Origin of the sequence: Terrabacter sp. C0L_2, assembly GCF_036352015.1 — a bacterium.
GTDB classification, from domain to species: Bacteria; Actinomycetota; Actinomycetes; order Actinomycetales; family Dermatophilaceae; genus Terrabacter; species Terrabacter tumescens.
This window is the reverse complement of sequence record NZ_CP143557.1, coordinates 2,847,515-2,962,857: the sequence shown is the minus strand read 5'-3', so window position 1 is coordinate 2,962,857 and position 115,343 is coordinate 2,847,515. Positions and strand designations below refer to the sequence as shown.

At 71.6% G+C, this 115,343-nt stretch carries 100 protein-coding genes and 3 rRNA genes (2 of these 103 running past the window's edge); 10 read left to right on the top strand and 93 right to left on the bottom strand.

Translation table 11 applies throughout. The features are described 5' to 3' along the window. From def to efp, 21 genes are all read right to left on the bottom strand, one after another. Window positions 1-4 carry the 5' end (the start) of a peptide deformylase gene (gene def, locus U5C87_RS13520; RefSeq protein WP_030201904.1) on the bottom strand. Its footprint begins 542 nt before the window's first position, so 4 of the gene's 546 nt are visible here — the first part of the coding sequence; its start codon is at window positions 2-4; the stop codon falls past the left edge of the window. Window positions 5-46: 42 nt separating this feature from the next. Next, window positions 47-1,321, bottom strand: a complete 1,275-nt coding sequence (locus U5C87_RS13515) for an MFS transporter (protein WP_330473072.1) — start codon at window positions 1,319-1,321, stop codon at window positions 47-49. Next, on the bottom strand, window positions 1,318-1,854 hold the full coding sequence (locus tag U5C87_RS13510; RefSeq protein WP_330473071.1) for a helix-turn-helix domain-containing protein: 537 nt from the start codon (window positions 1,852-1,854) through the stop codon (window positions 1,318-1,320). The genes U5C87_RS13515 and U5C87_RS13510 overlap by 4 nt, the downstream gene beginning before the upstream one ends. An 85-nt stretch (window positions 1,855-1,939) precedes the next feature. Further along, window positions 1,940-3,208, bottom strand: coding sequence for a saccharopine dehydrogenase family protein (locus tag U5C87_RS13505; protein ID WP_330473070.1), 1,269 nt, complete (start codon window positions 3,206-3,208; stop codon window positions 1,940-1,942). 109 nt (window positions 3,209-3,317) lie between these two features. Beyond that, window positions 3,318-5,360, bottom strand: a complete 2,043-nt coding sequence (locus U5C87_RS13500; protein WP_330473069.1) for a primosomal protein N' — start codon at window positions 5,358-5,360, stop codon at window positions 3,318-3,320. A 16-nt stretch (window positions 5,361-5,376) separates the two neighbouring features. Beyond that, window positions 5,377-6,600 (bottom strand): methionine adenosyltransferase, encoded by a 1,224-nt coding sequence (gene metK, locus U5C87_RS13495; RefSeq protein WP_330473068.1) that lies wholly within the window; start codon window positions 6,598-6,600, stop codon window positions 5,377-5,379. Between the two features lie 94 nt (window positions 6,601-6,694). Continuing rightward, window positions 6,695-7,933: a bifunctional phosphopantothenoylcysteine decarboxylase/phosphopantothenate--cysteine ligase CoaBC gene (coaBC, locus tag U5C87_RS13490; RefSeq protein ID WP_330473067.1), complete on the bottom strand. Its 1,239-nt coding sequence runs from the start codon at window positions 7,931-7,933 to the stop codon at window positions 6,695-6,697. A gap of 26 nt (window positions 7,934-7,959) precedes the next feature. After that, window positions 7,960-8,223, bottom strand: a complete 264-nt coding sequence (gene rpoZ / locus U5C87_RS13485) for a DNA-directed RNA polymerase subunit omega (protein WP_030201887.1) — start codon at window positions 8,221-8,223, stop codon at window positions 7,960-7,962. Between the two features lie 103 nt (window positions 8,224-8,326). After that, window positions 8,327-8,947 carry a guanylate kinase gene (gmk, locus tag U5C87_RS13480; protein ID WP_330473066.1) on the bottom strand — a complete coding sequence of 207 codons (621 nt, stop codon included), beginning with the start codon at window positions 8,945-8,947 and terminating at the stop codon, window positions 8,327-8,329. Beyond that, the gene (gene mihF / locus U5C87_RS13475; RefSeq protein WP_030201881.1) at window positions 8,947-9,264 is read right to left on the bottom strand and encodes an integration host factor, actinobacterial type; all 318 of its coding nucleotides are present in this window, start codon (window positions 9,262-9,264) and stop codon (window positions 8,947-8,949) included. The genes gmk and mihF overlap by 1 nt, the downstream gene beginning before the upstream one ends. Window positions 9,265-9,406: 142 nt before the next feature. Further along, the gene (locus tag U5C87_RS13470; RefSeq protein WP_330473065.1) at window positions 9,407-9,865 is read right to left on the bottom strand and encodes a hypothetical protein; all 459 of its coding nucleotides are present in this window, start codon (window positions 9,863-9,865) and stop codon (window positions 9,407-9,409) included. A 25-nt stretch (window positions 9,866-9,890) separates the two neighbouring features. After that, complete coding sequence (gene pyrF, locus U5C87_RS13465; RefSeq protein ID WP_330473064.1) at window positions 9,891-10,733, bottom strand: orotidine-5'-phosphate decarboxylase; 843 nt, start codon at window positions 10,731-10,733, stop codon at window positions 9,891-9,893. A 59-nt stretch (window positions 10,734-10,792) separates the two neighbouring features. Beyond that, on the bottom strand, window positions 10,793-11,743 hold the full coding sequence (locus tag U5C87_RS13460) for a dihydroorotate dehydrogenase (RefSeq protein ID WP_330473063.1): 951 nt from the start codon (window positions 11,741-11,743) through the stop codon (window positions 10,793-10,795). Continuing rightward, a complete protein-coding gene (locus U5C87_RS13455; protein WP_330473062.1) occupies window positions 11,743-12,633 on the bottom strand; it encodes a dihydroorotate dehydrogenase electron transfer subunit in 891 nt (296 codons plus the stop codon). The genes U5C87_RS13460 and U5C87_RS13455 overlap by 1 nt, the downstream gene beginning before the upstream one ends. After that, window positions 12,630-15,965: a carbamoyl-phosphate synthase large subunit gene (carB, locus tag U5C87_RS13450; protein ID WP_330473061.1), complete on the bottom strand. Its 3,336-nt coding sequence runs from the start codon at window positions 15,963-15,965 to the stop codon at window positions 12,630-12,632. The genes U5C87_RS13455 and carB overlap by 4 nt, the downstream gene beginning before the upstream one ends. Then, window positions 15,965-17,161, bottom strand: coding sequence for a glutamine-hydrolyzing carbamoyl-phosphate synthase small subunit (gene carA, locus U5C87_RS13445; RefSeq protein ID WP_330476693.1), 1,197 nt, complete (start codon window positions 17,159-17,161; stop codon window positions 15,965-15,967). Before carA ends, carB begins: the two co-directional genes overlap by 1 nt. A 20-nt stretch (window positions 17,162-17,181) precedes the next feature. Beyond that, on the bottom strand, window positions 17,182-18,540 hold the full coding sequence (locus tag U5C87_RS13440; protein WP_330473060.1) for a dihydroorotase: 1,359 nt from the start codon (window positions 18,538-18,540) through the stop codon (window positions 17,182-17,184). Then, window positions 18,537-19,529 (bottom strand): aspartate carbamoyltransferase catalytic subunit, encoded by a 993-nt coding sequence (locus tag U5C87_RS13435; RefSeq protein WP_330473059.1) that lies wholly within the window; start codon window positions 19,527-19,529, stop codon window positions 18,537-18,539. The genes U5C87_RS13440 and U5C87_RS13435 overlap by 4 nt, the downstream gene beginning before the upstream one ends. Further along, entirely contained in the window at window positions 19,526-20,050 is a 525-nt protein-coding gene (pyrR, locus tag U5C87_RS13430; protein ID WP_030201846.1) for a bifunctional pyr operon transcriptional regulator/uracil phosphoribosyltransferase PyrR, read from the bottom strand. The genes U5C87_RS13435 and pyrR overlap by 4 nt, the downstream gene beginning before the upstream one ends. 254 nt (window positions 20,051-20,304) lie before the next feature. Next, the gene (gene nusB, locus U5C87_RS13425; protein ID WP_030201845.1) at window positions 20,305-20,718 is read right to left on the bottom strand and encodes a transcription antitermination factor NusB; all 414 of its coding nucleotides are present in this window, start codon (window positions 20,716-20,718) and stop codon (window positions 20,305-20,307) included. Window positions 20,719-20,734: 16 nt separating this feature from the next. Beyond that, window positions 20,735-21,298: an elongation factor P gene (gene efp / locus U5C87_RS13420; RefSeq protein WP_330473058.1), complete on the bottom strand. Its 564-nt coding sequence runs from the start codon at window positions 21,296-21,298 to the stop codon at window positions 20,735-20,737. Between the two features lie 208 nt (window positions 21,299-21,506). Here efp and U5C87_RS13415 point away from each other — a divergent pair, with 208 nt between their 5' ends. Next, complete coding sequence (locus U5C87_RS13415) at window positions 21,507-23,597, top strand: HelD family protein (RefSeq protein WP_330473057.1); 2,091 nt, start codon at window positions 21,507-21,509, stop codon at window positions 23,595-23,597. Window positions 23,598-23,607: 10 nt separating this feature from the next. On the opposite strand, the gene U5C87_RS13410 is transcribed toward U5C87_RS13415, so the two are convergent. Beyond that, the gene (locus tag U5C87_RS13410; protein ID WP_330473056.1) at window positions 23,608-23,901 is read right to left on the bottom strand and encodes a hypothetical protein; all 294 of its coding nucleotides are present in this window, start codon (window positions 23,899-23,901) and stop codon (window positions 23,608-23,610) included. 154 nt (window positions 23,902-24,055) lie between these two features. Next, window positions 24,056-24,394 (bottom strand): DUF488 domain-containing protein, encoded by a 339-nt coding sequence (locus U5C87_RS13405; protein WP_330473055.1) that lies wholly within the window; start codon window positions 24,392-24,394, stop codon window positions 24,056-24,058. Between the two features lie 445 nt (window positions 24,395-24,839). Between U5C87_RS13405 and U5C87_RS13400 the strand changes: the two genes are divergently transcribed. Next, window positions 24,840-25,319, top strand: coding sequence for a hypothetical protein (locus tag U5C87_RS13400; protein ID WP_330473054.1), 480 nt, complete (start codon window positions 24,840-24,842; stop codon window positions 25,317-25,319). 89 nt (window positions 25,320-25,408) lie between these two features. On the opposite strand, the gene U5C87_RS13395 is transcribed toward U5C87_RS13400, so the two are convergent. From U5C87_RS13395 to U5C87_RS13320, 16 genes are all read right to left on the bottom strand, one after another. Beyond that, window positions 25,409-25,846 carry a hypothetical protein gene (locus tag U5C87_RS13395; RefSeq protein ID WP_330473053.1) on the bottom strand — a complete coding sequence of 146 codons (438 nt, stop codon included), beginning with the start codon at window positions 25,844-25,846 and terminating at the stop codon, window positions 25,409-25,411. Window positions 25,847-26,068: 222 nt separating this feature from the next. Beyond that, the gene (gene aroQ / locus U5C87_RS13390) at window positions 26,069-26,506 is read right to left on the bottom strand and encodes a type II 3-dehydroquinate dehydratase (protein ID WP_030201799.1); all 438 of its coding nucleotides are present in this window, start codon (window positions 26,504-26,506) and stop codon (window positions 26,069-26,071) included. Window positions 26,507-26,516: 10 nt separating this feature from the next. Beyond that, a complete protein-coding gene (aroB, locus tag U5C87_RS13385) occupies window positions 26,517-27,644 on the bottom strand; it encodes a 3-dehydroquinate synthase (protein ID WP_330473052.1) in 1,128 nt (375 codons plus the stop codon). After that, on the bottom strand, window positions 27,641-28,171 hold the full coding sequence (locus U5C87_RS13380; RefSeq protein ID WP_330473051.1) for a shikimate kinase: 531 nt from the start codon (window positions 28,169-28,171) through the stop codon (window positions 27,641-27,643). The genes aroB and U5C87_RS13380 overlap by 4 nt, the downstream gene beginning before the upstream one ends. Further along, the gene (gene aroC, locus U5C87_RS13375; protein WP_330473050.1) at window positions 28,165-29,385 is read right to left on the bottom strand and encodes a chorismate synthase; all 1,221 of its coding nucleotides are present in this window, start codon (window positions 29,383-29,385) and stop codon (window positions 28,165-28,167) included. The genes U5C87_RS13380 and aroC overlap by 7 nt, the downstream gene beginning before the upstream one ends. Window positions 29,386-29,470: 85 nt before the next feature. After that, the gene (locus tag U5C87_RS13370) at window positions 29,471-30,172 is read right to left on the bottom strand and encodes an A24 family peptidase (protein ID WP_330473049.1); all 702 of its coding nucleotides are present in this window, start codon (window positions 30,170-30,172) and stop codon (window positions 29,471-29,473) included. Further along, window positions 30,169-31,011, bottom strand: coding sequence for a shikimate dehydrogenase (locus U5C87_RS13365; protein ID WP_330473048.1), 843 nt, complete (start codon window positions 31,009-31,011; stop codon window positions 30,169-30,171). The genes U5C87_RS13370 and U5C87_RS13365 overlap by 4 nt, the downstream gene beginning before the upstream one ends. 14 nt (window positions 31,012-31,025) lie before the next feature. After that, the gene (gene mltG / locus U5C87_RS13360) at window positions 31,026-32,279 is read right to left on the bottom strand and encodes an endolytic transglycosylase MltG (RefSeq protein ID WP_330473047.1); all 1,254 of its coding nucleotides are present in this window, start codon (window positions 32,277-32,279) and stop codon (window positions 31,026-31,028) included. Further along, window positions 32,276-32,782 carry a Holliday junction resolvase RuvX gene (gene ruvX, locus U5C87_RS13355; RefSeq protein ID WP_330473046.1) on the bottom strand — a complete coding sequence of 169 codons (507 nt, stop codon included), beginning with the start codon at window positions 32,780-32,782 and terminating at the stop codon, window positions 32,276-32,278. The genes mltG and ruvX overlap by 4 nt, the downstream gene beginning before the upstream one ends. A gap of 1 nt (window position 32,783) precedes the next feature. Next, complete coding sequence (gene alaS / locus U5C87_RS13350) at window positions 32,784-35,456, bottom strand: alanine--tRNA ligase (RefSeq protein ID WP_330473045.1); 2,673 nt, start codon at window positions 35,454-35,456, stop codon at window positions 32,784-32,786. A 351-nt stretch (window positions 35,457-35,807) separates the two neighbouring features. Next, complete coding sequence (locus tag U5C87_RS13345) at window positions 35,808-36,854, bottom strand: ABC transporter ATP-binding protein (protein ID WP_330473044.1); 1,047 nt, start codon at window positions 36,852-36,854, stop codon at window positions 35,808-35,810. Continuing rightward, a complete protein-coding gene (locus U5C87_RS13340; protein ID WP_330473043.1) occupies window positions 36,851-37,921 on the bottom strand; it encodes an ABC transporter ATP-binding protein in 1,071 nt (356 codons plus the stop codon). The genes U5C87_RS13345 and U5C87_RS13340 overlap by 4 nt, the downstream gene beginning before the upstream one ends. Further along, window positions 37,918-38,904 carry an ABC transporter permease gene (locus U5C87_RS13335; protein ID WP_330473042.1) on the bottom strand — a complete coding sequence of 329 codons (987 nt, stop codon included), beginning with the start codon at window positions 38,902-38,904 and terminating at the stop codon, window positions 37,918-37,920. Before U5C87_RS13335 ends, U5C87_RS13340 begins: the two co-directional genes overlap by 4 nt. A 115-nt stretch (window positions 38,905-39,019) precedes the next feature. Continuing rightward, complete coding sequence (locus tag U5C87_RS13330) at window positions 39,020-40,771, bottom strand: ABC transporter substrate-binding protein (RefSeq protein WP_330473041.1); 1,752 nt, start codon at window positions 40,769-40,771, stop codon at window positions 39,020-39,022. A gap of 92 nt (window positions 40,772-40,863) precedes the next feature. Beyond that, the gene (locus U5C87_RS13325) at window positions 40,864-41,790 is read right to left on the bottom strand and encodes an ABC transporter permease (protein WP_030201755.1); all 927 of its coding nucleotides are present in this window, start codon (window positions 41,788-41,790) and stop codon (window positions 40,864-40,866) included. A 375-nt stretch (window positions 41,791-42,165) separates the two neighbouring features. After that, a complete protein-coding gene (locus U5C87_RS13320; RefSeq protein WP_330473040.1) occupies window positions 42,166-43,566 on the bottom strand; it encodes a replication-associated recombination protein A in 1,401 nt (466 codons plus the stop codon). Window positions 43,567-43,586: 20 nt separating this feature from the next. On the opposite strand from U5C87_RS13320, the gene U5C87_RS13315 reads away from it, so the two are divergent. Both U5C87_RS13315 and U5C87_RS13310 read left to right on the top strand, forming a co-directional pair. Continuing rightward, on the top strand, window positions 43,587-45,782 hold the full coding sequence (locus U5C87_RS13315; RefSeq protein ID WP_330473039.1) for an MMPL family transporter: 2,196 nt from the start codon (window positions 43,587-43,589) through the stop codon (window positions 45,780-45,782). A 55-nt stretch (window positions 45,783-45,837) separates the two neighbouring features. Next, window positions 45,838-46,602: a GNAT family N-acetyltransferase gene (locus U5C87_RS13310; protein ID WP_330473038.1), complete on the top strand. Its 765-nt coding sequence runs from the start codon at window positions 45,838-45,840 to the stop codon at window positions 46,600-46,602. A gap of 15 nt (window positions 46,603-46,617) precedes the next feature. On the opposite strand, the gene U5C87_RS13305 is transcribed toward U5C87_RS13310, so the two are convergent. From U5C87_RS13305 to aspS, 4 genes are all read right to left on the bottom strand, one after another. Next, window positions 46,618-47,052, bottom strand: coding sequence for a VOC family protein (locus U5C87_RS13305; protein WP_330473037.1), 435 nt, complete (start codon window positions 47,050-47,052; stop codon window positions 46,618-46,620). A gap of 9 nt (window positions 47,053-47,061) precedes the next feature. Next, the gene (locus U5C87_RS13300) at window positions 47,062-47,505 is read right to left on the bottom strand and encodes a helix-turn-helix transcriptional regulator (RefSeq protein WP_330473036.1); all 444 of its coding nucleotides are present in this window, start codon (window positions 47,503-47,505) and stop codon (window positions 47,062-47,064) included. A 26-nt stretch (window positions 47,506-47,531) separates the two neighbouring features. Then, on the bottom strand, window positions 47,532-49,214 hold the full coding sequence (locus tag U5C87_RS13295; protein WP_330473035.1) for a peptide-N4-asparagine amidase: 1,683 nt from the start codon (window positions 49,212-49,214) through the stop codon (window positions 47,532-47,534). 139 nt (window positions 49,215-49,353) lie between these two features. Next, complete coding sequence (aspS, locus tag U5C87_RS13290) at window positions 49,354-51,183, bottom strand: aspartate--tRNA ligase (RefSeq protein WP_330473034.1); 1,830 nt, start codon at window positions 51,181-51,183, stop codon at window positions 49,354-49,356. Between the two features lie 106 nt (window positions 51,184-51,289). Between aspS and U5C87_RS13285 the strand changes: the two genes are divergently transcribed. Beyond that, on the top strand, window positions 51,290-52,360 hold the full coding sequence (locus U5C87_RS13285) for an acyltransferase family protein (protein ID WP_330473033.1): 1,071 nt from the start codon (window positions 51,290-51,292) through the stop codon (window positions 52,358-52,360). Here the strand turns inward: U5C87_RS13285 and U5C87_RS13280 are convergent. Continuing rightward, a complete protein-coding gene (locus U5C87_RS13280; RefSeq protein ID WP_330473032.1) occupies window positions 52,353-53,261 on the bottom strand; it encodes a LysR family transcriptional regulator in 909 nt (302 codons plus the stop codon). The genes U5C87_RS13285 and U5C87_RS13280 overlap by 8 nt on opposite strands. A 73-nt stretch (window positions 53,262-53,334) precedes the next feature. On the opposite strand from U5C87_RS13280, the gene U5C87_RS13275 reads away from it, so the two are divergent. Beyond that, entirely contained in the window at window positions 53,335-54,351 is a 1,017-nt protein-coding gene (locus U5C87_RS13275) for an EamA family transporter (RefSeq protein WP_330473031.1), read from the top strand. On the opposite strand, the gene U5C87_RS13270 is transcribed toward U5C87_RS13275, so the two are convergent. From U5C87_RS13270 to U5C87_RS13205, 14 genes are all read right to left on the bottom strand, one after another. Continuing rightward, window positions 54,253-54,621, bottom strand: a complete 369-nt coding sequence (locus U5C87_RS13270; RefSeq protein ID WP_330473030.1) for a YchJ family protein — start codon at window positions 54,619-54,621, stop codon at window positions 54,253-54,255. The genes U5C87_RS13275 and U5C87_RS13270 overlap by 99 nt on opposite strands. Before the next feature lie 77 nt (window positions 54,622-54,698). Then, the gene (locus U5C87_RS13265; protein ID WP_330473029.1) at window positions 54,699-55,376 is read right to left on the bottom strand and encodes an NUDIX hydrolase; all 678 of its coding nucleotides are present in this window, start codon (window positions 55,374-55,376) and stop codon (window positions 54,699-54,701) included. A gap of 7 nt (window positions 55,377-55,383) precedes the next feature. Then, window positions 55,384-57,165 carry a CTP synthase gene (locus U5C87_RS13260; RefSeq protein WP_330473028.1) on the bottom strand — a complete coding sequence of 594 codons (1,782 nt, stop codon included), beginning with the start codon at window positions 57,163-57,165 and terminating at the stop codon, window positions 55,384-55,386. Between the two features lie 11 nt (window positions 57,166-57,176). Then, window positions 57,177-58,319, bottom strand: coding sequence for a glycosyltransferase family 4 protein (locus tag U5C87_RS13255; protein WP_330473027.1), 1,143 nt, complete (start codon window positions 58,317-58,319; stop codon window positions 57,177-57,179). Further along, complete coding sequence (gene murJ, locus U5C87_RS13250) at window positions 58,316-60,181, bottom strand: murein biosynthesis integral membrane protein MurJ (RefSeq protein ID WP_330473026.1); 1,866 nt, start codon at window positions 60,179-60,181, stop codon at window positions 58,316-58,318. The genes U5C87_RS13255 and murJ overlap by 4 nt, the downstream gene beginning before the upstream one ends. Further along, window positions 60,178-61,146 (bottom strand): hypothetical protein, encoded by a 969-nt coding sequence (locus U5C87_RS13245; protein WP_330473025.1) that lies wholly within the window; start codon window positions 61,144-61,146, stop codon window positions 60,178-60,180. The genes murJ and U5C87_RS13245 overlap by 4 nt, the downstream gene beginning before the upstream one ends. Further along, entirely contained in the window at window positions 61,143-62,087 is a 945-nt protein-coding gene (locus U5C87_RS13240) for a copper transporter (RefSeq protein ID WP_330473024.1), read from the bottom strand. Before U5C87_RS13240 ends, U5C87_RS13245 begins: the two co-directional genes overlap by 4 nt. Then, window positions 62,084-63,265, bottom strand: a complete 1,182-nt coding sequence (gene steA / locus U5C87_RS13235) for a putative cytokinetic ring protein SteA (protein ID WP_330473023.1) — start codon at window positions 63,263-63,265, stop codon at window positions 62,084-62,086. The genes U5C87_RS13240 and steA overlap by 4 nt, the downstream gene beginning before the upstream one ends. A gap of 89 nt (window positions 63,266-63,354) precedes the next feature. Further along, the gene (gene recN / locus U5C87_RS13230) at window positions 63,355-65,121 is read right to left on the bottom strand and encodes a DNA repair protein RecN (RefSeq protein ID WP_330473022.1); all 1,767 of its coding nucleotides are present in this window, start codon (window positions 65,119-65,121) and stop codon (window positions 63,355-63,357) included. Window positions 65,122-65,130: 9 nt separating this feature from the next. Beyond that, window positions 65,131-66,162, bottom strand: coding sequence for an NAD kinase (locus tag U5C87_RS13225; RefSeq protein WP_330473021.1), 1,032 nt, complete (start codon window positions 66,160-66,162; stop codon window positions 65,131-65,133). Then, window positions 66,159-66,959 (bottom strand): TlyA family RNA methyltransferase, encoded by an 801-nt coding sequence (locus U5C87_RS13220; RefSeq protein WP_330473020.1) that lies wholly within the window; start codon window positions 66,957-66,959, stop codon window positions 66,159-66,161. Before U5C87_RS13220 ends, U5C87_RS13225 begins: the two co-directional genes overlap by 4 nt. Then, entirely contained in the window at window positions 66,956-67,228 is a 273-nt protein-coding gene (locus U5C87_RS13215) for a hypothetical protein (protein WP_330473019.1), read from the bottom strand. Before U5C87_RS13215 ends, U5C87_RS13220 begins: the two co-directional genes overlap by 4 nt. Window positions 67,229-67,285: 57 nt before the next feature. Continuing rightward, entirely contained in the window at window positions 67,286-68,341 is a 1,056-nt protein-coding gene (locus U5C87_RS13210; RefSeq protein ID WP_330473018.1) for an HAD-IIA family hydrolase, read from the bottom strand. 110 nt (window positions 68,342-68,451) lie between these two features. Next, window positions 68,452-69,102 (bottom strand): tetratricopeptide repeat protein, encoded by a 651-nt coding sequence (locus tag U5C87_RS13205; RefSeq protein WP_330473017.1) that lies wholly within the window; start codon window positions 69,100-69,102, stop codon window positions 68,452-68,454. Window positions 69,103-69,108: 6 nt separating this feature from the next. On the opposite strand from U5C87_RS13205, the gene U5C87_RS13200 reads away from it, so the two are divergent. Next, window positions 69,109-70,185 carry a hypothetical protein gene (locus tag U5C87_RS13200; protein WP_330473016.1) on the top strand — a complete coding sequence of 359 codons (1,077 nt, stop codon included), beginning with the start codon at window positions 69,109-69,111 and terminating at the stop codon, window positions 70,183-70,185. Window positions 70,186-70,193: 8 nt separating this feature from the next. Here the strand turns inward: U5C87_RS13200 and rrf are convergent. The 20 genes from rrf to U5C87_RS13100 form a co-directional block, all read right to left on the bottom strand. Further along, window positions 70,194-70,310 (bottom strand): 5S ribosomal RNA (gene rrf, locus U5C87_RS13195). Between the two features lie 80 nt (window positions 70,311-70,390). Continuing rightward, a 23S ribosomal RNA gene (locus U5C87_RS13190) occupies window positions 70,391-73,521 on the bottom strand. A gap of 345 nt (window positions 73,522-73,866) precedes the next feature. Beyond that, window positions 73,867-75,388 (bottom strand): 16S ribosomal RNA (locus U5C87_RS13185). Together the 16S, 23S and 5S rRNA genes form the textbook arrangement of a ribosomal RNA operon. A gap of 650 nt (window positions 75,389-76,038) precedes the next feature. Next, on the bottom strand, window positions 76,039-77,298 hold the full coding sequence (gene tyrS / locus U5C87_RS13180; protein ID WP_330473015.1) for a tyrosine--tRNA ligase: 1,260 nt from the start codon (window positions 77,296-77,298) through the stop codon (window positions 76,039-76,041). 111 nt (window positions 77,299-77,409) lie between these two features. Then, window positions 77,410-78,033: a DNA-3-methyladenine glycosylase gene (locus tag U5C87_RS13175; protein WP_330473014.1), complete on the bottom strand. Its 624-nt coding sequence runs from the start codon at window positions 78,031-78,033 to the stop codon at window positions 77,410-77,412. Then, entirely contained in the window at window positions 78,030-78,668 is a 639-nt protein-coding gene (locus U5C87_RS13170) for a DNA-3-methyladenine glycosylase (protein WP_330473013.1), read from the bottom strand. Before U5C87_RS13170 ends, U5C87_RS13175 begins: the two co-directional genes overlap by 4 nt. A 22-nt stretch (window positions 78,669-78,690) precedes the next feature. Beyond that, window positions 78,691-80,172, bottom strand: a complete 1,482-nt coding sequence (gene argH / locus U5C87_RS13165; RefSeq protein WP_330473012.1) for an argininosuccinate lyase — start codon at window positions 80,170-80,172, stop codon at window positions 78,691-78,693. Window positions 80,173-80,251: 79 nt separating this feature from the next. Continuing rightward, complete coding sequence (argR, locus tag U5C87_RS13160; RefSeq protein ID WP_330473011.1) at window positions 80,252-80,737, bottom strand: arginine repressor; 486 nt, start codon at window positions 80,735-80,737, stop codon at window positions 80,252-80,254. Next, window positions 80,734-81,927, bottom strand: a complete 1,194-nt coding sequence (locus U5C87_RS13155; RefSeq protein ID WP_330473010.1) for an acetylornithine transaminase — start codon at window positions 81,925-81,927, stop codon at window positions 80,734-80,736. The genes argR and U5C87_RS13155 overlap by 4 nt, the downstream gene beginning before the upstream one ends. Next, entirely contained in the window at window positions 81,924-83,012 is a 1,089-nt protein-coding gene (gene argB, locus U5C87_RS13150) for an acetylglutamate kinase (RefSeq protein ID WP_330473009.1), read from the bottom strand. The genes U5C87_RS13155 and argB overlap by 4 nt, the downstream gene beginning before the upstream one ends. Then, on the bottom strand, window positions 83,009-84,178 hold the full coding sequence (gene argJ / locus U5C87_RS13145) for a bifunctional glutamate N-acetyltransferase/amino-acid acetyltransferase ArgJ (protein WP_330473008.1): 1,170 nt from the start codon (window positions 84,176-84,178) through the stop codon (window positions 83,009-83,011). Before argJ ends, argB begins: the two co-directional genes overlap by 4 nt. Beyond that, window positions 84,175-85,221 (bottom strand): N-acetyl-gamma-glutamyl-phosphate reductase, encoded by a 1,047-nt coding sequence (gene argC / locus U5C87_RS13140; RefSeq protein ID WP_330476692.1) that lies wholly within the window; start codon window positions 85,219-85,221, stop codon window positions 84,175-84,177. The genes argJ and argC overlap by 4 nt, the downstream gene beginning before the upstream one ends. 42 nt (window positions 85,222-85,263) lie before the next feature. Then, entirely contained in the window at window positions 85,264-87,822 is a 2,559-nt protein-coding gene (gene pheT / locus U5C87_RS13135; protein ID WP_330473007.1) for a phenylalanine--tRNA ligase subunit beta, read from the bottom strand. Window position 87,823: 1 nt separating this feature from the next. Continuing rightward, a complete protein-coding gene (pheS, locus tag U5C87_RS13130; protein WP_330473006.1) occupies window positions 87,824-88,933 on the bottom strand; it encodes a phenylalanine--tRNA ligase subunit alpha in 1,110 nt (369 codons plus the stop codon). 121 nt (window positions 88,934-89,054) lie between these two features. After that, a complete protein-coding gene (locus tag U5C87_RS13125) occupies window positions 89,055-90,140 on the bottom strand; it encodes a sensor histidine kinase (RefSeq protein ID WP_330473005.1) in 1,086 nt (361 codons plus the stop codon). 153 nt (window positions 90,141-90,293) lie between these two features. Continuing rightward, window positions 90,294-91,097 (bottom strand): TrmH family RNA methyltransferase, encoded by an 804-nt coding sequence (locus U5C87_RS13120; protein WP_330473004.1) that lies wholly within the window; start codon window positions 91,095-91,097, stop codon window positions 90,294-90,296. A 46-nt stretch (window positions 91,098-91,143) separates the two neighbouring features. Beyond that, window positions 91,144-91,536: a 50S ribosomal protein L20 gene (gene rplT / locus U5C87_RS13115; protein ID WP_030199936.1), complete on the bottom strand. Its 393-nt coding sequence runs from the start codon at window positions 91,534-91,536 to the stop codon at window positions 91,144-91,146. A gap of 96 nt (window positions 91,537-91,632) precedes the next feature. Beyond that, the gene (gene rpmI / locus U5C87_RS13110; protein ID WP_020144695.1) at window positions 91,633-91,827 is read right to left on the bottom strand and encodes a 50S ribosomal protein L35; all 195 of its coding nucleotides are present in this window, start codon (window positions 91,825-91,827) and stop codon (window positions 91,633-91,635) included. A 93-nt stretch (window positions 91,828-91,920) separates the two neighbouring features. Continuing rightward, window positions 91,921-92,544 carry a translation initiation factor IF-3 gene (gene infC, locus U5C87_RS13105; protein WP_330473003.1) on the bottom strand — a complete coding sequence of 208 codons (624 nt, stop codon included), beginning with the start codon at window positions 92,542-92,544 and terminating at the stop codon, window positions 91,921-91,923. Between the two features lie 329 nt (window positions 92,545-92,873). After that, window positions 92,874-94,244, bottom strand: coding sequence for an MFS transporter (locus U5C87_RS13100; RefSeq protein ID WP_330473002.1), 1,371 nt, complete (start codon window positions 94,242-94,244; stop codon window positions 92,874-92,876). 146 nt (window positions 94,245-94,390) lie between these two features. Here U5C87_RS13100 and U5C87_RS13095 point away from each other — a divergent pair, with 146 nt between their 5' ends. Further along, the gene (locus tag U5C87_RS13095) at window positions 94,391-96,457 is read left to right on the top strand and encodes an elongation factor G-like protein EF-G2 (RefSeq protein ID WP_330473001.1); all 2,067 of its coding nucleotides are present in this window, start codon (window positions 94,391-94,393) and stop codon (window positions 96,455-96,457) included. 68 nt (window positions 96,458-96,525) lie between these two features. Here the strand turns inward: U5C87_RS13095 and U5C87_RS13090 are convergent, their stop codons facing one another. Both U5C87_RS13090 and U5C87_RS13085 read right to left on the bottom strand, forming a co-directional pair. After that, window positions 96,526-97,527, bottom strand: coding sequence for an NADP-dependent oxidoreductase (locus U5C87_RS13090; protein ID WP_330473000.1), 1,002 nt, complete (start codon window positions 97,525-97,527; stop codon window positions 96,526-96,528). Between the two features lie 84 nt (window positions 97,528-97,611). Next, window positions 97,612-98,040 (bottom strand): organic hydroperoxide resistance protein, encoded by a 429-nt coding sequence (locus tag U5C87_RS13085; protein WP_330472999.1) that lies wholly within the window; start codon window positions 98,038-98,040, stop codon window positions 97,612-97,614. 59 nt (window positions 98,041-98,099) lie between these two features. On the opposite strand from U5C87_RS13085, the gene U5C87_RS13080 reads away from it, so the two are divergent. Continuing rightward, window positions 98,100-98,558 (top strand): MarR family winged helix-turn-helix transcriptional regulator, encoded by a 459-nt coding sequence (locus U5C87_RS13080; protein ID WP_330472998.1) that lies wholly within the window; start codon window positions 98,100-98,102, stop codon window positions 98,556-98,558. Window positions 98,559-98,672: 114 nt separating this feature from the next. Here the strand turns inward: U5C87_RS13080 and U5C87_RS13075 are convergent, their stop codons facing one another. The 10 genes from U5C87_RS13075 to hisD all read right to left on the bottom strand — a co-directional run bounded on the left by U5C87_RS13075 (window position 98,673) and on the right by hisD (window position 107,290). Continuing rightward, on the bottom strand, window positions 98,673-99,284 hold the full coding sequence (locus U5C87_RS13075) for a hypothetical protein (protein ID WP_330472997.1): 612 nt from the start codon (window positions 99,282-99,284) through the stop codon (window positions 98,673-98,675). A 145-nt stretch (window positions 99,285-99,429) separates the two neighbouring features. Next, window positions 99,430-99,735: a DUF3592 domain-containing protein gene (locus U5C87_RS13070; RefSeq protein WP_443082058.1), complete on the bottom strand. Its 306-nt coding sequence runs from the start codon at window positions 99,733-99,735 to the stop codon at window positions 99,430-99,432. 207 nt (window positions 99,736-99,942) lie between these two features. After that, window positions 99,943-101,370, bottom strand: coding sequence for a DUF445 domain-containing protein (locus tag U5C87_RS13065; RefSeq protein ID WP_330472995.1), 1,428 nt, complete (start codon window positions 101,368-101,370; stop codon window positions 99,943-99,945). A gap of 26 nt (window positions 101,371-101,396) precedes the next feature. Next, window positions 101,397-102,188, bottom strand: a complete 792-nt coding sequence (locus U5C87_RS13060) for an SseB family protein (RefSeq protein ID WP_330472994.1) — start codon at window positions 102,186-102,188, stop codon at window positions 101,397-101,399. Beyond that, entirely contained in the window at window positions 102,185-102,928 is a 744-nt protein-coding gene (gene priA / locus U5C87_RS13055) for a bifunctional 1-(5-phosphoribosyl)-5-((5-phosphoribosylamino)methylideneamino)imidazole-4-carboxamide isomerase/phosphoribosylanthranilate isomerase PriA (protein WP_330472993.1), read from the bottom strand. Before priA ends, U5C87_RS13060 begins: the two co-directional genes overlap by 4 nt. 133 nt (window positions 102,929-103,061) lie before the next feature. Next, window positions 103,062-103,451 (bottom strand): hypothetical protein, encoded by a 390-nt coding sequence (locus tag U5C87_RS13050; protein WP_330472992.1) that lies wholly within the window; start codon window positions 103,449-103,451, stop codon window positions 103,062-103,064. Window positions 103,452-103,505: 54 nt separating this feature from the next. Then, a complete protein-coding gene (gene hisH, locus U5C87_RS13045; RefSeq protein WP_330472991.1) occupies window positions 103,506-104,144 on the bottom strand; it encodes an imidazole glycerol phosphate synthase subunit HisH in 639 nt (212 codons plus the stop codon). Between the two features lie 16 nt (window positions 104,145-104,160). Beyond that, complete coding sequence (gene hisB / locus U5C87_RS13040) at window positions 104,161-104,760, bottom strand: imidazoleglycerol-phosphate dehydratase HisB (RefSeq protein ID WP_030199961.1); 600 nt, start codon at window positions 104,758-104,760, stop codon at window positions 104,161-104,163. Beyond that, window positions 104,757-105,926 (bottom strand): histidinol-phosphate transaminase, encoded by a 1,170-nt coding sequence (locus U5C87_RS13035; protein ID WP_330472990.1) that lies wholly within the window; start codon window positions 105,924-105,926, stop codon window positions 104,757-104,759. The genes hisB and U5C87_RS13035 overlap by 4 nt, the downstream gene beginning before the upstream one ends. Continuing rightward, the gene (gene hisD, locus U5C87_RS13030; protein ID WP_330472989.1) at window positions 105,923-107,290 is read right to left on the bottom strand and encodes a histidinol dehydrogenase; all 1,368 of its coding nucleotides are present in this window, start codon (window positions 107,288-107,290) and stop codon (window positions 105,923-105,925) included. The genes U5C87_RS13035 and hisD overlap by 4 nt, the downstream gene beginning before the upstream one ends. Before the next feature lie 259 nt (window positions 107,291-107,549). Here hisD and U5C87_RS13025 point away from each other — a divergent pair, with 259 nt between their 5' ends. Then, window positions 107,550-108,800: an endonuclease gene (locus U5C87_RS13025; RefSeq protein ID WP_330472988.1), complete on the top strand. Its 1,251-nt coding sequence runs from the start codon at window positions 107,550-107,552 to the stop codon at window positions 108,798-108,800. 56 nt (window positions 108,801-108,856) lie between these two features. Here the strand turns inward: U5C87_RS13025 and U5C87_RS13020 are convergent, their stop codons facing one another. The 3 genes from U5C87_RS13020 to U5C87_RS13010 all read right to left on the bottom strand — a co-directional run. Beyond that, window positions 108,857-110,956, bottom strand: a complete 2,100-nt coding sequence (locus U5C87_RS13020; RefSeq protein WP_330472987.1) for a S9 family peptidase — start codon at window positions 110,954-110,956, stop codon at window positions 108,857-108,859. 99 nt (window positions 110,957-111,055) lie between these two features. Next, a complete protein-coding gene (locus U5C87_RS13015; RefSeq protein WP_330472986.1) occupies window positions 111,056-114,472 on the bottom strand; it encodes an ExeM/NucH family extracellular endonuclease in 3,417 nt (1,138 codons plus the stop codon). 127 nt (window positions 114,473-114,599) lie between these two features. Further along, window positions 114,600-115,343: the 3' portion of a pseudouridine synthase gene (locus U5C87_RS13010; RefSeq protein ID WP_330472985.1), read on the bottom strand. 174 nt of this gene lie beyond the right edge of the window; the window shows 744 of its 918 coding nt (coding positions 175-918); its start codon lies off the right edge, out of view; its stop codon occupies window positions 114,600-114,602.

The following is a 115,343-nucleotide window of genomic DNA, read 5'->3' as shown; positions in this document are numbered from 1 at the left end:
ACACAGGTCTCCAGGGGGTCGTGGAAGGCGGTGGGGCGCCGCCAGTCTAGGACCGTGCCCGCTCGTCGGCCGCCGCCCCGGTCGTCGCGGGGTCCTCGCTCGTGCGGCTCAGGTCGCGCACCGAGCGCGACAGCAGCGCGGAGAGGGAGATCACGACGTAGACACCCGCGCTGACGAGCATGAGGGTCTCGGTGGCGACGGCCGTCGCCAGCCAGCCGTAGAGGAACGTGCCGATGGGGATCGCGACGAACGATCCGAGGGCGTCGTAGCTCGAGACCCGCGAGAGGACCGACACCGGCACGTGCTCGTGCAGGGCGGTGCTCCACCCGACGCCGAACACCTCGACCGCGGCGCCGGCGAGGAAGAAGCCCACGGCGACGGGCACCAGGGCCGGGGCCACCCCGAGCAGCACCATGGGCACCGCGAGCACGCAGATGGCGAGCATCCCGGTGCGCAGGGGGTGCCGGAGCCGCAGTCTCAGCATGACGAGGGTCATGAGCACGGTGCCGACGGCCTCGGCGCTCAGCACGATGCCCCAGCCCGCCTCTCCGATCGACGCGGACGACTTCGCGATGAGCGGTCCGAGCACCCCGACGACGCCGGTGTGGATGGCGTTGGTCAGCCCGAAGACGAGCACGATGACCCACAGCCACTCGCGCCGGGTGAACTCGCCCCAGCCTTCCCGCAGCTCGCGCACCAACGAGGGTCGCGGGGCGCCTGCCTCGTCCGAGCGACGCGGCAGACCGACGCGGGCGAGGCAGACGGTGGCGACGGCATACGTCAGCGCGTCGACGGCGAGCGCCCACCCGGGACCGACGCCCACGACGAGCAGGCCGGCGACGGCGGGACCGATGATCGACAGGCCGCTCCGGCTGAAGGACAGCAGCGCGTTGGCCTGCTGCAGGCGGGACCGGTCGACGACGAGGGGGACGACACCCATCATCGCGGGCATCGTGAACGCCGAGACGGCGCCGTTGACGCCCTCGATGACCGTCACCTGGGTCAGCGTCGCGTCACCGCTGATGATGAGGTAGGCCGCGAGCGCCTGGGTGAGGCACGTGAGCACGTGCGACACCTGGAGCACGACGATCCGCGAGAAGCGGTCGGCGACCACGCCGCCGACGAGCAGGAAGACGACCATCGTCAGGGTGCGCACCCCGAGCACCTGCGCGAGGGCGCCGGCGGACTGGTCGATGTGCAGCACGGCGAAGGCGAGGGCGACGGGCACCATGACCGAGCCCGCGGTCGAGACGGTGCGCGCCGTGAAGTACCACGCGAAGCGACGGTCCCCCAGGGCGCCGAGCGACTCCTGGATCCTCATCGGGCCTCCCCCTCACCCTCGAGCCGGAACGCGGCGACCGAGAGGCTGGCCCGCACGGTGCCCTCGGTGCGCGGCGGTCGGGCGGCGGCGTGGAAGAGCCGGCTCGCCTCGGTGACGAGGGCGAACACCTGGTCCCACACCTCCGGCTCGACCCACAGGTCCGCGTCGGTGAACTGCGCGCGCTCGCCGCGCCGGCGGGTGGCGAAGCGTCGCGGGATCGCGTCGGCGAGCACCCGCGCATAGGCGAGGCGGTCGTCCTCCGTGGCCGACGTGCTCGGCGGACGCTCGGCGTCCCACGGGTGGCGGTACTTCTTCGCCCGCCCTCCGCGGACGCTCTCCTCACCCGCGACCTCGAGCAGGCCGGCCGAGTGCAGCAGGCGCAGGTGGTAGCTCGCGTTCGCCTGCGTGACGCCGAGCTCGCGCGCGACCTCGGCGGCACTCAGCTCGGCGCCGGTCAGCAGCGAGAGCATCTGCAGCCGCAGCGGGTGGGCCGTGGCGCGGAGCTCGCTGATCCGCTCGCCCTCCAAAGACATATTTGGGAGTATGCCGCCGGGTCGGCTCGACCGTCAAGCGTTTCTTTGGGGGTCTGGCCAGTCCGTCTCCGACCAACCGAGGACGTCAGTCGTCGCGCTGGTCGTCACGCTCGACGTCGAAGACGAACCCCTGGGCACGCAGGCGCTCGACGAGGACGTCCCCGAGCGCCGTGGCCGGGGTGCACACGCCCGCGCGCCGGGGCACTCCCTCGTCGAGGGCGAGCGACAGCGCCGTCTGCCCGAGCATGACGGCGGTGCCGCCGTAGCCGGGGTCGTAGTCGGCGCCCACCTTGGTCCGGTAGCGCGCGCCGGTCGTCGTCGTCGAGCGGATGTCAAGGCGGAAGCGGCCGGCCGCCTGCGTCTCCGGGCTCGGTCCCTCCCCCGGCTTGGGCAGGAAGCGGTCGATCACGGCCCGGGTCGGCCGGAAGGCCATCCCCGCCACGACTCCCCCGAGCCCGACGGCCATGCCACCGGCCATGACGGGAGACATCGGCCCGGAGCCGAAGTCGGTCGCCTCCCGGTAGCGCAGGTCGCGCCCGTAGGACCAGTCGGTCAGGGTGTTGGACAGGCGCACGATGCGCGTGTTGAACGACGCCATGACGAACGGACCGGTCCACCGGCCCGTCCGGGAGTCACGCTCGACGGGCACCATTCGCCGCAGGCGGTCGAGGACGCCCGTGGCGGGGCGGCGGCCAGACGACGGCTCCTCTGCGCGTCGCGGGCTGAGCCCGTAGGGGTCGCCCAGGACCCGGCGTGCACCCGCGTCGGACCGGGCCGTGATCGCCTGCTGCCGCGCGGAGTCGACGGTGCCGCCGGAGAAGCCGCCCTTGAGCGAGCGCACGAGCAGGGTCGTCTCGGCGAGCGTCCCCTCACCGTCGGCGGCGACCCGCTCGGCCGTCGTGAGGACGCCGAGGTCGGAGGGGATGGAGTCGAAGCCGCAGGCGTGCACGATCGCCGCGCCGGTCTCGCGGGCCCGGGCGTCGAGCTCGTCGAGCGACCACCGGACGAAGAGCACCTCGCCGGTGAGGTCGGCGTAGTGCGTCCCGGACTCGGCGCAGGCACGGGCCACCTCCTTGCCGTGGGTCGCGTAGGGGCCGACCGTCGTGACGAGGACCCGGGTGCGGGCGGCGAGGGCTCGCAGACCCGGGGCGTCGGTCGCGTCGACCGCGACGAGCTCCCACGACGACGCCTCGGCGCCGAGCTCGACGCGCAGCGCCTCGAGCTTGGGCCGCGAGCGTCCCGCGAGGGCGATCCGCACGTCGGATCCGGCGTTCCGGGCGAGGTGGGCGGCGGTCAGGGCCCCGACGAAACCGGTGGCGCCGTAGAGGACGATGTCGAGCTCGCGATCGGGCATGCCGTCACTCTGTCACGCCCCCACCGACGTCGAGTGCCCAGTTCCCGACGTCGGGATGTGGGCACTCGACTGGCCCGGGCCGTCGAGTGCACAGTTCTCGACGGGACCGTCAGAACATCTCGAGCGGGTCGACACGGACCGCCACGACGTCGGTCTCCTTGCGCGCGGAACGAAAAGCCTTGAGCGCGAGCAGTGCCCGCGTCAGCGACTCGGTCTCGGACGCGGGGACGCGCACGAGCGCGTGGTGGTCGGCGGGTGCCCGCTCCGGTTCCCCGTCGGCGGGCGGCCGGCGCGGCGGGCCGCTGGTGTGCGAGAGCCGGACCGGGCCGAGCACCTGGGCCGCTGCAGGCAGGTCAGCCTGCTCGAGCGCCTCCTCGAGAGCCCGCCGGCCACCGGTCAGCTGTGCCATCCGGACGGCAGGTGGCAGACCGAGCTCACGGCGTTCGGCGAGCTCGCGCGCCGCGAGCCAGGCCGGGTCCCACCGGACGAGGGCCTCGACGGCCGGCAGGGCCACGGCCTCCGGGGCCCCGCTCAGCACGACGGCCCGCCCCTCCCTCGCGAGGGCGGCAGCCGCCATCCACCGGCGCAGCGCCTCGAGCGGTGCGTCGAGCGTGGGCAGGTCGAGGCTGGCCCACGCGTCGAGCAGGAGCACCGCGGTGTAGCCGCCGTCGGCCACGGGCTCGGCGCCCGGCGTGGCGATGACGAGAGCGGGCTCACGGCCGACCGAGGCGAGCACCTCACCGGACCCGGACGTGTGGACGGGGAAGCCGGGGAACGCGCGGCCGATCTCCTCCGCCGTGCGACGGGCACCGGTGATGGACGAGCGCAGCCGGCGCGACCCGCAGTTCTCGCACGCGAAGCCGTGCCCGGCGAGGGACAGGCCGCACCACCGGCAGGCGGGCGCCGACCCGGCCGCCCCGAGCGCCACCGGGCCCTGGCAGCGGGCGCACCGGACCGGGGTGCGGCACTCGGCGCAGCTGAGCGACGGCAGGTAGCCGCGACGCGGCACCTGGACGAGCACGGGCCCGTCGACGAGTGCGTCCTTGGCGACGCGCCACGCCCGGGACGGGATGTGGGCCCGCGCCGAGGGGCCGTCGCGCTCCTCGTCGAGGCCCTCACCGGCGATGGTCACCCGCGGGGCCGCTGCCCGGAGCAGTGCCGGCTCCGCCTCGACCGGCACGAGCGCCCCGGACTCGACGTCCACCTGCATGCGCAGGCTGCGGCCGAATCCCCCGGCGAGCAGCGCCGCCCCCGTGGCCGCGGCCCGCAGGCCGAGGACGACGCCGGCGTGGTGGTACGGCGCGCGGGGCTCGGCGAGCAGGTCGTCTCCGTCGTCCCACCAGGCGACGAGCCCGAGGTCGTGGACCGGAGCGAAGGCGGCCGCGCGCGTGCCGATGACGACCTTGACGTGCCCGCGCAGCACCTTGAGCCAGGCGGTGTAGCGCGCCTGAGGCCCCTGGTCGGCCGTCAACCGCGCGTGCCGGCCCTTGCCCAGCACCGCGGTCAGGGCCGCGTCGAGCCGGTCGACGTCGCGGTGGTCGGGCACGACGACGAGAGCGCCGCGACCGGCGGACAGGGCGGTCGCCGCGGCGACGGCCAGTGCCGCCGGCCAGTCGGCGTCCCCGCGCCGCCCCGGCAGCGCGGCCCAGGCCGCAGCCGGTCCCTCCCCCGACGCGACCCGGCGCAGCCACGCCGGTCCCGCGGCGTAGGCGGTCCACGGGCCGGGCTCGGGCGGCGTCACCTCCTCCACGGCAGGCGCCTTCATCGCCAGGTTGCGCTCAGCAGTGGCGTGGCGCTTCGGCACCGCCAGGCGCAGCACGTCGCTCAGCGTGCCGGCATACCGGTCGGCGACCGCGCGGCAGAGCGCGAGCACCTCGGGGGTCAGGACCGGCTCGGCACTGACGACCCGACGCAGCGGCGTCAGCCGGCCGGCGTGCTGCGGCTCGTCACGGCGCTCGACGACGAAGCCGTCGAGCTCGCGGCCCGAGAACCGCACCCGCACGCGCGCCCCGGGGACGGCGTCCGCATCGAGCTCGTCCGGCACGGCGTACTCGAAGACACGGTCGAGGTGCGCGAGCGGGGTCTCGACGACGACAGCAGCGACCGGCCCTGCGGCCGGTCGCTGTGTGCTCGTGTCGTTGTCGTCGCCCACGAGGGCGAACCTATCCTCAGCGGGAGACGGCGTTGCGCAGGGCCTCGACGCGGTCGGTGCGCTCCCACGTGAAGGGGTTCTCCACGCCGTCGGCCTTGGTGCGGCCGAAGTGGCCGTAGGCCGCCGTCGGACGGTAGATCGGGCGCAGCAGGTCGAGCGCGTCGACGATCGCGGCCGGGCGCAGGTCGAAGACGTCGCCGATGGCCTGCTGGATCGAGTCGACCGGCACGGTCTCGGTGCCGAAGGTCTCGATGTAGAGACCGACGGGCTGGGCCTTGCCGATGGCGTAGGCGACCTGGACCTCGCAGCGACGGGCCAGGCCCGCGGCGACGACGTTCTTGGCGACCCAGCGCATGGCGTAGGCGGCCGAGCGGTCGACCTTGCTCGGGTCCTTGCCCGAGAAGGCGCCACCACCGTGACGGGCCATGCCGCCGTAGGTGTCGACGATGATCTTGCGGCCGGTCAGGCCGGCGTCACCCATCGGGCCGCCGATCTCGAAGCGACCGGTCGGGTTGATGAGCGCGCGGTAGCTGCTGACGTCGAGGTCGGTGCCGCTGTCGCGCAGCTCGGCGAGCACGGGCTCGATGACGTGCGCGCGGATGTCGGGCTCGAGCATGCCGTCGAGCGACACGTCGGGCGCGTGCTGGGTCGAGAGGACCACGGTGTCGAGCGAGACGGCCTTGTCACCCTCGTAGGCGATGGTGACCTGGGTCTTGCCGTCGGGGCGCAGGTAGGCGAGCTCCTCGCTCTTGCGCACCTGCGTCAGGCGCTCGGAGAGCCGGTGGGCCAGGAAGATCGGCAGCGGCATGAGCTCGGCAGTGTCGTCGCAGGCGTAGCCGAACATCAGGCCCTGGTCGCCGGCGCCCTGCTTGTCGAGGATGTCCTCGATGTCGCCGGTGCGGTGCTCGTGGGCGGTGTCGACGCCCTGGGCGATGTCGGGCGACTGCGCGCCGATGGAGATCGAGACGCCGCAGGTGCGACCGTCGAAGCCCTTCTGCGAGCCGTCGTAGCCGACCTCGAGGATGGTCTCGCGCACGATCCGCGGGATCTCGACGTAGGCGGTCGTCGAGACCTCGCCCGCGACGTGGACGAGCCCGGTCGTGACCATCGTCTCAACCGCGACGCGCGCCTGCGGGTCGTCGGTCAGGAGGGCGTCGAGGATCGAGTCGCTGATCTGGTCGCAGATCTTGTCCGGGTGTCCCTCGGTGACGGACTCGGACGTGAACAGACGTGCGGACACTTGCTCTCCCTCGGTCGGGTGCGGAGTTGGTGCGGGTGGTTCGGCGGCGCGGGGCCTGCGGATGGCAGGCCACGCTGGGGCGAGAGTCTAGTGCTCAGTCCAGCAGCGGCGAGATGGTGTCCCACAGCGCGTCGGCGACGGCGTCCTTGGACGTCGGGCCGACCGTGGTGACGGCGTCGCTGCCGCGCCGCAGCAGGTGCACGGTCGTGTCGTCCTTGCCGAAGGTCATGTCGGTGCCGACCTCGTTGACGACCTGCAGGTCGCTGCCCTTGCGGGCGAACTTCGCGCGGGCGTGGTCCATGACGCTGCCGTGCGCGTCGCCGGTCTCGGCCGCGAAGCTCACGACGAAGGGCCTGGTCGCTCCCCGGGCCGCACGGGCCTCGACGAGCCCGCGCACGATGTCGGGGTTCTCGACGAGCTCGACGCGCAGGCCGGCGTCGGGGTCGCTCGACTTCTTGATCTTGCTGTCGCTGACGGCGGCGGGCCGGAAGTCGGCCGGGGCCGCGGCCATGACGACGACATCGGCGTCGCCCGCCGCGTCCTCGACGGCCCGCTGGAGCTCGAGGGTGGTCTCGACGGCGACGACGTCGATGCCGTCGGGCACGGGGACGGAGACGTTGGCGGCCACGAGGGTGACCTCGGCGCCGCGCTCGGCCGCGGCCCGGGCGATGGCCACGCCCTGCTTGCCGGACGAGCGGTTGCCGAGGTAGCGCACCGGGTCGAGCGGCTCGCGGGTGCCGCCGGCGGAGACGACGACCCGGCGGCCCTCGAGGTCGCGGACGGAAGCCTCGGCAGGCGCGCCACCGTCACCCGCGAGGATCGCGAGGCACGCGGCATACAACGCCTCGGGCTCGGGGAGGCGGCCCGCGCCCGTGTCCTTGCCGGTCAGGCGGCCCACGGCGGGGTCGATGACGTGCGCGCCGCGCGAGCGGAGGGTGGCGACGTTGGCCTGGGTCGCGGGGTGCTCCCACATCTCGGTGTGCATGGCCGGCGCGAACGCGACCGGGCACCGCGCCGTGAGGAGCGTGGTGGTGAGCAGGTCGTCGGCCAGGCCGTGCGCGGCCTTGGCCAGCAGGTCGGCCGTGGCCGGGGCGACGACGACGAGGTCGGCGGACTGCCCGATGCGCACGTGCGGCACCTCGTGGACCGAGGTCCACACGTCGGTGCTCACGGGCTTGCCAGACAGGGCCGACCAGGTCGGCGCCCCGACGAACTGCAGGGCCGCCGCGGTGGGCACGACCGTGACGTCGTGCCCGTGCTCGGTGAAGAGCCGGAGCAGCGTGCACGCCTTGTAGGCGGCGATGCCGCCACTCACCCCGAGCACGACGCGCATCGGCTGCTCCGACCCCTCTGCGGTGCTCAGGCCTCGGTGGGCGTCGAGGTCAGCAGGCCCTCGTTGATCTCGCGGAGGGCGATCGACAGCGGCTTCTCGTGGACCTCGGTCTCGACGAGCGGGCCGACGTAGTCGAGCAGGCCCTCCTGCAGCTGGGAGTAGTAGGCGTTGATCTGACGAGCGCGCTTGGCGGAGTAGATGACGAGCGCGTACTTCGAGTCGGCAACGGTCAGGAGGTCGTCGATCGGCGGGTTGGTGATGCCGATGGGAGCTGCCTGGGTACCGGACACAGTGATCTCGTTTCGTTGGTTTCAGCGGGCGTGAGGTGTGCGACGCGACGTCGACGGCCACGCGGCCGTATGCCGTGGGCTGGCACACACATCAGGGCGGGACTCACCGGTCGGCGCGTCCCGATCTCATCAATGATACGAGTTCTTCGCTCGCCCGACGAACATCGTCGTTGACGACGACCTCGTCGAACTCGCTCTGGGCGGCCAGCTCGGACCGCGCCGTGTCCAGCCGGCGCTCCCGCTCGGCCTCGTCCTCGGTGCCCCGGCCGACGAGCCGGCGCACGAGCTCGTCCCAGCTCGGCGGCGCGAGGAAGACGAAGAGGGCCTCGGGCCACGTCTCGCGCACCTGGCGGGCGCCCTGCAGGTCGATCTCGAGCAGGGCGTCGCGCCCGCTCGCGATGACCCGCTCGACCGGGCCGCGCGGGGTGCCGTACTTCGCGGCGCTGTGCACGACGGCGTGCTCGAGGAACTGGCCGGCCTCGACGAGCCGGTCGAACTCCTGGTCGTCGACGAAGTGGTAGTGCACGCCGTCGACCTCGCCGGGGCGCGGTCGACGGGTCGTCATCGAGACGGAGAACCAGACACCCGGGAAGTGCGTGCGGACGTACTCCGCGATGGTGCCCTTGCCGACGGCCGTCGGGCCCGCGAGCACGGTGAGCCGGCCCCGACGGGGTCCGGCTGCGTCGTGCTGGGGCTCCGCGGTCGAGGTCGTGTCCGCCGCCATCACGGCTTCTCGAAGCGGTGCAGCAGCGCCGCGACCTGGTTGGCACCGAGGCCACGCACGCGGCGCGACTCGGCGATCCCGACCTCGGCCATGATCGCCTTGGCGCGGACGCGGCCGACGCCCGGCATCGACTCGAGCAGCTCGGTGACCTTCATCTTGCCGATGACCGCGTCGACCTTGCCGTCCTCGAGGACCTCGGCGAGCGAGCCGCTGGAGTACTTCAGCCGGTTCTTGACCGCGGCCCGCTCCCGACGTGCGGCGGCAGCCTTCTCGAGTGCTGCGGCCCGTTGCTCGGGGGTGAGCGGTGGAAGCGCCACGGTCTTCGGTCTCCTTGCTGCTTCGGGAGCGCCCCGCGCCCCCGTCGTCTTCACGTCTCGTGTTGTCTCCGCCGAACCTAGCGAGCGGGCAGCACGGGCCGCAACGCGGGGCCGGGCAATCCGGTGGCCGCGGCCCTCGCCCTCAGCGCGACAGGTCGACCTGACAGGTCTCCCGCGCATGCACCTCGATGCGCTTGGCCGAGGCCTCGAAACCCTGCATCCGCTTCGTCAGGGCCGACAGGTCGGGGTTGGCGACCGTGAACTGCTGCACGAGCGTGCGCAGCGAGGCCCAGTCGGCCTTCACCTCGTCGGGCGCGCTCGCCTCGACCTCGGTGACGGAGGTCATGAACCGGGCGGCGGCCGCGGGGTCCTGGAGCACCGCGGTGCCGCCCTTCCAGTCGGCCTGCACCGAGCGGAGCACGTCGCAGTACTCCCCCGGCGATGACGACGCGCAGCCGCCGAGGGCGGTCGTGGTGACGAGCAGGGCGAGCAGCGCGCGCCCTGCGCGACGACCAGGCGTCCGCCCGGCCTCCCTGCGCCCCACCCGCGTCGACATGCCCACACCGTATGCCGTGTGGCCGGCGCCGTCCTGCGACTCCACCGAAGCGTCCCCGGGCCGACCGACGTCAGCCGCGCAGGGACTCGACGACACGCTGGGTCTGCGCGACGAGACGACCGGGCTCGGGGCCGGCGCCGAGGATCTCGCGGCTCGACGAGGCGAGCACCTGGTCCCGGGCGGGTCCGAAGGTCGACGCGAGCGACTCGACGGTGCCGCCCTGCGCGCCGAAGCCCGGAGCCAGCACCGGGGTCGCGGCCTCGACGAGGTCGAGCCCGAGGTCGTGGACGGCGCTGCCCACGGTCGCGCCGATGACGAGACCGACGCTGCCGAGCTCGCCGCGGCCCCGCGCGGGCGCGTTGTCGCCCCGGGCCCCGTGCACCATCGAGCCCGCCACGGACTCCCCGTCGCGCATGGCGTGCTGGACGCCCGCGCCCTCGGGGTTGGAGGTCAGCGCGAGGACGAAGAGCCCACGCCCGGTCCTGGTGGCGACGTCGATCGCGGGCCGCAGCGACTCGTAGCCGAGGTAGGGGCTCACCGTCAGCGCGTCGGGCGGGGCCACGGCGTGCTCGCCCAGGTAGGCCTCGGCGTACGCCGACATCGTCGACCCGATGTCACCGCGCTTGGCGTCGAGGATCGTCAGCGTGCCCGCCTCGCGCAGCTCGACGAGTACCCGCTCGAGCACGGCGAGCCCGCGGCTGCCGAAGACCTCGAAGAAGGCCGACTGCGGCTTGACCACGGCGACCCGCCCGGCGAACGCCTCGACGCAGGTCAGCGCGAACCGCTCGAGACCGGCGACGTCGTAGGACAGGCCCCACGACTCGACCAGCGCCCGGTGCGGGTCGATGCCGGCGCACAGCGGCCCGTGGGTCCGCATCGCGTCCTGGAGGCGGGCCCCGAAGGCCTTGCTCATCGTCGGTCTCCCTTTGTCCTGGGTGTCTGTGTGGTCGGGGCCGGCGTCGGGGTGGCTCGTCACCGGCCGTGCGCGACGGCCACGGCGTCGGCGAAGCGCTCGAAGCCCTTGGCCTCGAGCAGCTCGCACAGCTCGCGCAGCACCCGCACCGGCGCGGACGGGTCGTTGAAGACGGCCGTGCCGACCTGGATCGCGCTGGCTCCGGCGGCAACGAGCTCGAGGGCGTCGCGCCCCGTGCGGACTCCCCCGACTCCGATGATCGGCACCGTCGGCATACGACCCTCGAACATCGCCTGGCGCACCTGCCAGACGGCGCGCACCGCGACGGGGCGGATGCCCGGCCCGGAGAGGCCGCCCGTGACGCCGCCGAGCTGGGGGCGCATGCGGTCGGTGTCGATGACCATGCCCAGCAGGGTGTTGATCATCGTCAGGCCGTCGGCGCCGGCCTTGACGCAGGCCGCCGCGATGGCGGTGATGTCGGTGACGTCCGGGCTGAGCTTGGCGTAGACCGGGAGGTCGCGCGGGAGCTGCTCGCGCACGAGCGCGATGACCTTGGCCGAGGCCAGCGGGTCGCACGCGAAGACGAGCCCGCGGTTGGCGACGTTGGGGCACGAGATGTTGACCTCGACGCCGACGACGGCGTCGAAGGCGCGGCTGGCGCGCAAGGTCGCCGCGACGTGGGCGTACTCCGTGCTCGAGCTGCCGGCGATCGAGGGCAGCACGCGCGCGCCGACGGACTTGAGCCACGGCAGGTCCTCGTCGACGAACGCGTCGATGCCCGGTCCCTGCAGGCCGATCGAGTTGAGCATCCCGGAGGGCGTCTCGGCCATGCGCGGCGTGCCGCGACCCGACCGGGGGTCGGCCATGACCGACTTCGTGACGAACGCGCCGAGGTCGGCGACGTCGAAGAAGCGGTGCAGCTCCTTGCCGTTGGCCGCGCAGCCCGAGGCCGTCATGAGCGGGTTGGGCAGGCGGCGGCCCGCCCCGAGGTCCGTGGACAGGTCGACCATCAGTGGCCACCCACCCTCGGAGCGCCGACGGCATCGTCCGGGACGCGCGCGTGACCGCCGTCGAAGGCGTCCCAGCGGACGCGGTCGCCGCGGAAGACGGGTCCCTCGACGCACGAGCGCACCATCCGCGTCTTCCCGTCGGAACCGACGACCGGCATGACGCAGGTCATGCAGACCCCGACGCCGCAAGCCATCGACTCCTCGACGGCCACCTGGGCGACGGCGCCGTGCGCCTGCGCGACCCGGGTGATCGACTCGAGCATCCCCATGGGGCCACAGCCGTAGACGACGCCGGCCCCGGTGCGGTCGATGATCTCGGGCAGCGGGTCGCTGACCCAGCCCCGCTGACCGGCGGAGCCGTCGTCGGTCGTGACCGTGACGCCGTCGCAGCTGCGACGGGCCTCGACCACGCCGAAGAGCTTGTCCTCGCTCGCGGCGCCGAGCACCATCTCGACGTGGCAGCCGCGGTCGCGCAGCTCGCCGGCGAGCCAGAAGAGTGGCGCGCTGCCGTAGCCGCCGCCGACGAGGACGCAGGCGACGGGCTCGGTGGGCAGCGGGAACGCCTTGCCGAGAGGCCCGACGACGTCGATCGTGTCGTGCGGCTGGCGCTCGACGATCCACCGCGTGCCGACGCCGACGGCCGAGACGACGATCTCGACCGTGCCGCCGTAGGTGCCGCTGGGGCTGACCTTGTGGATCGAGAAGGACCGTCGCAGCAGGGTGCCCGAGGTCTCGCCGCCCACGGCGAGCGCGACGAACTGGCCCGGGCGGGCGAGCTCGGCGACGCCCGGTGCGACGAGGGTGATGTGTTGGTAGGCCCCGACCCGGCGGGTGGCGATGACCTCGGCCACCTCCTGGGTCACCCGGGCCCGCACGGCGCGCTCGCTCATGCGCCCACCGCCGCCGTGGCGGCGCGCGACTCGTGCCGGCCATAGAGGTCGAGGTCGCGGGCGTGGTCCTGCAGGGACTTCACCCGGATCTCCTCGGTCAGGCCGGCCTCGATGCCGAGGACGGCCGCCGCGAGCGTGGCGATCGTCGTGATGATCGGCTTGTCGGCGCTCGTCGTCGCGGCCCGGATGGCGTAGCCGTCGGCTCGGGCGTCCTGCCCCGACGGGGTGTTGACGACCATCTGGACCGTGCCGTCGAGGATGAGGTCGACGATCGACTTCTCGCCCGGGGCGTCGCCGTCGCGCTCGGTGATCTTTCGCACCACGGTGGCCTCGATGCCGTTGCGCTTCAGCACGGCTGCGGTGCCGCGCGTCGCGAGGATCGTGAAGCCGAGGTCGACGAGGCGCTTGACCGGGAAGAGCATGGCGCGCTTGTCGCGGTTGGCGACCGACACGAAGATCGCGCCGGAGCGCGGCAGGGCCGAGCCGCTGCCCTGCTGGGCCTTGGAGAAGGCCGAGCCGAAGTCGACGTCGATGCCCATGACCTCGCCGGTCGAGCGCATCTCGGGACCGAGGAGCGAGTCGACGGCGACGCCCTCCTTGGTGCGGAAGCGCTTGAAGGGCAGCACGGCCTCCTTGATGGACACCGGCGCGTGGTCCGGCATGCGGCTCCCGTCGCCGGTGGCCGGCAGCAGGCCCTCCTCGCGCAGCTCCGCGATGGAGGCGCCGAGCATGACGCGCGCCGCGGCGCTCGCGATCGGCACGCCGGTCGCCTTGGCCACGAACGGCACCGTGCGCGAGGCGCGGGGGTTGGCCTCGATGACGTAGAGGATGTCCTGGGCCAGGGCGAACTGCACGTTCATCAGGCCGCGTACGCCGATGCCCTCGGCGAGCTTGCGCGTCGCGACGCGGACCCGCTCGAGCTCGCCGTCGCCGAGGGTGGCGGGCGGCAGGGTGCACGAGCTGTCGCCCGAGTGGATGCCGGCCTCCTCGACGTGCTCCATGATCCCGCCGAGGTACATGTCCTCGCCGTCGAAGATCGCGTCGACGTCGATCTCGATCGCGTCGTCGAGGAAGCGGTCGACGAGGACCGGGTGCTCCGGCGAGGCCTCCGTGGCCTTCTCCATGTAGGTCACGAGCGAGTCGTCGTCGTAGACGATGACCATGCCGCGGCCGCCGAGGACGTACGAGGGCCGCACGAGCACCGGGTAGCCGATCTCGCGGGCGATGACGAGCGCCTCGTCGGAGCTGTAGGCCGTGCCGTGCTTCGGGGCGATGAGGCCCGCCTTGGCGAGCACCTGGCCGAAGGCGCCGCGGTCCTCGGCGAGGTGGATGGCACCGGGCGACGTGCCGACGATCGGCACACCCTCGTCCTCCAGGGCCTGGGCAAGGCCGAGCGGCGTCTGGCCGCCGAACTGGACGATGACACCCGCGATCGGGCCGGCCTGGCTCTCGGCGTGGATGACCTCGAGGACGTCCTCGAGGGTCAGCGGCTCGAAGTAGAGGCGGCTGCTCGTGTCGTAGTCGGTCGACACGGTCTCGGGGTTGCAGTTGACCATGACCGTGTCGAATCCCTTGTCGCGCAAGGAGAACGACGCGTGGACGCAGGAGTAGTCGAACTCCACGCCCTGCCCGATCCGGTTGGGGCCCGAGCCGAGGATGATGACGGCCGGGCGCTCGCGCGGCTCGACCTCGGTCTCCTCGTCGTAGGAGCTGTAGTGGTACGGGGTGCGCGCCGCGAACTCCGCCGCGCAGGTGTCGACGGTCTTGTAGACCGGGCGCACCCCGAGGGCGTGGCGCACCCCGCGGACGACGGCCTCCGGCATGCGGCGGATGGACGCGACCTGGGCGTCGCTGAAGCCGTGCTTCTTGACGAGGCGGAGCAGCTCGGGCGTCAGCTGCTCGGCGTCGGCGAGCATCGTCGCGACGTCGTTGAGCAGCGCGATCTGGTCGAGGAACCACGGGTCGATGCCGGTGGCCTCGTGGACCTGCTCGACGGTGAGGCCGCCGCGCAGAGCCTGCTGCACCAGGACGATGCGGCCGTCGGTCGGGACCTTGGCCTCCTCGAGCGCCCGCTCGGCCTGGACCCTGGTGATCGCGCCGTCCCAGTGGAAGCTCGCGCCCTTCTTCTCGAGGGAGCGCAGCGCCTTCTGCATGGCCTCGGTGAAGTTGCGGCCGATCGCCATCGCCTCGCCGACCGACTTCATCGTCGTCGTCAGCGTGGGGTCAGCGGCCGGGAACTTCTCGAACGCGAAGCGCGGCACCTTGACGACGACGTAGTCGAGGGTCGGCTCGAAGCTGGCCGGCGTCTCGCGGGTGATGTCGTTGGGCACCTCGTCGAGCGTGTAGCCGATGGCCATCTTCGCGGCGATCTTGGCGATCGGGAAGCCGGTCGCCTTGGAGGCCAGGGCGCTCGAGCGGGAGACGCGGGGGTTCATCTCGATGACGATGATGCGGCCGTCGGCCGGGTTGACGGCGAACTGGATGTTGCAGCCGCCGGTCTCGACGCCGACCTCGCGGATGACGGCGATGCCGATGTCGCGCAGCCGCTGGTACTCCCGGTCGGTCAGGGTGAGCGCGGGAGCGACGGTGATCGAGTCGCCGGTGTGCACGCCCATCGGGTCGAGGTTCTCGATGGAGCAGACGACGACGACGTTGTCGGCGTGGTCGCGCATGACCTCGAGCTCGTACTCCTTCCAGCCGAGGATGGACTCCTCGAGGAGCACCTCGGTCGTGGGGCTGTACTGGAGCCCGGCGCCGCCGAGGAGGCGCAGGTCGGCCTCGTCGTAGGCGAAGCCCGACCCGAGGCCGCCCATCGTGAACGACGGGCGCACGACGACCGGGTAGCCGAGCTCGTCCGCGGCCGCGAGGAGCTCGTCCATCGAGTGGCAGATGAGGGACTTGGCGGACTCGGCACCGCACCGCTCGACGACGCCCTTGAACTTCTCGCGGTCCTCGCCGAGCTGGATGGCCTCGACGTTGGCGCCGATGAGCGGGCAGCCGTACTTCTCGAGGACGCCGTTCTCGTGCAGCGAGATCGCGCAGTTGAGGGCCGTCTGGCCGCCGAGGGTCGCGAGCACCGCGTCGGGTCGCTCCTTGGCGATGATCGCCTCGACGACCTCGGGGGTGATCGGCTCGACGTAGGTCGCGTCGGCGAACTCGGGGTCGGTCATGATCGTCGCCGGGTTGCTGTTGACCAGGATGACGCGGATGCCCTCCTCGCGCAGCACGCGGCAGGCCTGGGTGCCGGAGTAGTCGAACTCGCAGGCCTGGCCGATGACGATCGGCCCGGAGCCGATGACGAGGACGCTCTTGATGTCTTCACGCTTCGGCATCAGTGGGTCCCCTCGCTCGCCGAGATCTGCTGGTGGGTGGTCTGTCGGTTGGTCATGAGCTCCAGGAAGCGGTCGAAGAGGTAGGCGGCGTCGTGCGGGCCGGCTGCCGCCTCCGGGTGGTACTGCACCGAGTAGGCAGGCAGGTCAAGGCATTCCAGCCCCTCCACGACGTCGTCGTTGAGGCACACGTGGCTGACGCGGACGCGGCCGTATGCCGTGTCGCTGTCCTTGTCGAGGGGCACGTCCACGGCGAAGCCGTGGTTGTGCGCGGTCACCTCGACCTTGCCGGTGGTGCGGTCCATGACCGGCTGGTTGATGCCGCGGTGGCCGTACTTCAGCTTGTAGGTGCCGAAGCCGAGCGCGCGGCCGAGCAGCTGGTTGCCGAAGCAGATGCCGAAGAACGGGATGCGGCGGTCGAGGACCTCGCGCAGCAGCGCCACCTCGTGCTCGGCGCTGGCCGGGTCACCGGGACCGTTGGAGAAGAAGACCCCGTCGGGGCCGGACTCCCCCACCGCGAGCACGTCGTCGATCGACGCGGTCGCAGGCAGGACGTGCACCTCGATGCCACGCTGCGCCATGAGCGCCGGCGTCATCGCCTTGATACCGAGGTCGATCGCGGCCACGGTGAAGCGCTTCTCGCCGACGGCCGGGACGGCATACGGCTCGGTGGTCGAGACCTCGGCGGCGAGGGCGGCGCCAGCCATCTGCGGGCTCGTGCGGACGGCGTCGAGCAGCTCCGCCTCCGGACGGCCCGCGGCGTCGCCGCTGAAGATGCCGACGCGCATGGCGCCGCGCTCGCGCAGGTGGCGCGTCAGGGCGCGGGTGTCGATCTCGCAGATGCCGACGACGCCTTGGTCGACGAGCTCGTCCTCGAGGTCGCGCGTCGCGCGCCAGTTCGACGAGCGGATCGCGGGGTCGCGGACGACGTAGCCCGCGGCCCAGATGCGGGTGCTCTCGTCGTCCTCGGTGTTGACACCGGTGTTGCCGACGTGGGGCGCCGTCATGACGATGACCTGACGGTGGTAGCTCGGGTCGGTCAGGGTCTCCTGGTAGCCGGTCATGCCGGTGGAGAAGACCGCCTCACCGACCGTCTCACCGACGGCTCCGTAGGACGCTCCACGGAAGGTACGGCCGTCCTCGAGGACGAGAGCCGCGGCCTCGCGCCTGCGGGCGGGCCTGCCGTCCCGGCTCGGCACGGTCAAGGGTGTCTGGGTGGTCACAGGTCTGCTCCCGTGGTCGTCGCGTTCGTCAGTTCTCGTTCGGTGCCCCGTCGGGTGGGAGCACCGTCCGCGCCGTTGCGGACGTCGTGGGTGACGCGGCCCGCGTGGACCGTCGCGAGGACGGCTCCTCGCAGGGTGCGCCCGTGCCACGGGTTGTTGCGCGAGCGGCTGCGGCTCGCGGCGGCGTCGACGGTGACCTCACGGTCGGGGTCGACGAGGGTGATGTGGGCGGGGCTGCCGACGGCGAGCTCCCTCCCCTGGTGGGCGAGTCCGCCGATGTGGGCGGGTGCGGTTGACATGACGCGGGCGACGTCGGCCCAGTCGAGCAGCCCCGAGCGCACCATGACGTCGCTGACCACCGAGAGGGCCGTCTCGAGGCCGAGCATGCCGAAGGCCGCGTCGACGAAGGCGTGCTCCTTGTCCTGGCGGGCGTGCGGCGCGTGGTCGGTCGCGACGGCGTCGATGGTGCCGTCGGCCAGCGCCGCTCGCAGCGCCTCGACGTCCTCGCTGGGCCGCAGCGGCGGGTTGACCTTGTAGACCGGGTCGTAGCCGAGCAGCAGGTCGGTCGTCAGGGCCAGGTGGTGCGGCGTGACCTCGGCCGTGACGTCGATGCCCTGGGCCTTGGCCCAGCGGATCACCTCGACGGTGCCCGCGGTCGAGACGTGCGCGACGTGGACGCGCGAGCCCGTGTGCCGGGCGAGCATGACGTCGCGCGCGACGACCGACTCCTCCGCGATGCCGGGCCACCCGGGCAGGCCGAGCCGTCCCGAGACCTCGCCCTCGTGGCAGCAGGCCTCCCGGCCGGCGAGGCGGGGGTCCTGCGCGTGCTGGCTGATGACCCCGCCGAACGGCTTGATGTACTCGAGCGCCCGTCGCATGATGCGCGCGTCGTGGACGCAGTGGCCGTCGTCGCTGAAGACCCGCACCTTGGCGCGGGACCGGGCCATGAGGCCGAGCTCGGCGAGCTCCGCGCCCTCGAGGCCCTTCGTCACGGCGCCGACCGGGACGACCTCCGTCAGGCCGCAGGCCCGGCCGAGGTCGAGCACGCGCTCGGCTGCCTCGGCGGTGTCGGTGACGGGGCTCGTGTTGGCCATCGCGAAGACCGCGGTGAAGCCGCCGGCGGCGGCCGCGGCCGAACCGGTGGCGATCGTCTCGGCGTCCTCGCGGCCCGGTTCGCGCAGGTGCACGTGCAGGTCGACGAGGCCCGGCAGCGCGACGAGCCCGTCGGCGTCGAGCACCTGGGCGTCGGACGGCGCCGAGACCGAGCCGACCTCGGTGATGACGCCGTCCTCGACGAGCAGGTCGGCGGCGTCGGCGCCGAGCAGCCGCGCGCCGCGGATCACGAGGCGGGTCATCGGACGGCTCCTTCGGTGGCAGCGACGGGCGCGGGCGTGTCGTCCCCCGCGAGCAGGTGGTAGAGCACGGCCATCCGCACGGCGACGCCTGCGGAGACCTGGTCGAGCACGACGGACTGCGGAGAGTCGGCAGCCTCGGGCGCGATCTCGAGGCCGCGGTTCATCGGGCCGGGGTGCAGCACGAGCACGTCGTCGTTGCGGGCGACGATCCGCTCGAGGCGGTCGCGGGTCAGCCCGTAGCCGACGGTGTACTCGCGAGCCGTCGGGAAGTAGCCGCCGCTCATCCGCTCGCGCTGGACGCGCAGCATCATCACGGCGTCGACCGGCCCGTGCTCGCCCTCGCCGTCGAGGACCGGGTCGAGGTCCCAGCTCGTCGCGAAGCCGTCGGCCGCGCTCCACGCCTCGATGCCGCTCGGCATGAGCGTGGGCGGGGCGACGACCGTGACGCGCGCACCGAGGGTCTTGAGGGTGATGACGTTGCTGCGGAAGACCCGCGAGTGGGTGAGGTCACCGACGATGACGACGTGCTTGCCGGCGAGGTCACCGAGGCGCGTACGCAGGGTGTAGGCGTCGAGCAGGGCCTGCGTCGGGTGCTCGTGAGTGCCGTCCCCCGCGTTGATGACGCTGCACCGCACCCACTGCGCGACCTGCTGGCAGGCGCCCGAGGCGTTGTGGCGGATGACGAGCGCGTCGACCGCCATGGCGTCGACGGTCATCGCCGTGTCGCGCAGGCTCTCGCCCTTGCTCGTCGAGGAGCCCTTGGCCGAGAGGTTGATCGTGTCGGCCGACATCCACTTGCCCGCGATCTCGAAGGAGCTGCGGGTGCGCGTCGAGTCCTCGAAGAAGAAGTTGATGACGGTGCGGCCGCGCAGGGTCGGCACCTTCTTGACCTCGCGGCGCTGGAGGTCGTGCATCGACGAGGCCGTCTCGAGGATGTCCTCGACCTCGGCGCGGGTCAGGTCGGCGGAGGAGATGAGGTGCTTCGTCATCGGGCGTCACCGCCGCTGATGCGCACGACGTCGAGGCCGTCGACCTCGGCGACCCGGACGTGCACGCGCTCGGTGCTCGACGTCGGGAGGTTCTTGCCGACGTGGTCGGCCCGGATCGGCAGCTCCCGGTGGCCGCGGTCGACGAGGACCGCGAGCCGTACGGCTCGGGGACGGCCGAGCTCGGAGAGGGCGTCCAACGCGGCGCGGATCGTCCGGCCGGAGTAGAGCACGTCGTCGACGAGCACCACGACCTTGTCGTCGATGCCGCCGTCGGGGATGCGGGACCGGTGGGCCGTGCGCACCGGGTTGCGGCGCAGGTCGTCGCGGTGCAGCGTGATGTCGAGCTCGCCGACGGGCACCGCGTGGCCCTCGACCTGCTCGATGCCGGCGGCGAGGCGGCGCGCGAGTGGCACACCGCGCGACGGGATGCCGAGGAGCACCAGGCCCTCGCTGCCCTTGTTGCGCTCGAGGACCTCGTGGCCGATGCGGCGGAGCGCCCGGGCGATGTCGCCCTCACTCATGACGTCGCGAGCGTCCTCGGGGATGCTCGAGCGGTCGCTCGATGACTGGGCAGATGCACTCAGGTCAGGGCAGGTCACAGCCGCTGGACCTCCTTCCCCGCCTCACAGGACGGTGGTTAAAGGATGTCTTCGCGGTGGAGTCTAACGCGGCGCCGGACTCGCCCCGACACCGGTCCAGTCCTCGGCACGCCGCGCCGCCGGAACGCATGAAGCCACCCGCATTCGGGTGGCTTCGTGCGTGTGCTGCGGAGTCGTCAGACGATGGTGGCCTTGACCTCGGCCAGCCGGCCGAGCAGGCCGTTGACGAACGCCGGCGACTCGTCGGTCGACAGCTCGGTCGCGAGCGTCACGGCCTCGGAGATCGCCACGGCGTCGGGGATCTCGTCGTTCCAGAGGACCTCCCACGCGCCGAGGCGCAGGATCGCGCGGTCGACGGCGGGCATCCGCTCGAGCGTCCAGCCCTGGCTGTAGTCGGTCAGGGCCGCGTTGATGTCGTTCCACCTGGCCACCACGCCGCGCACGAGCTCTGCCGTGTAGGGGTTGTTGGCCGCCCGCGACTCGCGGTCGCCGAGGCGCTCGTCGAGGAGCGTCTCGGCGTTGAGACCGCGCTGGTCCGCCTCGAAGAGGATGTCGAGGGCCCGCGTGCGGGCCTTGCTGCGTGCTGCCAAGGGAGTTCGCGTCCGATCAGTCGTTGACGCGGCCGAGGTACGACCCGTCGCGGGTGTCGACCTTGACGCGCGTGCCGGTCTCGAGGAAGAGCGGCACGTTGATCTGGGCGCCGGTCTCGAGGGTCGCGGGCTTGGTGCCACCGGTCGAGCGGTCGCCCTGCAGCCCGGGCTCGGTGTGCGTGATCTCGAGGACGACCGAGGCGGGGAGCTCGACATAGAGCGGGGCGCCGTCGTGCGTGGCGACGATGGCGTTCTGGTTCTCGAGGAGGTAGTTCGCGGCGTCGCCGACGACCGTCTCCGACACGTTGATCTGGTCGTAGGTGTCGGTGTCCATGAAGACGAAGTCGGTGCCGTCCTTGTAGAGGTACTGCATCGTCCGCTTGTCGACGTTGCTCGTCTCGACCTTGGTGCCCGCGTTGAACGTCTTGTCGACGACCTTGCCGGAGAGGACGGCCTTGAGCTTGGTGCGCACGAAGGCCGGCCCCTTGCCGGGCTTCACGTGCTGGAACTCGACGACGGACCAGAGCTGTCCCTCGAGGTTGAGCACCATGCCGTTCTTCAGGTCGTTGGTCGAAGCCATCGTCACAAACCACTTTCGTATGCCGGCCGGCCCGGTCGGGTGCCGCTGGGCACGCCGGAGCCCCGGACGTTCTTTGACTTGGGGAGTTGCCGCACGAGTCTAGCCGGGGGTCCGCCCGATCGCGGAATCGTCACGGCCGCCGCAGCCTGCCGGGGTGTAGGCTCGCTCCTCCCCCTCGCACCCCCGGCCCACGAAAGGCGGCTTCGTCATGCCCCCGTCCCCGAGCGCCGAGCCGAGCACGGAGACCCCGGAGACCAGGGACACCACGGACGCGCTGAGCGGTGAGCTCGCGAGGGAGCAGGCCTACCTCGACGCCGCGAGGGCGCAGCTGACCCGGATGCGCGAGCTGGCCGAGTCGCTCGACGCGTCGAAGGCGAGCGACGCCATCTCGGGCGAGGTGCTCGGCTGGGTGCTGGCCCGGCGCATCGCCTCGCTGCAGGACGACCCGCGCACCACCCTCTTCTTCGGTCGCATCGACGTCGACCCGCCGGACGGTCCGCCCGAGCAGTTCCACATCGGTCGCCGACACGTGTCCGACGAGGCCGGCGACCCCGTCGTCGTCGACTGGCGCGCCCCGATCTCGACCGCCTTCTACCGTGCGTCGCCGCTCGAGCCCATGGACGTCGTGCTGCGGCGGCGGTTCGGCGTCGACCGCGGGCGCCTCACCGCGCTCGAGGACGAGCACCTGCGCGAGCCGGCGTCGGCCGACTCGGCCGGCTCGATCCTCGCCGCCGAGATCGAGCGCCCCCGCACCGGCCCGATGCGCGACATCGTCTCGACGATCCAGCCGGAGCAGGACGAGATCGTCCGGAGCGACGTCACGGTCAGCGTCTGCGTGCAGGGGGCGCCGGGCACCGGCAAGACCGCGGTCGGGCTGCACCGCGCGGCGTGGTTGCTCTACTCCTTCCGCGAGCGCCTCGACCGCTCCGGGGTACTCGTCGTCGGGCCCAACCGGGCGTTCCTCGACCACATCGGCGCCGTGCTGCCCTCCCTCGGCGAGGTGCGCGTCGGCCACGCGACGATCGAGACCCTCCTCGAGCACGGCACGGTGCGGGCCGACGAGCCGGCCGACGTCGCGACGCTCAAGGGCGACGCCCGGCTCGCGTCGGTGCTGCGCCGGGCCGTGTGGTCGAGCCTCGTGCGTCCCACGGAGGCGCTCGTGGTGCCGCGCGGCGTGCGCAAGTGGCGCGTGCCGGCATACGAGGTCGCGGGAATCGTCGACGAGCTCGCCGCGCGGGGCGTGCGCTACTCGGCCGCGCGCGACCTGCTCCCCCAGCGGCTCGCCCACCACGTGCTCCTCGAGATGGAGCGGGCCGGCGACGCACCCGACGACCGGGTGCAGGACGCCGTGGCGAAGTCCGCGGCTGTCAAGAAGTACGTCTCGTCGGTGTGGCCCCCGCTCGACCCGCAGGGCGTGCTGCACCGGCTCTGGTCCGACCCGGATGCGCTGCGCGCCGCGGCCGGTGACGACCTCACCGACGACGAGCAGCGGATGCTCCTGTGGGACAAGCCGGCCCGCACGAAGGGCGCCGCCCGCTGGTCACGCGCCGACATGGCCCTGCTCGACGAGGTCGACGACCTGCTGCGGCGGGTGCCGAGCCTCGGGCACGTCGTGCTCGACGAGGCCCAGGACCTCTCCCCCATGCAGCTGCGCGCCGTCGGGCGACGGGCCTCGACCGGCTCGGTCACCGTGCTCGGCGACATCGCCCAGGGCACGACGCCGTGGGCGACGGCCTCGTGGGAGGAGGCGATGCGCCACCTCGGCAAGGATGACCACGACCTCGTCGTGCTCGACCGCGGCTTCCGCGTGCCGGCCGTCGTCATCGAGTACGCCGCCCGTCTGCTGCCCGTCATGGCTCCCGGGCTCGGCGCACCCGTGTCGGTGCGCGACAACCCGGGCCGGCTCGAGATCCGACCCGCAGCGGCGGCCGGCCTCGACGCCGAGGTCGTGCACGCGGTCGAGCGCGCCGCGAGCGCCGCGGGGTCGGTCGGCGTCATCGTGCCTGACGCCGACGTCGAGCGCGTGTCCTCTGCGCTCGCGTCGAGCGGTATCCCCCACGGACGACTCGACCGCGACCACGGCGACGACGAGGACCACCAGGTCGAGGTCGTGCCCGCCAGCGTCGCCAAGGGGCTCGAGTTCGACCGCACCGTGGTGCTCGAGCCGGCTGCCATCGCGGCAGCCGAGCCCGACGAGCGCACCGGCCTGCGCCGGCTCTACGTCGTGCTCACCCGCGCCGTGTCGGAGCTGACGATCGTGCACGCCCAACCCCTGCCCGAGGCGCTCGGCGCCGCCTGACCGGCACCGGTCACTGCAGACCCCGGTGGCCCGCCCATCGCTCGGCGGCGCGGTCCGCGGCCGCCGCGATGAGCGTCACGAGCTCGGGACGGTCCGGCACGGTGAACGAGACGTAGGCTCCCCGGCCGCCCTCGACGGGTCGGCCGTACGCCTTGGCCGCGAGACGGCCGTCGGGCAGCATCCGCACGTTGAGCGTGTCGAGCCGGAAGACCTGACCGCGGCGGGTGTCGTTCCACCGCAGCGCCTCGGGGACCGTCACATTGATCGCCATGGCGCTGACGACGAGCTGCTCATCCTCACCCATGACAAGCAGGCTCGCACAGGACGGCGAATGTCTGCCTGCTCAGACGCCCGGACACCACGTGCTCCGCGCGGCATGAGCGGTCTTTCCCATCGCCGGCACCGAGGGCGTGGCAAGTCGCTGTGATTTCCTTGACTGGAGTCCGCACCGGCCGGGCTCATTCACGAAGGATGGCGGCGAGGACTGCCGCTTCGCTGATGTCGGCATTCTTGGTTGCCGTCAACAGGGTCAACCGCTGACCGCTCGCCAGCTCCCGAAGGTGATCCAAAGCCCGGGCGCGCGCCGGGTCATTGAGCTCGGCAAGATAACGCTGGCTGAACTCCTCGAACTTCGCCGGCTCGTGTCCGTACCACTCGCGCAGTTCGGTGGAGGGCGCCACGTCCTTGGACCACTCGTCGAGATGGGCGTCGACCTTCTTCACTCCGCGTGGCCACAGGCGGTCCACCAGGACGCGCTTTCCGTCTTGCTCCTCCGCCGGTTCGTAGATCCTGCGCACTCGTACGTCTCGGGGACTCTTCGTCACGATCCCGCCCTCCAGCGCCGATGGATCCGCTGACTACGACGCCGACGCGACGCACTGGGTGAATGAGGGGCGCGATTCGGTGTTCGATGGCGGCCATGAGCGAGTTTCGCACAGCCCCCTCGTGCCTCGCTGATGACGCGTGGAGCGGCATGAGCGTGAACATCAGGTCCCGCGCGCGGTCCCTCGTTTTTGAGTGCGGCGGCTGGCGCTCGTTGGCACACTCCGACCTATGGGCGGAGAGGGCGTGCAGGCTCATCGGTGGCGACGACTCTTGCGACGGCGGAGTGCAACGGCCGCGGTCACGATCGCTGCTGCTGCCCTGTCCGTCTGCCAGTTCATCAGGAACCTCGGTAGGCGTAGGGGACCGGGCCAGTCTCCTACGCCTAGCCGCATGGGCTCGGCAGGCAGGCTGCGGGGCGTGACGCGCCGACGTGGCAGGCCCTTCGCGGTCGTAGTCGCCGCGGCCGTTCTGGCGGCCGGGATGGCCGCGTGCGGCACGGACGCGGCCGACCAGAAGGTCACCGACCGGCTCGCCAAGCTGGACGTCATGACCGTGCCTCCGGGGGCGACCGAGTTGTCGCGGACGAGCGTGAAGGGTGGTGGTAACAGCGTGATCCGCACCAGTTCGTCGGTCACCCTCGTGTACGCGACCGCGCAGACGCCCCTCGAGGTCAAGAAGGACTTCCATGCGCGCCTGGGCTCGCGGTGGCGGCTGCTCGATAACGGGGCGGCATCTCTCGGCGCGTGGCGAGCCGGTGGTTCCCCGGCCCCGGCCCCGGATCTGTATGCGGACACCACCGCTGATGTGGTGGCGCGCCTGGTTACGCCCACGGACAAGGTGCCGGCTGGCAGCCAGTCCGTGGTGACGGTCGAGGTGTCGGCCACGCGGCCGGCGTGAGGTGATTCAGCAGCGCCTGCCATGCGGAGTCGTGGCGGGCCAGACGGTTGCCGTCCCTGTGCGGCTCAGTCATGAGCGTGCGGATCAGGTCAGTCGTTCCGACCGCGTCCACGCAAAATCGCGTCGGCCTCGACCCCGAGCACGGGGTCACCTCGGAACCGCTCGATGACCTCGCGTCCCGCTCCCGGGGCCATCCGATTTCCGATGCGGTTGACCGGCCTGAGGAAGTAGATACGCGTTTCGCCAAGATCTTCGTTGTCCAGAATCGACAGGAGGTCGTCATAGTGGGCGCGCAGTGCGCACGCACTCAGTGTTGTCGCGAGGCCATCGCGGGATTCTGGGCGGTCGTCCGCTAGGTAGATGCTGAGTAGCTCCGGCCAGTGCTTGCGCGCGACCTCCTTGGTGAACCCCCGTGCGATGCCGTTCAAGATTCGATCGGGATAGTCGAGTCGGAGGTGTTTCACCAGCAGCGGGTATGCCGTCTCACCGAGTTCGGGGTGCTCGTAAAGCTCCCAGGCCGAGCCCACCGGAGTCCCGGCGGCCCGAAGTCTTCGACCAGCGGCCGCTCTGCGCGCTCCAGTTCGGCGCGGCGGGCTCTGTGTTCCGCCTCTTGGCGGTCACAGCTCGCTCGGTACTCCGGATCGTTGCGATACCGATCCTCGAGCTCCTGCATCAGCTCGGTCGCAGTGACGGGTCCGCGGCGTCGCGTGGGCATGTCTGGACCTTACGACCTGGTCGGCCGCGAGGCGTCAGACGAGAGCGCGCAGCGCGAGCAGGTAGGACTGCAGGCCGAACCCGGCGATGGTGCCCGTCGCGACACCGGCGACCACCGAGGTGTGCCGGAACTCCTCGCGGGCAGCGGGGTTCGACAGGTGCACCTCGACGAGGCTGCGACCGCTCGTCGTCACGATCGCGCACGCGTCGCGGACGGCATACGAGTAGTGCGTGAAGGCCCCCGGGTTGAGCACGACGTCGGCGCCGACGTCGACGGCCTCGTGCAGCCAGTCGATGAGCTCGCCCTCGTGGTTGGTCTGGCGGCAGTCGGCGACGAGACCGAGGTCGCGGGCCTCGCGCTGCACGGCGGCGTGGACGTCGTCGAGCGTGTCCGAGCCGTAGACCTCCGGCTCGCGGGTGCCGAGACGGCCCAGGTTGGGGCCCGACAGGACGAAGACCGTGGGTGCCGTCATGGCGGCGAGTCTAGTGAGCCGCCGTGTCGGAGCGACGCGACACGAGGCCGTAGGCCGCCTGGAGCAGCGTGTCGTCCGGGCCGGCGAGGCGGGTGGGCCGGGCGAGGCCGTCGAGCACGACGAAGCGCAGCGTCGAGCCGCGCGACTTCTTGTCGCGCCGCATCGCCGTGAGCAGCTCGTCCCAGCGGCCGGCGGCATACGTCGTCGGCAGGCCGAGCGACTCGAGCACCGAGCGGTGCCGCGCGACGAGTGCGTCGCCCTCGGGGCCGTTCAGGTGGCCGGTGAGGCGCGCGAGCTCGGCGACGTAGACCATCCCGACGCCGACGGCCTCGCCGTGGCGCCAGCTGTAGTGCTCGACCTGCTCGATGGCGTGGCCGAACGTGTGGCCGTAGTTGAGGATCTCGCGCAGCGAGCTCTCGCGCAGGTCGGCGGCGACGACGTCGGCCTTGACCCGCACGGCCCGCTCGATGAGCTCGCGCAGGTGCGGGTTCGCCGCGCTGCGCGCAACGGTCGGGTCCGCCGCGACCGAAGACTCCACCAGGTCGAGGATCACGGGATCGGCGATGAAGCCGCACTTGACGACCTCGGCGAGCCCGGCGACGAGGTCCGCCTCCGGCAGGGTCGCGAGCACGTCGACGTCGCAGAGCACACCCGCAGGCGGGTGGAAGGCGCCGACGAGGTTCTTGCCCTCCGCGGTGTTGATGCCGGTCTTGCCGCCCACGGCCGCGTCGACCATGCCGAGGAGCGTCGTCGGCACCTGGACGACGCGCACACCGCGCAGCCACGACGCGGCGACGAAGCCGGCGAGGTCGGTGACGGTGCCGCCGCCCACCCCCACGACGGCGTCGGTCCGGGTGAAGCCGGCGACGCCGAGCTGCGCCCACAGCGCGGCTGCGACCTCGGCCGTCTTGGCCGCCTCGGCGTCGGGCACCTGGGCGACGTGGACGGCATACCCCTTCTGCTCGAGGGCCGCGGTCACGCGCGTGGTCAGCTCGGGCAGCGTCGGCGGGTGCACGACGAGCACGCGCTCGACGTCGGGACCGAGCAGGTCCCCGACGCGGTCGAGCACACCCGACCCGATGACGACGTCGTAGTCGTCGCCGACCGCGACGGTCGTGGGACTGTCGACCCCGCTCACGCCCGGCTCGCCCCGAGCTCGGCGACGACGACGTCCACGACCTCGGCCGGCGTGCGGCCCCCGGTGTCGACGCGCACCGTGGCCACGCGTTCGTAGGTGGGGCGACGGTCGTTCATCATGCGCACCCACGACGCGCGCGGGTTCACCGACAGCAGGGGGCGGGAGCGGTCGAAGCCGATGCGCTTGCTCGCGTCGGCGATGGCCACGTCCAGGAAGACGACCGCGTGGCCGGCGAGCGCGTCCTCGGTGAGCGGGTCCATGACCGCTCCCCCGCCGAGCGAGACGACGCCCGACTCCTCGGCGAGCGCGCGGGCGACCTCGGCCCGCTCGAGGTCGCGGAAGACCGACTCGCCGTCGTCGACGAAGATGTCCGAGATCGAGCGGCCCTGGGCCGCCTCGATCGCGGCGTCGACGTCGTGGAACGCCACGCCGAGCCGCGTCGCGAGCTCCTGGCCGACGGTGGTCTTGCCCGCACCGGGCGGACCGACGACGACCGCCACCGGTCGCGTGCTCGACTCGTTCACCACGTGCGCAGCCCCTTCCGGATGCCGTCGAGGTATGCCGTGTGGTTGCGTGCGGTCTCCGTGACCGAGTCGCCGCCGAACTTCTCCAGACAGGACGCGGCGAGGACGAGCGCGACCATCGCCTCGGCGACGACGCCGGCAGCCGGCACCGCGCACACGTCGGAGCGCTGGTGGATGGCGGTCGCGGCCTCGCCCGTCGCGACGTCGACCGTCGAGAGGGCCCGCGGCACGGTGCTGATCGGCTTCATCGCGGCGCGGACGCGCAGCACCTGACCGGTCGACATGCCGCCCTCAGTGCCGCCGGCGCGGCCGGTGCGGCGGGTGATGACGCCGTCGGTCATCTCCATCTCGTCGTGCGCCTCGGAGCCCCGGCGGCGGGCGGTCTCGAAGCCGTCGCCGACCTCGACGCCCTTGATCGCCTGGATGCTCATGAGCGCCTGCGCGAGCTGGCCGTCGAGCTTGCGGTCCCAGTGGACGTGCGAGCCCAGGCCCGGCGGCACTCCGTAGGCGAGGACCTCGACGACCCCGCCGAGGGTGTCGCCGTCCTTCTTGGCCGCGTCGACCTCGGCGACCATGGCGGCCGACCCCTCGGGGTCGAAGGCGCGCACCGGGTCGGCGTCGAGACGCTCGACGTCGTCGGGCGTGGGAAGCGCGGCGCCGGCGGGCACGCCGGCCGTGCCGATCGAGACCGTGTGCGAGACGAGGCGGATGCCGTAGGCCTGCTCCAGGAAGCGGGCCGCGATCTCACCGAGGGCGACGCGCGCCGCGGTCTCGCGGGCCGAGGCGCGCTCGAGCACCGGGCGGGCGTCCTCGTGACCGTACTTCTGCATGCCGACGAGGTCGGCGTGGCCGGGGCGCGGGCGGGTCAGCGGCTTGTTTCGCGCGACCTCCTTCTCCGCGTTGACGTCGTCTGACGCGGCATACGCCTCGTCGCTGACGGCCTCGGGGCTCATCACGGTCGTCCACTTCGGCCACTCGCTGTTGCCGATGCGCACGGCGATGGGCGAGCCCAGCGTGCGCCCGTGGCGCAGGCCGCCGAGGAACTCGACCTCGTCCTGCTCGAACTTCATCCGCGCACCGCGCCCGTAGCCGAGGCGCCGACGCGAGAGGGCGGCCTGCAGGTCCTTCGCGCCGACCTCGACCCCCGCGGGAAGACCCTCGATCATGGCGACGAGTGCGGGCCCGTGCGACTCACCGGCCGTCAACCAACGCAACATGCCCCGATCCTCCCACGGGCCCGCGCGCCGCCTGCGCGCCGCCCGCTCCGCGGGACCGCCGTGCCACCCGGAACCGCCGAACCGGTCAGAACAGCGGGCGCACCTGCACGACGAGGGAGATGAGCAGGCCGAGCAGCATCCACGGTCCGAAGGCGATGTCGTCCTTGCGGGACCCGCGGCGCAGCACGAGGCGGCCCAGCCCGTAGACCCCGGAGAGGATGAACGCGGCATACGACGCCACGAGGGTCGTCGACACGCTGACGTAGCCCGTGGCCAGCCCGACGAGCCCCGCGAGCGTCACGTCGCCGTATCCGAAGCCGCTGCCGAGCAGCGCCGCGACGAGCGCGAGCACGAAGTAGATGGCCCACAGCACGGCGCCGGCGATCGCCGCCCGGCGCAGCGCCTCCCAGTCCCCCGACGCGAGCGACGCGAGCGCGAGCTGGGCGACGAGGAGGGGGTATGCCGGCCGAGTCAGTCCCCGGGGCAGCCGGTGCACGTCCGCGTCGATCCACGCGAGCGCCACCGCGACGAAGGCGAAGGCGAGGTAGGCGGGGCTGAGGGCCCACTCGGACAGGGGGCCGAAGCGCCACGCGAGCAGTCCCCAGAGCAGGGCCAGCGCGACGGGGACGACGCGCGACGACACCCGGGGGTGCGGACCGGTCTCGTCGTCGAGGCGGTAGCCGCCGCTTGCGAGGCGCCGCCGGAGCACCTCTCCGACACCGGCCCCGGCGACGGTGAGCAGCGCGACGAACCACCACGGCGTGGCGGGGAAGGTCGCCCAGGTCATGAGGACGTCGCGAGCGGTGTGCCCCACTCGGGGTCGACGAGGGCGGCGAGCGCCGTGGCCATCGCGTCGAGGGGGGCCGGCCTGCCGGTCATGAGCGTCACCTGGGCCGCGGCCTGGTGCAGCAGCATGTCGGTGCCGGCCGCGAGCGTCCACCCGCACGCGCGGGCGCGACGCTGCAGCGGCGTGGGTCCGTGGCCGTAGACGACGTCGAGCACCGTGCGGGGGCTCTCGTCGCGGTCGGTGACGGGGAAGGCGTCGAGGCCGGGCACCGCGTCGGGCGGCACGGTGCTGATGACGACGTCGGCGAGGGGCCAGTCCCCGAGGGCGACGACGTCCACGACGAGCCCGGCCCGCTCGGCCTGCGCGACCGTCTCGGACCTGGGCCGGTCGCGCACCATGAAGGTCACCCGCCGCGTGCCCGAGGCCGCGAGCGCGGCGACGGCCGAGCGGGCCGTGGCCCCGCTGCCGATGACGAGCGCGTGGGTCGTGTCGAAGCAGCCGGCCACGAGCAGCGCCGCCTCGATGCCGTGGATGTCGGTGTTGTGGGCGTGCCACCCGGCCGGGGTGGCCACGAGGGTGTTGGCCGAGCCGGTGTCGCGTGCGGTCGCGTCGACGACGCTCGCCGACGCGAGCGCCACCTCCTTGAGGGGCATCGTCAGCGAGAGTCCGCGCCAGGTGTCGTCGAGCCCGGCGAGGGCGTCCGGGAACGCTGCCACGTCGACCTCGCGCCGGTCGTAGGTCCACGTGCGCAGCCCGAGGGCCGCGTAGGCAGCGCGGTGCAGCACGGGCGAGAGCGAGTGCCCGATCGGGCTGCCCCACACCGCACAGTGCCGGGGCATCGCGCTCCTCTCGCTCAGCACTTGCCCTTGTTGTCGGCGCACCACTTCTGGAACTGCGCCACGTTGCGCTGGTGCTCCTCGTAGGTGGCGGCGAACTTCGTCTCCCCCGTGTCGAGGTTCACCGTGACGAAGTAGAGCCACGGCCCGGCGACGGGGTTGGCGGCCGCCTGCAGGGCGCTCTCGCCGGGGTTGGAGATCGGTCCCGGCGGGAGGCCCTGGAAGCGACGGGTGTTGTAGGGGTTGTTGCTCTCGAGCATCTGCTGCGTGGGCACGCCGCGCTTCTTGAAGATGTAGTTGACCGTCGAGTCGAACCCGAGCGACATCTTCTTGGCGAGACGGTTCTCGACCACGCGGGCGACCCGCGAGCGGTCGGTCTCGTTCTGGGCCTCACCCTCGACGAGGCTCGCGACGGTCACGACGCGCTCCATCCGGTCCGGCGCGATGCCGAGCGCGTCGAGTCGCTTCGTCGACTCCGCCACCATCTCCTTCAGCTGGTCGAGCGCCGTCGCCGTGGGCCCGAACTCGTAGCTCGCCGGGAAGAGGTAGCCCTCGATGTTGCCCTTGGCCGACGGCGGCAGGCCCAGCTCGTCGACCTGCTTGGCCGCGGCGGCGTACTGGGCCACGGGGATGCCGGAGGACTTCGAGAGCTTGGCGTAGATCTCGTCGGCCCACAGGCCCTCGGGAATCACGACGCGGGTGATCAGGCGGTTCTTGGGGTCGACGAGGATGGCGAGCGCGTCGGCCGCCTTCATCTGCTTCTTCATCGTGTAGATGCCCGGCTGGATGCCGGCGCTCTTCGGGTCGTTGTTGGCCGCCTCGATGAAGGCCTTGCTCGACTTGACGACGTCCTCGTCGGCGAGGGTCTTGGCGATCGCCGTGCCGCCCGACCCGCGGTCGATGGTCACGCGGACCTCGCCCGTGCCGGGGCCCGGGTAGTCGTTGGACTCGAGGAAGCCCTCGACGACGGGGCGCAGGGCCTTGTAGGCGACCGCGACTCCCCCACCGATGACGGCGAGCGCGAGCACGATGACGACGAGGCGGCGGAAGACCGACGGCTTGCCGCGCGGCGCGCCACCGGCCGCGGCCTTGGCCCCGCGGCGCTTGCCACGCTTGCGCTCCGCGAGCTCCCGCTCGCGCATCTCGCGCCGGCTCAGGGGAGGCGTCGCACCCGGGTGGGCGCCGGGGGCGTGGCTGCCGTCGAGGTGGTCGACACCGTCGACGGTGTCCTCGTGGTCACCGAAGATCGATGACTCGAGATGGTCCTTCATCGACGACGTTCCTTCTTCCGTTTGCCCCCCGGCGTGACGGTCTCCCCCGGTGGGCGGCCCGACAGCGACTCGGTGTCGAGGGCCGACTGCAGGATGAGTACTGCAGCGGCCTGGTCGACAACGGCTCGTTGCCCCCGGCCCGGGACGCCACTGTCGCGTAGTCTGCGGTGCGCGTCCACGGTGGTCAAGCGTTCGTCGACCATCCGCACCCCTACCGTACCCAGTCGCCCCGCGAGCCGACCGGCGTAGTCGCGCGCGATGCGCGCCGCCTCGCCCTCCTCGCCGGACAGCAGGCGCGGCAGTCCCACGACGACCTCGATCGCCGAGAGCTCGTGCGCGAGGGACACGATCGCCTCGACGTCGCTGTCACCCTCGACGTCCCGGGGCAGGGTGCGCACGGGGTGGGCGAACACCCCGGAGGCGTCCGACGCGGCGACGCCGACGCGGGCGTTGCCCACGTCGACGCCGATGCGTGCCCCGGTCCGGGAGCGAGGGTCGGTCAAGTCAGGCGCCCCGGTTGCGCAGCTGGTCCTCGACGGCACCGAGCGCCGCCGAGACCCGCGCCGGGTCGGTTCCGCCACCCTGGGCGAGGTCGTCCTTGCCGCCACCACCGCCGCCCAGTGCCTGGGCCGCCAGCTTGACGAAGGCCCCGGCCTTGAGACCGGCCTCACGCGCCCGCTCGTTGGTCGCGACGATGACGACGGGACGTCCGCCCGCCACCGACGCCATGGAGACGAGTGCCGGACGGTCGTTGCCGAGGCGGCCGCGCACGTCCGTGACGAGCTTGCGCAGGTCGTCGCCCGTGACGCCGTCGCCGGCGTCGTGGCTCACGAAGGTCACGCCGCCGATGTCGCGGGCCGACTGCACGAGACCCGACGCCGCACCGAGCACCTGGCTCTGGCGGACGGCGGCGATCTCCTTCTCGGCGTCGCGCAGACGACCGAGGATCGCCGCGATGCGGTCGGGCAGCTCGTCACGTCGCACGCCGAGGGTGTCGGTGAGCTGGCTGACGATCGTGGCCTCGCGCGCGAGGTGGGTGTAGGCGTCGGCGCCCACGAGCGCCTCGACGCGGCGCACGCCGGAGCCGATCGAGCTCTCGCCGAGCAGCTTGACGACCCCGATCTGGCCGACGCGCGGGGTGTGCGTGCCGACGCAGAGCTCGCGCGACCACTCGCCGATGGAGACGACGCGCACGCGCTCGCCGTACTTCTCGCCGAAGAGCGCCATGGCGCCGAGCTTCTTGGCCGCGTCGATGTTCATGATGTCCGCGGTCACCGGCAGGTCGTCGAGGAGCACGGCGTTGATCCGGCCCTCGATCTCGCCCATCGCCGCGGCGGGGACCGCCTGGAGGGACTTGAAGTCGAAGCGCAGCCGGCCGGGAGAGTTCTCCGAGCCCGCCTGCGTCGCGGTCTCGCCGAGCTCGTCCCGGAGGGCCTGGTGGACCATGTGGGTCGCCGTGTGCGCGCGCGAGATGGAGCGCCGGCGCACGACGTCGACCTCCGCCTCGGCGTCCTCGCCGACGCCGGCCTCACCCTCGAGCACCGTCGCGCGGTGCACGACGAGGCCGGTGATGGGGCGCTGCACGTCGGTGACCTCGAGGAGGGCGCCGTTGGCCAGGCGGATGCGGCCGTGGTCGGCCTGCTGGCCACCGGACTCGGCGTAGAGCGGGGTGCGGTCGAGGACGATCTCGACCTCGTCCCCCGCAGCGACTCGGTCGACGACCAGGCCGTCGCGGATCAGGCCTCGGATGCGCGTGTCGGTCAGGGTCTGGTCGTAGCCGGTGAACTCGACGTCGCGCCCGAGCGTGTCGGACAGCTGCCGGTAGACGCTCGTGTCGCCGTGCGCCGACTTCTTGGCGCGCGCGTCGGCCTTGGCCCGGTCGCGCTGCTCGCCCATGAGCCGGCGGAAGCCGGTCTCGTCGACCTGAAGGCCCTGCTCCGCCGCCATCTCGAGCGTCAGGTCGATCGGGAAGCCGTAGGTGTCGTGCAGCGCGAACGCCTCGGCGCCGCCGAGGGTCGTCGCACCGGAGGACTTGGCCCGCGCCACCGCGGTGTCGAGGATCGTCGTGCCGGAGCTGAGGGTGCGCCGGAAGGCCTCCTCCTCGGCATAGGCGACCTGGCTGATCCGCTGGAAGTCGGTCTCGAGCTCGGGGTAGGACGCCTTCATCCGCTCCATGCTGACGGGCAGCAGCTGCTCGAGGGTGGGCGCGTCGACGCCGAGCAGCCGCATCGAGCGCACGGCACGGCGCAGCAGGCGGCGCAGCACGTAGCCGCGGCCCTCGTTGCCGGGGGTCACGCCGTCACCGATGAGCATGAGCGAGGAGCGCACGTGGTCGGCCACGACTCTGAAGCGGACGTCGTCGTCGTGGTCGGAGCCGTAGCGACGGCCCGAGAGGTCCTCCGCCGCCGCGATGACCGGGAAGACCTCGTCGGTCTCGTAGATGTTGTCGACGCCCTGAAGCAGGAACGCCACGCGCTCGAGGCCCATGCCGGTGTCGATGTTGCGCTTGGGCAGGTCTCCGACGATGTCGAAGTCCTCCTTGGAGCGGACGTTCTCGAGCTCGTACTGCATGAAGACGAGGTTCCAGAACTCGAGGTAGCGGTCGCCCGCCTCCCAGTCGCCGTCGGCACCGAACTCGGGTCCGCGGTCGAGGAGGATCTCGGAGCAGGGGCCACCGGGGCCGGCGACGCCCATGTTCCAGTAGTTGTCCTTGCGGCCCAGGCGCACGATGCGGTCGTCGGACAGCCCGGCGACCTTCTTCCACAGCGCGATCGCCTCGTCGTCCTCGTGGTAGACGGACGCGTAGAGGTCCTTCTCGTCGAAGCCGAGGCCGCCCTCGGACTGGCTGCGCGTGATGAGCTCCCACGCGAGCTGGATGGCGCCTTCCTTGAAGTAGTCGCCGAAGCTGAAGTTGCCGTTCATCTGGAAGAAGGTGCCGTGGCGGGTCGTCTTGCCGACCTCCTCGATGTCGAGGGTGCGCACGCACTTCTGCACGCTCGTGGCGCGGCTGAACGGCGGGGTCTCCTGACCGAGGAAGTACGGCTTGAACGGGACCATGCCGGCGTTGACGAACAGCAGGTTGGGGTCCTCGTGCACGAGCGGGGCGCTCGGCACCACGGTGTGGCCTTGGCTGCCGAAGTACGAGAGCCAGCGACGCCTGATCTCAGCGGTTTCCATGATGCGTCCTTGCGGGGGTCGACGGGTGTGGTCTGCGGGAGGCCCGTCTCCCGTGGTCGAGGGGTGGACGGGCAGGCGGGGCGGGGTCAGCCCTGCGCCTCACTGGGGCGCGACTGACCCCCGGGGGGCTCGCCTCGCCGGCTGCAGGCCGTCGACACGGCTGCGCCTGGGTCCCTTCTGGGCCACGTTCATCGTCCTTCGGTCGTCGGCGCACGCTCACGCCGAGGTGGTTCAACCCTAACGGACCTCGCGAGCCCCGTCCCACCACCTTTGCCCGGGTATGCCGCTGGGCCGGCTCCCGCACGGGGAGCTGGCCCAGCCGCATACGTGGTCCTGCGGGCGATGCGACCGTCAGGCCGGCACCTCGGCCACGAGGTCGGTCTTGACCTCGGGGAAGTGGCAGGCCTGCAGGTGCACGCCGCCCTCGCGGAAGGCACGCGTGGACTCCTCGGCCGTGGCCGTGACGAGCGGCGGCTCCTGCTGGGCGCAGATGTCCTGCGCCTTCCAGCAGCGAGTGCGGAAGCGGCAGCCGCTCGGCGGGTCGATCGGGCTGGGCACGTCGCCGATCAGGCGGATGCGCTCCTTGGGGGCGATGCCACGCGCGACGTTGATGTCGGGCGCCGCGGAGAGCAGGGCCTGGGTGTACGGGTGCTCGGGTGCCTCGTAGATCTTCTTCTTGTCGCCGAACTCGACGATCTTGCCGAGGTACATCACGGCGACCTGGTCGCAGAAGTGGCGCACGACGCCGAGGTCGTGGGCCACGAAGATGAACGCGAGGTCCAGCTCGTTGCGCAGCTTGGCGAGCAGGTTCATCACCTGCGCCTGGATCGACACGTCGAGGGCCGAGACCGGCTCGTCGGCGATGATGAGCTTCGGCTCGACGGCGAGCGCACGGGCGATGCCGATGCGCTGGCGCTGGCCACCGGAGAACTCCGACGGGTAGCGGTTGATGTGCTCGGGGTTGAGGCCGACGAGCTCGAGCAGCTCCTGGACCCGGGCCTTCTCCTTGCCCTGGTGCAGGCCGTGCACACGCAGCGGGGTGCTGAGGATCGCCCCGACCGTCTGCCTCGGGTTCAGCGAGGAGTACGGGTCCTGGAAGATCATCTGCACGTCGCGGCGGATGTCCCGCAGCTCGTGCTCCTTCAGGTGCGTGATGTCGCGGCCACCGAACTCGATGGTGCCGCCGGTCGGCTCGTCGAGGCGCGTCACGAGCCGCGACGTCGTCGACTTGCCACAGCCGGACTCACCGACGAGTCCGAGCGTCTGCCCCTCCTTGACGGAGAAGCTGATGCCGTCGACGGCCTTGACCGTCGCCCTCACCATGCGCAGTCCCTGGACCTCGCGGATCGGGAAGTGGCGCTGGAGGTCGGTGACCTTGAGCAGGGTCTGGTCGCTCATCGGGCTTCCTCGTCGTGCTTCAGGGTGGCCACGGGATCGGCCAGGTGGCAACGGATCTCGCGGTTGTGCAGTCCGGGGGTCGGGCGCCACGCGGGCAGCTGCGTCCAGCAGGCCTCGCCCTCGACCTGCGACTTGAACTCGCAGCGGGGGTGGAACGAGCAGCCCGACGGGAGGTTGAGCAGGCTGGGCGGCGTGCCCTTGATGGCGCGGAGCTCCTCGAGGTCCTCGGAGTGCGAGGGCAGGGACTGCAGCAGGCCGTAGGTGTACGGGTGCGACGGCTGGGCCAGCACCTCCTTGGCGCTGCCCTTCTCGACGCCGCGACCGGCATACATCACGAGGATGTCGTCGGCCGTCTCGGCCACGACCGCGAGGTCGTGGGTGATGAGGATGACCGCGGAGCCGAACTCCTTCTGGAGGTCGTTGACGAGGTCGAGGATCTGAGCCTGGACCGTCACGTCGAGAGCGGTCGTCGGCTCGTCGGCGATGAGCAGCTTGGGGTTGTTGACCAGGCCGAGCGCGATCATCGCACGCTGGCGCATGCCGCCCGAGAACTCGTGCGGGTAGGAGTTCGCCCGCCGCTGGGGGTTGGGGATGCCGACGAGGTCGAGCATCTCGACCGCCCGCTTCATCGCGACCTGCTTGCTCACCTTGTTGTGGGCCTGGTAGGCCTCGGCGATCTGCTTGCCGACCTTGTGGAACGGGTGCAGCGAGCTCTGCGGGTCCTGGAAGACCATGGCGGCCTTGGTGCTGCGGATCTTCTGGAACGTCGACGCCGGGGCGCCGACGAGCTCGATGCCGTCCAGCTTGATGCTGCCCGTGATCTGGGTGCGCTTCGGGTTGTGCAGGCCGAGCACCGCCATGCTGCTCACGGACTTGCCCGAGCCGGACTCGCCGACGATGGCGAGCGTGCGCCCCAGTCGGGCCTGGTAGGTGAGGTTGGAGACCGCCTTGACGACGCCCTCCTCGGTGGGGAAGGCCACCGAGAGGTCGCTGACGTCGAGGACGACGTCGCCGGCGTTCCGGGCCTCGGCGGACTGGGTCGAGATGGTGTTCACGGTGGCGGTCACGACAGCCTCACTCGCGGGTCGATGAAGGAGTAGGCGATGTCGACGACGAGGTTCATGAAGACGACGACGACCGCTCCGATGAGCACCGTGCCCATGATGACGGGCAGGTCGAAGGCCTTGAGGGCGGCCAGGCCGCGGCGGCCGATGCCGTCGACGCCGAAGATCTGCTCGGTGATGAGCGTGCCCGTCAGCAGGGCGGCGATGTCGAGACCGAGGATCGTCGCGATCGGGCTCATCGCGGCGCGGAAGCCGTGCTTGTAGAGCACGGTGCGCTCGCTGATGCCCTTCGAGCGCGCGGTGCGGATGTAGTCCATCGACAGCGTCTCGATCATCGAGTTGCGGGTGTACCTGACGTAGGACGCCGAGGTGACGAACCCGAGGATCAGCGCCGGCGCGAGCATGCCCAGGAAGTAGGGGCCGACTCCTGCCGATATGGACGAGTACTGCGGCAGCACGTTCCACAGGATGACCGGGTAGAGGGCGACGAGCAGCGCGAGGACGTAGTACGGGATCGAGCCGAGCACCTGCGAGGCGCCGACGAGCCCGCGGTCCGTCGCGGAGCCACGTCGCACGGCCGCGATGATGCCCAGGGTCACGCCGACGGTCACGAACACGACGGCGGCCATGAGCGCCAGCACGATGGTGTTCGGGAAGCGCGTGAAGAGCTCCTCGTTGACGGAGCGTCGCGTCACGAACGAGAAGCCGAGGCACGGCGCGCCACAGTGGACGGTGTCACCGGCGTAGACGAAGTCGCGCCCGAAGAACAGACCCTTGAAGTAGTCGAAGAACTGCACCGTCAAGGGCTTGTCGAGCCCGATGCTCTTCGTGATGGCGGCGAGTCGCGCCGCGTTGCAGCGCGTCTCGGGACACATGGCCTGCGCCGGGTCGGACGGGCCCGCGAAGAACAGCAGGAACGCCGAGACCAGCGTGGCCAGGATGACGCTCAGGGCGAGAGCCAACCGCCTGAGGATGTACGTGAGCACGTTTTGCCTTCCAAACGAGGTGGGCGCCGGTGGTGGGGGCCCGGGAGATCCCGGACCCCCACCACGGCGGTCAGTTCAGATCGTGCTCCCCCGAGGGGGAGCCGTCACTGCCGACTCAGGAGTCGAGCCACACGTCCGTGAGGTCCGGCATGCCCTTGTTCGGGTTGTTGTGGACGTTCTTGACCTTCGTGCCGAAGACCGAGTTGCCCTTGTCGTTGTTGTCCGGGATGGCCAGGAGGTAGTTCTCCGTGAGCCACTTGTCCATCTTGCCCCACTCCGGCCCCTGCTCCGTGATGGAGAGCTGCTGGATGCGCTTGATCTCGGCGTCGATCTTGGCGTCGGAGAAGTTGCCGAAGGTCGTGCCACCCTGCGAGAGGGCGATCGTGCCGAAGGTGGGCGGGATGATCGAGTCGGCGGACGGCCAGTCGAAGCACCAGCCGCGCGGCGACTGGAGCATGTTGTACTTGCCCTTCGGGTCGCCGACGAGCTTGCGACGCTCGGCAGCCGGGACACCGATGTCCTGAACCTTGAAGCCGGCGGCCTCGAGCTTCTGCTTGCGGACCTGGTTGACCTTCTGCGCGATGTCGTCGTCGTTGGTGTAGTAGTAGATGAGCTCGAAGGGCTTGTCGGGGCCGTAGCCGGCCGCGGCGAGCATCTTCTTGGACTCCTCGGCGTTGCCGTCGCCCTGGCCGTTCATCTTGAAGCCCGGGGCAGCCTCGGCCGTGTAGTCGAGGTGACCGGCGATCTGCGGCGGGATGATCGTGCTGGCGGGCGAGAACGAGTGCGTCGTCTCACCGCCGGCCTTGTGGATCGAGTCGAAGGGGTACGCCACGGCGATGGCCTTGCGGACCGGCAGCGGGATCTTGCGGGCGTCGAGGTTGACCATGAGCACGCAGGAGGAGGGGCCCTCCTCGAACTGGGCCTTCTTGTCGCCCTCGATCTGCGGGATGAGCGAGGAGTCGATCGGGTCCCAGTTGAGGCTCGTCGCGTCGTCGCCGTTGGAGGCGAGGATGGCGGTCTGCGTCTTGATGGTGTCGACACCCCACTTGAAGTGGAAGCCGTCGGGGTAGTTGTGGCGCGCGGCGTCCGTGGCGGGGTCCCAGTTGGGGTTGCGCTTGAGGACGAGCTCGGTGCCCGGGGTGTACTTGTCGAACATGTACGGGCCGGTGGCGAGCGGGTGCAGCTGGTAGTCGGCCTTCTTGTCCTTCGCCTCGGGGATCGGCGTGAACTGGTTGAAGGAGACGAAGTAGGGCAGCGTCTCGAAGCGCTTCTCGAGGTGGAAGACGATGGTCTTGTCGTCGGTGGCCTCGACGCCCTTCCAGTTCTTGTCACCCTTGTAGGGGCCCTGGTAGTCCGCGCCACCCTTGAAGAACTCGCGCTGGTAGGTCGGGCCGTTGGCGGCGAGGTCGGGGTCGAACGAGCGCTTGGCCGCGAAGACGATGTCCTGGGCCTTGACCGGGGAGCCGTCCTCGTACTTGATGCCGTCCTTGAGCGTGAACGTCCACGTCAGGCCGTCCTCCGACTGCTTGCCGAGGTCGGTGGCGAGGTCCGGCACGAGGACCTGCTTGCCGTCACGGCTGACGTAGGTGGTCAGCGCGCGGTTCGTCAGCGAGAAGATGACGGCCGTGTCCTGGTAGAACTGGTCGCTCGGGTCCATGTTGGCGGGCGTCGAGGCGTAGGGCACCGTGAGGATGCCACCCTTCTTCGCACCGGGGATCTCCGGGGCCGGGCCCTTGGCGTTCGGGTCGAGGGCGGCACCCGCCTGGTCGACCTTGCCGCCGTTGGCACCACCGGTGCCGGACGGCGTGTTGGTCGCCGACGGGGCGCCGCAGGCCGCGACGAAGCCGAGGGAAGCCGCGGCTCCCACGGTCAGGACTTTGGTCCAGCGCATTGTTGTTTGCTCCCTTTTGCTTGTCCCGGCGTTGTGCCGGGAACATCTGGTGACCGCGACCCGATGGGTCAGCGGCGGCTGGTGGGGTCGAACGCGTCGCGGATCGAGTCGCCGAGCAGGCTGAGGGCGAGCACGAGGAGCGACAGGCCGATGACCGAGGGCCAGAGCCACAGGGGGTACGTGGCGAAGAGGTTCTGCGCGTCGGCGATGGTGCGGCCCCACGACGCGGTGGGCTCGACGAGACCGGCTCCGAGGTAGCTCAGCGTCGCCTCGTAGGTGATGTACGCCGGCACCGCGATCGAGGCCGAGACGATGATCGGGCCGACGAGGTTGGGCAGGATCTCCCGGAAGAGGATCGAGCGGGTCGGGACACCGATGGCACGGGCCGCCTGGACGAACTCCCGCTCCCGCAGGCTCTTGACCTCGCCTCGCACGAGTCGTGCGAGGCCCATCCAGCCGAACACGACGAGGATGACGATGAGCACCCAGAAGCGGATCGTCGAGGTCTCCTCGGGGGTGAGGTCACCGCCGGCGGCCAGACGCTTCTGCATGATCGGGATGATCGCGAGCACGAGGAGCAGGATCGGCAGCGACAGGAAGAAGTCGATGACCCACGAGATGATCTTGTCGGCGACGCCGCCGAGGTAGCCGGCCACGAGGCCGAGCACGACACCGAGGACCGTCGAGGCGAAGGCGGCGACGAAGCCGATGATGAGCGACGGGCGGGCGCCATAGGCCCAGCGGGCGAAGAGGTCACGGCCCAGGCGCGGCTCGACGCCGAGCCAGTGTGCCGAGCTCGCGCCGACCGTCGGCAGGCCGTTGAAGTCGACGAGCTCGGTGTGCACGGTGCCCGGGTCGGCCTTGGCCTTGGTGATCGGGTCGATGGCCTCGAGCGAGACGAGCAGCGGCGCGAAGATCGCGACGACGATGAAGAACAGGATGATGACGGAGCAGATGATCGCGACCTTGTCCCGCTTCAGACGGGCCCAGGCCACCTGGCCGGGGGACCGTCCGGTGCGGACGTCCTGGTGCTCAGGCGCGGTCGTCGAAGCCCTCTCGTCGGATTCCTCTGTCAGCGTGACTGCTGAGGGCTCCGGCATTGCGTTCAACGCATTGTCTCCATCCTTGTGGGATCACTTCCGGCCCGGGGTTACGTCACCCGAGCCGCCCTCAGGGGCACTCCAGATCTTCCGGATGCCACCCCCGCCGGGACGTCGTGAGCCTGCCACAGAGTCTTCCGTCGTCCAAGCATCGGACCGGTCATGGATGACAAATCGTTACCGACCGCCTCGTTCCACGACACAATGTCCGTCCGCACCTCTCGGGCCCGAAACAATCCGCCCCGGAGGGCTCCCGTGGGGCCGCCGGAGTCACTGCCGGCGCGTGCGTCCCAACCGCCCCGACAGCCACTCCCAGCGGGCCCGAAGCCTCTCCTCGAAGCCGCGGTCGGTGGGGCGGTAGTAGCTGACGGCGTCGTGCAGGTCGTCCGGGAGGTACTGCTGCGCCGCCACGCCGTCGGGCTCGTCGTGGGCGTAGACGTAGCCCTTGCCGTGACCGAGCCGCTCGGCCCCGGCGTAGCCGCTCCCCCGCAGGTGCGCGGGCACGACGCCCCCGCGCCCGGCCCGGACGTCGGCGATCGCCTCGTTGATGCCGAGGTATGCCGCGTTGGACTTGGGTGCCATGGCGTTGTGCACGACGGCCTGGGCCAGGATGATCCGCGCCTCCGGCATGCCGATCTGGGCCACGGCGTGCATCGCGGCCACGGCGGTCTGCAGGGCCGTCGGGTCGCCCATGCCGACGTCCTCGCTCGCTGAGATGACGATGCGGCGCGCGATGAAGCGCGGGTCCTCCCCCGCCTCGAGCATCCGGGCGAGGTAGTGCAGCGCCGCGTCGACGTCGCTGCCCCGCATCGACTTGATGAGCGCGCTGGCGACGTCGTAGTGCTGGTCCCCCGCGCGGTCGTAGCGCACGGCCGCCTGTGCGACGGCCTGCTCGACGTGGGCGAGCGTGATCTCGACGGGGTCGTCGGAGAGCCGTCCTGCGGGCTGCGCGTCGAGCGCGACGCCGGCGGCCGCCTCGAGCGAGGTCAGGGCGCGGCGGGCGTCGCCACCGGCGATGCGGACGAGGTGCTCGGTGGCGTCGGCCGCCAGCGTGTGCTCGCCGTCGAAGCCGCGTTCGTCCGTGAGGGCGGCCGCGAGCAGCTCGCCGATCTCCTCGTCGGACAGGGACTCCAGGGTGACGAGCACCGAGCGCGAGAGCAATGGGGAGATGATGCTGAAGGACGGGTTCTCGGTCGTGGCGGCGACGAGGATGACGGTGCGGTTCTCGACACCGGGGAGCAGTGCGTCCTGCTGGGCCTTGGTGAAGCGGTGGATCTCGTCGAGGAAGAGCACGGTCTGGCGCGAGTAGAGGTCGCGTTCGCGGATAGCCGCCTCCATGACGGAGCGGACGTCCTTGACGCCGGCCGTGACGGCGGAGAGCTCGACGAACCGGCGCTCGGCGGCGGTCGCGACGAGGTGCGCGAGCGTCGTCTTGCCGGTGCCGGGCGGCCCCCAGAGGATCGCCGACAGGGGCCCTGCCGCACCACCGGACCCCTCGATGAGGCGACGCAGCGGGCTCCCGGGCCGTAGCACCTTGGCCTGCCCTCGCACCTCGTCGAGGGAGCGCGGGCGCATCCGCACGGCCAGCGGGGCGACCCCGGCCGAGGCCGGCTGCTCGCCGCGGTCGGCGGCGGAGGCCGCACCGAAGAGGTCCGCCGGACTGTCTGACATCACTGTGGAAGGCTATCCGCGTGCAGAACCCCTCACCCGCGGGCCCGGCGCCCCGCACCCGTCTGGCCCGTCTCGGAGGACTCATCGCGCGGCACCCGCGCAGCTGGGTGGCGGCGTGGGCCGTCATCGCGGTCGCGTGCTTCGCCGTCGCGGTGGGCGGCGTCACCGGCGAGTCCCTCTTCGAGAGGCTCCACTCCGGGGCGCCGACGGTCGAGTCCGAGTCCTCGCGGGCCCAGGACGTCATCGCCGAGAGCCAGCCGGCCCTCGAGACCTTGACGATGCAGGTGAACGGCGCCGACCTCACCGACGCGAGGACCGTGCAGGACGGCGCGGCCGCGACCCGCGCCGTGGCCGAGGTCAAGGGCGTCAAGAGCGTCCGCTCGCCGCTGCTCGCCCCGAAGGGCGTGACCGACCCGTCCGTCGCCCCCCTGCTCAAGGGCGGCACCCCGGCCGCCGGCGGCTTCGTCACGGTCGTCGACTTCGAGCCCGGCCTCGACAAGGCCGCGCAGGACTCCGCCGAGTCCCTCGCCGAGACACGCCTGCTCGCCGTCGCGACGGCGATGGACGCGCAGGGCACCGTCGGCAGCACGAGCAAGGTCATCAAGTCCATCACGAGCACCGTCGAGCACGACCTCCTGCGCGGAGAGGGCATCGCCCTGCCGCTCACCTTCCTCGTCATGTTCTTCGTCTTCGGCGGCTTCGTGGCCGCCGGCATGCCGATCGTCGGGGCGGTCGTGTCGATCGGCGGCGCCCTGCTCTCGCTCTTCGGCTTCTCGCACGCCGTCGAGCTCGACGCGACCGTCGTCAACATCGTCACCCTGCTCGGCCTCGGGCTGTCCATCGACTACGGCCTGCTCACGGTCAGCAGGTTCCGTGAGGAGCTCGCGCACCGTGAGCACGACGTGCCGACGAGGGAGGAGGTCGCCCGCGCGACCGAGCGCACCGTGGCCACGGCGGGGCGCACCGTCCTCTTCTCCGGTCTCACCGTCGCGATCGCCCTGGCCGGCCTGCTCGTCTTCGAGGCCTCGATCATGCGGGCCATCGGCGTCGCGGGCGTCAGCGTCGTCCTCGTCGCGATGGTCGTGGCGATCACGCTCGTGCCCGCGCTCTGTGTCGTCGGCGCAAAGCGCTTGTCCCGCAAGGCGGTCGAACAGGCCTCGGACGTCGGCCTCTTCTCCCGCCTCGCCGTCGCCGTGCAGCGCCGCCCGGTGCTCGTCATCGTCGGGGTCGTCGTCGTCCTCGTGACGCTCGCGCTGCCGACGCTGTCGATGAAGCTCACGTCGTCGGGCACCGAGCTGCTCCCGAAGGACGCGCCGCAACGCATCTTCTTCGAGCAGCTCGACCGTGACTACCCCGCGCTGTCCGCCCCCGAGGTGACCGTCGTCGCGGCCTCGTCCGACACGGCGGCGGTGACGTCGTGGGCCCAGCAGTTCCGCTCGCGACCGGGGGTCGAGGGGCTGGTGGTCCAGCCGCTCGGCGCCGACCACCAGCGCGTCAACATCCGCGTCGCCGGACGGCCGACGTCCGACGAGGCGCAGGATCTTGTGACGACGATCCGGGCGACGAGCGCGCCCTTCGAGACGCTGACGACGGGGCAGGCTGCGGGCCAGATCGACTTCCTCGACTCCATGTCCGCCCGGGCGCCGTATGCCGTGGGCCTCGTCGTGCTCGGCACGTTCGTCCTGCTCTTCCTCATGACGGGGTCGGTGGTCGTCCCGGTCAAGGCGCTGCTGCTCAACGTCATCTCGCTCGGGGCCGCGCTCGGGGTCGTCGTGTGGATCTTCCAGGAGGGCCACCTCGAGGGCCTGCTCGGCTTCACCTCGGTCGGCGCCGTCGAGTCGATGGTGCCCTTCCTCGTCCTCGCCTTCGGCTTCGGGCTGTCGATGGACTACGAGGTCTTCCTGCTCTCGCGGATCGTGGAGTTCCACCGGCACGGCGCCGAGAACGACCGCGCGGTCTCGCTCGGCCTGCAGCGCACCGGACGCATCATCACCTCGGCGGCGCTGCTCATCGTCATCGTCTTCGGTGGCTTCGTCGCCGGCGACATCCTCATCATCAAGCAGATGGGCGTCGCGCTCGTGGCCGCGGTCGTCATCGACTCGACGCTCGTGCGGATGCTCCTCGTGCCGGCGACGATGACGCTGCTCGGTCGCTGGAACTGGTGGGCCCCCCGGCCGCTCCGGCGGCTCCACGACCGGTTCGGGATCACCGAGTGAGCCGAGTGGGTCGAATGTGTCGAGTGGGCCGCGTCGGCACTCGGGTGGGCACCCGGTGACCGCCGTCGTCACCGGGCACGGCCTCGACGGCCTGCTGGCCGAGACCGGGGCGCACCCGTTCGTGCGCTGGGAGGTCACCGACGAGCTGGCCGCGACGTGGTGGAGCGCCGCGGGCGCCGTCGCCTTCCAGCGCACGCGCAAGGCGGTGCGCCGGACCGTCAACGTCCTCGGGGACGACGACGGCGTCATGGCCCTGCTCGACCACCTGCCCGAGATCGCGGCGAACGTCTCCCCCGAGCGGCGCGCCTTCTCGGTCAGCGTGCCCCAGCACCTCGAGCCCCGGCTCCGGGAGCGCTTCCGCGTGCTCGACGGTGGCGACTGGGAGTGGTTCCACACCACGACCGCCCCGGCCGAGCACGCGTCGCACGAGCGGGTGGTCCCCCTCGACGACGTCGCCCGGGCCGGCGAGGTGCGCACCTTCCTCGAGGCGCACTCCCCCACGGCCGACACCGAGCCGGGCCAGGGCGAGCGCTGGTTCGCCGTGGAGGGCCCGGACGGGTCGCTGCAGGCGGTGGCGGCCTGGGGGACGACGCGTGCCGGCGCGCCGCACCTGTCGTCGGTCGCCGTCGACACCGGCCTGCGCGGGCAGGGGCTGGGCCGCACCGTCGTCGGTGCCGTCACCCGGGCAGCCGTGCTCGAGCGCGGGGTGTGCACCCTCGGGATGTACTCCCACAACGCCGTCGCCCGCGCCCTCTACCTCTCGCTCGGCTACGACCGCCTGTGCGCGTGGTCGAGCCGACCGGTCGTCATCGACCGCTGACGACGCGGCCGGTCCTCAGGCGAAGTCCGCCGCCACGACCTTGCGGTCGGCCTCCTGCACGAGGACGACCCAGTTGCCGGAGTTGTCCCGGCACACGGCCTCGGTGCCGTAGGGCCGCGCCGACGGCGGCTGGAGGAACTCCACGCCCTTGGCGCTCAGCTCGGCGTAGGTCTTCTCGCAGTCGTCGACCGAGAGGCCGAGTCCGTTGAGCCCGCCGGCGTCGAGCGCCCGCTTCATCGCGGTGACGAGCTCGTCCGGGAAGGGTGGCCCGGGGATCGCGAGACTGACCTGCAGCTCGGGCTGGTTGGGGTGCACGACGGTGCACCAGCGGTAGCCGTCGCCGAGGGTGATGTCGTCCTTCTCCTCGAAACCGAGGACGTCGACGTAGAAGCGCTTCGACTCGTCGATGTCCTTGACGAAGACACTGACGATGGAGATGTTCGTGATCATGCGGCCACGCTATGACGGGGTCTGCGCGTCAGGCTTCTCCTGCGTTGCGGAGCGTTCGGCGAGGCCCCACATGAAGATGACGCAGCCCGGGATGTGTGGGCCGCCGGACGCGGCATACCTCGCCTGGAAGCTGCTCGGCGTCTCCCCGACGACTGCACGGAAGCGGCTGCTGAACGACCCGAGGCTCGTGAAGCCCACGGCGTGGCACACCTCGGTGACGGTGAGGTTGGTCGAGCGCAGCAGGTCCTGGGCCCGCTCGATGCGGCGCCTCGAGACGTACTCGGCCGGGGTCACGCCGTAGGTCGTGCGGAACAGCCGGAGGAAGTGGTACTTCGACAGCCGTGCCTCGGCGGCGAGCGCGTCGAGGTCGAGATCGTCGGCGTAGTGCCGGTCGGCGTGGTCGCGGGCGCGGCGCAGGTGGACGAGGACGTCGTCGGGGGCGCGTCGTTCCACGGTGGTCACCCCCACATCGTCGCCCCTCAGCGGGCCGTGTCGGCGACGAACGTGCCGTTGACCGCGCGGAGACGACGCTCGAAGGACGTGGCCCGGCCGGGGCTGCGCTCGGTCAGGGTCGCGCGGGCGCTGGTGTCGGCCGTCGCGTGCCGCTGGTCCCGCGGCACGCCGTAGATCCAGGCGGCGCGACCGTCGAACGACGACGTCTCGGAGCGGCTCGACAGGGCTGCCCCGCCGCGGGTCGTCGAGCTCGCGCGCTCCCAGGAGATCGCGAGGTCACCGGTCACGTCGTACGCACCCGCGATGTCGTCGCTGGGGTGGAAGCCCAGGACCCCGTCCTTGTCCCACCGGTGCGTCGTGCGCTCGACGGTCGGCGTGCCCTTGCCGTGGCTCGTGGCGACCGACTGGGTGTCGGTCCACGCGGCCTTCAGGGCGTCGTCGGCCTCGTCGTCGGTCCACGAGTGCCGCGAGGTGTTCGACAGGCTGCGCGTCACCGTGGTCGTGACCGGACCGCGAGAGGTGGACAGCGTGCCCGTGACCCGGAGCTCGCGCGTGGCCTCGAGGTCGACGTGACCCGCCCGGTCGCCGGTCCCGCCCACCGAGCTCTCGATCACCGGCTCGTTCGCGTATGCCGTCCCCATCGTTCCCGACACCACGCTGCGGCCCGCGTCGCGCCACACGCGGAAGCGCGGCGAGAGGGTCCACCCGCCCTGCCCCGAGGGCAGCCCGACCACGGATAGGCGGACGTCGTGCGACCTGCCGTCATCGAGGCGGGCCAGGAACGGGGTGAGGTCGTAGCCCAGCGCCGGGATGTCGAAGGCCTTGGGCGAGGGGATCGCGTACCAGAGGAAGGGGTTGCTCCAGCCGCCGGTGTAGACGACCGGGTACGGGGCGGCGATGCCGGCGAGCTGACCGTCGATGCGCACGTCGACCTCCCGGTAGGGCAGGCCGTCCGGGCACGAGTAGCCCGTGCTCGCAGGCGCGCTCGTGTCCCAGAACTCCTCGCAGCCCCCGCCGGAGCCCGTGGCGAAGACGTCGGCCAGCAGCCGGGTCGAGTTGCGCGGCACGGTCAGCGTCCCGACGAGGTCGGTGCCGTCGCGCGAGGCGTCGGAGAGGGGAAGGACGGCGTCGGCCGTCTGCGCCGCCGGGGCGCCGCGTCCCGTGGTGTAGAAGTCGAGGTCGACCGTCACGTGGATGACGCCGGTGTACGTGGAGTCGACGACGTTGCCGATGTAGGCCTCGACCTGCTGCGGGTCGGCGAGCAGGGGCGCGAGGTCGGTGACGTCCTTCTCGACGTGCCAGCTGATCCCGTCGACGCTCGGCTCGGGAGTCGAGAGCGTCAGCATGCGCACTACCCCGACGTCGACGTGACCGATGCGGTCGAACTGCCGTCCGGCCACCGAGCCCTCGAGCCGCATGACGACCTTCGACCACGGACCCGCACAGCCGGGCGGCGGGGTGTAGTCCCGGGCGTGGACGTCGAAGTCGTCGAACGCGTCGTCGACGACCCGCACGCTGCAGTGGCGCGTGGCCGGCACCGGGACGGGAGGCTCCGGCGTGCGGGGGTCGTCCCAGTCGCTGCCGAACTCGGCCGGCGGGGTCGCGCCGGCCGCGACCGACGGGGCTGAGATGGCGGACGACGCGCCGCCGATGGCGAGCAGGACTCCCACGGAGGCGGCGAGGACGGGACGCAGTCGACGGAGGCGCATGTCTCCGCACGTTAGGAGCCGGCCGGTCAAGGTAGGGCAAAGACCCGGGCTGCTCACGGCATACGACCTAGACGGCACACGCGTGGAGGGCCGCCGTCACCCGGTGACGACGACCCTCCACGGTCGGGACGAGCGGGACTCAGCTCCTGGCGGGGCTGACCTCGGGTGCACCCTGAGGCGCGGGAGCCGCGGCGGCCGGCTTGGCGTCGACCCCGGCCTCCTTGCGCTGCTCGCTGGTGATCGGCGCGGGCGCGGCCGTCAGCGGGTCGTAGCCGCCGCCCGACTTCGGGAAGGCGATAACGTCGCGGATCGAGTCGGTGTGCGCGAGGAGCGAGACGATGCGGTCCCAGCCTAAGGCGATGCCGCCGTGCGGCGGGGCACCGAAGGCGAAGGCCTCGAGGAGGAAGCCGAACTTCTCCTGGGCGTCCTCCTCGGACAGGCCCATGACCGCGAAGACCCGCTCCTGCACGTCACGCTGGTGGATACGGATCGAGCCGCCTCCGATCTCGTTGCCGTTGCAGACGATGTCGTAGGCGTAGGCGAGCGCCGGCCCCGGGTCGGTGTCGAACGTCTCGAGGAACTCCGGCTTGGGCGAGGTGAAGGCGTGGTGGACTGCCGTCCACGCGCCCGCGCCCACGGCGACGTCACCCGAGGCGACCGCGTCGGCGGCGGGCTCGAAGAGCGGTGCGTCGACGACCCAGAGGAAGCTCCACGCGTCCTCGTCGATGAGGTCGCAGCGACGGCCGATCTCGAGGCGGGCGGCGCCGAGCAGGGCGCGCGAGGCCTTGGCGGCGCCGGCCGCGAAGAAGATGCAGTCGCCCGGCTTCGCGCCGACGTGCGCAGCAAGACCGGCACGCTCGGCGTCGGTGAGGTTCTTGGCCACGGGACCGCCCAGCTCGCCGTCCTCCTGGACGAGGACGTAGGCCAGGCCCCGGGCGCCGCGCTGCTTGGCCCACTCCTGCCACGCGTCGAGCTGCTTGCGCGGCTGGCTCGCGCCGCCCGGCATGACGACGGCGCCGACGTAGTCGGACTGGAAGACCCGGAAGGTCGTGTCCTTGAAGTACTCGGTGCACTCGACGAGCTCGTTGCCGAAGCGCAGGTCGGGCTTGTCGGAGCCGTAGCGCGCCATCGCGTCGCGGTAGGTCATCCGCGCGAACGGCGCCTCGAGCTCGACGCCGATGAGGCGCCACAGCGCCTGGATGATCGCCTCGCCGAGCTCGATGACGTCGTCCTGGTCGACGAAGCTCATCTCGATGTCGAGCTGGGTGAACTCCGGCTGGCGGTCGGCGCGGAAGTCCTCGTCGCGGTAGCAGCGGGCGATCTGGTAGTAGCGCTCCATGCCGGCCACCATGAGCAGCTGTTTGAACAGCTGCGGGCTCTGCGGCAGGGCGTACCAGGAGCCGGGCGCGAGGCGGGCCGGCACGAGGAAGTCACGGGCGCCCTCGGGCGTGGAGCGCGTCAGGGTCGGGGTCTCGATCTCGACGAAGTCGCGGGCGCCGAGGACGGCGCGCGCCGCGGCGTTGACCTTGGAGCGCAGGCGGATGGCGGCGCCGGCCGAGCTGGCGCCGGGGCGGCGGAGGTCGAGGTAGCGGTGCTTGAGGCGGGCCTCCTCGCCGACGGTGACGCGCTCGTCGATCTGGAAGGGCAGCGGCGCCGCGGGGTTGAGCACCTCGAGCTCGCTGACGATGACCTCGATCTCGCCGGTGGGCAGGTCGGGGTTGGCGTTGCCCTCGGGGCGCGTGCGCACCTCGCCGGTCACCTTGACGCAGTACTCGTTGCGCACGTCGTGGGCGCCGCCCTCGGCGAGCACCTCGTCGCGGGCGACGACCTGCGCGACACCGGAGGCGTCGCGGAGGTCGAGGAACGCGACCCCGCCGTGGTCTCGACGCCGCGCCACCCAACCGGTGAGGGTGACGGTCTGGCCTGCGTGGTCGGCACGGAGAGTGCCGGCCTCGTGAGTGCGGAGCACGGAGGGTCCTTCCGGGACGTGGTTCGGGTCGAGCGAGGGTCCGGCCGCTGGTCGGGCGCGGGCACCGAGGACCAATCCTAGACCGCCTGCACCTAGGCTCTTCGCCGTGCAGCACTCCCGCAACCGCGACCTCGACGGCGTCCGAGGTCTCGCAGTCCTCCTCGTCGTCGCCGCCCACTCGGGGCTCCCCGTCCGCTGGGGCGGCCTCTCGGGGGTGACGCTCTTCTTCGTGCTCTCGGGCTACCTCATCACGAGCCTGCTCATCCGTGAGTGGGAGCGGTGGGGGTCGATCAGCCTGTGGCGCTTCTGGGGCCGCCGGGCGCTGCGCCTGCTCCCGGCGCTGGTCCTGCTGCTGGTGCTCGCTCCGCTGGTGCTGTGGGCGACCGGCGACAACCGTCTCTCGAGCTACCCGACGGCCGCGCTGGCCTCGCTCTTCTACGTCGGCAACTGGGTGCGGATCGCCGGCACGGACCTCGGGGTGCTCAACCACCTGTGGTCCCTGTCGGTCGAGGAGCAGTTCTACGTCATCTGGCCGGCGATCTTCATCGCCCTCATGACCTGGCTGCGCAGCCGTGCGCTGGCGGTGGCGCTCAGCCTCGCGGCGCTCGCGACCTTCTACTCGGTCTGGACGCAGGGCACCGCGCTCCGGCTCGACATCTCGACCGAGACCAACGCGTTCGCCCTGCTCCTCGGGGTCTCCCTCGCCTTCGCCCTGTCCGGGGTGAGGTCCCGCGGCTGGGAGCTGCCCGCGGCGGACCCGCTCGTGCCGTTCGTCGTCATGGTCGCGGTCTCGGCCTTCCCGAGCCACGGCCTCGCCGTCGACCACCCGCTCTTCCGGCCGCTCGGCGCCGTCTACGCCGTGCTCGGGGTGTGGCTGGTGTACGCCGCCGTGTCGGGTCACTCGCGGGTCGTGGGCTCCCGGGTCATGGTGTTCTTCGGCACCATCAGCTACGCGCTCTACCTCTGGCACCAGACGTTCATCAACAGCCACCTGCTCGGTGAGCACTCGACCCCCCGCAACCTCGTGCTCATCGCGGCCGCGATCCTCGTGTCGTGGCTGTCGTGGGTGCTCGTCGAGCGTCCGGTGAGCCGCCTGCGCGGTCGCCTGCGCCTGGACCAGCCCTCCCGTCGGCAGCAGGAGTTCGCCGAGCGGCAGGCCCCCCAGCCGGTCAGCTGAGGTCGCGGGATCCCTCGGCCGCGAGCGCCGCGACGGCCGCCGCGAGCGCCGGGCTGTCGGTCATGGTGCGCCTCCAGACGAGGCTGACGGTCCGCTCGGACACGGGGTCGACGATGGGGACGGCGACGACCCCCGCGGGCAGCGGTCCTCGCCCCAGGCGCGGCACGAGGGCGATGGCCTCGCCCTGCGCGACGAGGGCGACGTGCGTGGCGAACTCGAGGGCCACGTGCGCGATCCGCGGTGCCCGCCCGACGTCGGCGTACATCTTCTGGAGCCACTGGTGGCAGATCGAGCCGGGCGCGACGCTGGCCCAGGCCTCGTCGAGCACGTCGCCGACCCCGATCCCGTCCTGTCCGGCGAGCCGGTGGTCCTCGTGCACGAGCACATCGGCCCGGTCCCGGCCGAGGTCGCGCACCTCCAGGTGGTCCGGGATCGCCAGCGGCAACGGCTCCCAGTTGTGCACGAGCGCGAGGTCGTGCGTGCCGGCGGCCACTGCGTCGACGGCGTCCCAGGGGTCGATCTCGTCGGGCCGCAGCACCACCCCCGGCGCGACGTCGCGCAGCCGGCCGATGGCTCCGACGACGATCCCGCGGTAGGCCGTCGCGAAGGTCGCGAGGCGCACCGTCCCGGTGGTCTCGCCGCTCGCGCCGTGCAGCCGCGACTCGAGACGCTCCATGTGGGCGAGCAGGTCCCGCGCCGACTCCGAGAGCGTGCGGCCCGCCTCGGTGAGCAGCACGCCCCTGCCCTGCCGCTCGAGCAGCCGGACACCCGTCTGGGTCTCGAGGCGCTTGATCTGCTGGGAGACGGCGCTCGGCGTGTAGTCGAGTGCGGACGCTGCGGCACCCACGGAGCCGTGCAGCTCGACCGCGACGAGGGACCGGAGGGCGATCGGATCGATCATGCAGCGATGCTACACAGTCGAGGCCACGACAGTTTGATGGACGTGAACGGTCACGGCACGCAGGATGGGCGTCATGCGCCGCCGCGACTCCGCCCTCGCCGTCCTCGTCGCCCTGCTCTGGGGCACGAACTTCGTCGCCATCCGCACCGGCCTCGACTCGGTGCCGCCCCTGCTCTTCCTCGCGGTGCGCTTCGTCGTCGTCTGCGTGCCGGCCGTCTTCCTCGTCCGACGCCCGGTCCTGCCGTGGCGCGACCTCGCCCTCATCGGGCTCTTCACGAGCCTCGGCCAGTTCGCCCTGCTCTACCTCGCGCTGCACCTCGGCATGCCCCCGGGACTGTCCTCGCTCGTGCTCCAGGCCCAGGTGCTGCTCACCGTCGTCATCGCGGCCGTGTGGCTGCGCGAGCGACCCTCCGCCCTGCAGCGCGCGGGGGTGGCCCTCGGCGGCGCCGGACTGCTCACCATCGCCGTCGGGCGGGGGCTGTCGGCGCCCGTGCTGCCGCTCGTCGTGCTCGTCCTCGCCGCCGTGTCGTGGGCGGTGGGCAACGTGCTGACGCGCCGGGCGGGAGCGCTGACGGCGCCCGGCGCCGGGCTCGGCGTCACCGTCTGGTCGGGTCTCGTCGTGCCGGTCCCGGCGCTCGCGCTCTCGCTCGTCGTCGAGGGGCCGGCAGCCGTCGGGGCGGCGCTCACCCACGTCCAGTGGCAGGCGGTCGCCTCGACCGCCTACACCGCCTGGCTGTCGTCGCTCGTCGGCTACGGCATCTGGAACACGCTGCTCGCGCGCTACCCCGTCGCGAAGGTGACCCCGTTCGCCATGCTCGTGCCGGTCTTCGGCATGGCGGCCGCCGCGGTCGCCTTCGGCGAGCGGCCGCACGCGCTGGAGCTCGTCGGGGGCCTCGTGCTGCTCGCCGGCGTCGGCGTCGCCGTGGCCCGACGCCGGGGTGGCACGCCCGATCCGGTGGTGCCTGCCTCCACCGCCGAGCAGGCGCTCACCTCACCGGTGGTCGCCGTCGACGTAGAGCCAGCGACCCGCTCGGCGCTCGAAGCGACTGACCTCGTGGAGCTCGCCCCGACGCCGTCCCCCCGGGCCTGACGGTTCGGACCAGCGCGCGACGAACTCGACGACGCCGTCCTCGTCGCCCGGTCCCCCGCGCTGGGTGCGCAGCACCGTGAGCCCGGTCCAGCGGGTGACCGGGTCGAGGTCGACGTGTGCCGGGCGGGTGCGCGGGTGCCAGGTGCGCAGCAGGTACGCGTCGTCCCCGGTCGCGAAGGCCGTGTAGCGCGATCGCATGAGGTCCTCCGCGGTGGAGGCCGTGCGGTCCCCGGCGAGCAGCGGCCCGCAGCACGCGGCATACGACCTCACGTCGTCACCGGTGCGACACGGACACGGTCCGGACCCACGGGACGCAGCGGGCGCAGCCGACCCGAACGCCGAGCCGCTCACCGCCGCGCGGCCCGCTGGGCGTCGCGAGCCGGCCAGGGAGCGTCGTGGGGCCGCAGCGTCGACCAGCCACGCTCGCGCGACAGCCCCGCCGAGAGCAGCCCGACGAGCGTGGCGGAGTTGCTGATGCGGCCCGCGAGCGCGGCGTCGACGGCGTCGTCGAGCGGCACCCACAGCGGGCGGATCGTCAGCTCCTCGGCCGTGCGCTCGTGCGCGTCCTCCGCATCCACCTCGTGCAGGCCACGGGCGAGGAAGATCCGCACCGTCTCGGGGAAGGCGCCGGGCGAGGTGACGTCGTCGGCGAGCACGTGCCACTCGTCGGCCGTGAGGTCGACCTCCTCGAGGAGCTCGCGCGCGGCGGCGTCACGCGGGGGCTCGCCGTCGACGTCGAGCAGGCCCGCGGGCAGCTCCCACACGTGACCGCCGCTCGCGTGGCGGTACTGCCGGATCAGCAGGACGTGCAGCACGTCGTCGAGCTCGCGCAGGGCGAGCACGGCGACGGCACCGGGGTGCGTCACGAGGTCCCTCATGACGACGCCCCCGGCGCCGAGGTCGACGCGCTCACGCACGACGTCGAAGATGATCCCCTCGAAGGGCGTCGTCGACTCGAGCACCGGCTCGGCGGTCCACTCCTCGACGAGGTCGGCCGCGGTGCCGCGTGGTGCGTGCAGGCTCACCGGCGGCTCAGCCGGCGTCCGGCGAGTCGCCCGTGGACGCCGAAGCCGACACCGAGGCGTACTCGTCATCGCGCTCACCCTGGGCCGGCTCGGCCGCGGCGCGACCGGCGTCGGTGGCCGCACGGTGACGCTCGACCTCGACGAGCCGCTCGCTGCGCTGGCGCTCGAGGGCGGCCCCGACGAGACCCGCGAACAGCGGGTGCGCGCGGTTGGGACGCGACAGGAACTCCGGGTGCGCCTGCGTCGAGACGTAGTACGGGTGGACGTCGCGGGGCAGCTCGACGAACTCGACGAGCGTCCCGTCGGGCGACGTGCCGGAGAAGACGAGGCCCGCCTTCTCGAGGTCGGCGCGGTAGGAGTTGTTGACCTCGTAGCGGTGGCGGTGGCGCTCCTGCACCTCGGCCGAGCCGTAGGCCTCACGGATGACGCTGCCCTCCTTGAGGGCGGCCGGGTAGAGGCCGAGGCGCATCGTGCCACCGAGGTCGCCGGCGCCTTCGACGAACGCCTTCTGCTCCTCCATCGTCGCGATGACGGGGTGCTCGGTGTCGGGGTCGAACTCCGTCGAGCTCGCGTCCTCGTTGCCGAGGACGGTCCGGGCGTACTCGATGACCATGCACTGCAGGCCGAGGCAGATGCCGAGCGTCGGCACCTGCTTCTCGCGGGCCCACGTCAGGGCGCCGAGCTTGCCCTCGATGCCGCGCACGCCGAAGCCACCGGGCACGAGGATCGCGTCGACGCCGCCGAGCGCCTTCTGGGCACCCGCCGGGGTCTGGCACTCGTCGCTGGCGACCCAGCGGATGTTGACCTTGGCGTCGTGGTGGAAGCCGCCGGCACGCAGGGCCTCGGTGACCGAGAGGTAGGCGTCCGGGAGGTCGATGTACTTGCCGACGAGGGCGATCTCGATGTCGTGCTCGGGGTCGTGCACCCGCTGGAGCAGCTGGTCCCACTCGGTCCAGTCGACGTCGCGGAAGCCCATCCCGAGGCGGCGGATCACGTAGGCGTCGAGGCCCTCGCGGTGCAGCACCTTGGGGATGTCGTAGATGCTCGGGGCGTCGACGCAGGCCGCGACCGCGGTGACGTCGACGTCGCACATGAGCGAGATCTTGCGCTTGATCGGGTCGGGGATGTCGCGGTCGGCCCGGAGCACGAGGCCGTCGGGCTGGATGCCGACCTGGCGCAGCGCGGCGACGGAGTGCTGCGTGGGCTTGGTCTTGAGCTCGCCGCTCGGGGCGAGGTAGGGCACGAGCGAGACGTGCAGGAAGAAGCTGTTGTCGCGGCCGATGAGGTGGCGCACCTGGCGCGCGGCCTCGAGGAAGGGCAGCGACTCGATGTCGCCGACCGTGCCACCGATCTCGGTGATGATGACGTCCGGGGCGTCCGGACCTCCGGTGGCGAGAGCGCGCATCCGGGCGACGATCTCGTTGGTGATGTGCGGGATGACCTGGACGGTGTCGCCGAGGTACTCGCCGCGGCGCTCCTTGGCGATGACGTGGTTGTAGACCTGACCGGTCGTCACGTTCGCGCTGCCGACGAGGTTCACGTCGAGGAAGCGCTCGTAGTGACCGATGTCGAGGTCGGTCTCCGCCCCGTCGTCGGTCACGAAGACCTCGCCGTGCTGGAACGGGTTCATCGTCCCGGGATCGACGTTGATGTAGGGGTCGAGCTTCTGCATCGTGACCCGCAGGCCCCGCGATCTGAGAAGTCGTCCGAGGCTCGAGGCTGTCAGGCCCTTGCCGAGAGAGGAGGCAACGCCCCCGGTCACAAAGATGTGCTTCGTCGTTTCCACCACGGGCTTCGAGTCTACGTCATCCCGAGGGCGTCCGTGGCGTAGCGGTCCACCCACCGGCGCGTCTCGTCGTCGACGGTGGGCCATCGGGCCGCGACGGCACGCGCGGCAGCCCCCGTCCGGGCCCGCGCGTCGGGGTCCCCGAGGAGGCGGTCGACCTCGCTGGCCACTGCTGACGGATCTCCCACGGCGACAAGCGAACCCGCGTCACCGACGAGGCCGGGCAGGCCCCCGGAGCGGGTGACCACGACCGGCAGACCCGCCGCCATCGCCTCCTGGACGACGAGCGCGCGGGCCTCCCAGCGACTCGTCAGGACGAACACGTCCGCAGCCCGGAGCCAGTTCTGCACGTCCGAGCGGGCTCCGACGAACCGGACGACGGGGCCTCCCCCCTCGAGAGGGCGTATGCCGTCCGCCTCGTGCTCGAGGTGGGCGCGGAGCCGCTCGTCGCCGTCGCCGACGACCGCCCAGGTCGCGGGGACCCGGGAGAGCCGGGCAGCCCGCACGAGGGTCGGCAGGTCCTTCTGGGGCGCGATGCGCGAGACGGTGAGCACGAGGGGCCGGTCGGTCGGCAGGCCGGCGCCGGCGAGGAGCGACTCCCGCTCGTCGGGGGCCAGGCGATCGGCCCGCAACAGCCGGGGCACTGCCGCGGACGGCACGAGGGCCAGCTCGGCGCGACGGGCCCCGAGCGACACCGCGAGGTCCACGAGGTCCGAGCTCGCCCCCGTGACGAGGTCGGCGCGCCGCAGGCACCAGCCGAGCAGGCGCCGCGACACAGCGGCCTGACCGCGGGCGGCCGGCGACGACGGGGTGGGCGGCAGGTCGTTGTGCAGGGAGACGACGAGTCGGGGCCGTGGACGCGCGCGGGCGACGGCGACGGCGGCGACGACGGCGGCCTGGTGACCGTGCGCGTGGACGACGTCGACGGTGCCGGCGAGGCGCATGACCCGGTGCCAGTCCACCAGCCCACGCGGAGCGCGTGCACCGGCGTGCACGGGCCACAGCCGGTGGGCGTCGGCCCAGCCGAAGGCGCGGGCCGTGGAGTCCGCCGTGACGACCTGCACGTCGTGGCCGAGCCGGCGCAGGCCCGTGACGAGGGTGTCGACGTGCGCGCCGACTCCCCCGGTGGCGTGACCGAGCACCATGAGCACCCTCATGCGACCACGTCCGCCGTCTCGGGGTCCGGGCGCCGGCGTCGCACGCGCGTCAGGGCGCTCGGGTCGATGGCGACGGTCACCCCCACCATGACGAGGACGGCCAGCACGCCGACACCGACCCCGACGGCGACGCTGGAGCCGAGCGACTGCCCGAACCCGTGGATGGACAGCCACGAGGCGACACCGCGACCGGCCAGGGCCCCGGCTGCGGACCCGACGAGAGCGGCCACGAGCGGTCGCGCCGGGAGCGAGAGCGCGTGCCAGCCCCAGGTGCGGCCGACGAGCACGACGAGCAGCACCGCCCCGACGACGAGACCGGCGCTCGACCCGCCGGCGAGCGCGCGCAGGGTGTCCGGGCCGCCGGCACCCGACGGGTCGAGCACGACGAGCGGCAGCACGACGGTGGTGAGCCAGCCCGCTGCCGCGATGGCGCCTGCCACGAGGGGCGACCCGCGCACGTAGGACGCCCGGGACAGCAGACCGATGATGCCGAGAGCGACGACCGACGGGGCGAAGAGCGTCACCGCGTCACCCATCGCGACCAGCGTCTCGAGCGAGGCATCGGAGGCGGAGCCGACGTCGAGGGCGCTGAAGAACGCCCCGACCGGGACTGCGACCGCGACGAGGGTCGCCGCGCCGAGGAGCGTCACGACGAGGGTCGCGAGCCAGGCCCGGCGAAGCGTCGCGGCTGCGAGGTCCCGCGCCGGCTCCCCCCGGTGACGGCTCTGCCCTTCGCTGCCCACCGGCCGGGTGGTGGTCCCGGCGGACCCTCCGTGCGTGTCTGCCCGCGCGTCGACATCACCGGCGCGAGCGGCGTGGGCGCCGGCCAGCGACGGGAACGCGGCGGTCGCGAGCGGGACGGCCAGGACGGCATACGGCAGCAGGGTCACCGCCTGGGCATACGTGTAGACGTTGAGCGTGCCGGCGCCTCCGCGGTCGTTGGCGAGGCGGATCACGACGAGGGTGGCGACCTGCTGGCCGGCGACCGCGAGCAGTCCCGACGCGGCCAGCACCCGCACCCGGCTCCCGACCCCGTCGGGGAAGCGGAGGCGGGGACGCAGCCGCACCCCGCTGCGGCGCACCGGCACGAGCAGCGGCAGCGCGAGGGCCACGACGCCCAGCGTGGTCCCGACTCCGAGCACGACGAGCGCGGTGGGCGAGACCTCGTCGACGGGAGCCGCCGGGTCGAGGACGAGAGCGCGGTAGGCGAGGTAGGTCGCGATGACGACGACGCTCGAGAGCAGCGGGGCGAGCGCCGCGCCGACGAAGCGGTGGTGTGCCTGGAGCACGCCGGCCAGGACGATCGCGACGCCGTAGAGCGGCACCTGGATGGCGAAGATCCTCAGCAGCTCGGCCCCGAGGGCCACCTCCCCCGCGCAGCCCGTGCCGAGCAGGGCGCCGGCGATCGGCTCGGCGGCGAGCGCCACGACGACGCCGAGCGGCAGGAGGACGACGCCCGCCCACGTGAGCAGCGCCGAGGCGGTCGCGTCGGCGCCGTCGCGGTCGCCCCGCGCGAGCGCGCCGGCGACGAGCGGCACGGCCACGGCGGCCAGCACTCCCCCGGCCGCGATCTCGAAGAGCACGTTGGGCACGGCGTTGACCGACTGGTAGACGCTGCCGACGCACGTGGCGCCGACGGAGTGCGAGAAGACGAACCAGCGCCCGAAGCCGACGACGCGGGCGACGAGCGTGATGACGGCGATGGTGCCCGCCGCGGCGAACAGACCGCGGTGCGGGACGGAGCGGCGCGGGGCCGGACGGCTCGCAGCTTCGGAGTCGGGGTGGGTGTGGGAGTCGGGGTGGGTGTCGGAGTCGGGGCCGGAGTCGGGGCCGGCGTCAGTGCCGGCGTCGGGGTCACTCATGGGCGCCCCCGGCCCCACTCGTCGAGGCGTCGCAGCACCGGGTTGGCCTCGATGACCTTCGTGAAGCTGACACGCTCGGAGGCGAGGGTCAGTGCTGCCAGTGCCGTCAGGGCGACGGCCCGGCCGACCAGACCGGTGCGCTCGACGAGGGCGAGCCCCACGAGGGCGCCGGCGGCGTTGGCCCCGGTGTCGCCGAGCATCGAGCCCGCCGCCAGGTCGTCACGGAGGACGCCGAGGGAGGACCCGACGGCCGCGCAGGCAGCCACGCCGAGCCCGCCTGCCGTGCCGACCATCGGCAGGCCCGCGGCGACCGTGACCTTGAGGGCGCGTCCCGGTCGCAGGTCGAAGAGGTTGATCGCGTTGGCCGCCCCCGCGACGACCGCGCCGCCGACGAGCGTCGACAGGACGCCGACGGCCCTCGACCGCCCCTGGCGGCTCGCCGCAGGGTGCGAGCCCGAGTCGACGACCATCGCGCCGACGAGACCGGTGGCACCGAGGCCGACGATCTTCAGCGCGCCGGTCGTGACCTCGCCGCGGGCGAGCGCCGTCAGGTGCCCCTTGAGGCCCTTGTCGGCCGTTCCGCCGGCGAGGTCGTCGAGCGCCCCGAGCGCTCCGGCCGCGAGAGCGACGACCGCGGTCGCGACGGCAGGTCGCCCCGGTCCCTCCGCCCGGCGCGGGCCCAGGGTTCCGGCGGCGGCACGGGCGGCCGCACCGGCGACAGCGCCAGCCACGGCGCCGCCCACCCAGGCCGGTCCCTCGAGGAGCGTGACGGTGGCTCCGGCGTGGTTGGTGCGCTCCCAGGGCTCGCGGAGGCGGGACGGGAGCCGTCGCCCGGCCCGGAGCAGCGTCCAAGAGGTCGCCGCGGCCGCGACGAGCGACGCGACGGACGCCGAGGCCGACGCCTGGGTCCGGGGCCTGGCACGGGTGTGGGCAGGGGGCAGCGCCGGTGGAGGGCTCGAGGTCACGGAAGCACCCGCGGGACCTTGGCGGTCGCGCCCGCCGAGACGCCGTAGTGACCGATCTTCTCGTCGAGGGAGCCCTCGATCGCGAGCACGACCGTCGCCGGGCCGTCGCCCTCCCGCGCATGGTCCACGGTGGAGACGATCTGGGCGGTCTCGGACTTCTCCCGGACGGCCTGCACCGCGTTGGAGGTGACGGCCTGCCCGGCGGCGGCGAGCGTCTCACCTCCGGCGACGACGGTGGCCCGTGACTTGCCGGCGAACGCCGTGACGAGCGCACGGACGGCGTCGGAGCGCGCCGTCACGACCGACTCGGTGCCGGCGTAGTCGCCGGAGACCACGATCGCGAGGTCCGACGGTGCGAGGTCGGCCACGGTGCTGTCGAGCAGGCTGGCGTCGACGAGCACCTTGAGCGCGGCGGAGCGCTGCGCCGACGTGCCGGTCGGGGTCGTGGAGACCATGAGGTCGGTGAGGACCTCGAGCAGCAGCGCGTCGCCCGTGGCGGTGGAGCCGAGCCCGAGCGCGGCTGCGGCGTCACGGGCTGCCTGCGCCCGGTCGGCGGCCTGGCTGGGGTCGAACCAGTCGGGGCTGAGCGTCACGGTCGAGGCGAGCGCTCCCCCGCTCTGCGTCACGACGGTCTCGAGGTTGCTCACCATCGTGCCGTCGGCGGACGGCATGACGACGACGACGGCGCGGTGGCCCGTCAGCCGGCCGCGCACGACGCGCTGCTGGACGGCCGTGGCGTACTCGTTTGAGGCGTCGACCTGCTTCTCGCTGACCGTCAGCTTGTCGTTGAGCCCCTGCTTCTCGGTGCGCAGGGCCGCGACCTGGTCGCTCAGCTGGTCACCGAGGTTGGCCTGCAGCGGGCCCGCCCCGAGGACGATTCCGACGGCGAGCGCAAGGAACACCGAGATGATCGAGACGAGGTGGTAGCGGAAGTCGATCACGTGAAGATCCCTACGACGGCGGTCCAGAGGTCGTCCCATCGCGCGGCGAGCACCTGCAGCCACGCCTGGCCGGCGGGGGTCGACGCCAGCGCGGCGAAGAAGGCCAGCATGCCCACGAGGAGCATCGTCACGAGCAGGCGCCCCGGGATCCGCGCGCGGTAGAGCTGGCTGACGCCCTTGGCGTCGACGAGCTTGCCGCCGACCCGCAGGCGCGTGAGGAAGGTGGAGGCCTGGCCGTCACGACCCTTGTCGAGGAACTCCACGAGGGTGACGTGCGTGCCGACGGCGACGATGAGCTCGGCGCCGGAGTCGTCGGCGAGCAGCATCGCGACGTCCTCGCTCGTGCCGGCCGCGGGGAAGACGACCGGGGTGATGCCGAGCGCCTCGACCCGGGCGAGCCCCGGCGCGCGCCCGTCACGGTAGGCGTGCACGACGATCTCGGCGCCGCACCGCAGGGCCTTGTCGGACACCGAGTCCATGTCGCCGACGACGAGATCGGGCTTGTGCCCCGACTCGAGGATCGCGTCCGCGCCGCCGTCGACGCCGATGAGGATGGGGCGGTACTCGCGGATGTAGGGCCGCAGCGCCTCGAGGTCCTCGCGGTAGTGGTAGCCGCGCACGACGATGAGGCAGTGCCGACCGTCGATCTCGGTCGTGATCGGGGGCACGCCGATGCCGTCGAGGAGCAGGTCGCGCTCCTTGCGGATGAACTCCATCGTGTTGGTCGCGAAGGCCTCGATCTGCACCGCGAGACCGGCTCGCGCCTCGTGCATCTGGTTCTGCACGGACTCGGCGTCGAGCAACGTGCCGGTGGCCACCTTGCTCTCGCCCGACCACAGGTCGGCGCCGTCGAGCCGCACGGGCTGCCCGTCCGTGAGCGTCATGACCTCCGGGCCGGCCGCGTCCAGGACCGGGATGCCGGCCTCGACGAGGATCTGCGGGCCGAGGTTCGGGTAGCGGCCGCTGATGGACGCGGCGGCGTTGACCACGGCGGCCGGGCGCGCGGAGACGAGCGCGTCGGCGCTGACCTTGTCGATGTCCTCGTGGTCGATGACGGCGACGTCGCCGGGCTGCAGGCGCTTGGTCAGCGTCTTGGTCCGACGGTCGACGCGCGCGATGCCGGTGACGCCGGGACCGGAGTCCCGCGCACGGGGACGGCGTCGGATGGGGAGGGCCATGATGGCCTCAATCGTGCCACGTCGGCGCTCCAGCGAACCCATCGGTCCGTGGCACGCGCGGGCGGCACCCGGGGACGAGCGGCCCGGGTCTATCGCTGCCCGATCCGGGCGCCGCCGGTCTGCTCGAGCAGGTCACCCGCGTGGGCGAGTCCGGCCTCGGAGTCGGGGTCCCCGCCCATCATCCGAGAGAGCTCGCGCAGCCGGGCGTCCCCCTCGACGACCGAGACGCTGCTCGAGGTGATGCGCCCGTCGTCGGCCTTGTGCACGACGAGGTGACGGTCGGCGAACGCCGCGACCTGCGCGAGGTGGGTGACGACGATGACCTGCGCGTGCTCGGCGAGTGCCGCGAGCCGGGCCCCGACGTCGAGCGCCGCGCGGCCACCGACGCCGGCGTCGACCTCGTCGAAGACGAAGGTGGGCGGCCCGGAGGCCGCCTCGCCGGAGGGACTGCGTGAGCCCACGACCTCGAGCGCGAGCATGACGCGGGAGAGCTCACCGCCGGATGCCGCGCGGGCCACGCTGCGCGGCGTGGCGCCGGGGTTGGCCGCGAGCAGGATCTCGACGTCGTCGATGCCGTGCCGCGAGAGCCGGACCCGCTGTCCGTCGGGCAGCTCGACACCGTCGGGGTCGGCCCGGCGGCCGAGCTCGACGTGGACGACCGCCTTGCCCATGGCCAGGTGCGCCAGCTCCTCGGACACCCGGACACCGAAGTCCTCACCGGCTGCGCGCCGGGCGTCGGACAGCGCGAGCGCCGCGGCCACGACGGCGGCCTCGAGCTCGGCCACCTCGGCGCCGAGGCGCTCGACCCGGTCGTCGGCGGTCACGAGCTCGTCGAGACGGGCCGCGCCGCGGCCGGACCACTCGAGCACCTCGTCGACGGTCTCGCCGTACTTGCGCGTCAGCACGCCGAGCGTGGCCCGGCGCTCCTGGACGTAGCCGAGTCGCTCGGGGTCGAGGTCGACGTCCTGGAGGTATGCCGTGAGGTCGGCGGAGAGGTCCGTGACGAGGGTGCCCACCTCGTGCAGACGCTCGTCGAGCCCGGCCAGGGCCTGGTCGTGGGCGGTCGCGGGCGCCAGCGCCCCCCGGGCCGCACCGATGAGGTCGCGCACGTTGGGAGCGGGCTCGGCGGCGTACTCGTCCCCGCTGAGGTCGGCCAGTGCCTGGGCGGCCGCGAGCCGAAGCGTGTCGGCGTGGGCCAGGCGCTCGTCCTCGGCGCGCAGCGCCACGTCCTCACCGGGCTGGGGGTCGACGGCCTCGATCTCCTCGAGCGAGGCCGTCAGCGAGTCGATCTCGCGGGCGCGTTCGCGCGCCTCGGAGACGAGCTGGGCGTGCTCGCGGGCGGAGTCGCGCCACCGGTCGTGCAGCTCTGCCACCCGGTCGCGCAGGACGGTGAGCTCGGGGCCACCGAAGTCGTCGAGGACGGCTCGGTGGGCGTCACCCTGCTTGAGCCGCCACTGGTCGGCCTGGCCGTGCACGGCCACGAGCAGCTGCCCGAGCTCGGCCAGCACCGAGACGGGAGCGGTGCGGCCACCGACATGGGCGCGCGAACGTCCGGCCGCGGCGATGGTGCGCGCGATGACGAGCTCGCCGTCCTCGTGGTCGGCGCCGGCCTCGTCGGCCCGGACGAGCGCCGGGTGGTCGAGCGGCAGCTGGACGACCCCCTCGACGAGGGCGGAGGACGCCCCGGTGCGCACGAGCCCGGAGTCGGCGCGCTCACCGAGGAGCAGGCCCAGGCCCGAGACGACCATGGTCTTGCCAGCCCCGGTCTCGCCCGTGAGCACGTTGAGACCGGGGCTCAGGTCGAGGACGGCGTCGTCGATGACCCCGACCCCGCGGATCCTCATCTGGCTGAACACGGGACCACCTTAGGGCCGGGCACCCACGCCGCCGTCGACGTCGTCCGCGGGGTCGAGCGCGGGGTCGTTGGCACCAGGGGCGTCCAGGGCGGGTGTGCCGACCGCTCCGTCCACGGCTTCGGTGGCGTCCACGGGTGCGACGCCGTCGCCGTTGCCGCGCCACCCGGCGACGGACAGGTCGAACTTGGCGACGAGACGGTCGGTGAACGGGGCGCTCGTCAGGCGGGCGAGGCGCAGCGGCCGCAGCCCGCGGCGTACCTCGATGCGCGCCCCCGGCGGGAGGTCGACGTGGCGCCGTCCGTCGCACCACATGACGCCCGCGCCCTCGGTGGCCGCCTTGATCTCGACGGCGAGGTGCGTGTCGGGCCCGAGCACGAGGGGCCGGGCGAAGAGGGCGTGCGCGGCGCTGGGGACGAGCAGGATCGCCTCGACCTGGGGCCAGACGACGGGGCCACCGGCCGAGAAGGCGTAGGCCGTGGACCCGGTGGGCGTCGACACGATGACGCCGTCGCACCCCCAGCTCGACAGGGGCCTGCCGTCGACCTCGATGGTGACCTCGAGCATGCGCTCGCGTGAGGCCTTCTCGACGCTCACCTCGTTGAGCGCCCAGCTGCTCGCGATGAGGTCGCCGTGCAGCTTGGCGTCGACGTGGAGCGTCATGCGCTCCTCGACGGCGTAGTTGTTGCGGGCGATGTGCTCGACGGTGGCGTCGAGGTCGTCGCGCTCGGCCTCGGCGAGGAAGCCGACGTGCCCGAGGTTGACCCCGAGCAGGGGCACGTCGACGCTGCGGGCGAACTCGGCGCCGCGCAGGATCGTGCCGTCACCACCGAGGACCACGACGAGGTCGCATCCCTCGGCCGCCTGCTCCTCGGCGGAGGAGATGTGCACGCGGGAGCTGTCCTTGAGGTCGAGCGCCTTGGCCTCGTCGGCCTGCAACGACACGTCGATGCCGAGGTGGGTCAGGCGCTCGACGACGCCTTTGGCGACCGTCAGCGCCTCGGGGCGCCGCGGGTGGGCCACGAGCAGGATCCGGCGAGTCACGAGGCTCCTTCCAGGTCGATGGCCCCCAGCATGTCATCCACCGCCGTCGCCGGTGCCCCGGGGACCGGTCGCGGCGCCAGCCAGAAGAGGAACTCGCGGTTGCCGTCGCCCCCGGCGATCGGGCTGGCCGTGGCGCCGTGCAGGTGCAGCCCCTGGTCGGCGACGACAGCGGCCACCTCGCGCAGCACGCGGCGGCGCTCGTGCGGGGAGGTCACCACGCCGGTCCGGCCGAGGCGCTCGCGCCCCACCTCGAACTGTGGCTTGACGAGGACGACGAGGTCGCCGTCGTCGGTGACGAGCGGACGCATGGCCGGCAGGGCGATGGCGAGCGAGATGAAGCTGAGGTCGGAGACGACGAGGTCGAAGGCGCCACCCAGCGCAGCGGCGTCCACGTCGCGGATGTTGGTGCCCGGCAGGTCGCGCACTCGCGGGTCGGTGGCGATCGAGTGGACGAGCTGGTCGTGGCCGACGTCGAGAGCCGTCACGTGGGCGGCGCCACGCTCGAGCAGCACCTGGGTGAAGCCGCCCGTGCTGGCACCGACGTCGAGACAGCGGCGCCCGTCGACGGAGATCGGCCACGTGTCGAGCGCGTGCAGCAGCTTGAGGGCTGCCCGCCCGACCCAGCGGTCCGGCTCCCGGGTCAGCTCGAGGGTCGAGGAGTCGTCGACGGGGAGGGCAGGCTTGGCGGCCGGCTTGCCGTCGACGAGGACGACTCCGGCGGTGACGAGCTCACGAGCCTGGGTGCGCGACCTGGCCAGACCGCGCGCGACGAGCTCGACGTCGAGGCGCCGCGTCACGCCCCACCGAGACCGCCGAGGCGGCTCTGCAGGCTGCGGTGGGCGTGCTCCCCCGCGTCGATGCGCTCGGCGAACGAGCCGGACTGCGACTCGGCGAGGCGCATCATGGCCTCGTCCACGGCCTCGTCACCGGTCACCGGGGGTGTCGGCACAGCGCCGGCCGCGTCGTCTGCCGTGGCCTCGTGCCCGCTCTGCTCGACGCCGTCCTGCGCCGTCATCGGCTCGTCGGCCGCGAGGTCCTCGCGTCGAGCGTCACTCTCGCCAAACATGTCCTGCCTCCGTGCCCCGTGAAGTGGTCCGCTGCCGTCACGCTACCGGGTCGGCGCTCACACATCGTCGAGCAGGCGGTCGAGCGCCTCGGCGCCGACGGCGATGCTCTTCTCTGCTTCACCCGGTGAGCCGGCAGGGTCGTCCCGCATGGCCAGCAGCGCAGCCAGCCCGGCGCGCACGACCTCGATGACGCTCGCACTCCCCTGCTCGATGCGCAGCCCGTCGTGGGCGGGTGTGACCCGTGCCGCCCCGCAGCGCCAGGTGTCCCCGTCCCGGACGGACACGGCATACGGCCTCAGGAGATCGTCGAGCGAGCCGAGGACGTACGTCGGGCGAGCCTCGGCCGCGAGCAGCTCGGAGGGTCCGTCGACCCCGGTCAGCACCCACGCCGAGTCGAGGCCCGCCGCCTCGGCGCCGGCGATGTCGGTGGCCAGGCGGTCACCGACCGCGAGGGTCCGCGCCGCGGGCATCCCGAGTCGCTCCAGCGCCAGCCGGTAGAGCGGCGGATGCGGCTTGCCGACGACGTGCGGGCGTCGCCGCAGCGCGCTGGCCAGCAGGTCCACGTAGGCGCCGTTGCCTGGCGACTGCCCCCACGGCAGCGGCAGCGTCGCGTCGTCGTTCGTCGCGACCCACGGCAGCCCGGTCGTCAGGAGTCGGGCCGCGGTCTCGAAGTCGCTCACCCGCAGCTGCTTGCCGTAGCCCTGGAGCACGGCTCGGACGGCCTCGAGCTCATGGGCGTCCGCGCCCGGGTCGACCGGCACGAGACCGGCGTCCCTCAGGGCCTCTGCGGCGCCCGCGCCCCCGAGCGCGAGCACGGCAGATCCGGGCTCGAGCTGCTCGGCGAGACGGGCCGCCCCGGCCTGCGCGCTGGACACGACGTCGGAGGCCGTCGCAGGCGCACCGACGTCCGCGATCTGCGCGGCCACCTCGGCAGGGACGCGCGAGGCGTTGTTCGTGGCGTACACGACCCGCATGCCGCGGTCCACGAGCTTCTTCAGCGCTTCGGCGGCTCCGGGGACGGCGTCACTCCCGCGGTAGACGACTCCGTCGAGATCGCACACCAAGCCGTCGTATGCCGTGACGAGCGGTTCCAGCGGCTCCACCGTGTCCATGCGACCTCCTCGAGGACGACCTTACGGGGCGGCGTGGACGGCGGAGCACACGTCCGGAGACGACAACGGGCCCGACCTGTGGAGGTCAAGGCCCGTTCGGCGTACGTCGCTCAGCGCTCGTCGTGGTCGTCGTCCTCGTCCTCGCCCGCGTTGCCGACGGGCTGAGCGGAGTAGTCGTCCTCGTCCTCGTCACCGAGCAGGTCGGTGAGCTCGACGCCGTCGAGCTCCTCGAGGCGCTCGGCCGCATCGGTGGTCAGCTCGTGGTCGGCGTCCGCGGCCCGGGCGAACCAGTCGCGGGCGACCTCGAGGTCACCGGCTGCGAGCTTGGCGTCCGCGTAGGCGTAGTAGAGACGCGCGGCGGAGGGACGGTTCGGGTTGATCCGCTTCACGAGGTCGCTGAGCCCGGCCGCAGCAGCGTCGAGCTGACCGAGGTCGCGGCGGATCCCGGACACGACGATCGCCAGCTCGACGCGGTCGTCGATGGCCAAGTTGTTGGCCTCCTCCGACTGCGCGAGCTCGAGAGCCTTGTCGTGGCGGCCGAGGGCGCGCTCGCAGTCGACCATGAGCGGCAGCAGGTGGCTCGACCCGGACAGGCGCCGGACCGTGCGGAACTCACCGAGCGCGCGGGCCCAGTCGCCGAGGCGGTAGGCCACGAGCCCCAGGGACTCACGTGCGGCCGGCACGCGGCCGGCGCGGCGCACGGCGGTCTCCGCGTGGGCCAAGGCGGCCTCGGGCTCGACGTCGAGCAGCTCGGCCACCATGACGAGGTGCTGCGCGACGCCCTCGGCGTTCTCCTTGGACAGGGTGCGCAGCTGGTTCTTGACGCCGCGGTCGACCTCCTGGCCGGTGACACCCTCGCGGATGGCCGGTTCCGGCTTGCGCGGGGACTTCGGCGTCAGGCGCTGGCCGCCTCGACGGTCCTCGCCGTGGGGACGGCCTGCGCCACCACGAGGCCGGTCCTCGAAGCGTCGAGGACCACGGTCGTCTCGGCCGCCGCTGGAACGGCGGTCGTCGGAGCGGTAGCCGCCACGGTCGCTGCTGCCGCCGCTGGAACGGCGGTCATCGGAGCGGTAGCCGCCACGGTCGCTGCTGCCACCGCTGGAGCGACGGTCGTCCGACCGGTACCCACCACGGTCACTGCCGCCACCGGAACGGTAGCCACCACGGTCACCGCTGCCGCTGGAACGGCGGTCATCGGAACGGTAGCCGCCACGATCGCTGCTGCCGCTGGAACGGCGGTCATCGGACCGGTACCCGCCACGGTCACTGCTGCCACCGCCGCTGGAACGGCGGTCGTCAGACCGGTAACCGCCACGATCGCTGCTGCCGCCACCGGAGCGACGGTCGTCCGAGCGGTACCCACCACGGTCGCTCGCACCACCGGAGCGACGGTCATCGGACCGGTAGCCACCGCGGTCGCTGCCACCGCCGCTGGAACGGCGGTCGTCCGAGCGGTACCCACCACGGTCACTGCCACCGCCGCCGGAGCGACGGTCATCCGAGCGGTAGCCGCCACGGTCGCTGCCACCACCGGAGCGGTAACCGCCACGGTCGCTCGCACCACCGGAGCGACGGTCATCGGACCGGTAGCCACCACGGTCGTCGCGGCGCGGGCCACCCGATCTCGGCGCTCCCGAACCTCGGCCGGCACCGCCACTGCGTGCGGGACCTCGCTGGCCGCCGTCGCGGTCGCGGCGGTCGCCTCGGCTGTCGTTGCCGTCCTGGTCACTCATGTTCTGCATCCTTCCGCGCCGACCGAGGTCGGCGCCACCTCTGGGGTCTTCGAGCACAAAAAGAAAGAGCGCCCCGGTCGGATCAATGAAGTTCCGTCCGGGGCGCTCTGACAAAGTGTGTCCGGCTGCGTCCTACTCTCCCACACCGTCACCAGTGCAGTACCATCGGCGCTGAAGGGCTTAGCTTCCGGGTTCGGAATGGAGCCGGGCGTTTCCCCTTCGCTATGACAGCCGAAACTCTATGGAGATATCAATCAGTGGGCTTGGGTTCCCGTTTGTATCTCGGGAACTGCACAGTGGACGCGTAGCATCTTTGTAAGTCAAGTTATCGGCTTATTAGTACCGGTCAGCTCCACACATTGCTGTGCTTCCACATCCGGCCTATCAACCCAGTAGTCTAGCTGGGAGCCTCTCGCCCTCGCGGGCCTGGAAACCTCATCTTGAAACGTGCTTCCCGCTTAGATGCTTTCAGCGGTTATCACTTCCGAACGTAGCTAATCAGCGGTGCTCTTGGCAGAACAACTGACACACCAGAGGTTCGTCCATCCCGGTCCTCTCGTACTAGGGACAGCCTTTCTCAAGTTTCCTACGCGCACAGCGGATAGGGACCGAACTGTCTCACGACGTTCTAAACCCAGCTCGCGTACCGCTTTAATGGGCGAACAGCCCAACCCTTGGGACCTACTCCAGCCCCAGGATGCGACGAGCCGACATCGAGGTGCCAAACCATGCCGTCGATATGGACTCTTGGGCAAGATCAGCCTGTTATCCCCGGGGTACCTTTTATCCGTTGAGCGACGGCGCTTCCACAAGCCACCGCCGGATCACTAGTCCCGACTTTCGTCCCTGCTCGACATGTCTGTCTCACAGTCAAGCTCCCTTGTGCACTTACACTCGAAACCTGATTACCAACCAGGCTGAGGGAACCTTTGGGCGCCTCCGTTACCTTTTAGGAGGCAACCGCCCCAGTTAAACTACCCACCAGGCACTGTCCCTGATCCGGATCACGGACCGAGGTTAGATATCCAGAACGACCAGAGTGGTATTTCAACGTTGACTCCACCATCACTGACGTGACGGCTTCACAGTCTCCCACCTATCCTACACAAGCCGTACCGAACACCAATACCAAGCTGTAGTAAAGGTCCCGGGGTCTTTCCGTCCTGCTGCGCGTAACGAGCATCTTTACTCGTAGTGCAATTTCGCCGAGTTCGTGGTTGAGACAGTGGAGAAGTCGTTACGCCATTCGTGCAGGTCGGAACTTACCCGACAAGGAATTTCGCTACCTTAGGATGGTTATAGTTACCACCGCCGTTTACTGGCGCTTAAGTTCTCAGCTTCGCCGTGAGGCTAACCGGTCCCCTTAACGTTCCAGCACCGGGCAGGCGTCAGTCCGTATACATCGTCTTGCGACTTGGCACGGACCTGTGTTTTTAGTAAACAGTCGCTTCTCCCTGGTCTCTGCGGCCGATCACGCTCAGACAGCTTGTGTCGTCACGATCAGGGCCCCCCTTCTCCCGAAGTTACGGGGGTATTTTGCCGAATTCCTTAACCACGATTCACTCGATCGCCTTGGTATTCTCTACCTAACCACCTGAGTCGGTTTGGGGTACGGGCGGCTCGAACCTCGCTAGAAGTTTTTCTCGGCAGCATAGGATCACCCTCTTCCCGCATTCGCGGTCACTATCAGGTCTCAGGCTTCATGCGACCCGGATTTGCCTGGATCGCGCCCTACACCCTTGGACGTGGACAACCATCGCCACGCGGAGGCTACCTTCCTGCGTCACTCCATCGCTTGACTACTACCAGATCGGGTCGTGCGCTCCACACACCCGGTAACCCCGAAGGGCTGGTGGGCGTGCTTCAGGCACTTAGCATCACTGGGTTCATCATGGGCGGTCCTTCGCCGGTTCCGGAATATCAACCGGATGTCCATCGACTACGCCTGTCGGCCTCGCCTTAGGTCCCGACTTACCCAGGGCAGATTAGCTTGACCCTGGAACCCTTGGTTATTCGGCGGACGGGTTTCTCGCCCGTCATTCGCTACTCATGCCTGCATTCTCACTCGTGTGGCCTCCACGGCTGGTTCACACCGCCGCTTCCCTGGCCACACGACGCTCCCCTACCCATCAACACGCCTGGACACCAGTCCCGCAGGAGTTGGTGCCGAGCAGTATGTCAATGCCACAGCTTCGGTGGTGTGCTTGAGCCCCGCTACATTGTCGGCGCGGAATCACTTGACCAGTGAGCTATTACGCACTCTTTAAAGGGTGGCTGCTTCTAAGCCAACCTCCTGGTTGTCACAGCAACTCCACATCCTTTCCCACTTAGCACACGCTTAGGGACCTTAGCTGGTGATCTGGGCTGTTTCCCTCTCGACTACGGAGCTTATCCCCCGCAGTCTCACTGCCACGCTCTCACTTACCGGCATTCGGAGTTTGGCTAACGTCAGTAACCTGGTGAGGCCCATCAGCTATCCAGTAGCTCTACCTCCGGCAAGAAACACGTGACGCTGCACCTAAATGCATTTCGGGGAGAACCAGCTATCACGGAGTTTGATTGGCCTTTCACCCCTACCCACAGCTCATCCCCTCAGTTTTCAACCTAAGTGGGTTCGGTCCTCCACGCAGTCTTACCTGCGCTTCAACCTGGCCATGGGTAGATCACTCCGCTTCGGGTCTAGACCCAGCGACTCAAACGCCCTATTCGGACTCGCTTTCGCTACGGCTTCCCCACACGGGTTAACCTCGCCACTGAGCACTAACTCGCAGGCTCATTCTTCAAAAGGCACGCTGTCACCCCACACGCCCAACGGCGGGAGGCTCCAACGGATTGTAGGCACACGGTTTCAGGATCTATTTCACTCCCCTCCCGGGGTACTTTTCACCTTTCCCTCACGGTACTTGTCCGCTATCGGTCACCAGGGAATATTTAGGCTTAGCAGGTGGTCCTGCCAGATTCACACGGGATTTCTCGGGCCCCGTGCTACTTGGGAAACACCACCGGGAGTCCACACCATTTCGTCTACGGGGGTCGCACCCTCTATGCCGAGCCATTCAATGCTCTTCGACTATGACGCAGATTTCTCACTCCCTACAGAGGTGTCAGCCCCTGTTGGCGGGTCCCACGACCCCGAACGTGCAACGCCTGACAGCTATCACACACGCCCGGTTTAGCCTCATCCGCTTTCGCTCGCCACTACTCACGGAATCACATGTTGTTTTCTCTTCCTGTGGGTACTGAGATGTTTCACTTCCCCACGTTCCCTCCACACACCCTATATATTCAGGTGCGGGTGACTGGACTTGCCTCCAGCCGGGTTTCCCCATTCGGAAATCCTCGGATCACAGTCTGGTTATCGACTACCCGAGGCTTATCGCAGATTCCTACGTCCTTCTTCGGTTCCTGGTGCCAAGGCATCCACCGTGTGCCCTTAAAAACTTGAACACTACAAAGATGCTCGCGTCCACTGTGAAGTTCTCAAAATACAACCGGCACCCCACACCCACCACAGACAAACTGCAGCTTCGGCAGGGCCCACATCCAGAAGAAACCTGGCTCCACCACCACAACCACTGGAAACCAGCAGCCGGCAGTGTTGCCCGATCCTTCAGGACCCAACAACGTGTCAGACACCGCACCCCACATCCCCCACGTTCCACTGCGAAGCAAGCTCCGCTTGTACTGGTGAGAGACACCGGGACGGTGTCAAGTAATCGATGTTCCACCCTTGAGCACCCGCTGCCCCACACTCGGGGACAGACCGGGCTGCCATAAATGACTGCTCCTTAGAAAGGAGGTGATCCAGCCGCACCTTCCGGTACGGCTACCTTGTTACGACTTAGTCCCAATCGCCAGTCCCACCTTCGACGGCTCCCCCCACAAGGGTTGGGCCACCGGCTTCGGGTGTTACCGACTTTCGTGACTTGACGGGCGGTGTGTACAAGGCCCGGGAACGTATTCACCGCAGCGTTGCTGATCTGCGATTACTAGCGACTCCGACTTCATGGGGTCGAGTTGCAGACCCCAATCCGAACTGAGACCGGTTTTTTGGGATTCGCTCCACCTCGCGGTTTCGCAGCCCTTTGTACCGGCCATTGTAGCATGCGTGAAGCCCAAGACATAAGGGGCATGATGATTTGACGTCATCCCCACCTTCCTCCGAGTTGACCCCGGCAGTCTCCTATGAGTCCCCACCATGACGTGCTGGCAACATAGAACGAGGGTTGCGCTCGTTGCGGGACTTAACCCAACATCTCACGACACGAGCTGACGACAACCATGCACCACCTGTACACCAGTCCGAAGACGCACCCATCTCTGAGTGATTCCGGTGTATGTCAAGCCTTGGTAAGGTTCTTCGCGTTGCATCGAATTAATCCGCATGCTCCGCCGCTTGTGCGGGCCCCCGTCAATTCCTTTGAGTTTTAGCCTTGCGGCCGTACTCCCCAGGCGGGGAACTTAATGCGTTAGCTGCGGCACGGATCTCGTGGAATGAGACCCACACCTAGTTCCCAACGTTTACGGCATGGACTACCAGGGTATCTAATCCTGTTTGCTCCCCATGCTTTCGCTTCTCAGTGTCAGTAATGGCCCAGAGACCTGCCTTCGCCATCGGTGTTCCTCCTGATATCTGCGCATTCCACCGCTACACCAGGAATTCCAGTCTCCCCTACCACACTCTAGTCTGCCCGTACCCACTGCAAGTCCGAGGTTGAGCCTCGGATTTTCACAGCAGACGCGACAAACCACCTACAAGCTCTTTACGCCCAATAATTCCGGACAACGCTCGCACCCTACGTATTACCGCGGCTGCTGGCACGTAGTTAGCCGGTGCTTCTTCTGCAGGTACCGTCACTTTCGCTTCTTCCCTGCTGAAAGAGGTTTACAACCCGAAGGCCGTCATCCCTCACGCGGCGTCGCTGCATCAGGCTTCCGCCCATTGTGCAATATTCCCCACTGCTGCCTCCCGTAGGAGTCTGGGCCGTGTCTCAGTCCCAGTGTGGCCGGTCGCCCTCTCAGGCCGGCTACCCGTCGTCGCCTTGGTGAGCCACTACCTCACCAACAAGCTGATAGGCCGCGAGTCCATCCCAGACCGAAAAACTTTCCACACCATGCCCATGCGGACTGGTGTCATATCCGGTATTAGCTCCGGTTTCCCGGGGTTATCCCAGAGTCTGGGGCAGGTTACTCACGTGTTACTCACCCGTTCGCCACTGATCAGACCAAGCAAGCTTGATCGTCACCGTTCGACTTGCATGTGTTAAGCACGCCGCCAGCGTTCGTCCTGAGCCAGGATCAAACTCTCCGTTGATGTTCAAACACCCACCCCCGAAAAGAGGACGAGCAAACTTTGAACCCATGAAGGGCTCGAAAACCTGACTGAAGTCGAACAACCAGCTCAAAAAGAGTTGATCATTCAGTTTCAACCAAAGGATAATTCGCACCAAAACCAACCCAGACCACCCTCATGGATGACTCCGAGCCAGCCTCGGGACGAGGTAATTGGCATCGATTTTTGACACGCTGTTGAGTTCTCAAGAATCGGACACACACCATCAACCACCTCAACGAGGAGGCCTCCGGGGCAACCCTTCAAACTTACCCGCCGCGACCCGGCCAGTCAAACCCGCGGCCAGCCCCATCGGGGCGACCCAGGCGACCAGCTCGGAACGAGCGGTTCCTGCTCTCCAAGGCTACCCGACTCCGTCAGGTGCCTCAGACCATTCTCGTCAACCCCGGGACCGGCCAACTTCGCTCGCGATGACTCGCTCCGCGGTGGCGTCCGTTCCTCCCTGTCGGGCTGACGAAGAGAACGTTAGCCCGCCCCTCCGGGCAAACACAAATCCGCGCCGGCTCGAGGTCGTCCTGACAGCGCGAAAGGACGGATCCCCGTGCGCTTCAACGGGATCCGCCCTTTCAGCGGTCAGGATCGGCTCACCGAGAGCCCGTCCCACGCGTGAATCACGCCCGACGGGCCGCCGCGAGGTTGCGTCGTCCGCGCTTGATGACGGCGACCGTGCCGTGCAGGAAGTCGTCCTCCCCCAGCACGCGCTCGGGGTCGGTGAGCTTGACGTTGTTGAGCGACGCCCCGCCCTCGCCGATCGCCCGCCGGGCGCTGTTGCGGGAGTCCACGAGGCCGACCGCCACGAGGGCGTCCACCACCGAGGTCCCCACTGACACCTGGGCACCCGGCAGCTCGGACGTCGCGTCACCGAGGGTCTGTGCGTCGAGCCCTCCGAGGTCGCCCTTGCCGAACAGTGCCTCCGACGCCGCCTGGACCGCGGCGGTGGCCGCCGCCCCGTGCACGAGCGTCGTGATGTCGGCTGCCAGGGTCTTCTGGGCCGCACGGCGGAAGGGTTCCTCGGCAACCTGCCGCTCGAGCTCGGCGACCTCCTCGGGCGAACGGTCGGTGAAGACCTTGAGCAGCGACACCACCGAGGCGTCCTCGATGTTGAGGAAGTACTGGTAGAAGGCGTACGGGCTCGTCATGTCGGCGCTCAGCCAGACGGCGTTGCCCTCCGACTTGCCGAACTTGTTGCCGGCGGCGTCGGTGAGCAGCGGGGTCGTCAGCAGGTGCACCGCCTGCCCCTCCGCGCGGTGGATGAGGTCCACGCCCGCCGTGAGGTTGCCCCACTGGTCGCTGCCACCGGTCTGCAGGGTGCAGCCGTACTCGCGGTAGAGGTGGAGGTAGTCGAACCCCTGCAGCAGCTGGTAGCTGAACTCGGTGTACGAGATGCCCTCGTTGCTCTCGAGCCGGGTGGCGATCGCGTCCTTCTTGATCATCTGGTTGACGCGGAAGTGCTTGCCGACCTCGCGCAGGAAGTCGAGGGCCGTCAGCGACGCCGTCCAGTCCAGGTTGTCGACGAGGATCGCGGGGTTGTCGCCGTCGAAGTCGAGGAACGGCTGCACCAGGGTCTCGATGCGCGCGACGTTCGCCGCCGTCTGCTCCTTGGTCTTGAGCACGCGCTCCGACGTCGGCTTCGGGTCGCCGATGAGACCGGTCGACCCGCCGACGAGGCAGATGACCCGGTGCCCGGCGCGCTGGAAGTGCCGCAGGACGACGAGCTGCACGAGGTTGCCGAAGTGCAGCGAGGGCGCGGTCGGGTCGAACCCGCAATACAGCGTGAGGGGTCCCTCAGCGAGTGCTTCGCGCAGCGCCGCCTCGTCGGTGGACTGTGCCACCAGGCCGCGCCACTGCAGCTCGTCGAAGATGTCCGTCACGGGTATCGGTGTCCTCTCGTCAGCGTGGGCTCCCTGCCCACCCGGACACAGCCTGCCGTATGCCGTGACGGGCGGGCCACCGAGTACCGCGCCGGTCCCGGATGCCGGGCGTCAGCCCGACGGGCGAGAGCGCCGTCGGGTCGCGCCCGGGCGGTACGCCGAGACCGTCGGGTCGCCGTCGTGCCAGAACCGCCAGGGGTATGCCGTCCCGTCCCCGCCGGGGCCGCTGACGCCCACCCGTGGCCCGGTGCGCACGACGGCTCCGGGGTCCGCTTCTCCGGGCTCGAGGACGAGCTCGGAGCCGCTCGCGCAGGCGTCGACCCCCGAGAGCGAGCCGCTGACCGCGAGGGCGCTCGTCAGCCGACCCGGGCCGCGGCACCAGTCCCTCTCGCGCACACCCGGCCGCCTCGCGGCCGCGACGGCGTGACCAGCCACGACCTCCCCCGCCCGGAGGAGGACGACGTCGGGGACGCCCACGTCGCTCGTCACGACGCACAGCATCCAGTGTTGGCCGTAGGTGAAGTAGACGAAGGCGTGACCGGGCGGGCCGAAGACGGGCGCGTTGTGCCGGGTCGGCCGGCTCAGCACGCGGGACGCCGGGTCGACCAGACCGGCATACGCCTCCGTCTCGGTGATCCGCACGGTGACACCGCCGTGCCGGACGTGCCGTCCGAGCAGGTCTGCAGCGACCTCGAGCACCGGCCGCGCGAAGAAGGCCCGCGGGAGGCGCGTCACGTGCGGCGGCGCCGGACGACCCCGGGACGGTAGGCCGACACGTTCGGGTCGGCGTCGACCCAGAAGCGCCACGGGAACGCCTCCCCGTCTCCCCCGGGACCACTGACGCCCACCCGTGGCCCGACGCGCACGCGCCCCGGGTCGACCGGCTCACCCTCGGACACGACGAGGTCGATGGGCTCCCCGACGAGGGGCCGGCAGAAGTCGCGGCCCGTGTGCTCCTTCGTCATGGCGAGCGCCTGACCGAGGCGTCCCGGCCCACGAGCCCAGTCCCGCTCGCGCACCGGACCCCGGCGGGAGCGCACGAGGTCGTGGCCGGCGACGACCTCACCGGCACGCACGAGCACCGCCGAGGCCGAACCCTCCTGCCCGACGACGAGGTTGACGCACCAGTGGTGCCCGTAGGTGAAGTAGACGTAGGTGAACCCGGGAGGGCCGAACATCGGGCGGGTGCGCGGCGTCTCCCCCCGGTAGGCGTGCGACCCGGGATCGACCTCGCCGGCATACGCCTCGAGCTCGGTCAGGCGCAGCACGACACCGCCGAACGACAGGTGGCGACCGAGCAGCTCGGGCGCGACCTCGACGGACGGTCGGGCGAAGAACTCTCGGGGTAGCCGGGCGTCGACGGGACTCACCGACGACACGCTAACCGTCGGCTCAGACAGTCGTGGACGTCCAGGCGCGGGCGTCGGACAGGCGACCGCGCGCTGCGGCGAGCTGCTCGGCCACCCGGACGGGTGCCGTGCCGCCGGCGGCGTCGCGCGACGCGAGGGACCCCTCGACGGACAGCACGGAACGCACCTCCGGCGTCAGGTGCTCGCTGATGCGCGCGAAGTCCTCGTCCGTCAGGTCCCACAGCTCGATGCCCCGCGGCTCGCACTCGCGCACGCACGCGCCGGCCACCTCGTGGGCGACGCGGAACGGAACCCCCTGTCGCACCAGCCATTCCGCGATGTCGGTGGCGAGGGCGAAGCCCTGCGGCGCCAGCGACTCGAGCCGCTCGGTGTTGAACGTCAGGGTGTCGACCATCCCCGAGAACGCCGGCAGGAGGACCTCGAGCGTGTCGACGGCGTCGAAGACCGGCTCCTTGTCCTCCTGCAGGTCACGATTGTAGGCGAGCGGCAGCGCCTTGAGCGTCGTCAGCAGACCGGCGAGGTCACCGACGAGACGACCCGCCTTGCCGCGCGCGAGCTCCGCGACGTCGGGGTTCTTCTTCTGCGGCATGATGCTCGACCCCGTCGAGTACGAGTCGTGCAGCGTGACGAAGGAGAACTCCTTGGTCGCCCAGAGCACGACCTCCTCGGCGATCCGCGAGATGTCGACGGCGGTCATCGCCGACACGAACGAGAACTCCGCGACGAAGTCGCGCGAGGCGGTGCCGTCGATGGAGTTCTCCACGGCGTGGGCGAAGCCGAGGTCGTGGGCAACGGCCTCCGGGTCGAGACCGAGCGACGAGCCGGCGAGGGCTCCGGAGCCGTAGGGCGAGGCGTTGGCGCGGACGTCCCAGTCACGCAGGCGGTCGACGTCGCGCAACAGCGCCCAGGCGTGCGCGAGCAGGTGGTGCGAGAGCAGCACGGGCTGGGCGTGCTGCAGGTGGGTGCGTCCCGGCATCGCGACCCCGAGGTGGCGGTCGGCCTGCGCCACGAGCGCGTCGACGACGTCGAGGACGAGGCCACCGACGACGCGTGCGTGCTCACGGAGGTACATCCGGAAGAGGGTCGCCACCTGGTCGTTGCGCGACCGGCCGGCACGCAGGCGGCCGCCGAGGTCGGTGCCGACGCGCTCGATGAGACCGCGCTCGAGGGCGGTGTGGACGTCCTCGTCGTCCTCTGCGGGCGTGAACGCGCCGGAGAGGACATCGGCCTCGAGCGCGTCGAGGCCCTCGAGCATCCCGGTGAGGTGCTCGGCGGACAGCAGGCCGGCCGAGTGCAGCACGCGGGCGTGCGCCCGCGAGCCGGCGATGTCCTGCGGGGCGAGGCGCCAGTCGAAGTGGGTGCTCTTGGACAGGGCCGCGAGCGCCTGGTCGGGACCGCCGGCGAAACGGCCGCCCCAGAGGCTCACCCGCGCGGCGCCGGCGCTCTGCGCGCCCTTGGCGCCTTCGTCGCCGTCGGCGGCACTCGTGCGGGTGGGGTCGGTCATCGCGGGGTCTCCTCGTGGGTGGGGTCTTCGTCGTGGGGCGGCGGTGCGCCCGGCCAGGCGCGCGGCAGGTGGTTCTGGTTCAGTCTCGCGTGCCCGCGAGGGTCTGGAGGCGTTCGGCCACCGCTGCGGCCTGGTCGGCGCTGCCGGTGACGAGCAGGATCGTGTCGTCGCCGGCGATGGTGCCGACCACCTCGGGGTCCCGCGCCTGGTCGATGGCGGACGCGAGGTAGTTGGCCGCACCGGGCGGCGTGCGCAGCACGACGAGGTTGACGGCGGCCACGGCCGAGACGAGCAGCTCCTCGCACGTGCGTCGCAACCGGGCCGAGGCCGCGTCGCCGATGGACCCGACCGCGGCCACCTCACCGCCCTCTCCCGGGACGGCATACGCCAGGGCGCGACCGCGCCGCACCTTGACGGCGCCGAGCTCGACGAGGTCGCGCGAGAGGGTCGCCTGGGTGACCTCGGTGCCCTCGGCGGCGAGCAGGTCGGACAGCTCACCCTGGCTGTGCACCTCGTGCGCTCCGAGCAGCTCGACGATGCGGCGCTGGCGCTGCGTGCGGCTCACGGCGTCGCCTCGCCTGCTGCCCGGGCGGCCTCGAGGATCGCCGGGAGGGCGTCGAGGAAGCCCTGCAGCTCGTCCGCGGAGAGAACGAGCGGGGGCGCCAGGCGCAGCGCCGTCGGGGTGACGGCGTTGACGATGAAGCCCGCGTCACGCGCCGCCGCCATGACGGCATGAGCGGGTATGCCGTCCAGCTCGATCGCGCGCAGCAGGCCGCGTCCCCGCGTGCCGGCGACCCCGTCGACGTCGACGTGGTCGAGCAGGGCGCCCACGTCACGCACGTGCTCGAGCAGGTGGTCGCGCTCGATCGTGTCGAGGACGGCGAGCCCGGCCGCGCACGCGAGGGGGTTGCCCCCGAAGGTCGTGCCGTGCTGCCCGGCCGTCAGCATCCCCGTGACCTCGGGACCGAAGGTGACGAGGGCGCCGATCGGTACGCCGCCGCCCAGCCCCTTCGCCAGGGTCATCGCGTCGGGCACGATGCCCGAGGCCTGGTGGGCGAACCAGTGGCCGGTGCGGCCGACCCCCGTCTGGATCTCGTCGACGACGAGGAGGGCCCCGTGCGCACTCGTCAACTCGCGCGCCAGCCGCAGGTAGTCGGCGCTCAGCTCACGCACGCCGGCCTCGCCCTGGATCGGCTCCACGAAGAGGGCCGCGGTGCTGTCGTCGATCGCCGCCCGGAGCGCGTCGTCATCGTTGGGCGGGACGAAGACCACTCCGGGGATGAGCGGCTCGAACGGCTCGCGGTAGGCCGCCTTGTGCGTCAGCGCGAGCGCGCCCGTCGAACGTCCGTGGAACGAGCCCTCGAGAGCCACGATGCGGCTGCGGCCCGTGCGACGCGAGAGCTTGATCGCGGCCTCGGTCGCCTCGGTGCCGGAGTTGGCGAAGAACACACCTGAGCCGGCGGGCGCCGCCGCGACGGCGAGGATGCGCTCGGCGAGGGCGATGGCCGGCTCGGACGTGAAGAAGTTCGAGACGTGGATCGCGGCCTCGGCCTGCTTCGCGACGGCCTGCACGAGCGCGGGGTGGCCGTGGCCGAGGGCGTTGACGGCGATGCCGGACAGCAGGTCGAGGTAGCGCCTCCCGTCGACGTCGGTGACCCAGCAGCCGTGACCGGAGGCGAGGACGAGCTGCGGCGTGCCGAACACCTGGACCATCGCGCCGGCGTAGCGGTCGATCAGGTCGTGTCCCGCGGTCATGAGGTCTCCTCGGCGGTCGGTGTCGGCGTCGACGAGCTCGACGAGTCGCTCGACGGGTCGCTCGACGAGGCACTCGACCGGGATGACGCAGGAGCGGGCTCGGACCCGGTGATGTCGGGCAGCACCATGGTGCCGATCCCCTCGTCGGTGAAGATCTCGAGCAGAATCGAGTGCGGCTTGCGGCCGTCGACGACGTGCGTCTGGGGCACGCCACCCTCGACGGCCCGGATGCAGGCCTCGAGCTTGGGGACCATGCCGTGGTCGACGCGCGAGAGCAGCTCGCGGGCGGCGCTCAGCGTGATCGTCGACAGCAGGGACCCGCGGTCGGGCCAGTCGGCGTAGATGCCCTCGACGTCGGTGAGCACGACGAGCTTCTCGGCCCCGAGGGCGACGGCGATGGCGGCCGCCGCGGTGTCGGCGTTGACGTTGAGCACCTGCCCCTCGACGTCGAGGTCGGGAGCGACGGTGGAGACGACCGGCACGCGCCCGGCGTCGAGGATGTCGAGGATCGCCGAGGGGTTGACGCTCTCGACGTCACCGACGAGGCCGAGGTCGACCTCCTCGCCGTCGACGACGGTGCCGCGGCGGCGGGCGCCGAGCAGCGACGCGTCCTCGCCCGAGAGGCCCACGGCGATCGGGCCGTGCTGGTTGAGCAGTCCGACGAGCTCGCGCCCGACCTGACCGGTGAGCACCATGCGCACGACGTCCATGACCTCGGGGGTCGTGACCCGCAGGCCACCCTTGAACTCGCTCTCGAGGCCCACCCGTTCGAGCATGGCCTTGATCTGCGGGCCGCCGCCGTGGACGACGACGGGACGCAGGCCGGCATACCGCAGGAAGGCGATGTCCTCGGCGAAGGCTGCCTTGAGGTCGTCGTCGACCATGGCGTTGCCGCCGTACTTGACGACGACGAGGGCGCCGCGGAAGCGCTCGAGCCAGGGCAGCGCCTCCACGAGCGTCGCCGCCTTGCCCGCTGCGACCCGGACGGCGGCGGCGTCGATGAGCCCGCGAACGTGGGACGGCGTCGTGCCGCGGTCGGCCGAGGGCGGCGGCGTGACCGGACCGGTGGCGTTCGGGCGGCTCATGTGCTGTACGCCGAGTTCTCGTGGACGTAGTCGTGGGTGAGGTCGTTGGTCCAGATCGTGGCCGCCTCGGAGCCGGCGTGCAGGTCGACGAGGACGTGGACCTCGCGCTCGGTGAGGTCCACGAGCGAGCGGTCCTCGCCCACTCCCCCGGACCGGCACACCGCGACCCCGTTCATCGAGACGTCGAGGGCGGCCGCGTCGAAGGCGGCGCGGGTCGTGCCGACGGCGGCCAGCACCCGACCCCAGTTGGGGTCGTAGCCGAAGATCGCGCACTTGAAGAGGTTGTTGCGGGCGACGGCACGCCCCACCTCGAGGGCGTCGTCGACGCTCGCGGCCCCGACCACCTCGATGGCGATGTCGTGGGCCGCCCCCTCGGCGTCGGCGATGAGCTGCCGGGCGAGGTCGGAGCAGACCCCGGTCAGGGCCTCGGTGAGCCCGGCCCGGTCGACCGACACACCCGACGCCCCGGACGCGAGGACGACGACGGTGTCGTTGGTCGACATGCAGGCGTCGGAGTCGATCCGGTCGAACGAGACGGCCGTCGCGGCGCGCAGGGCGGCGTCGAGGTCGTCGCGGTCGACGACGGCGTCGGTCGTCACGACGACGAGCATCGTCGCGAGCGCCGGGGCGAGCATGCCCGCGCCCTTGGCCATGCCGGAGACCGACCAGCCCGCGCCGGCGTGCGAGGCCACCTTGTGCACGGTGTCGGTCGTCTTGATCGCGACCGCGGCGTCCTCGTGGCCTTCCGGCGAGAGGGCAGCGGCGGCGGCGTCGACGCCCGAGACGATCTTGTCCATCGGCAGGAGCTCGCCGATGAGACCGGTAGAGCAGACAACGACGTCGCCCGCGGAGAGGCCGAGGACCTCGGCGACGTGCTCGGCGGTGCGGTGCGTGTCGAGGAAGCCCTGGCCGCCCGTGCATGCGTTGGCGCCACCGGAGTTGAGGACGACGGCGTCGACCCGTCCGTCGGCGACCACCTGGCGCGACCACGTCACCGGCGCCGCCTCGACGCGGTTGGTCGTGAAGACCGCGGCCGCATGGTGGTCGGGGCCGTCGTTGACGACGAGAGCGAGGTCGGGGGTGCCGCTCGCCTTGAGCCCGGCGGTGACACCGGACGCCCGGAAGCCTGCGGGCAGCCGGACGGTGCCGGCGGCGGTGCTCGTCATGGTGCGACTCCTGCGATCGGGAGGCCGAGGGTCTCCTCGAGACCCAGGGCGAGGTTGGCGCACTGCACGGCCGCGCCGGCGGTGCCCTTGGTGAGGTTGTCGATGGCCGACACGACGACGACCCGGCCGAGGCGCTCGTCGACGGTCACCTGGAGCTGCACGTGGTTGCTGCCGACGACCGAGGCCGTCGCGGGCCACGAGCCCTCGGGCAGGACGTGGACGAAGGGCTCGTCGGCGTAGGCCGACTCCCACGCGGCACGCACCGACGCGGGGTCGGTGCCGGGGCGCAGACGAGCCGTGCACGTCGCGAGGATCCCTCGGGGCATCGGCGCGAGGGTCGGCGTGAACGAGACCGTCACGGTCTCCCCCGCGGCGCGGGAGAGATTCTGCTCGATCTCGGGGGTGTGCCGGTGGACACCACCGACGCCGTAGGGCGACATCGAGCCCATCACCTCGCTGCCGAGCAGGTGCGGCTTGAGGGACTTGCCGGCGCCGGACGTGCCGGAGGCCGCCACGACGACGACGTCGTCGGCCTCGAGCAGGCCGGCGGCGAAGCCGGGTGCCAGCGCGAGGGAGATGCCGGTCGGGTAGCAGCCCGGGACGGCGACGCGGGTCGCGCCGGCCAGCCGCTCGCGCTGCACCGAGCCGGCCGGCCCGGGGAGCTCGGGGAGCCCGTAGGGCCACGACCCGGCATACGCGGTGTCGTAGAAGGACGTCCACGCGCTCTCGGACTCGAGGCGGAAGTCCGCCCCGCAGTCGATGACGACGACGCCGTCGGGCAGCTGGGCGGCGAGGGCGCCCGAGTGCCCGTGCGGCAGCGCGAGGAAGACGACGTCGTGCCCGGCCAGCGTGTCGACGCTGGTCGGCTCGAGCACGCGGTCCGCGAGCGGGACGAGGTGCGGGTGCACCGCCCCCAGCCGCTCGCCTGCGCTGCTGGCCGCCGTCACGGCGCCGACCTCGAACTGCGGGTGGGCGAGCAGCAGCCGGAGGATCTCTCCTCCGGCGTAGCCGCTCGCCCCCGCCACTGCTGCCCTGATCACGATGCATGACTATACACGTCTATGCATATTCGTGCATTCAGGGTCTCAGCGCTGCACGGCCCCCGTCGCCGTGGCCGCCGCCGCGACCGCCGCGTCGCGGAAGCCGTTGACCTCGTCGGTCGTCAGCGTCCGATCGGCGGCACGGAACGTGAGGCGGTAGGCCAGGGACCGGTGCCCCGCCTCGATGCGCTCGCCCTTGTAGACGTCGAAGAGGACGACCGACTCGAGCGACTCCCCCGCACCGGAGCGCAGGGCGGCCTCGACATCGGCGGCGGCCACGTCGGTCGCGACGAGCAGGGCGATGTCGGTCATCGCCGGCGGGAACGTCGAGAACGCGCGGGCCTGGACGGGCTCGGCGCTCGCGGCGACGAGCACGTCGACGTCGAACTCGGCCGCCACGGTGCGAGCCGGCAGGTCGAGGGCGGCAATGACCTTGGGGTGCAGCTCACCCGCGTGGCCGACGAGCGTGCCGTCGGCGAGCGTGATCCGCGCGCACCGTCCCGGGTGCCACGGCGCGTGGCCCGGGTCGTTGGCGACGACGACCGGCACCGCGAGCGCTGCCGCGGCCGTCTGCACCGCAGCGACCATGTCGCTCCAGTCGGCGGCGCGTCCCGGACCCCACCAGCCCGCCTGCTCGGCCTGGCCGGTCGCGAGGATGCCGGCACGACGCGGCTGGGCGGGCACGGCGGCATACAGTTGCTCGAGCGTCCCGGCATCGGGCCGGGAGGCCACACCCGGGATCGGCGCCGTGCCGAGCGGTCCGCCCGGACGGAAGACGAGACCCAGCTCGTAGATCGCGACGTCCTTGTGGCCGCGGGCGACGTTGCGGCGCAGGGTGTCGACGAGGCTCGCGAGGACGGACGTGCGCAGCAGCGGCCGCTCCTCGGACAGCGGGTTGGCCAGCCGGACCGCCTGTCGACGGTCGTCGTCGGCGGGCAGCATGAGCTGGTCCGCGAGCTCCTCGGAGACGAACGGGTAGCTGAGGACCTCGGTCAGCCCGGCCCCGGCGAGGGCGTCGGCGACGACGCGCCGGGCCTTCTGCTCATGGGTCAGGCCGCGGCCGTCGCTGGGCGTCGGGGTGATCGACGGGATGTTGTTGTAGCCGTCGATCCGCGCGACCTCCTCCGCGTAGTCCGGAGCGTCGACGAGGTCGGGGCGCCACGACGGCGGCGTCACGAGCACGTGCGTCTCGTCGGTGCCCTCGCCGGACTCCTCGACCCGGCAGCCGAGGTCGCGCAGGATGCCGACGACGCGCTCACGCGGGTAGTCGACGCCGACGATGCGGGCGGGCTCGGTGACGTCGAGGAGGTATGCCGTGCGCTCCGTCGTGCGGTCGACGTCGGTCACGCCGTCGTCGACGGTGCCGCCACCGTGCTCGACGAGCAGGTCGACCGCGAGCTGCGCCGCGGCCGCCGTCACCTTGGGGTCGACGCCGCGCTCGAAGCGCTTGGACGCCTCGGTGACGAGACGGTGTCGCCGCGACGAGCGCGCGACCGTGGTCGGGTCGAAGTGCGCCGCCTCGATGAGGACGTCGGTCGTCGCGTCGGTGACCTCCGAGGAGGCGCCGCCCATGACGCCGGCGATGGCGAGCGGCTGCTCGCCGCCGTCGGTGATGAGCAGGTCGTCGGCGTGCAGGGTGCGCTCGACGTCGTCGAGGGTCGTCAGCTTCTCGCCGACCCGTGCGCGTCGCACGACGATCGAGCCGGAGAGCCGGTCGACGTCGAAGGCGTGCAGCGGCTGGCCCACGGCGAGCATGACGTAGTTGGTGACGTCGACCGCGAGCGAGATGGGACGCATGCCCATCTGCGTCAGGCGCTTGCTCATCCACGCCGGTGACGGGCGCGTCGGGTCGATGCCCCGCACGATGCGCGCGACGTAGCGGTCGCAGCCGTCGTTGCCGTCGATGGCCGAGTCGTCCTTGAGCTCCACCGGGTAGCCCCCGGCGGTGGCAGGCGGCGCCGCCACGTCGGCCGGGTCGCGGTAGCCGCCCTCCGGGCTGCCCTGGGCGTGCCAGTACTCGCGGGCGAGGCCGCGCACCGAGAAGCAGTAGCCGCGGTCGGGCGTCACGTTGGTCTCGACGGTCTCCTCGCCGAGCCCGAGCAGCGCGATGGCGTCGTCGCCGGGCTGCACCGTCGCGGCCTTCTCGTCGCCGAGCAGGCGGCTGAGCACGATGATGCCCTCGTGGTCGTGGCCCAGGCCGATCTCGTCCTCGGCGCAGATCATCCCGTTGGAGACGTGGCCGTAGGTCTTGCGCGCGGCGATGGCGAAGCCACCGGGCAGCACGGCGCCGGGCAGGACGCACACGACGAGGTCGCCGACCTCGAAGTTGTGCGCGCCGCAGACGATCTCCTGGTGCTTGCCCTCGGTCAGCATCTGGCCGTTCTGGCCGACGTCGACGGTGCACCAGCGGATCGTCTTGCCGTTCTTCTGCGGCTCGAGCTCGAAGGACAGGACGCGGCCCACGACGAGCGGACCCGTGATGTCGCCACCGTGGAGGTCCTCCTCCTCGAGACCCACGCGCACGAGGCTGGCGGCCACGTCGGCGCCCCGGGCCCCGGGCGCGAGGTCGGTGTACTCGGCGAGCCAGCTGAGCGGCATACGCATGTCAGACCCCCATCCCGAACTGCTGCGAGAAGCGGACGTCGCCCTCGACGATCTCGTGCATCCCCTGGACCCCGTGGCGCAGCTGGAGCGCCCGCTCGATGCCGAGCCCGAACGCGAAGCCGGAGTAGACGTCGGGGTCGATGCCGCACGTGCGCAGCACCTTGCGGTTGACCATGCCCGAGCCACCGAGCTCGATCCAGCCCGAGCCGCCGCAGGTGCGGCACGGCTCGGCGCTCCCCCAGGTCTCCTCGCCGTGGCAGGCGAAGCAGAGGAAGTCGGTCTCCATGCTGGGCTCGGTGAAGGGGAAGTAGTTGGCGCGGACGCGGGTGCGCGTCTCCTCGCCGAACATGATGCGGACGAACGCGTCGAGCGCGCCGCGCAGGTGGGCCATGGTCAGGCCCTTGTCGATGGCGAGGCACTCGATCTGGTGGAAGACCGGCGTGTGCGTCGCGTCGAGGTCGTCGGTGCGGAAGACCTTGCCCGGGGCCACGATGTAGATCGGCGGCTCCTTCTCGAGCATCGTGCGGATCTGCACCGGCGACGTCTGCGTGCGCAGGACGAGCCCCGAGTCGACCGGGTCGAGGAAGAAGGTGTCCTGCATCTGCCGCGCAGGGTGGTCCGGCCCGAGGTTGAGGGCGTCGAAGTTGAGCCACTCGCTCTCGAGCTCGGGGCCCTCGGCGACCTCCCAGCCCATGCCGACGAACGCGTCGACGAGGCGTTGGGCGACGAGCTCGATGGGGTGGCGCGCACCGGGTGCGCGCCGGAGCGCGGGCACGGTGACGTCGACCCGCTCCTCGACGAGGATGCGCTCGTCGCGCTCGGCCTCCAGCTCGGCCTGGCGGGCCGTCAGGGCCTGACCGACCCGGCCCCGGGCCTGGCCGACGCGCTTGCCGGCCTCGGCCTTGGCGCTCGGCGGCAGCGCACCGATCTCGCGGTTGGCGAGGGCGAGGGGGCTCTTCTCCCCCTGGTGCGCGATGCGCACGGCCTTGAGGTCGTCGAGGGACGCGGCGGCGGCGATGGCCGTCAGGGCGTCCTGCACCGCTGCGTCGACGTTCGCCGGGTCGAGCGCGGAGACCTCGACCGGGTCGTAGTTCGTGTTGGGTCCGGACATCGGCGTGCGTTCGCTGCTCTCGCTCGGGTGCTGGAGAATGGCTGGGGGGCCTGTCGTGCGGGTGCCCAGTCTAGGGGCGTGCTCGACGTGGCCGGCCGGGCGTCCCGCGGAGGCGGTGGGGTCAGTCGCCGACGACGTCCGGCAGCCCAGCGGGGAGGGCGACGACGAACCGCGCCCCGCCGACCTCGCTGTCGGCGACGACCACCGAGCCGCCGTGGGCTTCGACGAGCCCGCGCACGACGTAGAGGCCGAGGCCGGTGCTCGCGTTGGAGGGTCCGTGCCAGAAGCGTCCGAAGATCTTCTCGCGGTCGGACGGGGGTATGCCGTCCCCCTCGTCGTCGACCTCGACGACGACCGACTCGGGTGCGTCGCCGAGCGCTCCCGCGCGGGCGAGGGTCACCGTCACCTTGCCGGCGCCGTGCAGCAGGCCGTTCTCGATGAGGTTGAAGAAGATCTGCTCGAGGCGGTCGGTGTCGGCCCACATCGGCGGCAGGCCGTGCTCCCGGGCACGGTCACCAAGGCGCAGCTCGACCGTGCCCGTGGACCGGCCCAGCTCGTAGCGCACGACGTGCGTCGTCAGCAGGGCGTGCAGGTCGACCGGCCCCAGCCGGAGGTTGAGGCTGTCGGAGTCGAGCCGGGAGATGTCGAGCAGCTCGGTGATCAGGCGCGTCAGGCGGGTCGCGTCGGCCTCGATCGTCTCGATCATGAGGCGCTTCTGCTCGTCGGTGAAGCGGTCCCAGCGGCGCAGCAGGCTGCTCGTGAAGCCGGTCACCGACGTCAGCGGCGCCCGCAGCTCGTGCGCGACCGTCGAGAGCACCGTGGCCTGGTCGCGCTCGGCGCGCTGCCGGTCCTCGGCGTCACGCAGGCCGAGGATGACGCGCTCGACGGTGTGGTCCCCGTCCGCACGGACGTAGCGGGCGGTGACGAGCACGTCGTGGCCCTTGGGTGAGACGAGCAGCTTCTCGCGGTGGCCCGGCCGGCTGGGCAGCCCGTGCCAGGGGTCGGTGTGCGACCACCAGTCGCGGCCGTACTTGTCGGTCAGGGGCAGGCCGTCCGACAGCCCGCGGCCGACGAGGTCCGCCGCATCGCAGTCGAGGATGCGCAGGGCCTCCGCGTTGGCGAAGTGGATCCGCCGGTCGGCCCCGACGACGACGACCCCGTCGGGCAGCAGCTCGGCCATCCCGGCCACCGGGTCGTCCGTCGTCATGTCGCCTCGGGCGCGGGCGCGCCGGTCCCGTCGACGGAGGTCATGGCCCCGAGGATAGCCACGGGCACACCGGTCCGGGGTGGTCAGGTCCGGTCGGACCTGTCCAGACCTGCTCAGAGCCGGCCGGACCCGCTCAAACTCGGTCAGCGAGCCTCAGAGCGAGGTGCGGCGCGCCTCGGCCGACGCGTAGAGGCAGATCGTCGCCGCCATCGCGAGGTTGAGCGACTCGGCGTGACCGTGGATGGGCACCCGGACGACGTCGTCGCACGCGTCGCGGACCTCCTGCGGAAGGCCCCAGGCCTCGTTGCCCATGACCCAGGCGTGCGAGCCGGAGAGGTCGGCGTCGTGCAGGAGGGTCGTGCCCGCACCGTCGGCCGCGAGCAGACGGACGCCGCGCTCGCGCAGCGCCCGGAGGATGTCCGGCACCGCGCCGCCGACCGAGATGGGGACGTGCCACAGCGAGCCGACCGTCGAGCGGACGACCTTGCTGTTGTAGACGTCGACGCTGGCGTCGCTGACGATCACCGCGTCGGCGCCGGCGGCGTCGGCGCCGCGGATCACGGTCCCGGCGTTGCCGGGGTCGCGGACGTTGGTCAGGACGCACACGAGCGCCCTGGAGGGCAGGTCGGCGAGGAGGTCGTGCAGCGGGAGGTCGAGCACACGGCACACCGCCGCGATCCCCTGCGGCGACTCGGTGTCGCACATGGCGGCGAGCACCTCGGGCGTCACCTCGCTCACCCAGAGGTCGGCGTCGCGGGCGGCCTCGACGATGCCGGCGTGGCGCTGGGCCGCCTCCTCGGTGACGTAGACGTCACGGACGAGGTCGGGCCGGAAGGCGACCGCCTCACGGACGGCCTGCGGCCCCTCGGCGAGGAACTCGCCGGTGCGCGCACGCACCGAGCGCCGGGACAGCGCCCGCACTGCCTTGACCCGATCTGATCGGGGGTTGGTCAGCACGGGGCGTCCCGGCGCTCGATGAGTGCGATCTGCGTTCGGACGACGCTCAGGCGGCGTCGCCGGCGACCTTCGCCTCTGCCTGGGCAGGGACGTTGGCGCGGGAGAGCTCCACGAGGGTGGCGAACGCCGGAGCGTCGTTGACGGCGAGGTCCGCGAGGATCTTGCGGTCGACCTCGACACCAGCGGCCTTGAGGCCCTGCATGAACCGGTTGTAGGTCATGCCGTTGGCGCGGGCCGCAGCGTTGATGCGCTGAATCCACAGGCGACGGAAGTCGCCCTTCTTGGCGCGACGGTCACGGTAGGCGTAACCCAGCGAGTGGGTGACCTGCTCCTTGGCCTTGCGGTACAGACGCGAACGCTGACCGCGGTAACCGCTGGCGCGCTCGAGAACGACGCGACGCTTCTTCTGGGCGTTGACCGCCCGCTTCACGCGTGCCACGTGAATACTCCTTCTCTGCTTGACGCAGTGCTTGCTGCTGCTGGCCTACCGGGGACCCGGCTGCTCAGCGAAGTGCTGATGGGTGGGGGTCCCGGCTCACTTGCCGAGGAGCTTCTTGGCCTTCTTGGCGTCCGGCTTGGCGAGCTCGACGTCGTTCGCGATGGAACGCATCTTCTTGCTCGACTTGTGCTCGAGCAGGTGACGACCGCCGGCCTGCTCACGCATGACCTTGCCGGTGCCGGTGAGGCGGAAACGCTTCTTCGCACCGCTGTGCGTCTTCATCTTCGGCATGGGGGCCGATCTCCTTCGTGTTGCGTGCGTCAGTGGACGCACGTGGTGTGTCGGGCCGGGGGCGTGCACCCTCGGCTGGTCACCGACCGCCGATCACTCGGCAGTGGCGGTGGCCTGGTCGGTCTGCGGGGCCTGCGCCTCGGGCTGCTCGTCGGCCGGGGCCGGCTGGGCTTCCGTGGAGGCATCCTCGGCCGGACGCTGCTCGTGCTGCTCGTGCAGCTCGCGGGAGCGGCGCTGCTCGGCCTTGGCCTCGGCCTTCTTCTTGGTCGGGCCGATCACCATGATCATGTTGCGGCCGTCCTGCTTCGGAGCCGACTCGACGAAGCCGAGCTCGGCGATGTCCTCGGCGAGGCGTTCGAGCAGACGACGACCGAGCTCCGGTCGGCTCTGCTCGCGACCGCGGAACATGATCGTCACCTTGACCTTGTCGCCGGCCTTGAGGAACCGCTCGACGTGGCCCTTCTTGGTGCCATAGTCGTGCGGGTCGATCTTCGGTCGGAGCTTGATCTCCTTGATGACGGTGTTGACCTGGTTCTTGCGCGCTTCCCGTGCCTTCATGGCGGCTTCGTACTTGAACTTGCCGAAGTCCATGAGCTTGGCGACCGGCGGCTTGGCCATGGGGGCCACCTCGACGAGGTCGAGGTTCGCCTCCTCGGCCAGACGCAGCGCGTCCTCGACGCGGACGATGCCGACCTGCTCGCCGTTGGGGCCAACCAAGCGCACTTCCGGGACCCGGATGCGCTCGTTGATGCGAGGCTCGCTGATGTGGTGCTCCTAAGTTCGAGAAATGGTGTGACCAGACGGGATGTTGCCTGTCCTGCTGCGACCACAACGAGAAAAGGGCTCCCCGTGTGTGCACGAGGAGCCCAAGGGTCGCGTATGCCGGACGGTCGCCGTCGCGTCACACGGCTCGGCAGGCGCACCGCAGGCGGCGGCCGGTCGAGCAGACCTTGACCCGGCGACCGTGAGGTCGACGCGGGTGGAAGCGAGCTTCTCTTGCACGTCGTCACCGGCGTCCGCCGGAGCGGGAGCATGGTGACGGCTGGTCAGTGATCGATACTAGCAGCCGCGACGCCGTGCACCGAATCGGTGCGGGCGGTGCGGGCGGAGCGCCCGCCCGGGCGCCGGGTGGCTCGCGAGCCGACGAGACCTGCGGCGGCGATGAGGACCCCGAGGGCGGAGACGACGACGAAGCCCCACTGCCACCCGCCGTGGTCGATGGCGAAACCGGCGACCGGTGCTGCGACGGCCGACCCGGCCGTCATGGCCGAGCCGTGCCAGCCCATCATCTCGCCACGGAACCGCTCGGGGACCTGGCGGCTCAGCTGCTCGACCGTGGCCGTGATGGTCGGCGCGCAGAGGAAGCCGGACACGGTGATGAGCACGGCGAAGCTCGGCACACCCGCGGCGAGCGCGACGGGCGCCGTCGTGGCGGCGAGGCCCGCGAGCAGCCAGAACACCGAGAAGGAGCGGTGCCACGCGCCGTAGAGGAGGCCTCCGATGAGCGATCCGGCGCCCCACAGCGCCAGGACCCAGCCGATCGAGCCCGTCGCCTCGAAGGAGCGCAGGGCGGCCACGATCCCGACGTCGGTCCCGCTGAGCACCAGGGTCGAGCAGGCCGCGGCGAGGTAGACGGCGGCCACGGGAAGGGTGATGAAGCCCCGGACCGCCCGTCCGCGCGGGGCGTCGTCGGGCACCGCGGCGCCGGCGGCGATGGCCTCGGCGCGCCCGGCCTCGCCCGGCTCGTCGGCGGCGACCCGCTCCCCCGTCGTGGCGCCGACCGTCTCGCCGGCCGTCTCGCCGGCCGTGTCGCCGGCCGGGGCCCCTTCGGCCGCACCCGAGGTGAGCGGCGGGTTGACGACCCACAGGACGAAACCGGCTGCGACGGAGGTCAGCTCGCACACGAGCAGGGCCCAGCCGGTGTCCCACGACGTGGCCAGCCAGACTCCGATGGCCGGGCCCGCCATGAAGGACAGCTCGGTCGCCGACGAGTCGAGCGAGAGCGCCGTGCGTCGCTGGTCGGCGGGCACGGACCGGATGATGACCTGGCGCAGGATCGAGAAGGTGGGCACGACGAAGAGGCCGGCGAGCGCCGCGAACCCGATGAGCGGCGCGTAGCCCACCCACGGCGCGATCGACCAGCACACCGCCTGCACGACGAGCGAGGGCCCCACGGTGCGGCGCAGGCCGATCCGGTCGAGCAGCCGCCCGCGCCACGGGCCCGAGACGGCGACGGCGACGGTGGACGCGGCCGTGACCAGGCCGGCCTCGCCGTAGCTGCGTCCGAGCGACGACACGACGTGGAGGGTGAGGATCACCGCGCCGGCCCACATCGGGACGCGGATGAGGAAGCCGAGCAGCAGCGCGTCACGCGTGTCGCGGTTGGCCAGCACCGGCCGGTACGCCCCCAGGTCCATGGCGTCAGCCTGTCACCCACCGCCGACGCCGCGCACCCGGGTTTGCGGACCGGACGACGGCGCGCTCCTCGCGGGCCACGGCGAAGGTGGCACGCGGCATACGCGGAAGTCTTGTGACGGCCCCGCGACAGGAGAAGGGTGGAGGTATGGCAAAGACGCCCGGCAGATCAGACCTTCCTGCGGCCCCCAACCCCGCCTCGCCGCAGGACATCCGCAACGTCGTGCTGGTCGGACCCGGCGGGGCCGGCAAGACCGCACTCTTCGAGGCGCTCGTCGCGGCGCGCGTGCCCGGTCAGCGCACCGGCACGGGCGACCACGTCCGCACGACGACCCTCATCGCCGCGTCCTTCACCTCGGGAGCGGTCACCCTCAACCTGCTCGACACCCCGGGCTACCCCGACTTCGTCGGGGACCTGCGGGCCGGCCTGCGGGCCGCCGACGCCGCGGTCTTCGTCGTCTCCGGCGCCGACGACATCGACCGCCCCGTCTCGCTGCTCTGGCGCGAGTGCGCGGCCGTCGGCATGCCACGCGCCGTCGTCGTGACCCACCTGGACCAGCCGCGGGCCGACTTCGCCACGACGGTCGAGACGTGCCGCCGCAGCTTCGGCGACGCCCGCGCCACGCACTGGCCGGTCATCGACGGCGGGTCGGTCACCGACGTCGTCGGCCTGCTGACCGGCGAGACCTCAGAGGAGCACGAGGACGCGCGGGCCGCGCTCATCGAGTCGGTCATCGAGGAGTCCGAGGACGCGGGGCTGCTCGACCGCTACCTCGAGGGCGAGGACCTCGACACCGAGTCGCTGCTCGCCGACCTGCGGACCGCCATCGCGCAGGGCACCTTCTTCCCCATCGTCCCCGTCTCGCCCCTGACCGGTGCCGGCGTCGAGGAGCTGCTCGGGATGGTCGAGCGGGCCTTCCCCGACCCGACGGTGCACCCGCTTGCTCCCGTGACCTCCCCCGTGGGCGGCACGGTCACCGGTGTCGCGTGCGATCCGTCGCAGCCCCTCGTCGCCGAGGTCGTGCGGACCACCACCGACCCCTACGTCGGCCGGCTGTCGCTCGTGCGCGTCTTCTCCGGCACCCTACGCGTCGACGAGCCGGTGCACGTCTCGGGTCACCTCGGCGACTTCGTCGGGCACGAGGTCGCCGGCCACCCGGCCCACGACGACGACGAGCGGGTGGGACCGCTCGCGTCCCCGTTCGTCGAGACGCACCGGCCGCGGGGCACCGCCGTCGCGGGCGACATCGCCCTCGTGTCGAAGCTGACGCGCGCCGAGACGTCCGACACGCTCTCCTCGCCGGACCGGCCGGTGGTCGTCGCGCCCTGGCTGCTGCCGGAGCCGCAGCTGCCCGTCGCGATCCGGGCCGCGACGAAGTCCGACGACGACAAGCTCGGCGGCGCCCTGCAGCGGCTCGTCGCCGAGGACGTGACGATGCGGATGGAGCACTCGACCGAGACCGACCAGGTCGTGCTCTGGACCATGGGCCAGGCCCACGTCGACGACCTCATCGCCCGGCTCGCCGACCGCTACGGCGTCACCGTGACGGCCGAGCCGTACCGCACCTCGCTGCGCGAGACGTTCGTGCGCCGGTGCTCGGTGCAGGGCCGGCACGTCAAGCAGTCGGGCGGGCACGGGCAGTACGCCGTGTGCTCGATCGAGATCGAGCCGCTCCCCCGCGGATCCGGCTTCGAGTTCGTCGACAAGGTCGTCGGCGGCGCGGTGCCGCGCCAGTTCATCCCGTCGGTCGAGAAGGGTGCCCGCCTCCAGCTCGAGAAGGGCCTGCTGACGGGCCACCCGGTCGTCGACGTGCGGGTCACCCTGACGGACGGCAAGGCGCACTCGGTCGACTCCTCGGACGTCGCCTTCCAGACGGCGGCCGCCCTCGCCCTCAAGGAGGCGGCCAACGTCTCGACGATGGCGCTGCTCGAGCCGATCGACCGGGTCGACATCACCATCGCCGACGAGTACCTCGGCGCCGTGATGTCCGACCTCCGCGGCCGTCGCGGGCAGGTGCTCGGCACGGAGCCGGCGGACGGGATGGGGCCCGAGGGCGGCTGGACGGTCGTGCACGCCGAGGTGCCGTCGGCGGAGCTGTCGCGCTACCCGATCGACCTGCGGTCGGTGTCGCACGGCACCGGCTCGTTCGTGCGCGAGCCGCTGCGCCACGACCTGCTTCCCGCCGACAAGGCCAAGGAGCTGCTCGGCAGCTGACGGGCCCGGACACGCCGCAGGGGGCGGGTGCCCGTGGCACCCGCCCCCTCCGTGTGGTCCTGCTCGCCTCAGAGGCGCACGAGCATCTTGCCGACGTTCTCGCCGCGCAGGACGCCGAGGAAGGCATCGACCGCGTGGTCGATCCCGTCGTTGAAGGTCTCGCGGGAGGTCAGCGACCCGTCGGCCATCCAGCCGGCCGCGCGCTGGGCGTACTCGCCCGCGAGGTCCCAGTGGTCGCCCACGAGGAAGCCGGTGATCGTGCCGCGCGTCTGGATGAGGCGCGCGAGGTTGCGCGGGCCGGGGGCCGCCTCGGTGTTGTTGTAGACCGAGATCGCACCGCAGATCGCGATGCGCCCGCCGAGGCGGAGCGAGCCGATCGCGGCCTCGAGGTGGTCACCGCCGACGTTGTCGAAGTAGACGTCGATGCCGTCGGGCGCCGCCTCGCGGAGCAGGTCGGACACGCGGCCGTCCTTGTAGTTGAACGCGGCGTCGAAGCCGAGGTCGTCGATCAGGTGGCGGACCTTCTCGTCGGAGCCGGCGCTGCCGATGACGCGGCTCGCACCGAGCGCCTTGGCGACCTGGCCGACGACGCTGCCGACGGCGCCCGCGGCGCCCGAGACGAAGACGACGTCGCCCTCCTTGAGCCCCGCGACGCGGGTCAGGCCGGCGTATGCCGTCAGGCCCGTCATGCCGAGCACGCCGAGGTACGCAGAGGCGGGGGCCACGGCCGTGTCGACGACGCGGACGGCGGAGCCGTCCACGACGGCCTCCTCGCGCCAGCCGAGGCCGTGGAGCACGTGGTCACCGACGGCGACGCCGTCGGCCCGCGACTCGGTGACGACACCGACGGCGCCGCCGTGCATGGCCTCGCCCAGCGCATACGGCTCGGCGTAGGACTTGGCGTCGCTCATGCGACCGCGCATGTAGGGGTCGACCGACATGACCTCGTTGCGGACGCGGACCTGGCCGTCGGCGAGGTCGACGTGCGCGCTCTCGACGAGGGCGAAGTCGTCGTGGGTGGGCCAGCCGACGGGACGGCTCTTGAGCTGGACCTCACGGGGATTCGTCATCGGGTCTCCTTCTGGGACAGGGGTGCTGGGTGCTGGGTTTCGGGGTGTCGTGCAAAAGGTGGCCGCGGACGCGGCCCGGCGGTCTCAGTCGACGACGATCTCGACGGGGATGTTGCCGCGGGTCGCGTTGGAGTAGGGGCACACCTGGTGGGCGGTGTCGACGAGCTCGCGGCCGAGCTGCGCGTCGATGCCCTCGGGCAGCTCGACGTGGAGCACGACACCGAGACCGAAGCCGGTGCTCGAGGACCCGGAGAGGCTGACGTCGGCGGTGACCGCGACGTCGAAGTCCTCGACCCGGCGCTTGCGGGCGACGAGCCCGAGAGCGCTCGCGAAGCACGCGGCATACCCGGCGGCGAAGAGCTGCTCCGGGTTGGTGCCCTCGCCGCTGCCGCCGAGCTCGCGCGGGGCGGCGAGCGTGACGTCGAGGCGGCCGTCGGAGGTGACGGCGCGGCCCTCACGTCCCGAGGCGGTGGCCGAGGCGACGTACTGGGCGGTCTGGGTGGTGGTGCTCATCGAGGCTCCTTGCATTGCTGGCAATTAAGTTGTGCGCAATTTGATAGTACGCTTGGGTCATGAGCCCGTCCAATCCACCCGCCGCCCCGAGCCCCCTCAGCCTCGAGCAGCAGATCTGCTACGCGATGCACACCACGGTGCGCGCGTTCGACGGCGTCTACCGCGAGCTGCTGGCGGAGCACGGGCTGTCGTACCCGCAGTACATCGCCCTCATGACGATCGGGGAGCACGGGCCCGTCACGGTCGGGCGGCTCGGCGAGCTCATGCGTCTCGACTCGGGCACGCTCTCTCCCCTGCTCAAGCGCATGGAGGGTGCGCGGCTCGTCGGCCGGGCGCGTGACCCGGAGGACGAGCGCCGCGTCGTGGTGTCGCTGACCGCCGGCGGGAGGGAACGGCTCGACTCGCTCGGGGACGTGCCGCACCGCGTCGCCGAGCGCAGCGGCCTGTCCAGGCAGCAGCTCGTCGACCTGCACCGCACCCTTCGGCACATCACCGAGAGCCTCGACTCCCCGGCCTGAGGTCTGAGGACCGCAAGCGTCACTCCACCCCTCTCGGGCCTGCGACGAGATCGCTCGCGCACGTGGGTGGTCCGTCCCGGCGACGTTGCACCGGTCCGTGGGCGTTCTGCGCGTCTACCCGATCGGGTTGATGTGGACGATGACGACGTGCTTGCCCGCTGCTCCGTCGTAACGCAGGTCGTAGTTCACGGAGACGCCGGTGGAGGTGCCCGACGTGATCGAGAAGCTGCTACGCGTCTGGGGGTCCGTCTCGACAGAGGCGATCCAGTCCTCCGCGGACGTGCCGTCGATGCCGTATCGCCTGACGCCGTCGCGGACCACCGCTGAGAGCTCCTTCAGTGACGGTGCCGTCAGGAAGTAGGTGATCTCTCGGAAGTCCGTCCGGCTGGCCGAGGTGTCGAAGCGGACGTAGTCGGTGTCGTCGCTCACCTCCCCCGTCGGCGCCGCGATGACGAGGTGCAGCTTGCCGGTGCGCCGGGTGTCGATGTCCGGACCGAAATCACGGTCGGCGTCGAGGCCGACCGCCGTCTTCTCCAGCCGCCCCGAACGCATGTCGAGCCGCAGCGTGCGGCTGGCCTTGACCTGCGCCACGCCGGCCTCGTCGAGCGAGGAGTACGCGCCCACCGCCAAGGAGCGGGGTGCCGCCTCCTGTCGTCCGGACTGCCAGGTGCAGGCGCTGAGGAGCAGGGCGCAGGCGAGCGCCGCCGTGGCGGCGCGGCAGGGCACATCGAGCCTCCGCCGGCGTCGGCCGCCCCCCAAGGAGGCGGACGCTCTCACGACGGCCATGGGGGGCTCCTGTCGGTCGGTAGGAAGGGAGGGACGCGGCCAGGCGGCACATCCTGCGGGCTCGGGCCGCGCCAGGGTCCGCTGGTCAGGACAAGGGGAAGTGGGCGACGAACCAGAGGCTGACAGCCGAGAAGACGATGAAGAACGGCACCAGACAACCGAGGGTGGCGCGCTCCTGTGACGAGACGACGAAGGACTCGGCGGGGTTCCGTGGGTCGTAGGCCACCTGGAGCAGCTCCCCCGGCGCCCGCTCCTGCACGTCCGAGACCTGCGACTCACCGGTGAAGGGGATGCCGGCCGAGTCGGTGAACTGGTACGTCGGCCAGTAGCGGCGCCTCCGGGTCGTGTTCCCGACACCGCTGGTCCACCCGGCCCGCGCACCGGTGACCACTGCATCCACTCGAGGCCAGTCAGCCGTCCGCTGTTCGTGCCGCCGGTGCCCGCGGACGACGTGAGTGAGCGAGAACGCGGCGCCGAGCACGAAAAGTGCCCACACGGCATACAACACGGCTCTCACGTGGCCCCCCTGGTTGGAGCGAGCATCATGTCAGCACATGTCCTGGTTCGTCCCCCCGGGGGCTCCCGGTCGGGAGTCGAGTCAGGAGGGCAGCACGATCGAGACGGCGTGGATGAGCATGCCGATGAGGCCGCCGACGAGCGTGCCGTTGATCCGGATGAACTGCAGGTCGCGCCCCACCTGCAGCTCCACGCGCTCGGCGGTCTCCTTGCCGTCCCAGCGGTCGACGGTGTCGCTGATGATGCGGGTGAGCTCGGTGCCGTAGCGGTCGACCGCGTAGATCGTCGCGTCACAGATGCGGGCGTCGATGCGCTGGCGCAGGGGCTCGTCGGCGAGCAGCCGCTCGGCGAGCGCCGTCACCTCGCGGACGGCCCGGGTGCGGACCGGACCGCCCTCGTCCTCGAGGGCCGCGATGACGACCGCGCGGAACGAGGCCCAGAGCGACATCGCCGTGTCGGCGACCTGGGGGTGGGCGAGGACTCGCTCCTTGAGTCGCTCGGCCTTGGCCTGGGTGACGGGGTCGTGCTGGAGGTCGTCGGCGAGGTCGATGAGCAGCTTGTCCAGAGCCAGGCGCACGTCGTGACGGGGGTCGTTGCGGATGTCGGCGAGCCACTTGAGCGCCTCGACGTGGATCTTGCGCGCGACGAGGTCGTTGATGGCGTCGGGGACCCAGGCGGGCGCCCGCTGCGTGATGAGCGACTCGAAGAGGTCCTCGTTGTCGACGAGCCAGACCCGGAACTCGTCGAGCGCGAGGTCGACGAGCCCGACGTGGGCCTCGTCGCGGACCACCTGGTCGAGCAGCCCGCCGGCGAGCGAGCTGATCGGCTCCTGCGCCAGGCGCGGGAGCACGGCCTGCTCGATGACGGCGCGGACGTCCTCGTCCGGGATGCGGTGCAGCGCGTGCACGGTGACCGTGGCCACCTCGTCGACGAGACGCTTGGCGTGACCCGGCGCGAGCGCCCACTCGGCGGCGCGCCGCGTCGGCTCGGCGTCGAGCACCCGCTCGCGGATGATGTCCTCGCGCATGAAGTTCTCGCTGACGAACTCCTCGAGGCTGCGCCCGATCATCTCCTTCTTGCGCGGGATGAGGGCGGTGTGCGGGATCGGCAGACCGAGCGGGTGCCTGAAGATCGCGGTGACGGCGAACCAGTCCGCGCAGGCACCGACCATCGAGGCCTCGGCGCCGGCGTTGACGAAGCCGAGCAGGCCCTCGTCGTGCCCGCGGGTCAGCACGTAGACGATCGCGGCGAGGACGAGCAGTCCGGTGGCCACGAGGCGCATCTGCCGCAGGTCACGGCGACGCTGGGCGTCGAGGGCCGGGTCGACGATGAAACCGAGCGGGCCGGAGCCGCCCGCACCGCCCGGACCGCTCGCGCCACGCGCGCCGCCGGAACCGCTGCGATGCCCGGACCCGCTCGGAGCCGCTGCCGGCGCGGCGCCGAGGGCGCCGGCCGCCGTCGGGTCGTCCCCGAGATCGGGCTCCCGGGTCGCCTGGGGTGTGGTGTCCACGTCCGGCACCTCCGCTGGTGGTGTGCTCAGCGCGCCGCTTCGAGCGCGAAGGTCAGAGCATCGATCCTCGCACGGGTCTCGCCGTCGGTTGCGATGCGCTCGCCGATCCGGGTGGCGACGGCTCCGACGTGGGCGGCGTCGAGGCCGGGCTCGAGCGCCAGCACGACGCGCAGCACCCCGGCCCCGGCCGGCTCCCCCGCCTCGACGCGATGGCCCGCCACCTCGGGCTCCGACTCGACCGCCGCGGCCACGGCCGCCCGCACGTGCGGGTCCCGGTGGCTCGGCTCCCAGGCCCGCTCCTGGGCAAGCGCCCAGAGCATGCTCGGCCGGAGCACCGTGGCGTGCGAGGACGCGACGTCCACGACGAGGACCTGGCACTCCTCGCTGATCGCCGCCTGCGCCGCGGCCGCGGCGCGCACCGGCACCGGCCGCGCGCTCGCGTCCCAGGCAGCGAGGCTCTCGAGCGAGGTGAACATCGGCAGGGCGCGGGAGCCGTCCGGCGACGTCAGGGTCACGGCGGCCATGTCGCTGCGGGTGTCCACGGCGTGAGCGCCGGAGTCGTCCACCTCGGCGGCGACGGCGACGACCGGGACGAGCCAGCGTGCCTGCGCGACCTGCCGCAGCAGCGCGACCTCCGTGTCGTCGGTCGGTGAGTCGTGCGCGGCGGCCAGAGCCTCGAGCAGCGCGGCATCGGCGAGTCCGGTGTCCCCCGAGAAGCCGTGCGACGGGATCGACTTGCCCTCCCACGCCTGGCCGGCGGAGTCGGCGGGCCGTCCCTCGGCGTCGTGGTGACCCGCGGCCGGTGTCGGTGCGGTCATGAGCCGGGTCGTCCGGCGACGTCGAGCGCCTCGGGGAGCGTGAACGCGCCACGGTAGAGCGCCGAGCCGACGATGGCGCCCTCGACCCCGTCGCCGACGAGGGTGCGGATGGTGGCGATGTCGTCGAGCGTCGAGACGCCGCCGCTCGCCACGACGGGCCGGTCGGTGCGCGCACAGACCTCACGGAGCAGCTCGACGTTGGCACCCTGCAGCATGCCGTCCTTGTTGACGTCGGTGACGACGTAGCGGGCACAGCCCTCGGCGTCGAGCCGGGCCAGCGTCTCCCACAGGTCGCCGCCCTCGCGGGTCCAGCCCCGGGCCGCGAGCGTGGTGCCGCGGACGTCGAGGCCGATGGCGACGCGGTCGCCGTGCGCCGCGATGATCGACGCGGTCCACTCGGGGTCCTCGAGGGCGGCCGTGCCGATGTTGACGCGGCGACAGCCCGTGGCAAGGGCCGCGTCGAGGGACTCGGTGTCGCGGATGCCGCCGGAGAGCTCCACCTGCAGGTCGAGCCGGCCGACGATCGAGGCGATGAGGTCGCGGTTGCTCCCGCGCCCGAAGGCCGCGTCGAGGTCGACGAGGTGGATCCACTCGGCGCCGTGCTCCTGCCACCGCAGCGCGGCCTCCCACGGGTCCCCGAACTCTCCGCCGCTGCCGGCGACGCCCTGCACCAGCTGGACGGCGCGACCGCCCGCGATGTCGACGGCGGGCAGCAGCTCGAGACGTGGCTGGTCGGTCATGGCGTGCGGGCTCCTCGGGGTCGTGACGTGGCCACCCGAGTATGCCGCGAGGCTCCTCCCCGAGGTCCCCCGGGCCCACGAGGTGGTCGGCCTGACGGCCGGGAGGCTCCGGATGCCTTGGCCCCGACGGGGCTCAGGGCTGGGCGGGTGGCGCGGGTGGTGCGGGCGTCTCGGCCGCGGGCGGTGTCTCGGTCGCGCCTGTGCCTGCGCTCGTGGCCGCGCCCGCGGCGATCTCGCCCCGGTGCCGCCACACGACGTAGGCCAGGCCCACGACCACGACGACGGCGATGAGCGCGAGGCGCACCGGCCAGGACAGGTCGAGCAAGGTCGTCACGACGAGGGTGCCCAGGGCCGTACCGACGGTGGTCGGCAGCCCCGGTCGGCTGGTCCGTCGACGCGGGTAGAGCGAGCCGGACGACGTGCGTCGCCGAGTGCCGGCGGTCGTCGCGCGCCTCGTGGTGCTGCGGGCACGTGCGCTCGTGCTCTTCGTGCTCCGGCTGGTCGCCGACTTCCTCGTCGCCACGGGCCCTCCTCGTCGAGGCCGAGGGCCACCGTCAGACGGTGCCGCTCGGCGCGGTCACAGGCTACGGACCCAGTTCTCCAACAGGTGGAGACCGGCGTCACCGGACTTCTCGGGGTGGAACTGGGTCGCCGCCAAGGGCCCATTCTCGACCGCGGCGACGAACTTCGCACCGTGACTCGCCCACGTGACCCGCGGTGCAACCCGCACGAACGCACCGGTGGCCTCGAGCGTCCAGTGTTGCACGGCATACGAGTGGACGAAGTAGAAGCGCTCGTGCTCGACGCCCGCGAACAGGCTCGACCCCTCGGCGACCTCGACCTCGGACCATCCCATGTGCGGGACGACGTCGGCGGGGAGGCGCTCGACGGTGCCCGGCCACTCGCCGAGTCCCTCGAGCGGCTGCTCGGACGGCTCGGTCGAGCCGTCGAAGAGCACCTGCATGCCGACGCAGACACCGAGGACGGCCCGGCCGCCGCTGATGCGACGCCCGATGATGCGCGGTCCGTGGGCGGCGGCGAGCCCGGCCATGCAGGCGTGGAAGTTGCCGACACCCGGCACGAAGAGCCCGTCGCACTCCAGGGCTCGGTGCGGGTCCGAGGTCAGGGTGACCGCGGCGCCGACGCGCTCGAGGGCGCGCACGGCCGAGCGGACGTTGCCGCTGCCGTAGTCGAGGACGACGACGTCGGCACTCATCGACGGGCCACCATCGTCAGAGCGCTCCCTTGGCGCTGGGGATGCCGACGACGCGCGGGTCCGGTGCGACGGCGGCGCGCAGGGCTCGCGCGACGGCCTTGAACTGGGCCTCGACGATGTGGTGCGGGTCGCGCCCGGCGAGCACGCGCACGTGCAGGCAGAGCCCGGCGTTGTAGGCGAAGGACTCGAGCACGTGGCGGGTCATCGAGCCGGTGAAGTGCCCGCCGATGAGGGCGTACTGCTGGCCCTCCGGCTCGCCCTCGTGCACGACGTACGGGCGACCGGCCACGTCGACGACGGCGTGGCACAGGGCCTCGTCGAGCGGCACCGTGGCGTCGCCGAAGCGGGAGATCCCGGACTTGTCGCCGAGCGCCTCGCGCAGGGCCTGGCCGAGGACGATGGCGGTGTCCTCGACCGTGTGGTGCACGTCGACGTCGACGTCACCGGTCGCCTTGACGGTGAGGTCGATGAGCGAGTGCTTGCTCAGCGAGTGGAGCATGTGGTCGTAGAACGGCACCCCCGTGGAGATGTCGGACGTGCCGGTGCCGTCGAGGTCGAGCGTCAGCTCGACGGACGACTCGGACGTCGCGCGGGTGATCGTCGCGGTGCGGCTCATGCGGGGGGCTCCTGCCGGTCGGCGCTGTCGGAGGACACGTGGGTCGGGGCGAGACGGGCCATGGCCTCGAGGAAGGCGGTCGTCTCGTCGGGGTCGCCCGCGGTGACGCGCAGGTGGTGCGCGATCCCCATGTCACGCACGAGCACTCCCTGCTCGAGCAGGGCCTGCCACGTGGCCTTCTCGTCACGCAGGCCACCGAAGAGGACGAAGTTACTGTCGCTCGCGACAGGGCGCGCCCCGAGCTCGGCCAGGCGGTCGACGATGCGGTCGCGCTGGTGCTTGATCACCTCGACGGTGCCGAGCATGACGTCGGCGTGCTCGAGCGCGATGCGCGCGATCGTCTGCGTCGGGCTGCTCAGGTGGTAGGGCAGTCGCACGAGGCGCAGCGCGTCGACGAGCTCCGAGGCCGCGACGAGGTAGCCGAGGCGACCACCGGCGAAGGCGAAGGCCTTGCTCATGGTGCGCGTCACGACGAGCCGCGGGTGGTCGGCCAGCAGCGTGAGCGCGGATCGCGTTCCTGGGCGGGCGAACTCGGCGTAGGCCTCGTCGACGACGACGATCGCGTTCGGCGCCGCGTCGAGCACCGCGCCGATGACCTCGAACGGCAGCGCCGTGCCCGTCGGGTTGTTGGGCGAGCAGAGGAACACGATCGACGGGTCGTGCTCGCGCGCCTGCGCTGCCGCGGACTCCGGCGTCAGGTCGAAGGCGTCGGGCTCGGTTGCGGCGGAACGGAGTCCGTCGACCCATGTCGTGCCGAGGGTCTCGGTGATGATCGGGTGCATCGAGTAGCTCGGGGTGAACCCGAGGGCGACGCGGCCGTGCCCACCGAAGGCCTGAACGACGTGCGAGAGCACCTCGTTGGAGCCGTTGCCCGCCCACACCTGCTCAGGCGTGACCGTCACCCCGGACTGCTTCTCGATGTATGCCGTCAGTGCCTTGCGGAGGTCGGTGAACTCGCGGTCGGGGTAGCGGTTGAGCGAGGCCACGTCGTCGGCGAGCGCCGCGACGACGGCGTCGACGACGACCTGCGGCACCGGGTAGGAGTTCTCGTTGGTGTTGAGTCGCACCGGGACGTCGAGCTGCGGCGCGCCGTAGGGCGTGCGCCCGCGCAGGTCGGGGCGGAGCAGGCGCTGCACCTCCCGTGCGGCGACGGTGTCATCCGTCACCGTGGCACCTCGTCGCCGAAGCGTGCCGTCACGGCCTCACCGTGGGCCGGGAGGTCCTCGGACTGGGCGAGGGTCACGACGTGGCGAGCGACCTCGCGCAGGGCCGGCTCGTCGTAGTCGACGACGTGGATCCCGCGGAGGAACGACTGCACCGACAGGCCGCTGCTGTGGCAGGCGCACCCGGCGGTCGGCAGCACGTGGTTGGAGCCGGCCGCGTAGTCGCCGAGGCTGACCGGGCTGTGCGGCCCGACGAAGACGGCACCGGCGTTGCGCACCCGGGCAGCCACGTCGGCGGCGTCACGGGTCTGGATCTCGAGGTGCTCGGCGGCGTACGCGTTGACGACGTCGAGGCCCGCGTCGAGGTCGTCGACGAGGACGATGCGCGACTGCGTGCCCTCGAGCGCCTCGGTGACCCGCTCCGCGTGCTTCGTCGCCGGGACGCGCCGCGCCAGGGCACGCCGGGTCCCCTCGACCAGCTCCTCGCTGTCGGTGACGAGCACCGAGGCCGCGAGCGGGTCGTGCTCGGCCTGGCTGACGAGGTCGGCCGCGACGTGGTCGGGGTCGGCCGAGTCGTCGGCGAGGATCGCGATCTCGGTCGGGCCGGCCTCGGCGTCGATGCCGATGAGGCCCTTGAGGAGGCGCTTGGCGGCCACGACCCAGATGTTGCCGGGGCCCGTGACGAGCGACACCGGGTCGCAGACGACGGGCTCGCCGTCGACCTCACCGAACTGCGGGTCGTCGTCGACGAAGCCGTGGGCGAACATCGCGACCGCCTGGGCGCCGCCGACGGCATACACCTCGTCGACGCCGAGCAGCGCGCACGCGGCGAGGATCGTCGGGTTGGGGTAGCCCGCGAACTCGCCGACGTTCTCGCGCTGGGGCGGGGACGCCACGGCGAGCGAGCCGACCTCGGCGAGCTGCGCCGGGACGACGTTCATGATGACGCTGCTGGGGTAGACGGCCAGACCGCCCGGCACGTAGAGACCGACGCGGTCGACCGGAACCCAGCGCTCGGTCACCGTGCCACCGGGCACCACCTGGGTGGTCGTGTCGGTGCGGCGCTGCTCCGCGTGGACGATGCGGGCGCGACGGATCGACTCCTCGAGGGCGGCGCACAGGTCGGGGTCGAGGCGGTCGAGGGCGGACCGCAGCACGGCCCGCGGCACACGCAGGTGCGTCGGGCGCACGCCGTCGAAGCGCTCACCGAGCTCGCGCAGTGCCGCAGCGCCGCGATGCTCGACGTCCTCGCAGATCGGCCGCACCTGCTCGAGGGCGGCCGTGACGTCGAACTCGGCTCGGGGCAGGGCCCGCCGCAGGAAGCGCACGTCGAGCGTGCGACCGCGCAGGTCGAGAGAGGACATCATGGGTCACCAGTCTAGAAGGCGTCGCGCAGGGCTCCGACCACTGTCCAGGGTGCGGCACGTGCGGGACGGTCGCCGTGCCGGCCGGCCCGGGCCCGAGCCAGTCTGCCCGCCTGCCGAATCTTGGATCGGCCCTGACGAAGGGCAGACCAACGACAGACCCGGGGTTCACGGGTGATCCGCCACGCTCGTGAGGCCGTCCTCCGAACCGGTCGACCGGCACCCGAATCCCACCTGACTCCCCCGCCCGACAGGAGAACCCGTGCCCGTCGTCATCCCCCGGCGTCGCATCGCAGCCATCGTCACCGGCCTCGCCGTCGCCCTCGTCCCGCCCAGCCTCGCGCTCACCAGCGCCGCCGGGGCGCCGGCCGCGGGCGCGCTGCCGGTCCCGCACGCGGCGGCGGCCCCCGCGCTGGTCGCCGCCCCGCTCACCGTCTCGCAGGCCGTCGCCTCGCAGACCGGCCAGAGCGCCACCGTGCGCGGCTACGTCGTCGGCCAGCCGACGGCCACGAGCACCGTCGTCCGGTCGAGCTTCCCCAACGACTACGCCCTCGCCATCGCCGACTCGGCCGCCGAGACGTCCACGAGCAGGATGCTCTACGTCCAGATCCCGTCGGCGTTCCGGTCCGCGTGGGGCCTGAAAAGCAACCCCGCCCTCATGGGCCGGCAGATCGACGTCACCGGCGCCCTGTCGGCCTACTTCTCCCACCCGGGCATGACGTCGACGACCGCCTTCGCCTTCAGCGGCACCTCGACCACGACCACGAGCCCCACGAGCACCACCAGGAGCCCGAGCCCGACCGGGACGACGAGCCCGTACGACTCGACCTACTACGCGTCGGCGATCGGCAAGACCGGCACGGCGCTGCACACCGAGCTGCACCGGATCATCTCGAGCGGCGTCACGACCCTGACCTACGACCAGGTCTGGACGGCCCTCAAGGACACCGACCAGGATCCGGCCAACAGCAACAACGTCATCGAGATCTACTCGGGCCGCTCCATCGCCAAGTCCGACAACGGCGGCGGCGTCGACCAGTGGAACCGTGAGCACGTCTGGGCCAAGAGCCACGGCGACTTCGGCACCGTCAACGGCCCCGGCACGGACGTCCACCACCTGCGGCCCGAGGACGTCACGGTCAACAGCACCCGCGGCAACCTCGACTTCGACCAGGGTGGCTCACCCGTCGCCCAGTGCACCGGCTGCCTGAGCGACGGCGACTCGTTCGAGCCGCGCAACGCCGTCAAGGGCGACGTCGCCCGGATGATCCTCTACATGGCGGTCCGCTGGGACGGCGGCGACGGCTTCGCCGACCTCGAGCCGAACAACCTCGTCGGCAACGGCACGGCCCCCTACATCGGCCGGCTGTCGGTGCTCAAGCAGTGGAACCTGCAGGACCCGCCGGACGCCTTCGAGAAGCGCCGGAACCAGGTCATCTTCGACACCTGGCAGCACAACCGGAACCCGTTCGTCGACCACCCGGAGTGGGTCACGGCGATCTACGGCTCCTGAGCCTCGCCGGCCTCCCGCCGCCCCCCGCCACCTGCCACCTGCCGAGGCGGCCGTGCTCACGACGTCTGGTCGATGAGCACGGCCGTCTCCCAGGCCCACTCGCGCCAGAGGTCGTAGCGGCCCGAGCGGCCTCCGTGACCGGCCGCCATCTCGGTGCGGAAGAGGATCTGCGCCGCGTCGTCGACGCCGAGGTCCGCGTGCCGCAGCGCCGCGACCCACTTGGCCGGCTCGGTGACGTAGACACGCGTGTCGTCGAGCCCCGCGGTCACGAGCAGGCTCGGGTGGCGCCCGGGGATGACGTTCTCGTAGGGCGCGTAGGACTTCATGAGGGCGTATGCCGCGGGGTCCTCGAGCGGGTTGCCCCACTCCTCCCACTCCACGACGGTGAGGGGCAGGCTCGGGTCCAGCACCGTGGTGAGCGCGTCGACGAACGGGACCTGGGCGTGCACGAAGCGGAAGCGCTCGGGGGCGAGGTTGACGACAGCACCCATGAGCAGCCCGCCCGCCGAACCGCCCTCTGCCGCAAGGCGGTCGGGGGCGACGACCCCGGTCTCGACGAGATGATCGGCGCAGGTGACGAAGTCGGTGAAGGTGTTGGGCTTGGACTGCAGCTTGCCGTCGTCGTACCAGGACCGCCCCATCTCGGACCCGCCCCGCACGTGGGCGATGGCGAAGACCCAGCCGCGGTCGAGGAGCGAGAGGCGCAGCACCGAGAACCACGGGTCGCTCGAGATGCCGTAGGCGCCGTAGGCGTTGAGCAGGCCCGGCGCGGTGCCGTCGCTCGGCACGTCGTGGCGGTGCACGATCGAGATCGGGATCCGGGTGCCGTCGGCGGCCGTGGCCCACTCGCGCCGCTGCCGGTAGCGTCCGAGGTCGACGTCTCCGCGGACGTGCTGCTGCTTGAGCAGCGTGAAGGTGCGGGCGTGGACGTCGTAGTCCTCGACCGTGCGGGGCGTGACGAGCGACTCGTGCACGACCTGCAGCGTGGGGGTGGACGCCTCGGGGTTGACCCCGACATGCAGGGTGCCGATCGGCTCCCCGACCGCGATGTCATGGGCCTCCCCCAGCCCGTTCGGCGCGGCCGGGTCGCGGAGCACGACACGCACCCCGGTAGCGCCCTCGCGCCGCAGGGAGACGGCGATGAAGTCGTCGAAACCCTCTGCGCCCGTGACGTACTCGTCCTCCGTGGTGACCTCGAGGGGCACCCAGTCGTCCGACGAGGTGCTCGTCACGGGAGCGGTGGCCAGCTCGAAGTTGACCCGGTTCGCGTTGTGGGTGACGAGCAGCTGGTCGCCGAAGGGCTCGATGTCGTACTCGACGCCCTGGCGACGCGGCGCCACCGTGCGCGGGGTGCCGAGAGGGTCGTCGGCGTCGAGGATCCGGAACTCGCTCGTCGTCTTGGAGCCGATGGCGATGAGGACCAGGCGGTCGTCGCGCGAGGTGCCGACGCCGACGAAGAAGCGCTCGTCGGTCTCCTCGTGCACGAGCACGTCGGCGGAGACGGGCGTGCCGACCTCGTGACGCCAGACCTGGTGCGGCCGCCACGCGTCGTCCACGCGCGTGTAGAAGAGGTGCCGGGCATCGAGGGACCAAGCCAGCGAGCCGCCGGTCTGGCGCACGGTGTCGTCCAGGACGGTGGCGTCCTCGATCCGTCGCACGTACACGTCGTAGCGCTCGTCGCCGACGACGTCCACGGCATACGCCAGCAGGTCGCCGGACGGCGACACCTCGCTCGCCCCGACGGCGAAGAACTCGTGGTCGCGCCCCTCCTCGTTCTGGTCGAGGAGGACCTGCTCGCCGGCGGGCGGCCGGCCCCCGTCGAGGGTCGGGCGCTGCGGGTGCTCGGCGACCGCCACCCGGGCCTCGACGGCGTACTGCTCCCCCTCGACGGTGCGCGAGTAGTACCACCAGCGGTCGTGGCGCACGGGCACGGAGAGGTCGGTCTCCTCGATGCGCGAGCGGAACTCCTCGAAGACCTGCTCGGCGAGCGGGCGCAGGTGCTCGGTCCGCTCGGTGGCGTAGGCGTTCTCGGCGACGAGCAGCTCGCGCAGCTCCGGGGAGTCCCGGTCGGCCATCCAGGCGTAGGGGTCCTCGAAGCGGTCACCGTGGTGCTCGCGGGTGACCGGGTCACGTCGGGCGGTCGGGGGGCGGCGCATTCGCGCAGTCTAGGTCGGCGCGGACGACGAGCGGCGCCCGGTGGGCCGTGGCCCGCCGGACGCCGCTCGTCACGCCACCTGGGCGCTGTCAGGAGGTGGTCAGTGGATCTTGACCTGTCCCTGGACGCGCTGGGTGCGGCTGTCGTAGACGACCGTGCCGGCGCTGTCGCGGACGACGATGCGCACCGTGTCGGGCGTGGCGTCGGTCGCCGTCAGCTCGAAGCGGTAGCCGGGAGCGCCGTCGACGGTGGCCGTGCCCGCGAGCCGGGCCGTGCCACCGGTGACGACGAGCCAGTCGAGACCCGTGGAGGCGAGCGTCAGGCCCGGCGTCGTCAGGGTCAGCGAGCCGTCGGGGCGGCTGGCGCCCTTCTCGTACTTCGCCGACACGGAGAACTGGCCCTTGCCCGTCGCCGACGGGGATCCGACCACGGCACCTGACGGCGAGACGAACCATCCACCGCCCGTGAGGAACCCGACCGCGGCGTCGTAGACGACGACGGTCGTCGTGCCCGTGTCGGCGTTGCCCCACTGGTCTGTGACGGTCACGGTGACGGTGTAGACCCCGGCAGCCGAGTAGACGTGGCTGCCGCTGACCGTGCCGCCCGTGACCGTGGCCGCCGTGGTGCCGCCGTCGCCCCACGCGATGCTCGCCGTGTGCGTGTCGAGCGGGTCGGCGTCGGTGAACGTCGCGCTAACACCGGCCGGGGCGCCGACGGAGACCGCCGACGACGGGCCGGTGACCGCACCCACGACCGGGGCGGCGTTCGTCAGGTCGAGCCCGACGACCACGGGGTCGTGGTCCGAGATGCGGAACTGGTCGGGTGCGTAGAGGCCCGTGACCTGCGCCGGCGTCTTGAACTCGGTGTTGTAGTCGAGGATCGAGGGCTCGTCGGCGTTGACGTGCCAGTCGCGGACCCCCGTCACCTGGCTGCCCATCGACGCCGAGCCGAGGGCGTGGTCGAGGTAGCCCCACTGGCCGTCGAAGGCGTAGGAGTACGCCTCGCGCCCGCCCCGCTGCTCGATGAGGTTGGCGTAGCCGGCCTTCTCGAGCGTCGTGATCGGGTCCTCCTTGGCGTAGGAGTTCATGTCACCGAGGATGAGGACGTCGGGGTCACCGGTGCCCGTCGGGTCACCGGCCAGCCAGGCGGCCAGCAGCTTCGCCGAGCGGACGCGCACCTCGGTGCAGTTGCCCTGCCCGTCGCCCGCGTCGGGCGTGTCGCACGCGCTGCCCTTGCTCTTGAGGTGGTTCGCGACGGCGACGAACGTGCCGCCGCTCGTGTTGTCGCGGAACGCCTGCGCGAGCGAGGGGCGGTTGCGCGGTCCCGAGTCGCCGCCGTTGACGAAGTCGACGGTGTTGAGCGCCGCCGTCGTGCCCACGGGCGTCACGGCCTTCGGCTTGTAGAGCATGCCGACCTTGATCGCGTCGTTGCCGAGGGCATCGGTCTGGCCGGTGCGTGCGTCGGCGTCGATGAACGCCCACGCGCCGGGGCCGTCCTTCTCGTTGAGCTTGCCGACGAGGAACTGCTCGGCGCTGTCGGCGCCGTAGCCGTCGTTCTCCATCTCCATGAAGGCGACGACGTCGGCCTGCGTGCCCGAGACGGCGGCGACCGTCTTGCGCCACTGCCGGTCGAGCTCGGTGGCGGTGTTGGCGCCGCGGCAGTCCATGATCGCGCCCGTCAGACCACCACGGCAGTTGTTGCCGGTCGTGTCGAGGGTGTTGAAGAAGTTGAGCAGGTTCATCCCGACGACACGGGTGTCGCCGCCCACGGCGGGCGGGCTCGTCGGCCGCGGGTTGCTCGCCTCGAAGTCGACGCTCGCAGCCGGCGAGACCGGGCGGATGCGGTAGGCGTTGGCGCTGGACGCGTTGCCGCCCCACGTCCAGTTCAGGACACCGGTCAGACCGGTCACCGTGTCACCCCCGCGCAGCGTGTTGCTCGCGCTGAGCGGCTGGCCGCCGCGACCGAAGACGATCGGGTCGACGTTCTGCGCCTGCGACGTGTCGTCGAGGATGATCTTGCGCAGGTTGTTGGACTTCTGGAGCGCAGCGGCGTCGGCGCCGGGAGCGACGACGTTGGTCGGCTGCTCGAGGCGGCCACCCTCCGACACCGTGACCTGGCCGAAGCGGCCGAGCTGGAAGTGCTCGGTGACCGACATCTCCTGCGGGAGGGTGACGAGCATGCCCTCGTAGCGCTCGAGCGTGGTGGCGTCCTCGACGGGGAAGCGCACCTGCGTCGGGGCGACGGTCCCGGTGCCGCAGACCGTGATGGCGGCGGCGCTGACCTGGGTCTGGCCCTGGTTCTCGCCGGCGTTGCCCGACACGGTGACGAGGTCACCGAGCTTGACGGAGTCGGCGTTGCTGCCCTCGAAGACGAAGATGCCGTCGGACGTCGCGGCCTTGCCGTCGCCCGTCGGGTCCTGGATGAAGAAGCCGCGCAGCGCCGGCGACGGGCCCTCGTAGTCACCGACGACGACGCCGCGCGTCGTGACGCGGCCCGTGATGGCCGCGGTGTCACCGCTCCCCTGGATCGCGGGGATGGGCGTCGCGCTGACGTCGCAGGGGCTGGTGGCCGGGACCGAGAAGCGCACGGTGACGTCGTCTGCGGGGTGGTCCGGCGGGTCGACGGCGTCCTGATCGGTGATGGCGGGGGCCGAGACCGTCAGGGTGCACGCGTCACCGAGGGCGAAGTCGGTGGACGGGTCGAGCGTGAAGGTGGTGGGACCACCGGTGACCGAGAAGGTCTTGGCACCGGAGATCGAGCAGGTCAGCGTGAAGGCTCCGGACGCGGCCTTCACCGGCTCGGAGAAGGTGACCGTCGGGCTGGCGTCGACGGCGACCGTCGAGGCACCGTCGGCCGGGGCCGTGGAGGTCACGGTGGGGGCGTTGTCGGTCGCCGGGCCGCCGTCGATGGTGTGGCTCCCGAGCCCGTCGAAGGTGCCGGCCGGGTAGGCGTCCCACTCCTTCGCCGGATCGAACGGATCGCCGCTCACGGGGTCGCCGACCGTGACGGACGGCTTGCGCCGCAGCGTGTGGTCGACCGTCGTGACCGGCTCGGTCCCCCACCCTGCACCGGGGTCGACACCGACCTGACCGATCGAGTCGACGACGGCTGAGCCCTTGCGCAGCTCGATGGCATCGTCGCCGTTGAAGGTCAGTGAGCCACTCAGCTGGTCGGCGGCCAGGATGGCGGGGTCGTTCGTGGACGTGCTGTTGCCGACGACGAAGACGTCGCCCGACTGCACGGTGCCGGTGAGCGGGATGGACGAGGTCGACGTGCCGCCGTTGACGGACGTGAACAGGCTGTACGCGCCGGTGAGGGTCACCGGGCCGCCTGTCGGGTTGTAGATCTCGATGGCCTTGTTGTTGCCCGTGGCCGGTTCGACGTACTCGCTGATGAACAGCTCCGTCGGGGCCGCCGCCGAGGCCGGTCCGGCCGCGACGAAGGGGGTGATGCCCACGGCGAGCGCAGCGGTGGTGACCGCGGCGACCCGGCGCAGGGCAGGACGAGATTGACGCATGGATTTCCTCCCTGGGACCGGCTCTTCCGCGCGGTCTGCGCGTCACCCTAGAACGCGGTCGAGCATCTCGCGCGTCGAGATGCCCTCGGCATCCTGAACGTCGGATGACATCGCGGCGACGCGTTCGTCACCGCTCCGGCGCGAGGCCGGCGTCGAGCGGCCAAGGACCCGGCCAGCGGGCCAGGCGCCGGCGGGTGACGAACCGGCGCGGCGTGCCGTCGACGGGGTCGTCGAAGGCCAGGACGGCCGCGAGCAGCTGCAGCGGAGCGCTGAAGTCGTCGAGGGCGACGTCGCGCTCGACGGGGTAGAGAGGGTCGTCGACGATGGGGATGCCGAGGCCCTGGAGCTGGCAGCGCAGCTGGTGCGTGCGCCCCGTCCGCGGCGTCAGCCGGTAGAGCCCGAGGTCCTCCTCCCCCGGCCGTCCGGCACCGGACGCCCGGCCGACCAGCTCGACGAGAGTCTCGGCGTTGGGCTCGGCGCCCTCGACCTCGTGGGCCTGGTGCGTGCCGTGCTCCTTGACGAGGTGCGTGCGCCGGACGAGCGGCAGCACGAGGTCCTCACGGAGGGACGCGACGGCGAGGTACTCCTTGTGCGCGAGCGCCGCGGCGAAGACGCCCTGGTAGGCGCCGCGCCACCGCTGCTCGGTCGTGAACATCAGCACGCCCGCCGTCGGCCGGTCGAGGCGGTGGGCCGGGGTGAGGCGGCGCTCCCCCGTCAGGACCCGGGCGCGGGCCAGGGCGCTCTGCACGACGTGCCGGCCGCGAGGCATGGTCGCCATGTCGTGCGGCTTGTCGACGACGACGATCCGCTCGTCGCGGTGCAGCACCACGAGCTCCTCGGGGTGCACGACCTCCTCCGGCAGGTCACGGTG

Excerpts from the sequence above, each read along its gene's own strand:
- U5C87_RS13515 (WP_330473072.1), bottom strand. The coding sequence starts at position 1,321 with ATGAGGATCCAGGAGTCGCTCGGCGCCCTGGGGGACCGTCGCTTCGCG.
- U5C87_RS13510 (WP_330473071.1), bottom strand. The coding sequence starts at position 1,854 with ATGTCTTTGGAGGGCGAGCGGATCAGCGAGCTCCGCGCCACGGCCCAC.
- U5C87_RS13505 (WP_330473070.1), bottom strand. The coding sequence starts at position 3,208 with ATGCCCGATCGCGAGCTCGACATCGTCCTCTACGGCGCCACCGGTTTC.
- coaBC (WP_330473067.1), bottom strand. The coding sequence starts at position 7,933 with ATGCGCGTCGTGCTCGGGGTGAGTGGCGGCATCGCCGCCTACAAGGCG.
- gmk (WP_330473066.1), bottom strand. The coding sequence starts at position 8,947 with ATGGCGGCGGACACGACCTCGACCGCGGAGCCCCAGCACGACGCAGCC.
- pyrF (WP_330473064.1), bottom strand. The coding sequence starts at position 10,733 with ATGAGCAAGGCCTTCGGGGCCCGCCTCCAGGACGCGATGCGGACCCAC.
- U5C87_RS13460 (WP_330473063.1), bottom strand. The coding sequence starts at position 11,743 with ATGGTCGACCTGTCCACGGACCTCGGGGCGGGCCGCCGCCTGCCCAAC.
- U5C87_RS13455 (WP_330473062.1), bottom strand. The coding sequence starts at position 12,633 with ATGAGCGAGCGCGCCGTGCGGGCCCGGGTGACCCAGGAGGTGGCCGAG.
- carB (WP_330473061.1), bottom strand. The coding sequence starts at position 15,965 with ATGCCGAAGCGTGAAGACATCAAGAGCGTCCTCGTCATCGGCTCCGGG.
- U5C87_RS13440 (WP_330473060.1), bottom strand. The coding sequence starts at position 18,540 with ATGACCCGCCTCGTGATCCGCGGCGCGCGGCTGCTCGGCGCCGACGCC.
- U5C87_RS13435 (WP_330473059.1), bottom strand. The coding sequence starts at position 19,529 with ATGACGAAGCACCTCATCTCCTCCGCCGACCTGACCCGCGCCGAGGTC.
- pyrR (WP_030201846.1), bottom strand. The coding sequence starts at position 20,050 with ATGAGTGAGGGCGACATCGCCCGGGCGCTCCGCCGCATCGGCCACGAG.
- efp (WP_330473058.1), bottom strand. The coding sequence starts at position 21,298 with ATGGCTTCGACCAACGACCTGAAGAACGGCATGGTGCTCAACCTCGAG.
- U5C87_RS13415 (WP_330473057.1), top strand. The coding sequence starts at position 21,507 with ATGCCCCCGTCCCCGAGCGCCGAGCCGAGCACGGAGACCCCGGAGACC.
- U5C87_RS13410 (WP_330473056.1), bottom strand. The coding sequence starts at position 23,901 with ATGGGTGAGGATGAGCAGCTCGTCGTCAGCGCCATGGCGATCAATGTG.
- aroQ (WP_030201799.1), bottom strand. The coding sequence starts at position 26,506 with ATGACGGCACCCACGGTCTTCGTCCTGTCGGGCCCCAACCTGGGCCGT.
- aroC (WP_330473050.1), bottom strand. The coding sequence starts at position 29,385 with ATGTTGCGTTGGTTGACGGCCGGTGAGTCGCACGGGCCCGCACTCGTC.
- U5C87_RS13370 (WP_330473049.1), bottom strand. The coding sequence starts at position 30,172 with ATGACCTGGGCGACCTTCCCCGCCACGCCGTGGTGGTTCGTCGCGCTG.
- U5C87_RS13365 (WP_330473048.1), bottom strand. The coding sequence starts at position 31,011 with ATGCCCCGGCACTGTGCGGTGTGGGGCAGCCCGATCGGGCACTCGCTC.
- mltG (WP_330473047.1), bottom strand. The coding sequence starts at position 32,279 with ATGAAGGACCATCTCGAGTCATCGATCTTCGGTGACCACGAGGACACC.
- alaS (WP_330473045.1), bottom strand. The coding sequence starts at position 35,456 with ATGGAAACCGCTGAGATCAGGCGTCGCTGGCTCTCGTACTTCGGCAGC.
- U5C87_RS13345 (WP_330473044.1), bottom strand. The coding sequence starts at position 36,854 with ATGAGCGACCAGACCCTGCTCAAGGTCACCGACCTCCAGCGCCACTTC.
- U5C87_RS13320 (WP_330473040.1), bottom strand. The coding sequence starts at position 43,566 with ATGTCAGACAGTCCGGCGGACCTCTTCGGTGCGGCCTCCGCCGCCGAC.
- U5C87_RS13305 (WP_330473037.1), bottom strand. The coding sequence starts at position 47,052 with ATGATCACGAACATCTCCATCGTCAGTGTCTTCGTCAAGGACATCGAC.
- U5C87_RS13295 (WP_330473035.1), bottom strand. The coding sequence starts at position 49,214 with ATGCGCCTCCGTCGACTGCGTCCCGTCCTCGCCGCCTCCGTGGGAGTC.
- U5C87_RS13280 (WP_330473032.1), bottom strand. The coding sequence starts at position 53,261 with ATGATCGATCCGATCGCCCTCCGGTCCCTCGTCGCGGTCGAGCTGCAC.
- U5C87_RS13275 (WP_330473031.1), top strand. The coding sequence starts at position 53,335 with ATGCGCCGCCGCGACTCCGCCCTCGCCGTCCTCGTCGCCCTGCTCTGG.
- U5C87_RS13255 (WP_330473027.1), bottom strand. The coding sequence starts at position 58,319 with ATGAGGGTGCTCATGGTGCTCGGTCACGCCACCGGGGGAGTCGGCGCG.
- murJ (WP_330473026.1), bottom strand. The coding sequence starts at position 60,181 with ATGAGTGACCCCGACGCCGGCACTGACGCCGGCCCCGACTCCGGCCCC.
- steA (WP_330473023.1), bottom strand. The coding sequence starts at position 63,265 with ATGGCCCTCCCCATCCGACGCCGTCCCCGTGCGCGGGACTCCGGTCCC.
- U5C87_RS13215 (WP_330473019.1), bottom strand. The coding sequence starts at position 67,228 with ATGTTTGGCGAGAGTGACGCTCGACGCGAGGACCTCGCGGCCGACGAG.
- U5C87_RS13210 (WP_330473018.1), bottom strand. The coding sequence starts at position 68,341 with ATGGACACGGTGGAGCCGCTGGAACCGCTCGTCACGGCATACGACGGC.
- U5C87_RS13205 (WP_330473017.1), bottom strand. The coding sequence starts at position 69,102 with ATGGTGGCCGAGCTGCTCGACGTCGAGCCCGAGGCCGCCTTGGCCCAC.
- argH (WP_330473012.1), bottom strand. The coding sequence starts at position 80,172 with ATGACCGACCCCACCCGCACGAGTGCCGCCGACGGCGACGAAGGCGCC.
- U5C87_RS13155 (WP_330473010.1), bottom strand. The coding sequence starts at position 81,927 with ATGACCGCGGGACACGACCTGATCGACCGCTACGCCGGCGCGATGGTC.
- argB (WP_330473009.1), bottom strand. The coding sequence starts at position 83,012 with ATGAGCCGCCCGAACGCCACCGGTCCGGTCACGCCGCCGCCCTCGGCC.
- argJ (WP_330473008.1), bottom strand. The coding sequence starts at position 84,178 with ATGACGAGCACCGCCGCCGGCACCGTCCGGCTGCCCGCAGGCTTCCGG.
- pheT (WP_330473007.1), bottom strand. The coding sequence starts at position 87,822 with ATGCGTATGCCGCTCAGCTGGCTCGCCGAGTACACCGACCTCGCGCCC.
- pheS (WP_330473006.1), bottom strand. The coding sequence starts at position 88,933 with ATGTCCGGACCCAACACGAACTACGACCCGGTCGAGGTCTCCGCGCTC.
- U5C87_RS13125 (WP_330473005.1), bottom strand. The coding sequence starts at position 90,140 with ATGACGACGGACGACCCGGTGGCCGGGATGGCCGAGCTGCTGCCCGAC.
- rpmI (WP_020144695.1), bottom strand. The coding sequence starts at position 91,827 with ATGCCGAAGATGAAGACGCACAGCGGTGCGAAGAAGCGTTTCCGCCTC.
- U5C87_RS13100 (WP_330473002.1), bottom strand. The coding sequence starts at position 94,244 with ATGGACCTGGGGGCGTACCGGCCGGTGCTGGCCAACCGCGACACGCGT.
- U5C87_RS13095 (WP_330473001.1), top strand. The coding sequence starts at position 94,391 with ATGGCAAAGACGCCCGGCAGATCAGACCTTCCTGCGGCCCCCAACCCC.
- U5C87_RS13090 (WP_330473000.1), bottom strand. The coding sequence starts at position 97,527 with ATGACGAATCCCCGTGAGGTCCAGCTCAAGAGCCGTCCCGTCGGCTGG.
- U5C87_RS13085 (WP_330472999.1), bottom strand. The coding sequence starts at position 98,040 with ATGAGCACCACCACCCAGACCGCCCAGTACGTCGCCTCGGCCACCGCC.
- U5C87_RS13080 (WP_330472998.1), top strand. The coding sequence starts at position 98,100 with ATGAGCCCGTCCAATCCACCCGCCGCCCCGAGCCCCCTCAGCCTCGAG.
- U5C87_RS13060 (WP_330472994.1), bottom strand. The coding sequence starts at position 102,188 with ATGACCGCACCGACACCGGCCGCGGGTCACCACGACGCCGAGGGACGG.
- priA (WP_330472993.1), bottom strand. The coding sequence starts at position 102,928 with ATGACCGACCAGCCACGTCTCGAGCTGCTGCCCGCCGTCGACATCGCG.
- hisH (WP_330472991.1), bottom strand. The coding sequence starts at position 104,144 with ATGAGTGCCGACGTCGTCGTCCTCGACTACGGCAGCGGCAACGTCCGC.
- hisB (WP_030199961.1), bottom strand. The coding sequence starts at position 104,760 with ATGAGCCGCACCGCGACGATCACCCGCGCGACGTCCGAGTCGTCCGTC.
- hisD (WP_330472989.1), bottom strand. The coding sequence starts at position 107,290 with ATGATGTCCTCTCTCGACCTGCGCGGTCGCACGCTCGACGTGCGCTTC.
- U5C87_RS13020 (WP_330472987.1), bottom strand. The coding sequence starts at position 110,956 with ATGCGCCGCCCCCCGACCGCCCGACGTGACCCGGTCACCCGCGAGCAC.
- U5C87_RS13015 (WP_330472986.1), bottom strand. The coding sequence starts at position 114,472 with ATGCGTCAATCTCGTCCTGCCCTGCGCCGGGTCGCCGCGGTCACCACC.